Here is a 92,104-nt window from a genome sequence, read left to right as displayed (position 1 = left end):
ATCGGGCGGGCCGGCGCCGGCGCGACCGGCCTCCGGCCGGCCGGCACCGCCCCCGCCGGGTGCGGCAGCGGCCGTCGCCGAGGGGATGCGCCTGGCGCAGGCCGCCGGCAACCTGGAGGAACTGCGCGCCGCCCTCGACAGTTTCGAGGGCTGCGGCCTGAAGCGGACGGCCAGCAACACCGTTTTCGCGGACGGCAATCCGGCGGCCGAGCTGATGCTGGTAGGCGAAGCGCCGGGCCGCGACGAGGACATCCAGGGCCTGCCCTTCGTCGGCCAGAGCGGCCGGCTGCTGGACCGCATGCTGGCGGCCATCGGGCGCGACCGCGACAGCTGCTACATCTCCAACATCCTGCCCTGGCGGCCGCCCGGCAACCGGCAGCCGTCGCAGGAGGAGATCGTCGCCTGCCTGCCGTTCATCCGCCGCCATATCGAGCTGGTACAGCCGAAGGCGCTGGTGCTGCTGGGCGGCACCGCGGCAAAGACCCTGCTGGAGCGCACCGAGGGGATCACCCGGCTGCGCGGCCGCTGGTTCCCGCTGCAGGCCGGCAGCCACCGGGTCGAGGCGCTGGCCGCCTTCCACCCGGCCTACCTGCTGCGGCAGCCCAGCCAGAAGCGCGAGGCCTGGCGCGATTTCCTGGCATTGAAGCGCAGACTCGACGCCGCCGGCGACAGGGAAGATCCGGATACGGCCGCCGGGGGTGGCTGAGCGGCGGACTATCCACAGGAATCGCATCAAATCCAATCAATAGTTTAGCGGTTTTATCCACAGTTTTTGTCACCGCTGCGACGGTGGAGCGCTTGCATCGCGGGTGCGGCTGGGTAAGGTCGCGGCAATGCGCGTCGACGACCCGAAGTCGGCGACGCCTGGGGGGACCAGCGCATCGGGACCAGCCGCACGGCACGTGCCGCCCGATCCGAACCGTCAACCAAGACCGGCTACGGGCCAGCCCCAGGCCGGTTCGCCAGGAACCCGTTCAGGCGCGATCGACAGGATTGCAGCCGACAGGATCGAAGCCCGGAGACATAACCGGCCGATCCGGCGTACCGGCGGGCCAGTCCCGAGAGCCGGGAGGGAATAAGCGTGACAGTACCGATTTCACCGGAGCGCGGCCGTGCTGCGTTCCGCGCCAGATATCTGCGCAGCCGGCCGGCAACCGCCGGCTCCGGCATGGCCGCGCCCGCAGGCGCAGGCCGCAGCAGCCACACCGCCGCCACCCTGCTGGCGGCCGGAACCCTTGCGCTCGGCATGGCCTGGGTCCTGCCGGCGACCATGCAGCCTGCCCGCGCCGCGGCCGAGGCCGCGACCGAGCAGCTGCTGGTGCCGACGCCGAGGCCGCGCCCCTATGCCGGCACGCCGCGGGCCCGGCCGTTCGCCGTCGCCCTGGCACTGCCGGAACCCCGACCGACGACGGTGCAGCCGGAAGCGCCACGCGCCCGGCCGCTGGAGTTCGGCGCGGCCACGCCGCGCCCGGCACCGCGCGGGCATGTGGAGCTGCCGGCCGCACGGCCGCTGCCGGACCCCATGGGCGGAGAGCCGGCGTCGGACCTGGCCGTGCCTTTGCCGCCGCAGGCCGTGCGGCCCGCCGGTTCGGTTTCGCCGAGCGTTTCGTCCGAGGCGCATGCGCGCCGCGGCATGACGGCGCCAATGGCCGGCGCCGAGGTCGCGACAGGCCGCCTGGGCACCGCCTGGGACGCGGCGACGGATCGCCCGATGGTGCTGGAAACCCAGGACCTGGCCGGCATCGCGCCGTCGGCGGGCACGCCCCACCGCGCCACACCCGCCGCCGATGCGCCGGAGATCAGCCTGTCCGAGGCGGCCGAACATGACCAGATGGCCGCCCTGCTGCAGAAGGCGGAGCCGCAGGCGCGGACCGTTGCGGTGGCGATGGCGGCCAACCCGCTGCCCCTGCCCGCCCCGACGGCGGAGGCATTGCAGCAGACCAGCTGGACCGACCCGACCGCCGGCATCGCCCGGATGGCGGTGCCGGAGCCCAGGCCGCGGCCGGTGACCATCTTCCCGTCCGCGCTGACCCGGGCGCCGGTCGACCCGGCACCGTCGGCCGACAACCTGAACGTCCTGTCCGAACAGGATGCCGCGCTCTATGCCCGCGCCTTCGACCTGCAGGCGGAGGGGCGCTGGGCAGAGGCCGACAAGACGATCGTGCGGATCCAGGACAGGATGCTGATGGGGCATCTGCAGGAACAGCGCCTGATGCATCCGACGGCCTACCGGGCGAAGTTCACCGAACTGCAGGCCTGGATGCGCGCCTATGCCGACCATCCGGATGCCGACCGGGTCCATCGTCTGGCGCAGCAGCGCCGGCCGGCCGGCGCCGACCTGCCGGGCCCGCGCGCGGCGGACCTGGCGATCCTCGATGCCGCGCTGGCGCAGCGCGGCAGCAGCGCCGGCGCGGCCGCCGCGCCCGCCAAGTCGGGCATCGCCCGCCGCGGCAGCCTGTCGGCAGTGCGCAAGGCCTATTATTCCGGGCGCTATGGCCGGGCCCTGGAAGTGGCCGGGGAACTGGCGCGCAGCCACGGCGCCCGGCAGCCCGGCGCCGCCTGGTATGCGGGGCTGTCGGCATGGCGTCTGCAGCGCTACGCGGAGGCGGCCCGGCATTTCGCCGCCCTCGCCGCGTTCGAGACCGCGGGGCCGTGGGAGCGCGCCGCGGGGGGCTACTGGGCGGCCCGTGCCTACCTGACCCTGGGCCAGCCGGCGGCGGCGATCCATTCGCTGCAGGAGGCGGCGGAATATTCCCGCACCTTCTATGGCCTGCTGGCGGCACGCCGCCTCGGCCTGGATCCGGTGTTCGGCTGGACCAAGCTGTCCGACGACGAGGACCTGGTGAACGCGCTGTTCGCGGTGCCCGCCGTGAAGCGCGCGCTGGCCCTGGCGCAGACCGGCCAGCGCGAGCGCGCCCGGGCGGAACTGCGGCTGTTGATGGATGCCCGCCGCCAGGCCCGCGACGGCGTCTTCCTGCCGATGCTGACCGCGCTGCTGGGCCTGACCGGCGATGCGCAGACCGCCTATCGCATGGCGCGGCTGTGGCATGCCAAGACCGGCGAGCATATCGACCCGGCGATGTATCCGGAGGTGCCCTGGCAGCCGAATGGCGGCTTCACCTTCGACCGCGCTCTGATCTATGCCTTCGTGCGCAAGGAGAGCCGGTTCGACCCAGTCGCGAAGAGCCCGGCGGGCGCGCGCGGCCTGATGCAGCTGATGCCGGCCACCGCCCGCTTCGTGAACGGCGGCAGCCGCAATCTGAGCCGGATCCTCAACGACCCGGCCGGCAATATGGAGCTCGGCCAGCGCTATATCCGCCACCTGGAGCGCGATGTCGGCCTGGGATCGGACCTGATCCGAATCGCCATCGCCTACAATGCCGGCCCCGGCAACCTGGAGAAGTGGGACCGCCAGGCCGAGCATGGCGGCGACCCGCTGCTGCTGATCGAAAGCCTGCCCTCGGCGGAGACCCGCGACTTCGTGGAGCGGATCCTCGCCAACCTGTGGGTCTATCGCGCGCGGCTGGGGCAGCCCTCGCCGTCGCTCGACGATCTGGCGGGCGGCGCCTGGCCGCGCTATGTGCCCCTGGACGAGCGGTCGAAGAAGACCGAGCTGAGCAGGGGCAAGTCCAGGAATGCCGGATGATGCGAAAGGCGCCGCCAGGGGTGACAATCCGGGCGGCACGACGGCCGCGGCGGTGGGCGCCGCCGCCGGCCAGGCCGAACGGCCGTTCATTCCCTGCAACATTGCCGTCCTGACGGTATCGGACAGCCGGACGGAGGAGACCGACACCTCCGGCGCCACCCTGGTGGGGCGGCTGACCGAAGCCGGCCACCGGCTGGCGGACCGCCGGATCCTGCCCGACGACCAGCCCGGGCTGGAGGCTCAGCTGCGGCGCTGGATCGCGGATCCGGGGATCGACATCGTGATCGCCACCGGCGGCACCGGCGTGACCGGGCGCGATGTCACACCGGAGGCCTTTGCCGCGGTCTGGGAGAAGGAGATCGCGGGCTTCGGCGAGCTGTTCCGGATGCTCAGCTACCAGAAGATCGGCACCTCCACGGTGCAGTCGCGGGCGACCGCAGGCGTCGCCGGCGGCACCTACCTGTTCGCCCTGCCCGGCTCCACCGGCGCCTGCAAGGACGGCTGGGACATGATCCTGAAGGACCAGCTGGACTACCGGCACAAGCCCTGCAACTTCGTGGAGCTGCTGCCGCGGCTGGAGGAGCATCAGCGCCGCAAATAGCCACTGGCGAAACGCAGGCTGTGGCCGTTTGTTCTTGAAATGTTCTCGCTCTGCGGTACACTGGCTGCATGAGCGAGATCGGCACCCATGTGATGAAGGCGCAGCGCCGCGGCCGCGGCGCCGCCAGCAATGCCAGCGGCCGCTACGAGGCGGAGGAGCGGGTGCTGGTCGACGACGGCTGGGGCGACCAGGACCGGAGTCCCGAAGACGGCGGCGACCGGCTGCCGGAGAACGATGGCCCGCCGCCGCTGCGGACCCGGGTCGGCATCGATTCCAGCCGGACGATCATCGCCCGCAACCAGTCCCCCGACCTGAACTTCGACCGCTCGATCAACCCCTACCGCGGCTGCGAGCATGGCTGCATCTACTGCTTCGCCCGGCCCACCCATGCCTGGCTCGGCCTCTCCCCCGGCCTGGACTTCGAGAGCCGGCTGTTCGCCAAGCCGGAGGCGGCCAGCCTGCTGGAAAAGGAGTTGCGGCACCCCCGCTACGCCTGCCGGGTGATGGCGATGGGCACCAACACCGATCCCTACCAGCCGGTGGAGCGGGAGATGCGCCTGACCCGCAGCATCCTGGAGGTCCTGGCCCGCTTCCGGCATCCGCTGGGGATCGTGACGAAAAGCGCGCTGGTGACCCGCGACATCGACCTCCTGGCGGAGATGGCGCGGCAGGACCTGGTCAAGGTCTATCTCTCGGTGACCACCCTGGACCGCGGCCTGGCCCGGACGATGGAACCGCGGGCGGCAACCCCGCCGCGGCGGCTGGAAGCGATCGCGGCGCTGGCGCAGGCCGGCGTGCCGGTCGGCGTGATGGTGGCGCCGACAATCCCCGGACTGACCGACCACGAGATGGAGGCGATCCTGAAGGCGGCGCGGGAGGCCGGCGCCGACGAGGCCGGCTATATCGCGCTGCGGCTGCCGCTGGAGATCAAGGACCTGTGGGCGGAATGGCTGGCGGAAAACCGGCCGAATCATGCCCGCCGGGTGATGACCCTGCTGCGACAGATGCGGGGCGGCCGCGACTATGACGCGACCTTCGGCAGCCGGATGACCGGCACCGGGCCGATCGCGCAGGCCCTGGCCCGCCGATTCGAGCTGGCAAAGGCCCGCCTGGGCTTCCGCGAGGTGCCGCGACGGCTCGACACGGGCCGCTTCAGGCCGCCGCCGCAGGCGGACAGGTCCGGCCAACTGGACTTCTTCGCCGGCCTGGCGCGATAACGGGTGCAATCCCTGTCCTGCTGACGGCATGCGGTTCCGGCAGCGACAGACTGGCTGCAGTGCGACGCCGACGGAGCACCATGCGCACCCTGTTCGACCTGGAAATCGTCTTCGACAGCCCGCAGGAAGGGATCTGCGGCGTCGACGAGGTCGGCCGCGGCCCGCTGGCCGGGCCTGTGGTCGCCGCGGCCGTGCTGCCCGACCCGCGCCAGCCGATCGCCGGCCTGGCGGACAGCAAGGTCCTGAACGCGGCGCAGCGCGACGAGCTGGCGGGAGAGATCCGGGCCAAATGGATCATCGCCCTCGGCGCCGCCAGCCTGCTGGAGATCGAGCACCGCAACATCCTGCATGCCAGCATGCTTGCCATGGAGCGGGCAGTGGCCCGCCTGCCGCTGGTCCCGCGTCATATCCTGATCGACGGCAATCGCCTGCCCGGCCGCCTGCCCTGCCCTGCCACCGCGCTGGTGAAGGGCGATGCCCTGGCACCCGCGATATCTGCCGCAGCCATCGTGGCGAAGGTTGCCCGCGACCGGACGATGCGGCAGCTGGGCCTGCGCTATCCCGGCTATGGCTGGGAGACCAATGCCGGCTACGGCACCGCCGAACATCTCGACGCGCTGAAACGCCTGGGCACGACCCCGCATCACCGTCTCAGGTTCGCCCCGGTAGCGGCCCTGATGGCGGGAGAGGCGACAGAGCCGAGATACCGGATGCCCCCGGCTTCCGGGCTGGAGGACAGGACATGGCCGGGAAAGCGGACGACAGCCGCGTAAACATCCGTCCGGCGTCCGACGGCGACCGGGCGGCGATCTGGCAGGTGCTGGCGCCCGTCTTCGCCAGCGGCGACAGCTATCCCCTGCCCCGCGACATCACCGAAGAGGCGGCGCTGGACTACTGGCTGGGCCCGGCGCACGAGGTGTTCGTGGCGGAGGACGAGGGCAAGCTGCTGGGCACCTACTACATGAAGGCCAACCAGCCCGGCGCCGGCGATCATGTCGCCAATTGCGGCTATGTCACCGCGCCGGCCGCGACCGGCCGCGGCATCGCCAGCACGATGTGCCGGCATTCGCTGGACCATGCCCGCCATCGTGGCTTCCGCGCGATGCAGTTCAACTTCGTCGTCGCCACCAACGACCGCGCGGTCCGGCTGTGGCAGCACCTGGGTTTCGACATCGTCGGACGGCTGCCGGGCGCCTTCCGCCATCCCGAACGCGGCTTCGTCGACGCCCTGGTCATGTTCCGCAGCCTGCCCTGAGGCGGGGGAGTGGCGCACCTGACGCGGCCCCGGAAGAACGAACCAGGAAAACGCGGTTTCCGCTCGTGGCGGCGCCATCGAAGGCGCGGCGGCGGGACAGCGCTGCATACAAGGTTCCGTTAAGGGGAACCCCTTCGGACTCAAGATGTTGCGTTAAAACCTTGATTCCGCAAAGATTCTTGACCGATTCCAGCCGGCCGGAGACGATTCGCTCCAGGAATGGACCGACGTGCCGGCCCCCTCGGGGCAGGCCAGAATGGCCCGAGGGGCCGGGGAACCCAGGCATGGCGAAACGAACCAGCGCGCCGATCGCGCCGGCGCTGCCGCTGGACGAGATTCTGGAAGGCGACTGCATCGAGGTGATGAATGCGTTGCCGGCCGGCTCGGTGGACATGATCTTCGCGGACCCGCCCTACAACCTGCAGCTGCAGGGCGAACTGCGCCGCCCGAACGAGAGCCGGGTCGACGGCGTCGACGACGACTGGGACCGCTTCGATTCCTTTGCCGCCTATGACGGCTTCAGCCGCGACTGGCTGCAGGCGGCCCAGCGGGTGCTGAAGGATGACGGCACCCTGTGGGTGATCGGCAGCTACCACAACATCTTCCGGGTCGGCGCCACCCTGCAGGACATCGGCTTCTGGATCCTGAACGACATCGTCTGGCGCAAGACCAACCCGATGCCGAACTTCCGCGGCAAGCGCTTCACCAATGCGCACGAGACCCTGGTCTGGTGCGCCAAGAGCGCCGCGGCCAAGCGCTACACCTTCAACTATGCCGCCACCAAGGCGATGAACGACGACCTGCAGATGCGCTCCGACTGGGTGATCCCGATCTGCTCCGGCCGGGAGCGGCTGAAGATCGACGGCAGCAAGGCGCATCCGACCCAGAAGCCGGAGGCCCTGCTGCACCGGGTGCTGGTCGCCTCGACCCGGCCCGGCGACGTGGTGCTGGACCCGTTCTTCGGCACCGGCACGACCGGCGCCGTGGCGCGCCGTCTGCGGCGCCACTTCATCGGCATCGAGCAGGACCCGGTCTATGCCCGGCTGGCGCAGCGCCGCATCGAGGCGGTGGAGCCCGCGACGGAGGATACGGTGGCCACCACCGAATCCCGCCGCGACGCGCCCCGGGTGCCGTTCGGCTGGCTGGTGGAGCGCGGGCTGATCCCGCCGGGGACGGTGCTGACCGACCAGCGCCGCCGCCACCATGCGCGGGTGCGCGCCGACGGCACCCTGGTCGCGGCCGACATCACCGGCTCGATCCACCAGGTCGGCGCCCATCTGCTGGGCGCGCCGAGCTGCAACGGCTGGGCCTTCTGGCATGTCGAGGAACGCGGCAAGGCCGTGCCGCTCGACCATTTTCGCCAGCAGTTGCGCGCGACGATGAACTGAGGGCCGACCCTCAGTCCCGGGCGGCAGCCAGCGCCGCGACCCGGTCCGCCAGCGCGGCATTCACCGCCTCGTAGGCGGGGCCGAAGCTATGCGACATCGTCCGCCGGCTGAAGGTCAGCGGGATCAGCCCGCTCATGTCCTCGCCATGTTCCAGCCGCGTCCCCTCGCCTTCCGGGCTCAGGCGGAAGAAATGGCGGCCGGTGAACATAACCGGGATCCGGCCGACCCAGGCCAGGGCCTTGCCGGGCTCGCATTCGGTGATGGTCACGGTCATATCGATGGTGGAACCCGCTCTGGCCGGATTACGGAAGGTGATCGGGATCCGCGCCCCCGGGGCGGCATTCCCGCTGGCGCGTATGTTCAGCGGGTTCCATTCGGCATAGCCGTCGAAATCCGCCAGCACTTCCCACACCCGCAGCGGCGGCGCCGCGATATAGGCCTCCGTGCGCACCTGCTTTGCCATCGAACCGATCCTTCCCCGCCTGTCTGTGCCCGCCCCGCAAGGCCAAGCCTAGCCCCCGCCCCCCGCCACCGCGAGGGGCGAACGGCCGGCGCCCCGGAACGCTGCCGCGGCCCGCGCGTTCTGCGAATGGGTCCGTCCGGCCGCTTCCGGTCCGGGGGACCGACGCACCGACCATGGGGAGATGGCCATGCCGCCCGGTCCGGCGGAACAGGGCGAACAGGCGAGGGAACGCGCCACGATGGTGCGGGATCAGCTTGTCACGCGCGGGATTTCCGACCCTCTGGTCCTGCAGGCGATGACAGAGGTCCCCCGCGAGGCCTTCGTCGATCCCGGCATGGCAGGCCGCGCCTACCACGACACGCCGCTGCCGATCGGCCATGGCCAGACGATCTCGCAGCCGTTCATCGTGGCGCTGATGGCGCAGATGGCGGAGCTTTCCCCCGGCGACCGGGTACTGGAGATCGGCGCCGGCTGCGGCTATGCGGCCGCGGTCTACGGGCGGATCACCGGTCAGGTCTGGGCGGTCGAGCGCCTTCCCGCGCTGGCCGCCCGGGCCCGCACGGCCCTGGACCGCAGCGGCGTCGGCAAGGTGGCCGTCCGCTGCGGCGACGGCAGCCTGGGCTGGCCGCAAGAGGCGCCGTTCGATGCGATCCTGGTTGCTGCCGGATCACCTTGCATGCCGCAGAGCCTCATCCGCCAGCTTGCGGACGGCGGCCGACTGGTCGCACCGGTCGGGCCCGACGCGGCACAGCAGCTGGTCAGGACCCGCCGGCTGCCCGATGGCAGCCTTGAGGAAGACCGGCATCCCGCTGTCCGCTTCGTGCCGTTGATCGGCGCGGAGGGCTGGCCCGACATGTCGGGAGGCGCCGACGATGAGGGGTGACATCGTCACCCTGTTCGGCGGCACCGGCTTCCTGGGCCGCCGCATCGCCGCCGCGCTGATGCGGCAGGAGATCCGGGTGCGGATCGCCGCGCGGCGACCGGAGCGCTTCGAGCCGCCGCCGGGGCAGTCGTCCTTCCTGCAGCGGGTGCAGGCCGACCTGCGCGACCGGGAGTCGGTTCGCGCCGCCGTCGTCGGCAGCACCGCTGTCGCCAACGCCGTCGGCCTCTATGTCGAAGGCGGCGACGCGCGCTTCCGGGACATCCATGTCGACGGCGCGCGACGGGTGGCGGAGGCCGTGCGCGACGCCCGCGCGACACGGCTGCTGCACGTCTCCGGCATCGGCGCCGACAGCGGCGCCCGGGACAGCTATATCCGCTGCCGGGGCGAGGGCGAACGCGCAGTGCGCGAAGCCTTTCCCGATGCGGCGATCCTGCGTCCCAGCGTGATGTTCGGCGACGGCGATGCCTTCCTCGGCATGCTCGTGCAGCTGGTGCGCCGGCTGCCGGTGATGCCGCTGTTCGGCCACGGCCGGTGCCGCCTGCAGCCTGTGCATGTCGACGATGTCGCACGGGCGGCGTGCCGACTGCTGAGCCGTGCTGCGCCGCCGGAACCGCTCTACGAGGTCGCCGGGCCGCGCGCCTGGCACTACCGCGACATCGTCCGGCTGGTGGCGCAGGCCAGCGGCCGCCGCCGGCTCCTGCTGCCGCTGCCCTTCCCGCTCTGGGAGGCGCTCGCCGCCACCGGCCGCCTGCTGCCCACGCCGCCGGTCACGCCGGCGCAGGTGGCGCTGATGCGGCAGGACAATCTGCCCTCGGCCGACCTGCCCGGGCTCGCCGCGCTCGGCATCCGGCCGGCCCGGCTGGAGGTCGCGTTGGGACGGCTGCTCGCCCCGGAACAGCCTGGGCATGCCGGCCGCTGAGGCCGCGCTAGCGCCGGCTTGCCGGCGCTGTATCCGCGGCATGGGCGAACCGCGCCGCCTTGCGCATCACCGTGGGCAGCTGCTCCCAGGTCTCCCGTCCCGGGGACAGCCAGAGGCTTCCGGTCGGGGGGGCCGAGGCCAGCGTCGCCTCATCGGCCGGCAGGTCGGCCAGCGCGACCGACAGGTCCAGCGCGAAATGGGTGAAGACATGGCGGATCCCGCCGGGCAGCAGCACCCAGTCCGCCGCCGCCGGCTGCCAGGCCAGCGCTTCCGCCAGCGGCCAGGGCCGGCGGTCCTCCCATGGCGTGCCCGGCAGGCCCAGCATGCCGCCGAGCAGGCCCTTCGGCGGCCGCCGCTCCAGCAGCACCGCACCGTCGGACGGCCGGCGCAGCCAGAAGGCGATGCCGTGCCGCTGCGGCTTCGCCGCCTTTGCCGCGCGCCGCGGCAGCTCCGCCGCAATGCCCGCAGCCCGTGCCCCGCATTGGCCCGACAGCGGGCAGAGCAGGCAGTCCGGGCTGCGCGGCGTGCATACGGTGGCGCCGAGGTCCATCATCGCCTGCGCGAAGTCGCCCGGCCGCCGCTGCGGGGTCAGTTCGGCGGCACGCTGTCGCAGCCGCGGCTTGACCGCCGGCAGGAGGTCGCTTTCCGCGAACAGGCGCGCCACCACCCGCTCCACGTTGCCGTCGACCACCACCGCCGGCCGGTCGAAGGCGATGGCGGCGATCGCCGCCGCCGTATAGGGACCGATTCCTGGCAGGGCCAGCAGCCCGGCCTCGTCGACGGGGAATCGGCCGCCATGCAGGCCGGCGACCTGCTGCGCGCAGAGATGCAGGTTGCGCGCGCGGCTGTAGTAGCCCAGCCCGGCCCAGGCGGCGAGCACCTCGTCCCGATCCGCGGCAGCCAGCGCCGCGACATCGGGCCAGCGCTGCAGGAAGGTGCGGAAATAGGGGATCACGGCCGTCACCGTGGTCTGCTGCAGCATGATCTCGCTCAGCCAGACGGCATAGGGATCGGCCGGCGCGCTGCCGGGCGGCGCCCGCCAGGGAAGGCTGCGGGCATGACGGTCGTACCAGCGCAGCAGCAGCTGCGGCACCGTGTCCGGATCGGGCACCGGACCGGCTACGGCGCCGCCGGAGGGGGAACGTTTGCGGGTCATCGGCGCTCGGCCCATGCTAGGATCCGGTCATGCCGGGCGGCCGGCATTGCCACGGTGCCGCGCCGACAGCCGGTCGGCGGGCGCGAGGACATAGCATGAAACCGCCATCACCGCCCGCCGAACCCCGCCGGCTGGGCCCGCTGATCACCAGGGTCGCCCGGCGCTCCGCCGGACGGCGCGGCCTGCCCACGGCGGAGATCCTGACCAACTGGCGCAGCATCGTCGGGGCGGAACTGGCGCCCCTCACTGTGCCGGTGCAGGTGACCTTTCCGCGCGGTGCCGGCGATGGCGGCACCCTGAAGCTGCGGGTGGCGGCCGGCTTCGGCCCGATCGTGGCACAGCAGGAGCCCAGGATCGTCGCCCGGCTGAACACCTATTTCGGCTATGGCGCCATTGCCCGGCTGCGGCTGGTCCAGGGCCCGCCGCTGACCTCGGCCCTCCTGGCAACGGCCCGGAGCGAGTCCCCCGCCGGCCAGGGCGGCACTGCGGAATCCGGCGGAAATCTGCCATGCGACTCCGCCAGCGACTCGGACCGGCTTCCCGCCCTGGAGCGCCTTCGGCGGGCCCTTGCGGCCCGTCGCCAGGGGTCCGCAGGGGGCCAGAAGGCATGAATCGGACTGGCGGTCACGACTCCGTGGGCCGGGCGGATTTCTGCCTTTTTCCCGCCTAGACTGGCGCCGCAGACCGCCCGGCCGGGAGCGGCCCGGCGATCGAGAATTGAAGGATACCCCCATGAGCCTCTACACTGCGCTTCCGTCACAGGCCCCAACATCTAGTGGTTCGGCTTCTGCAATGACCCAGATAGGACAATTCCTAACCGCCGGACGCACGCTTGCCGCGGCCGCGCTGCTGTCCCTGTCCTGCCTCGCGGTCAGCCCGCCTGTGCAGGCCGCGGACGACGCGGCGGCGGAGCCGGCGAACGCCGCCGCTGCGATGATGCAGGAAATGGTCATGGGCGACCCGGACGCGCCCGTGACGATCGTCGAATATGCCTCCCTGACCTGCCCGCACTGCGCCACCTTCCATACCGAGGTGCTGCCAGAGCTGAAGAAGGAATATATCGACGCAGGCAAGGTGAAGCTGATCTTCCGCGACTTCCCCTTCGACCGCTTTGCGCTGACCGCGTCGATGCTGGCGCGCTGCAGCGGTCCGGACCGCTACTTCCCCTTCCTGTCGGTACTGTTCAAGCAGCAGGCGAACTGGATCGGCAGCGGCCAGCCGGACGAGGTGCTGGCCAACCTGCAGAAGCTCGCCGGGCTGGCCGGCATGGACGAGGCCGCGATCAAGGCCTGCCTCGGCAACGAGGCGCTGAGCGAATATGTGCTGAACGAGCGTCTGACCGGGAACAAGGAATTCGGCGTCGAGTCCACGCCGACCCTGATCATCGGCGGCACGCCCTATCCCGGCGTCCGCCGGATGGAAGAGCTGCGCGGCATCATCGACCCGCTGCTGCCGGCTGAGATGAAGGAATCCCGGATCCTGCCAGACGACGGGGCCGGCAACGGCACCCGGGATCGGCATACCGGCTGAGGTGGAGCCCCGCGAACGGGTGGCCGGGCCATGGCCCGGCCGCCTGCGCGGCGGGGCCGGAGGAGTGACTTGCATTTCGATCGGCTTCGCCTTCGCGGCTTCAAATCCTTTGTCGAGGAAACCGACTTCACGATTTCCCCCGGCCTGACCGGGGTCGTCGGCCCGAACGGCTGCGGCAAGTCCAACCTTGTGGAGGCGCTGCGCTGGGTGATGGGCGAGAATTCCGCCCGGCAGATGCGCTCCGGCGCGATGGACGACGTGATCTTCGCCGGCACCAGCACGCGCCCTCCGCGCAGCTTCGCGGAAGTCGTCGTCACCCTGGGCAATCCCGACCGCACCGCACCGCCGGCCTATAACGACAGCCCGATGCTGGAGATCAGCCGCCGCATCGACCGCGAGGCGGGCTCCACCTACCGCATCAACGGCCGCGAAGTCCGCGCCCGCGACGTGCAGCTGCTGTTCGCCGACATCGCCACCGGCGCCCATTCCACCGCCATCGTCAGCCAGGGCCGCATCGGCCAGCTGATCAACGCCCGGCCGGTCGACCGGCGCCGCATCCTGGAAGAGGCCGCCGGCATCACCGGCCTGCACAGCCGCCGCCACGAAAGCGAGCTGCGCCTGCGTGCGGCGGAACAGAACCTGGAACGCGTCGACGACGTGATGCGGGAGCTGGAGAACCGCCTGAACGGCCTGCGCCGGCAGGGCAAGCAGGCGCGCAAGTACCGCCGCCTGTCAGACCGCATCCGCGAGACGGAGGCGCTGCTGTTCCACGCCCGCTGGTCGGCGGCGCAGGACGATGCCGCGCGGCTGCAGACCGCGTTGGCGGAAGCGGAGCGTGCGGTGGCGGAGCTGACCCAGGCCGCCGCCGCCGCGGCGAACGCGGCCGAGCGGTCGGAGGAGGCGCTGCCGCCCCTGCGGACCGCGGAGGCGGAGGCCGCGGCCCGCCTGCAGCGCCTGGATTCCGCGCGGGAGGCGCTGGACCGCGAGGAGGCGCAGCTTGCCGCCGCCCGCAATGCCGTCTCCGCCCGGCTCGCGGACCTGGAGCGCGACGCCGCGCGGCTGAGAGAGCAGCGGCGCGAGGCCGCGCAGGTCACCGAACGTCTGCGCATCGAGCAGGCGGAGCTTGCCCGGGCGCGCGAGGATGAAGGCGGCCAGCTGCAGGCGGCCGAGCAGGCGCGAAACGAGGCACAGGCGGCCGCCGATCGCGCGCAGAGCGAACTCGACCGGGTCAGCGCCGAGCTGGCGCAGCAGCAGGCGGAACGCCGCCGGCTGGAGCAGGCGCTGCGCGGCCTGACCGACGAGATGACCGGCCTGACCCGGCGCCGCGACGGGGTGGCCAAGGCCCGCGCGGAGTTGAAGACGAACGAAGCCGATGCCCAGATCGCCGCGCTGAGCGAAAGCCTGGGCCAGTGGGAGACGAAGCTGGATGCGGCGCGCGAGGAGCTGCGCGCGGCCGAGGAGGCGCAGGGCACCAGCCAGGCCCAGGTGGCGGAGAGCAGGGAACGCCGCGACGAGCGCCGCGCTGCCCTGAACCGGGTGAAGGCGGAGGAGGACGGGCTGTCCCGCCTCCTGAAGGTGGCCGGCGACGATCTCTGGGCGCCGCTGATCGACCGGGTGCAGGTCTCCCCCGGGTTCGAGAAGGCGCTGGGCGCCGCCCTGGGCGAGGACATCTCCGCCTCCACCGACACCGCCGCGCCGCTGCACTGGACGGAGCTGCCGCCGCTGGCGGCACCGGCGCCGCTGCCGCCGGGTGCGCGGCCGCTGTCGGAGGTCGTGGAGGCGCCTCCGGTCCTGCATCGCCGCCTGTCGCAGGTCGGCATCGTGCCGGAGGAGGACGGCGCCGCCCTGCAGAAGCAGCTGGCCGCGGGGCAGCGGCTGGTCAGCGCCGCCGGCGGGCTGTGGCGCTGGGACGGCTATACCGTGGCGGCGCAGGCGCCGACCGCCGCCATGATCCGGCTGGAACAGCGCAACCGCCTGGCGGAGCTGCGCACCGAGCGCGAAGGGCTGGCCGCCGGGCTTGAGGGGCTGGAAGCCGCGCTGACGGAAGCGCAGGTGGCGGCGGAGCAGAGCCGCAACCGGACGACCGCCGCCCGCAACGCCGTCGGCGAGGCCGAGCGCGCGGTCAAGGAACAGCAGGGCCGCCATGCCCGGGCATTGAAGGAATCGGCCGACCTGTCGCGGCAGCAGGCCTCGCTGGAGGCGCAGGCGGAACAGATCGAGGGCCGGCTGGCCGAGCTGGCACGGCGGGAAGCGGAAGACCGCGAGGCGCTCGAAGCCCTGCCGCCAGCCGACCGGACGGCACAGGCGGCGGAGGCCGCACGGTCAGCGGCGGGGGCGACCCGTTCCGGCCTTGCCGAGGCGGTGCGCCGGCACGACCAGCTGCGCCAGGAGGCACAGTCCCGGCGGGCAAGGCTGGAGGCGATCGAGGGCGAGCTGAAACGCTGGGAAGGCCGCGACCGGCAGAACGGCGAGCATGAGGCGGAGCTGACCTCCCGCCGGCAGGAGATGCAGGCCGAGGATGCGCGCCTGTCGGAGCTGCCGGCGCAGCTGGCGACGAAGCGCAGTGCGCTGCTGGACCAGATCGCCGCGGCGGAGGCCGGCCGCAAGACCGCCGCGGATGCCCTGTCGGAAGCCACCACGGCACTGGAGCAGACGCGTCGCGGCGCCCGCGAGCGGGAGACCGCGGTCAATGCCGCCCGCGAGGAGCGGGTCCGCCTGCAGGCGGCGCAGGAGCATGCACACGAGAACCTGGCGGAGACCGCGGCCCGGATCCGGGAAACCTTCTCCTGTGCGCCGAACCGGCTGCTGGAGCATGTCGGCCTGGCCGATCGCGAGGAAGCCGGCCTGCCCGACCAGGAGGCGCTGGAGCGCGTGCTGGACGAGACCAAGCGAGAGCGCGAGCGGCTGGGCCCGGTGAACCTGCGGGCAGAGATCGAATCCCAGGAGGTCGAGGAGCAGATCGCCACCCTGGCCTCCGAGAAGGACGACCTGACGGCGGCGATCGGCCGGCTGCGGCAGGGCATCGCCAACCTGAACCGGGAGGGGCGGCAGCGCCTGACGGAAGCCTTCCAGCAGGTCGACGCGCATTTCCAGACACTGTTCCGGAAGGTGTTCGGCGGCGGCAAGGCGCATCTGGCGCTGACCGGCTCCGAGGACCCGCTGGAGGCGGGGCTGGAGATCATGGCCTCGCCGCCGGGCAAGAAGATGCAGACGATGACCCTGCTGTCGGGCGGCGAGCAGGCATTGACCGCGCTGGCCCTGCTGTTCGCGGTGTTCCGCACCAATCCAGCACCGATCTGCCTGCTGGACGAGGTCGACGCGCCGCTGGACGACGCGAACGTGGAGCGGATGTGCGACCTGCTGATCGAGATGGTGCGCACGCACGACCATACGCGCTTCGTGATCGTGACCCACAACCCGATCAGCATGTCGCGCATGGACCGGCTCTATGGCGTGACCATGGCGGAGCGCGGCGTCTCCAGCCTGGTCTCCGTCGATCTCAGCCATGCCACCCAGATGGCGGCGGAGTAGGACCGCCGGGACGGACGGTCGGCATGCCCCAAGGTATTGAAATCACTATTTGATTCGCCCCTGTTTTGCAGTGCGGCAACGGCTTGACAGGGGGCGGGGCGGTCCGTAAGGTTCGGCCGCTTTCAGCGGGCGTGCCGTCGGGGGACCCGCGCCTTATCCGTACCGGTTTCTGACTGCCCGCCGGGCGATCGACCTTTATGATCGATTCCCGGTTCCGGCCACGACATGGCCGGCAGCATGGACAAGAGGCCGGATATGGACGAGCCGCAGCGGAACCTCGAAGGAACGGGGTCTCCGAAAGATCCCAACACCCTGGAGGCACTGGATGCCCGCCTGCGTGCGCGTCGTGCACGACAGGAGGGCGGGACCGAGCGGGCGCTGCACCGTCCGGCCGGCATGCCGGCATCGGCATGGGGCCTGGCCTGGCGGCTGGCGGTCGAGATGGTGGCCGCAATGGTCTTCGGACTGGGGGCTGGCTGGCTTCTCGACGACTGGTTCGGCACCGCTCCGACCTTCGTGCTGATCCTGGCCTTGCTGGGGATCGCGACGGGCATCTGGAACGTGATCCGCCTGACCGGGCGGTATCAGGCCTTGCAAGATGCGGCCGAGGTCCCTAGAAGCGGGGCGCGGAAAGAGCGGGAGTAACGGCCTGCCGGCGCCAGACGGATCTGGCTGCCGCGGGTGAGACGAGTGAAGGAGCCGCAGGTGGCCAGTTCTGAACAGACAGACGCCATCCACGAGACTGTGCAGGAGATCGAGCACGCGGATTCCGCGCACGGCCCGCTGGAACAGTTCGAGATCAATCACCTGGTCCCGATCGATGTCGGCGGCCTGGATTTCTCCTTCACCAATTCCGCCGCCGCCATGATCTTCGGCGTCGCGCTGGTGGTCCTGCTGATGCTTGTCGGCATCCGCTCGCGCAGCCTGGTGCCCGGCCGCCTGCAGTCCGTGGTCGAGGTTTCCTACGAATTCATCGCCGGGATGGTGCGGGAGAATGTCGGCCAGGAAGGCCGCCCCTACTTCCCCTTCGTCTTCACCCTGTTCATGTTCATCCTGTTCGCCAATCTGGTCGGGATGATCCCCTTCAGCTTCACCTCGACCAGCCATATCGTGGTGACCTTCTCGCTGGCGCTTGCGGTCTGGATCGGCGTGACGATCATCGCCTTTGCCCGCCACGGCATCCGCTTCTTCGGCTATTTCCTGCCGTCCGGCGTGCCGACCGCGCTGGCACCGATCATCATCCCGATCGAGGTGATCTCGTATTTCGTGCGGCCGATCAGCCTGTCGCTCCGGCTGTTCGCCAACATGCTCGCCGGGCACATCATGCTGAAGGTGTTCGCCGGTTTCGTGATCGCGCTCGGCATCGCCGCCGGCTGGCTGCCGCTGGCTTTCATCGTGGCGCTGACCGGGCTGGAACTGCTGATCGCCTTCCTGCAGGCCTATGTGTTCACCATCCTGACCTGCCTGTATCTCCACGACGCGATCCACATGGATCACTGAGTTCGGGATCTCTGAGTTCGGATGGGCAATCGGCAAACGGCTGAACAGTGGATTTCCTGCACAGGTCACGGCCTGCAAGGCCTTGAGACGGAACGCCGGGGACGAGTTCCAGACAAGAGCTATCCAGGGCGTCGCCGCCCCCGGCCGGCGCCCCGAGAGAGGCATAGACAGTAGCGTCGAATCGTTCGACCTCGCCAAACGAGAGGATTGGTACAATGGAAGCTGATGCCGCGAGACTTCTTGGTGCGGGTATTGCCATGCTGGCCCTGGCGGGCGTGGGTATCGGCCTGGGCAACCTGTTCGGCAGCTATCTGGCCGGCGCTTTCCGGAACCCCACAGCGGCTCCGAAGCTGTTCGGCAATCTGCTGCTGGGCTTCGCGCTGACCGAGGCGGTCGCGCTGTTCGCCCTCGTCATCGCGTTCCTGATCCTCTTCTCGTGATCCTGTCCGGCCCGGCCGGCGGATGCCCGCCGGCCGGCTCGTTGGTTACGAAGCAGGAAGAGGAGCGGCCATGCCGCAGCTAGAAACACAATTCTTTCTGCCGCAGATCGTCTGGCTGATCATCACGTTCGGGATCCTGTACGTGGTGATGGCCCGGGTGGCCCTGCCGCGCATTGCGGAGGTCCTGCGGGCACGCCAGCAGCGGATCAGCAATGACCTGGACGAGGCGGAACGCCTCAAGCGGGAAACCGAAGAGGTGATCCAGGCCTACGAAAAGGCGCTCGCGGAAGCCCGCAGCCAGGCCCAGGCGCTGGCGACGGAGACCCGCGCCAAGGCCAATGCCGAGGCGACGGCGAAGCGCGAGGAGCTGGAAAGCCGACTCGCGGCGGAGCAGGAAGAGGCGGAAAAGCGGATCGCGGAGGCGCGTGCCTCTGCGATGGCGCAGGTCACCACCGTCGCGCAGGAAGCCGTCGGCGAGATCGTTTCCCGGCTGGCCGGCCTGTCGCCGGATCGGGAGCGAGTGGCGTCCACCGTCGAGGATGTCGCCCGCAAGGGCAGCTGAAGCCGGACGGGAGCCCGCGCAACCATGTTTGAGAATACAAGCTTCTGGCTTCTGGTCGGGATGGTCATCCTGATCGCGATCGTGGTCTGGAAGGGCGCCCATTCCAAGCTGATGGACATGCTCGACGCCCGCTCCAAGCGGATCGCCGACGAGCTGGAAGAGGCCCGCAAGCTGCACGAGGACGCGCAGGCGCTCTATGCGGAGTACCAGCGCAAGCAGAAGAACGCGATGGCGGAGGCGGAGGAGATCGTCTCCCACGCCAAGGCCGAGGCCGAGCGCATCGCCGCCCATGCCAAGGAAGAGCTTGAAAGCACCATGGCGCGCCGGCGGGCCCTGGCCGAAAACAAGATCGCCCAGGCCGAGAGCAAAGCGATCCAGGACGTCCGCAGCATCGCCGCCGACCTGGCCGTCGAGGCGGCCGGGCGGATCATGAAGGAGCAACTGCAGGGTCCGAACGGTGACGCAGCGGCCGCCAACCGGCTGGTCGACGGCGCGATCGAGGACCTGGGCCGCAAGCTGCACTGACCCCGGCGATCATCAGACAGAGCTGGAAAAGGCCTCCCCCATGGGAGGCCTTTTTCTTGGGTCCATCACGGAACAGCGTGGAGGGGCGGGGCGGACAACGGCCCCTTCTGCCAGACCACCGTCTCCCTGCCCGCATGCCTCCAGCCGCACCTCACGCCGGCCGCGTTGGACCGTCATCAGATTGGTCTGGCTCCCGCGGAACCCGCCCCGCGGAACCCACCCTTGCGCCGCCCCGGCCTGACGAGCGCATACAGCGCCGCGGCGGCGCCCGGCGGGAAGACCAGCGGGAAGACCCGGGGATGCCGCCCGCTTCCGCGATCCTCAGGCAGCCGCCAAGCCAGTCGGCCATCCGGGCCAGCACTCTCTGAAAATGGGCAATGTCGCAGCGGACGAAGGTCCACTCAGCTCGGCAGGCGTGCTATGTCGCCACGCAATTCCGCAGGCCGCCGCCATCGCCTGGTCGGCACGCTGGTGCTGCGCTTCGGACCGCAGGATCCCCGCGGCCCGATGCCTTTGGGCCCCGCCAGCCGCCCACTGCCGGCAATGCGATACAACAGATGGGCCGGCTGCGCGGTGAGGCCCCGACGCTCGGCTCCTACTCCGCGGCTTCTGCGGGTGCCGTCTCCGGCTGCCAGCGCAGGCGCGGCTTCCGGGCGGCCTGCGTCTCGTCCAGGCGACGGCGCGGCGCCAGACGCGGCGCGGCGGTGAAGCGGGTCTTGTCGCCCTCCCCCGTCGCCGCCTGTGCCAGCGCCCGCATCGTGGCGATGAAGCGGTCCAGGGTCTCCTTCGACTCCGTCTCGGTCGGCTCGATCAGCAACGCGCCATGCACCACCAGCGGGAAGTATATGGTCATCGGGTGGAAGCCCTCGTCGATCATCGCCTTGGCGAAATCCAGGGTCTCCACCCCGCTGTCCTTCAGGAAGGAATCGTCGAACAGCGCCTCGTGCATGCAGGGACCGTCATAGGCCGGGCTGAGCACATCCTGCAGCGATGCCAGCAGGTAGTTGGCGTTCAGCACCGCATCCTCCGCCACCTGCCGCAGGCCGTCGCCGCCATGCGACAGCATGTAGGTCAGGGCGCGGATGAACATGCCCATCTGGCCGTGGAACCCTTTCAGGCGGCCGAAGCTGTGGATGCCCTCTTCCTCCGCATCGTCCTGCCGCTCGACCAGGTGGAAGCCTGCCGAGTCGTGGCGGATGTAGGGCACCGGCACGAACGGCGCGAGCGGCTCGGAGAAGACCACCGGGCCGGAGCCCGGACCGCCGCCGCCATGCGGGGTGGAGAAGGTCTTGTGCAGGTTGATGTGCATCGCGTCGATGCCCAGGTCGCCGGGCCGGACCCGGCCGACGATGGCGTTGAAGTTGGCCCCGTCGCAGTAGAAATAGGCGCCCGCCTTATGCACCAGCTCCGCCACCTTGACGATGTCGCGCTCGAACAGGCCGCAGGTGTTCGGGTTGGTCAGCATGATCGCGGCGACGTCCGGGCCGAGCGCCGCCTCCAGCGCCGCCAGGTCCATCCGCCCGTCATCGGTGGAGGGAATCGCCTCCACGGCATAGCCGCACTGCACGGCGGTCGCCGGGTTGGTGCCATGGGCGCTCTCCGGCACCAGGACCTTCTTGCGCGGGTCGCCGGCGGCGGTCAGCGCGGCACGGATCGCCATCAGGCCGCAGAGCTCGCCCTGCGCGCCCGCGGCCGGCGACATCGCCACGGCCGGCATGCCGGTCAGGGTCCGCAGCCAGTCCGCCAGGCTCTCGATCAATGCCAGCGCGCCCTGGACGGTCGACACGGGCTGCAGGGGATGCAGGTCGCCCAGCCCCGGCATGCGCGCCATCTTCTCGTTCAGCCGGGGATTGTGCTTCATGGTGCAGGAGCCCAGCGGGTAGATCCCGGCATCGATCGCATAGTTGGTCTGGCTGAGGCGCACGAAATGGCGCACCACCTGCGGCTCGGACAGGCCGGGCAGGCCGATCGGCGCCTTGCGTTCCATGCCGCCCAGCCGCGTCTTGTGGCGCGGTACCTCGGGCAGGTCCACGCCGCTGCGCCCCTGCTGGTCCTGCTCGAACAGCAGCGGCTCCTCATGCACCAGCCCGCGATGACCGCTGAAGGTCTCGATCGTGCCGTCGTCCGCGCCCGCGTCGTGCGGGCGGCTCTTGCGCCCCTGTGCGTTCAGCATGTCAGAGCACCTCCTTCAGGCCCTCGACCAGGGCCTGGATATCGCTGTCCTGGGTGAGTTCGGTGGCCGCGACCAGCAGGATGTCCTGCTGCCCGCCTTCGCGGGGCGCCAGGCGCGACAGCGGCACGCCGGCCAGCACGCCGCGCACCGCCATCGCCTCCACCACCTCCGCGGCGGGCCGCGGCAGGCGCAGCGCGAACTCGTTGAAGAAGGCGGAGGTCTCCACCGTCACGCCGTCGATCGCCTCCAGCGCCTCCGCGGTCTGCACCGCCCGCGCATGGTTCAGCTCCGCCAGCTTGCGCAGGCCGGCTTCCCCCAGAAGGGACAGATGGATGCAGAACGCCAGGGCACAGAGCCCGGCATTGGTGCAGATGTTCGAGGTCGCCTTCTCGCGGCGGATATGCTGCTCGCGCGCGGAGAGGGTGAGCACGTAGCCGCGGCGGCCGTCCTGGTCGATTGTCTCGCCGCAGAGCCGGCCCGGGATCTGCCGCAGGAACTTCTGCCGTGTCGCGAACAGGCCGACATGCGGCCCGCCATAGGACAGCGGCACGCCGATCGACTGGCCCTCGCAGGCCACGACATCGGCGCCCATATCGCCCGGCGCGGTGACCAGGCCCAGCGCCACCACTTCCGTCACCGCCACGACCAGGAGGGCGCCCGCCTTGTGCGCGGCCTCCGCGAGCGGGCGCAGGTCGCGCACCTGGCCGTAAAGGTCGGGATACTGGACCACCAGGCAGGCGGTCTCGTCGTCCGGCAGGGCGGCGGGGTCGGCACCGTCCCCCGTGTCGCAGACCAGGACCGGATCGCCGGTGAAGCCGCACAGGGTGCGCACCACCTCGGCATAGTGGGGATGCACCGCCGGCGCCACCACCACCTTGTGGCGCTTGGTGATCCGCTTCGCCATCAGCGCGGCTTCGCCCAGGGCGGTCGCGCCGTCGTACATCGACGCGTTCGCCACCTCCATGCCGGTCAACAGCGCGACCTGCGTCTGGAACTCGAACAGCGCCTGCAGGGTGCCCTGGCTGATCTCCGGCTGGTACGGGGTGTAGGAGGTCAGGAACTCCGAGCGCTGGATCAGATGGTCCACGCTCGCCGGAATATGGTGCCGGTAGGCGCCCGCCCCCAGGAAGCTGGGCGCGGTGCCGGGCGAGAGGTTGCGGCCGGCGAAGGCGGCGATCTCGCGCTCGACCTCGAACTCGCTTCTGTGGTCGGGCAGGTCCAGCGGCGCGGTCAGCCGCGCCGCCTCGGGCACGTCGACATAGAGATCGTCGATCGACCCCGCGCCGATCCGCGCCAGCATGGCGCTCCGGTCATCGGCGGTAAGCGGCAGGTATCGCATCAGGATATGGTCTCCAGGAATTCCTTGTAGGCCTCTTCGTCCATCAGGTCGTCGAACTCCGAGGGATCGGTGATCTTGATCTTCGCGATCCAGCCCGCGCCCTCGGCATCATCGTTGACCGTGGCCGGCTCCTCGGTGAGGCCCTCGTTGACCTCGACCACCTCGCCGGTCATCGGCGCGTAGATCTCGCTGGCGGCCTTGACCGATTCGATGACGGCGAACTCCTCCGCCTTCGCCACCGTGCGGCCGACCTCGGGCAGTTCGACGAAGACGATGTCGCCCAACTGCTCCTGCGCATATTCGGTGATGCCGACGGTGCCGATATCGCCGTCCAGCTCCACCCATTCATGATCCTTGGAGTAACCGATCACGCTCATCTGAGCCTCCCCTGACCCGGAAATCTGTTGCCTGGAACGCACTGAGCGACCGGGCGGCCGGACGGCCGCCCGTCGCAAATCCTGCTCAACGGGCGTAGCGGTGCGCCACGAAGGGCATGTCCGCGATCTTCGCCTCGATCCGGCGGCCGCGCACCATCAGGCCGACGGCGCTGCCGCTCGCGGCCTGCCCGGCCGCGACATAGCCCATGGCGATCGGCGCGCCGACACTGGGGGCGAACCCGCCGGAGGTCACGGTGCCGATGCTGTCGTCGCCGTCGGCGGCGACGATCCCCGCGCCGGCACGCGCCGGCGCCCGGCCGTCGATCCGCAGGCCGACCCGCCGCCGCGCCGGCCCTTCCTGCAGCTGCTGCAGGATCACCTCCGCCCCCGGGAAGCCGCCTTCCAGCCGGCGGCGCTTGCCGATCGCCCAGGTCAGGCCGGCCTCCACAGGGGTCGTCGTCTCGTCCAGATCCTGGCCGTAGAGGCAGAGGCCGGCTTCCAGGCGCAGCGAATCGCGCGCGCCGAGGCCGACCCAGTCCACCTCTTCCGCCGCCAGCAGGCGCTCCGCGAAGCCGGCGGCCATATCGGCCGGCAGGGAGATCTCGAAGCCATCCTCGCCGGTATAGCCGGAGCGGGTGACGAACAACTCGGCGCCGTCCAGCGCAAAACGACCGCCGCCCATGAACGGCAGCCCCACAACGCCGGGCACCAGGTCGTCGAGCACCTTCGCCGCCTCCGGCCCCTGCAGCGCCAGCAGGGCACGGTCCTCCAGGACGCGGACACTCGCCGCGCCCAGCGCGGCCTGCAGATGCGCGATATCCGCCGCCTTGCAGGCGGCGTTCACCACCAGAAACAGGTCATCGTCGCGCCGGGTGACCATCAGGTCGTCCAGCACGCCGCCGGCATCGTTGGTGAACAGGGTGTAGCGCATGCGGCCGGGCTTCAGCGCCTGGATCTCGCCCGGGACCAGGGCCTCCAGCGCCGCCGCCGCATCGTCGCGGTCGATCACCACCTGACCCATGTGGGAGACGTCGAACAGCCCCGCCGCGGTGCGGCAATGCTTGTGCTCCGCGATGATGCCGGGGCGGTACTGCACCGGCATCTCATAGCCGGCGAAAGGCACCATCCGCGCGCCATGCGCAAGGTGAAGCGCATGGAACGGCGTCCGTGCGAGCGTCCCGCCCGCCTCTGCCGTCCCGCCGGATTCTGCCGCTGTCATGCCATTGCCTCTCGGTCCGTAAGGGCGCCCTGCCGGGCCGGCCGGGAATCGGCCGGGCCTGCGCTGCGCCCCCTCTGTCACGGGACCTGAGAGATTTCGCCGCCGGATCGGGCCGGCGATCCGCAACAGGGACCGCCCGGCCGCCGGCGACTTGCTCCGTCGGTGTGGACGCTTGCGCGCCCCGCTTTCCAGAGTTCGTCCCCCCGCGGTCCGGGTGCCTGAGAGTTTCCGGGGCGGTTGCTCCTTCGGCGCCGGCTGCCGGCCGTACGGGCCGCAACGCCGGTCTCTCCCGCGGGGGATGGCTTCACACAACGAATATGTCGGCTGCCCCCCGCTAAGTCAAACCGGGCGCGGCGGGCGGCTCAGAAACCTCGTTCGCGCCGGTTGTAGGCGAGCTGTTCCTCGGTGAGCTGCAGTCCGACCAGGATCTCGTAGTCCAGGCTGATCTGCCCGTCCGGCATCGGGATCACCTCGCGGCTGGATTCGGTCAGGCCGATCCGCCGCTGGCCCTGTCCGAACTCCGCCTGACTCTGGAAAACCTCCTTGGCGAGGATCTGCTCGTCGCGGGTCACGATCGCGATGTAGTAGGGGAACTGCACCCTGTCGCCCTGCAGGGCGGGGCCGCGCTCGATGACGAAGGTGACCGTCATCTCGACCTCGACCCTGCTGTTCTCGTCACGGAAGGCGCAGCCTCCGGCCACGGCCTCCGTGCTCACCTCGTACTCCACGTCGGTCAGGTCGCGGCCGGGACCCGGGCGGAACTTGGTCATCTCCGAGGTGATCGCCAGGATCCGCACGTCCGGGCAGGGCGGCGGCCTCTCGCGGCTGCAGCCGGCCAGGACGGCGGAGGCGAACAGCAGCAGGGCAAGGCACCGAACGGGATGGACCGGAAGGGATCGCATGATTATCTGGACTTCGACTTTGGGCCGGCGATGTCTGCCCGGCCCGGAGCAGTGAGGTGGGCGGTCAGGCGGGCAGCGCGGCAGGCAGCAAGGCGGGCGGCCGGAGCGGCCCGAACGACGGAAGGACGGCGGTTGCGCGGCAAGGCGGTCCTTTCCACCCGGCGGGCGCTGAACTAGGTTCCGGGCGACGCGAAGTGTAGAAGAGGGCCGGAGGCCCGACAAGGAAGCCTTCGGCGCCCGCGCCGGCAGAATGCGCCGGCCGGGACAGCGCAGGCGGAAGCCAGTATCGGACAGGCAGGTATGACGGAACAGCGCAGGATCGGCCTGGACTCGGGCTTGCAGGATGCGGGGTTGCAGGATGCGGGGGCGCAGGATGCGGAGATGCCGGGCGCGGACCTCCGGCAGGCTGGCGACCGCCCGCCCCTGACCCTGTATCTCGCCCGGCCGCGCGGCTTCTGTGCCGGTGTCGACCGTGCGATCAAGATCGTCGAACTGGCGCTGGAGCGCTTTGGCGCGCCCGTCTACGTGCGCCACGAGATCGTCCACAACCGGTTCGTGGTGGAGAGCCTGGAGGCACGCGGCGCGATCTTCGTCGACGAGCTGGACGAGGTGCCGCCGGACATGCCGGTGGTGTTCTCCGCCCATGGCGTGCCGAAATCGGTGCCGGCCGAGGCGGAGCGCCGGAAGATGCTCTATGTCGACGCCACCTGCCCGCTGGTCAGCAAGGTCCATCGCGAGGCGGAGCGGCACCATCGGGACGGCCAGCACATCCTGCTGATCGGCCATGCCGGGCATCCCGAGGTGGTGGGCACGATGGGCCAGCTGCCGGACGGCGCCGTGCAGCTGGTGGAAACCGTGGCGGATGCCGGCCGGGTGGCCGTCGCGGATCCCAAGCGACTCGCCTACATCACCCAGACCACCCTGTCGGTCGACGACACCGCCGCCATCGTGGCCCGCCTGCGGCAGCGCTTCCCGGCGATCATCGGGCCGCACAGGGAGGATATCTGCTACGCCACCACCAACCGGCAGGAGGCGGTCAAGGCGATCGCCGGCGATTGCGACATGGTGCTGGTGATCGGCGCGCCGAATTCCTCCAACTCGCTGCGCCTGGTGGAGGTGGCGCGCAAGGCCGGCTGCCCCTCAGCCGCCCTGGTGCAGCGCGCCGCCGACATCGACTGGTCGACCATGTCCGACGTGCGCCGCATCGGCCTGACCGCCGGCGCCAGCGCACCGGAAGTCCTGGTTCAGGAGGTGATCGCCGCCCTGCAGGCGCATTTCGACGTCACGCTGCAGGACGTGACGGTCACCGAGGAAGATGTTCATTTCAAGCTGCCGCGCGTGTTGCAGCAGGCCTGACACGGCGGAAAAGCGATGGCGGTCTATACGGAGGTCGACGACGAGTCGCTGGCGACGCTGCTGGCCGAGTACGAGATCGGCAGCGTCCTGTCCTGCAAGGGGATCGCCGAAGGGGTCGAGAACTCCAACTACCTGCTGGTGACCGAGAGCGGCCCCCACATCCTGACCCTGTACGAGAAGCGGGTGAAGGCGGAGGATCTGCCCTTCTTCCTGGGGCTGATGGACCATCTGGCCGCCCGCGGCTTCAGCTGCCCGACACCCATTGCCGGCCGCGACGGCCGCATCCTGCGCCATGTCGCCGGCCGGCCCGCCGCGATCGTCAGCTTCCTGAGCGGGGTCTGGCCGCGGCGCCCGACCGCACGCCATTGCGCCGGGGTCGGCGGCGTGATGGCGCAGATGCACCGGCTGGCAGCCGACTTCACCATGCGCCGCGCCAACGACCTGTCGATCGCCGGCTGGGCCAACATCGCGCGCGCCTGCATCGGCGGCGCGGACGCGGTCGAGACCGGACTGGGGGCCGAGATCGCGGCGGAGCTGGAGGTGCTGGAGGCGGTCTGGCCGGACCGCAGCGGCGGGGCCGATGCCCTGCCCCGCGGCATCATCCATGCCGACATGTTCCCCGACAACGTGTTCTTCCTGGAAGACGGGCTGTCCGGCGTGATCGACTTCTACTTCGCCTGCAACGACATGCTGGCCTACGACCTGGCCGTGGCGTTGAACGCCTGGTGCTTCGAACGGGACGGCGCCTTCAACGTCACGAAGGGACGTGCATTGCTGGAAAGCTATGGCCGGGTGCGGCCACTGACGTCAGCGGAACTGGAGATGCTGCCGGTGCTGGCGCGCGGCGCGGCGCTGCGGTTCCTGCTGACCCGGCTGTACGACTGGCTGAACCAGGTCCCGGGCGCGCTGGTGAAGCCGAAGGACCCGCTGGAATATCTGCGCAAGCTGCGCTTCCACCGCCAGGTCGGCGGCGTGGCGGGCTACGGACTGGAGGCGGCGGCGTGAGCGGCACAGCGACAGTGGAAATCCATACCGACGGCGCCTGCAGCGGCAATCCCGGCCCCGGCGGCTGGGGCGCGCTGCTGCGCTGGAACGGGCAGGAAAAGGAACTGGCCGGCGCGGAGCCGCAGACCACCAACAACCGGATGGAGCTGATGGCCGCGATCGCGGCGCTGGAGGCGCTGAAGCGGCCGGCGACCGTGCGCCTGCACACCGACAGCCAGTATGTCCGCAACGGCATTACCGAGTGGCTGCCGAAATGGATCCGCAACGGCTGGAAGACCGCCGCGAAGAAGCCGGTGAAGAATGCGGATCTCTGGCAGCGCCTGCAGGCCGCGACGGAGCCGCATGCGGTGGAATGGATCTGGGTTCGCGGCCATGCCGGCAACCCGGACAACGAGCGGGTCGACGCCCTGGCCCGGCAGCAGGTGGTCGCGCTGCGCCGCGGCGGCGGCTGAAACAGAAACGGCCGCGAGACCTGCCCGCGGCCGTTGCCTGCGACCGACCCGGAAGCCGGTCAGAACTGCCGGAAGCCGGTCAGAGCTGGTTGAGCATGTACTCCGCGCTCGACACCTCGAAGGCGCCGGGCGCCTCGACGTTCAGGTGCGTGACCTTGCCGTCATCGACGATCATCGAGAAGCGCTGGCCGCGCATGCCCAGGCCGAAGCCGGACCCGTCCATCTCCAGCCCCAGCGCCTTGGTCAGGTCGCCATTGCCGTCGCCGATCATGGTCACCTTGCCTTCGGCATTGGCCGACTTGCCCCAGGCGCCCATGACGAAGGCGTCGTTGACGGCGATGCAGACGATCTCGTCCACGCCCTTGCCGCGGATGTCGGACGCCTTCTCGACGAAGCCCGGCAGGTGCTTGGCGGAGCAGGTCGGCGTGAAGGCGCCGGGCACCGAGAACAGCGCCACCTTCTTGCCGGCGAACAGCTCGCTGGTCTTCACGGGCTTCGGGCCCTCTGCCGTCATGGTCATCACCGTGACGTCGGGAATCTTGTCTCCCACTTGGATCGGCATGCTCTCGTCCCCCTTGGCTGGCTTGACGGAAAGGTCGGTTGAAAGTCCATACGGGCGCGCGGACGGGCCGGGCGGCCCCGCGGCGGCCCGGGACAGAAGATGGCCCCGGGCGGCGTCATGTCAATCGCCGCCGCCCTGGCGGTGCCCATTATCGCCGGCAGCAGTCACAATCACGCGATCCTCCACCGCGCGGTCGGTATCCACCAGGGTGATGCGCAGGTCGCGGCCCGCCAGCGCCTGCAGCATCTCCTCCGGTCCCGCACGCAGCCGCATCACGGCATGGCGCCGGTCATCCGACAGGCTGACCTCCGGCACGCCAAACCACATGCCCTCCGGGCCCTCAAGGAACAGGTCCGGGGCGGTGAAAGGCGTCGCCGCCTCCGCGACCACCGCCAGCAGTCCGTCGCCGGCGGCGCCCGCCGGCGGCAGCCGGGCAGCCAGCCGGACATCCTGACGGCCGGCCGGTTCCGGCACCAGGCCGGCATACCAGTCCAGCAGCTCCGCCCCCGGCGTCGGATCGGCGGTGCCGGGCTGGAGCAGCAGGGCCAGATGGTCCGAATAGGGGACGCAGACCTCCTTGCAGACGCCGTAGTCCAGGCGCAGGTCGGCCAGCAGGGGCGCGTCGGCATCGCCGGCCGTCAGGCGGACCGGCAACACCACTTCCTCGGTATAGACATAGTTCTGCGCGCCCAGCACCTCCTTGCGGTGCGGTGCCGGCCAGTCCACCGCGACCCCGCCCAGATTCTCCGATCCGGACCAGTCCAGCAGCGGCGCCAGGCCGTTGTCCCCGGGATGCCGCCAATAGAAGGTCCAGCCGGGCTGCAGCCGCACCTGGAGGCCCAGCCGTGCCCCGCCATCGGGGCCCAGCCGGGTGCTGTCGGCGACCAGCCGCAGGGCCAGCTGCTCCTTCTCGATCCAGGGCGAGGCCCAGCCCTCGCCATCGGCCGAAGCCGGACAGCCAATCCCCGCCGCGGCCCCTGCGGCGGCGAGGAACACCAGCAGCGCCGCGCAGAACCGGGCAGCCGGCGATCGCGGGCGGCGACGGGTCGGGCAGGAAATGGGTATCATGATACGCTCCGGTCCATGCATCGGGGGCCGGCGAGGCCATCCGTTTCGCAGAAATATCCCTGCAGGCCTGGAACAGGTAGGCCATGGCCCTCACATTCACGTGCGGATATCATGGATCCCTACCCCGGACCCGGAGGACCGATTGACCGGCAACAGCCCCTATCTCGAAGGGCAGCTTCTGATGGCGATGCCGCATATGAGCGACGAGCGGTTCGCCCAGTCGGTGGTCTATATGTGCGTCCACAATGCCGACGGCGCCATGGGCCTGGTGCTCAACAAGGCGCTGGAGGGGATCGATTTCGCGAAGCTGCTGGACCAGGTCGGCTTCGAGGGCGAGCCCGCCGACAATTTCCCGATCCAGTTCGGCGGCCCGGTAGAGCCCGGGCGCGGCTTCGTGCTGCACACCGCCGACGTCGTGCGGGAGGAGACGATGATGGTCGGCGACGGCATCGCCCTGACCGCCACTGTCGACATCCTGCGCGCGATCGCGGAGGGCGAGGGCCCGGCCCATGCCATCGTTGCGCTGGGCTATGCCGGCTGGGCGCCTGGGCAGCTGGACGGCGAGATCCAGGCGAACGGCTGGCTGCACGGCCCGGCGGACCTGGATATCATCTTCGGCACCACTGCCGACGACATGTGGCCGCGGGCGGTGGGCCGGCTGGGGATCGGCGACCCTTCCCGCCTGTCATCGGCCGCCGGCCACGCCTGAGCCGCAGCACGCCACCTCCCCTTAACGCAGCGTCGCCACACCGCCGCCGACGTTGCTTTGCGTGCTGGCTGCGGCCAATCCGGCCGCGATCGGAACAGGCGCCGGCATCTGGCGCCAGTCCTCCAGCAGCAGGGCGTGGAGTTCGTGGTCGCGCCAGCGCCCATTGATGCACAGATAGGATCTGGCCAGCCCTTCGCGCTGGAACCCCAACCGGACCAGCAGTGCCTTGGACCGCACATTGCTGGGCAGGCAGGCGGCCTCCACCCGGCGGAGCTGCAGGGTCTCGAAGGCATGCCGCAGGACCGCCTGCACGGCCTCCGACATGTAGCCGCGGCCGCCATGCGCCTCCCCCAGCCAGTAGCCGATCTCGGCGCTGGCGCCGGCGCCACGGCGGACCTGGGACAGGCTGACCCCGCCCAGCAGGGCGCCGTCGTCGCGGCGGAAGACCAGGAACATGTAGCCGGTGCCGTCGCGCACGTCGCGGCGATGGGCACGCAGGCGGCGCTCGAATCCCTCGACGGTCAGCGCGTCGTTCGGCCAGGCCGGCTCCCACGGCGTCAGGAAGGCGCGACTCTCCGCCCGCAGGCATGCCCAGGCGGCATGATCCTGGCTGCGCGGCCAGCGCAGTTCCACCCGCTGGCCGACCAGCAAAGGCGCATCGGCGGCGGACTGGCTCCAGCGGAACGGCCAGAGGCCGAAAAGCGGCGTCATCGCGCCAGACAGGGCCGTCAGCAGGGGAATGCTGGCCATCGCCCGCCGCCGCCGGTCAGAGCGCGAAGCGCTCCTGGATGGCGGCCCTGTCGGGCAGCCCGTCGACCGGCCCCACGGCCGCGAAGGACAGGGGACCGCCGCCGAAGACACGGCGTGCGGCCCGGATCACCGAAGCGCGGTCCACGGCGTCGATGCTGGCCGACAGTTCCTGCACGGTGAGCGGGCGTCCGAACAGGTAGAGATGCCGTGCCGCGATCTCCATCCGGGCGTTGGAGCTTTCCAGCGACATCAGCAGGCCCGCCTTCAGCTGCGCCCGCGCCCGCTGGATCTCCGGGTCGGTGACGTTCTCCACGCTGTCGCGCACCTGCTCCCCCAGCACGTCCAGCAGCTCGATCGCCAGGTCGTCGCTGGTGCCGGCATAGAGGGTCAGCAGGCCGCCATCGGCATAGGCGACCGGCTGCGCGAAGATCGAATAGGCGAGGCCGCGTTCCTCCCGCACCTCCTGCATCAGGCGGGAGGAGGAGCCGCCGCCCAGCAGGGTGGCGTAGACCTGCAGCGCGTAATAGTCCGGGTCGTCGAAGCACAGTCCCGGAAAGGCGAAGGACAGATGCACCTGGTCCAGGCTGCGGGCGTCGCGCAGGTCGCCGCCGCGATAGCTGGCCGCCTCGTAGGCGCCGGGCCGCGCGCCGCCATTGCCACCGGAGGCCAGCGCGAAGCGTTCGCCGACCAGGTCGCGGAAACGGTCATGGTCGACCGCGCCGGCCGCGGCGACGATCATCCGCCCGGCGTCATAGTGCCGGTCCCGGAAGCCGCGCAGCACGTCGAGCGGCAGCGCCGCGATGCCGCGGTCGGTGCCCAGGATCGAACGCCCGATGGCCTGGTCCGGATAGGCGACCGCCTGTAGATGATCGAACACCAGGTCGTCCGGCGTGTCCTGCACCATGCCGATTTCCTGCAGGATGACCTGGCGCTCGCGCTCCATCTCCTCGGGCGCGAAGACCGGGTTCATCACGATGTCGGACAGCAGGTCGACGGCCAGGTCCAGGTCGGCTTCCAGCACCTGGGCGTGATAGGTGGTCTGCTCCCGCGCCGTGAAGGCGTTGAGGCTGCCGCCCACCATCTCGATCTCTTCCATGATCTGCCGGGTGGAGCGGTTCTCGGTTCCCTTGAAGGCCATATGCTCCAGGAAATGGGCGGTGCCGTTCTCCACCGGATCCTCGTGGCGGGAGCCCGCATCCACCCATACGCCGACCGATGCCGAGGCAATGCCCGGCATGCTGTCGGTCACGACCCGCAGGCCGCCCGGCAATTCACTGACCTCTACCGTCATGTCGCTCCCATAACCGTTCGGGGGGCCTCGTCTCAACGATCTCATTCCCGCACAATGCGCGCCCGTTGCGCAACATGGGCCTGGATCTGCGCCAGGTCGGCGTCCAGGACCTCGTAGCGCTCGGGCCGCTCATAGAGGTCGGACAGACGTTCCGGAAGCGGCGGCCGCAGGCCGGTCGCCCGTTCCACCGCGTCCGGGAACTTCGCCGGGTGCGCCGTCGACAGCACCACCATCGGCAGCGCGTCCTCCGCCACGCGTTCCGCCGCGGCCACGCCGACCGCGGTATGCGGGTCGATCAGCCGGCCGGTCGACCGGTGGGTCGCGGCGATCGTCTCCAAGGTCAGCGCCTCGTCGACCGCCGCGGCGGTGAACAGCGGCGCCGCCTGCCGCAGCAGGCCGCCGAGCTCGAAGCCGCCATCGGCATCGAGGCCCTGCATCAGCGCGGCGACCTTCGCGCCGTCACGGCCGCAGGCGTCGAACAGCAGCCGTTCGAAATTGGAGGAGACCTGGATGTCCATGCTGGGGCTCATGGTCCGCGCGACCTCCCCCTTGCGGTAGCTGCCGCTGGCGAAGACGCGGGCCAGGATGTCGTTGCGGTTGGTCGCCACCGTCAGGCCGGCCACCGGCAGGCCCATGCGCGCTGCCGCATAGCCGGCGAAGACATCGCCGAAATTGCCGGTCGGCACGCTGAACCGCACCGGCCGCGCCGGCCCGCCCAGCGCCACCGCGGCGGTGGCGTAGTACACCACCTGCGCCATGACCCGCGCCCAGTTGATCGAGTTCACCGCCGACAGCCGCATCCGCTCCCGGAACGGCGCATCGTTGAACATCGCCTTCACCAGGGCCTGGCAATCGTCGAAGGTGCCGCGCACGGCGATATTGTGCACGTTGTCGTCGGTCACGCAGGTCATCTGGCGGCGCTGCACCTCGGAGGTGCGCTCGTGCGGGTGCAGGATGAAGATGTCGATCGCATCCCGCCCGCGGCAGGCCTCGATCGCCGCAGAGCCGGTATCGCCGGAGGTGGCGCCGACGATCGTCATGCGCTCGCCGCGCGCCGTCAGGACATGGTCGAACAGCCGCCCCAGCAGCTGCATCGCCACATCCTTGAACGCCAGGGTGGGCCCGTGGAACAGCTCCAGCAGCCAGCGCGAAGGCGCGATCTGCACCAGCGGGCAGACCGTTTCATGATCGAACTGCGCATAGGCCTCCGCGGTCAGCCGCGCCAGGACCGCATCGTCCAGCGCGCCGGCGGTGAAGGGCCGCAGGACCCGGAAGGCAGCCTCCGCATAGGGCTTGCCGGCCAGCGCCTGCCAGTCGGCGGGCGCGAGCTGCGGCCAGGCCTCCGGCAGGTACAGGCCGCCATCGCTCGCCAGGCCGGCCATCAGCACGCCGGTGAAATCCTGGGCTGCCGCGCCGCCGCGGGTCGACACGTATCGCAGGCGATTGCCCGTGGCCGTCATCTGGATGCTTTCCCGCTTGCTGTCACTGTCGCTGTCGGTGTCAGGTCAGATAGGTGGCGCGAATATGGCGCTTGAAGGCCGCGCTGCCCAGGGGCGCGCCGGTCGCCGCCTGCAGGATACCGTCGGTATCGGCGCTGGACGCCGCGCCATGCACGTTGCGGCCCATCCAGGCCAGGATCGTCTCATGGTCCGCATCCGCTCCCCCAGCCGCTTTCTGGGTGCCCGCAGCCGCCTCGAACAGCTGCACCGCCGCCAGCGCCCCCAAGGTATAGGTCGGGAAATAGCCGAACGCGCCGGACGGCCAGTGGATGTCCTGCAGGCAGCCGCGGCGGTCGTCGGGGACGCTCACACCCAGCAGGTCGTGCATCCGATCGGCCCAGGCCCCCGGCAGGTCGTCCACCGCCAGGTCGCCGGCCAGCAGCGCCTGTTCCAGTTCGGTCCGCAGCAGGATGTGCAACGGATAGGTCACCTCGTCCGCCTCCACCCGGATCAGGCCGGGGATCACCCGGGACGCCAACCGGCGCAGGTTTGCCGCGGACCAGGCGGGCGCCGCGCCAAAGCGTCCGGCGAGGTCGCCAGCCAGCCAGTCCAGGACGCCGGGCAGCCGCATCAGCTGGCGCTCGCAAAGCAGGCTCTGGCTCTCATGCAGGATCATGCCGCGCGCCCGTCCCGCGGGCTGGTCGCGCCAGGCCGCCGGCAGGCCCGCCTCGTAGAGCGCATGGCCGGTCTCATGCGCGACGGCGAGGAGGCCGGACATCGGGTCCCCGGCGTCGAAGCGGGTGGTGATGCGGACATCGCCCAGGCTGCCGGAAGTGAAGGGATGCAGGCTCTCGTCCAGGCGGCCGTGACGGAAGTCGAAGCCGAGAAAGGCCGCCAGCGCCCGCGCCGCATCGGCCTGGCGCGCCGTCGGCACCGCCGGCGGCTGCACCGCCGGTGGCGCGGCCGCCTGCCGTTCCAGGATCTCCGGCAGCACCTGGCGGATCGTGTCGGCCAGGTCGGCGAACAGGGGCAGGATGGTCGCAGCCTTCGCGCCCGGATCGTACTGGTCCAGCAGCGCGTCGTAGCGCGAACAGCCCTGTGCCGCCGCCAGCGCATCGGCCCAGTCCCGGACCGCGTCGATCACCGCCCGCAGCGGGCCGGCCATCGCATCGAAACGGTCTTCCGCCCTGGCAGCGCGCCAGGCCATCTCGCCCGCCGCGACCGCGCGCGCCTTCGCCACCAGCAGGTCGGAGGGAACCGCCCCAGCCTGCCGGCACATCCGGCGCATCTCGCGCAGGTTGGCCTGCCACCAGGGATCCGGCGCCGCGGCGGCCTCCCCCTCCGCGGCATCGAGGAGGTCCGCCATGTCCGGCGCCACCAGGATGTCCTGGCGCATCAGCTCCAGTTCCGCCAGCTGGTCGCCGCGCAGCGCCGCGGCGCCGGCCGGCATCATCACCCGCTGGTCCCAGCCCAGCACCCGCTCGACCTGGCGCAGGCGCGCGATCCGGCGAAACCGCGCCGCCAGCGCCCTGCCGGCAGGCCCGTCCGCCGCACCGGGCGGCATCGCACCCGCCTCCTGCCCGGTGCCGCTCATTCCGGCCCGCCCCGCTCCGTCTCGCGCGCCAGGCGGCGATGCCACAGGATGTAGATCACCACCAGGGCAACCGCGAAGCCGTACCAGGTGAGGGCATATTCCAGGTGATTGTTGGCGATGTTGACCCGGGTCTGGCCGCCCATTGGGAAGACCGCCTCCGGATCCTCGCGGGCGACGAGCTCGACCATGTAGGGCGCCACCGGCTGCCCGATCTGGTCGCCCATGCCGGCAAGGTCCGGCCAGAACCAGAGATTGCGGTCCGGATCGTTGTCGGCCACGAAGGTGCCCTGCGCCCAGGGGATGCGGACGATGCCGGTCGCCGTCGTCTCACCTTCCGGCGGCATGCTGCCGGGCCTGTCCGCCGGTGCCTTGCGCTCGGTCGGGATCCAGCCACGGTTGACCAGAAGGATCCCGCCGCCATCGGCGCGCCGGAACGGCGTGATCACCTGGTAGCCGGCATTGCCGCGCAGGCTGGTCGCCAGCAGGTGGAACTCCCGCTCCGGCAGGTAGCTGCCGGTCACCGACACGCGGCGATATTCCCAGTCGTCCAGCGGCAGCTCGCCCGGCGGCAGCGGCACGGCCGGCCCGGATATCCGCTCGTGGATGCGGTCCAGCAGCGCGTTCTTCCATTGCAGCCTGTCGACCTGCCAGGTGCCCAGCCCGATCAGGACGATCAGGGTGGGGATAGTGAACAGGGTCGGCACAAGCGCCGGACGGGTGCCCAGAATGCGGGTCAGCATCGACATGCGGGTATCGGTTTCCCTGAATCAGGTTGTGCGATCGAAGCCAGGATGCGTCCCGGGTTGCGTCATCGCGCATGGCGGCGCACCGGCGCCGCCATGGTGCCGGATCTGCAGTTGCGCCTCAGTGCAGTTCGATGTCCTGGCTGGCCTTGTTGCGGTATTGCAGCGCGATCAGGGTCGCCTTGAAGGGGCGCAGCAGGCCCAGCGACAGAATCAGGATCAACGGGATCCACAGCAGCATGTGCAGCCAGATGGGCGGCGTGTAGGCCAGTTCCAGCCACAGCGCCAGGGCGACGACGATGAAGCCGACGATGAAGATCACGAAGACCGCGGGCCCGTCGCCGGAATCGACCTGGCCATAGTCCAGACCACAGGCCGTGCATTCCTGCCGGATGTCCAGGAAGCCCTTGAACAGCCGCCCCTCGCCGCAGCGCGGGCAGCGCCCCCGCAGGCCCGCCGAGAGCGGCGAGACCGGCGGATAGTAGTCGTGGTCGCGGAACGACACGAGGGCCTCTCTCCGCGCCGCGAAGCCGTCTGCGGCGCGCCAGGGATTGGTCCTGCCGGCCGCCCTGGACCTTGCCGTCGGGGCGGCCGGCAGGACCGGAAGGTCAGTGGGCTGCGGCGCCGGCGATCTCCGGACCCGCACCCCACCAGTAGATGGCGCAGAACAGGAACAGCCAGACGACGTCGACGAAGTGCCAGTACCACGCCGCCGCCTCGAAGCCGAAATGCTTGGTGGTGGTGAAATGGCCGGCATAGCCGCGCAGCAGGCAGACCAGCAGGAAGATGGTGCCGATCAGCACATGGGCGCCGTGGAAGCCGGTCGCCATGTAGAAGGTCGAGGCATAGATGCCGTCGCGGAAGCCGAACGCCGCATGGGTGTATTCGTAGACCTGGACGATGCTGAACAGCACGCCCAGCACCACGGTCAGGACCATGCCCTGCAGGAAGCCCTTGCGGTCGTCATGCAGCAGCGCGTGGTGCGCCCAGGTCACCGTGGTACCGGAGGTCAGCAGGATCAGGGTGTTCAGGAACGGCAGGTGCCAGGGATCGAAGGTGTCGATGCCTTCCGGCGGCCAGACCCCGCCGATCGCCTCTGTCGGGAACAGGGCCGCGTTGAAATAGGCCCAGAACCAGGCGACGAAGAACATCACCTCCGAGGCGATGAACAGGATCATGCCGTAGCGCAGGCCCAGCTTCACGACCGGCGTATGGTCGACGCCGCCCTGGCTCTCCCGCACCACGTCGCGCCACCAGACCAGCATGGTGTAGAGCACGATCAGCGCGCCCGGCGCCAGCCAGACCACGCTGGCGCCATGCATCACCGACACCCCGCCGATGGCCAGCACGAACGCCCCGATGGAGCCCACGAAGGGCCAGGGGCTCGGATCTACCAGGTGGTAGTCGTGTTCGACGTGATCAGCCATCTTCTACTGTCTCCATGACCGCGCCGGCGGACCGGTCATCCCCCGCCGTTTGTTGTTCTCTACCCCGGCTGTGCGCAGGGCTCAATCCCCCGGCACCCGCCGCGCCCCTCAAACTCCTGCCGGCCGGCGTCAGCCGCCCGCCGGCCGTCCCTTCGCCACTGCGCCCGCTCCCGCCTCGTCTCCTGCCGGCCGGACGGCGCCGGGATCCAGCGCCGCGGTATCGGCCGGCGGCGTCTCGTCCGGGAAGAAGGTGTAGGACAGGGTGATCTCCCCCACATCGTCCAGCGCCGGGTCGTCGGCAATCGCCGGGTCGATGAAGAAGGATACCGGCATCTGCACCGACTGGCCGGGCGCCAGCACCTGCTCGCTGAAGCAGAAGCAGGCGATCTTGTTGAAGTACTGGCCCGCCTTGGCCGGCGAGACGTTGAACGTCGCCGTCCCGGCGCTGCGCGCCTCGGTCGGGTTGTAGGCGGAATAGAAGGCCAGGCGCTCCTCGCCGACCCGGACGTCCACCGCCCGCTGCTGCGGGTGGAAGCTCCACGGCATCCCGCGGGCGACATTCGCGTTGAAGCGGACGGTGATCCGCCGGTCGAGCACCCGGTCGGCGGCGCCGGTGGCCACCTGGGTGGTCCCGCCATAGCCGGTCACCCGGCAGAACAGGTCGTAGAGCGGCACCGAGGCGAAGGAGAGACCGATCATGCCGGCGACCGCCGCGGCGCAGAACAAAGCGGTCCGCCGCATCTTGCGCTGGCGCATCGCCGCCTGCCGCTGCTCCTTGATCTCCGCGTTCACGATCCCCGGGTTCACGATCCCATTCCCAATTCCAGTGCCGGCAGGACAGGCTGCATCCCGCCGACCCTCCAGGCTAGTTGCCGCGCAGACCGGACAGCGGCTGCGCCGCGGGCGCCGCGGCGCCCTGCTCTTCCGCCGGTCCGCCCGGACCCGGCGGCGTCTTCACGAAACTGACCGCATAGAGCAGCAGCACCAGCAAAAGCAGCGCGCCCCCCAGGAGGAGGTTGCGGCCGCGCAGCCGCGCGGCGCGCTCCTGCACGGAGATCCCGCTGCCGGATTCTGCGCCTTCATCCGGCCCGGCCTTCCCGTCATCGCGCTGCGGCCCCTGATCGGCCATGGCCTGAGTTCCCGCCTCCGCCGTCATCGCCGGCGGTCAGAGACGGACCAGCGGCGCGATCAGCTCCGCCCCCGGCACCAGCTGCTCCGCCAGAAGAAGGGCGAAGAGCAGGAACAGGTAGAGGATCGAGAAGGCGAACAGCCGCTTCGCCGGCCCGGCATCGACCACGCCCTGCCCGCCATCGTCGCCAGCCAGCCAGACCCGCAGCGAAAGCCACTGGAAAATCGCGCCCAGCACGATCGCACCCGCCCCGTACAGCCAGCCGGCATAGCCCAGCAGGCTGGGGGTCACGGCAAAGGGGACCAGCACCGCTGCATAGCCCAGGATCTGGTGCCGGGTCGCAGCCGCGCCGGCAACCACCGGCATCATCGGCACGCGGGCCCGCGCATAATCGCCCGACCGGTACAGCGCCAGGGCCCAGAAATGCGGCGGCGTCCAGAGGAAGATCAGGCCGAAGAGGATCAGCGGAAAGATGTCGACCTGGCCGGTCACCGCCGCCCAGCCGATCACCGGCGGCAGGGCGCCGGCGGCTCCGCCGATCACGATGTTCTGCGGCGTCCGCCGCTTCAGCCACATCGTATAGACCAGGACATAGAAGCCGATGGTCAGTGCCAGCAGGGCGGCAGCGGTCAGGTTGACGGCCAGCGCCATCACGGTCACCGAGGCGATCGACAGCAGGATGCCCATGGCCAGCGCATCCGACGGTGCCACCCGGCCACGCGGGATCGGCCGGCTGCGGGTGCGGGACATCTGGGCGTCGATATCGGCGTCGTACCACATGTTGATGGCGCCGGAAGCGCCTGCGCCGACCGCAATGCACAGGAGCGCCGTCAGCCAGAGGATCGGGTGCAGGGACGCGCCGCCGAGAGCGGCGGCCCCTCCCGCCTGCCCGGCACCGAGAACCATGCCGACCAGGCCGGTGAACACCACCAGCGACATGACCCGCGGCTTCAGGAGGGCGAGATAGTCGCCCGCCGTTGCGATATTGCCGGCCCCGGCGGCCTGGCCGCCGGCGGCGCTGCTGCCGTCGGCGGCCGGAAATGCCAGGTCGGGGCTGCCCTGCAGGTTGCTCACGTTGCTGATCCGTCGACTGCTCTACTCTGTCCGAACCGCCGGTCTCACTTGATGACCGGCAGCTTCTCGAACTGGTGGAAGGGCGGCGGCGAGGACAGGGTCCATTCCAGGGTCGTCGCGCCGGCACCCCAGGGATTGGCCTCCGCCTTGCGGCCCTTCATCAGCGCCACGATCACGATGCCGACGAACAGCAGGGTCGAGGCGCCGGAGATGTAGGAGCCGATCGACGCGACCATGTTCCAGCCCGCATAGGCGTCGGGATAGTCGATATAGCGCCGCGGCATGCCGGCCAGGCCCAGGAAGTGCATCGGGAAGAAGATCAGGTTGACGCCGATGAACGTCGTCCAGAAGTGCAGCTTGCCCCAGAATTCCGGGATCATCCGGCCGCTCATCTTCGGGAACCAGTAGTAGAAGCCGGCGAAGATGGCGAACACCGCGCCCAGCGACAGCACATAGTGGAAATGCGCCACCACGTAGTAGGTGTCGTGCAGGCTGTGGTCGATGCCGGCATTGGCCAGCACCACGCCGGTCACGCCGCCCACGGTGAACAGGAAGATGAAGCCCAGGGCGAACACCATCGGCGTCTTGAACTGGATCGAGCCGCCCCACATCGTCGCGATCCAGGAGAAGATCTTGATGCCGGTCGGCACCGCGATGACCATCGTCGCGGCGGTGAAATAGGCCTGCGTGTTCACGCTCAGGCCCACTGTGTACATGTGGTGCGCCCAGACCACGAAGCCGACGAAACCGATCGCCACCATCGCATAGGCCATGCCCAGATAGCCGAACACCGGCTTGCGCGCGAAGGTGGAGACCACCTGGCTGATGATGCCGAAGCCCGGCAGGATCAGGATGTACACTTCCGGGTGGCCGAAGAACCAGAACAGGTGCTGGAACAGGATCGGGTCGCCGCCGCCCTCGGGCTTGAAGAAGCTGGTGCCGAAATTGCGGTCCGTCAGCAGCATGGTGATGGCGCCCGCCAGGACCGGCAGCGACAGCAGCAGCAGGAAGGCGGTGATCAGCACCGACCAGACGAACAGCGGCATCTTGTGCAGGGTCATGCCCGGCGCGCGCATGTTGAAGATGGTGGTGATGAAGTTCACCGCGCCCAGGATCGACGAGGCGCCGGCGATATGCAGGCTGAGGATGGCGTAGTCCACCGCCGGGCCGGGATGGCCCAGGTTGGAGGAGAGCGGCGGGTAAATCGTCCAGCCGGTGCCGACGCCGTCGCCCGATGCCGTGCCGGGCACGAACATCGAGATCACCAGCAGCGCGAAGGCCGGCGGCAGCAGCCAGAACGAGATGTTGTTCATCCGCGGGAAGGCCATGTCCGGCGCGCCGATCATCAGCGGCACGAACCAGTTGCCGAAGCCGCCGATCATCGCCGGCATGACCATGAAGAAGATCATGATCAGGCCGTGGCCGGTGATCAGGACGTTGTAGAACTGGCTGTCGCCGGCCAGGATGCCGTCGCCCGGCGCCTGCAGCTCCGCACGGATCAGGACCGACATGGCCCCGCCGATGATCCCCGCGATGATCGCGAAGATCAGGTACATCGTGCCGATGTCCTTGTGGTTGGTGGAATAGACCCACCGCTTCCACCCCGTCGGATGGCCGTGCGCGTCGTGCCCGTGCGCGTCAGCCGTCTTGTCGAAATATGCCATCGCCTTGACCTCCCCGCGCCGCAGCGCGACAGAACCGATCGCCGCCGGACCTGAAGCCGGCGCGCTGTCTTATTTCGCGGCCGCGGCCGCCGCGGCTTTGTCCGTCTCCGCCGCCGATGCCACCGCCCGCGGCTCGCTCTTCACCGCGGCATATTCGTTCTTCGCCCAGGCCAGCCAGCGGTCATAGTCCGCCTGCTCCACCGCGACGACCTTGATCGGCATGAAGGCGTGGTTCACGCCGCACAGTTCGGAGCACTGGCCGTAGTAGATGCCGGGACGCTCCGCCAGGAACCAGGTCTCGTTGATCCGGCCGGGCACGCTGTCCTGCTTGATGCCGAAGGACGGGATCGTCCAGGAATGCAGCACGTCGCTGGCGGTGGTCAGCACGCGGACCTTCTTGTCCACCGGCACCACGACGGCGGTGTCGGTCTCCAGCAGGCGCGGCTCGCCGGGCTTCAGGTCGGCATCGGCGACCATCAGCTGGTCGAACACCAGGCCCTCGTCCGGATACTCGTAGGTCCAGTACCACTGATGCCCGGTCGCCTTCACCACCAGGTCGGCCTCGACCGTGCGATCCTCGAAATACAGCAGCCGGAAGGACGGGATCGCGATGATCACCAGGATCAGCACCGGGACGACGGTCCAGATCACCTCGACCAGGGTGTTGTGCGAGGTCCGCGAGGGGTTCGGGTTCTTGCTCGCGCTGAACCGGAACATCACGTAGAGCATCAGCAGAAGCACGAAGATCGAGATCGCGAAGATCACCACCAGCAGCAGGTCGTGAAAGTCGTAGATCGAATCCATGATCGGCGCGGCGGCGGGCTGATAGCCGAGCTGCCAGGGCTGGGCGATACCGATCGTCTCCAGGTCTGCCGGCAACGGTTCGCCGTCCTGTGCAGCCGCCAGTCCGGGCATGGCCAGCGCCAGAAACGCCAGCAGCCCCGCCAGCGCGATCGCCCTCTGCCGGACGAAGCTCCAGGCGGCCCCGCCGCCCCGAACGCTGATCTGCGTCATCCCAGTTCCCTTCGGGTTCCCAGAGGGTTGCGCAACACCGCCACCCCAATCCCTTGCTTCCGACCCGCCCGTTTCCGGTGGTGTCGTCCCTGCCGCCAGCGCCACACCCGGGCTCCGACATCCCGGCACCGGCCGCTCCGGCGCCTGCGCGGCGGCGCCCGCGACCGTTCCTCCGCCACGGGCGGAGGCCGCGCGGAACGCCTCTATACCGGTCAAAATCGTAGAAAGGGGGTATGGAAGGGTCAGCGTGGCGCAACGTCGCACCTTCGTAGCGACCCGCCACCATCTTCCCCGGACCATGCGGGAAGCGGCCTCCGCCGCCGCTTTCCCGCCTCCCCCCTGGACCTGCCGCGCCTGAGACGACATCTATAGCGGCAAGATCATCGCCCTGCGCAGCAGCAGCCGGGCCGGGCCGCATGCCCGGCACCGCTTCCGCCGGGCCGCATCCGCCTGACCGATGGAGAGGGTATGTCCGCCTCCGACCGAATCACTTCCGCCGAGGACCTGTTCTTCAGCCGTGGCGCGCTCGACCGGCCGCGCCTCACCGGGATCGTCTCCGACGCCCTGCACGGCGCCGACGATGGCGAGCTGTTCCTGGAATATGCCTATTCGGAAAGCTTCGCCTTCGACGACGGGCGGCTGAAATCCTGCAATTTCGACACCAGCCAGGGCTTCGGCCTGCGCGCGGTGTCCGGCGAACAGACCGGCTATGCCCATGCCTCCGAACTGAGCGAGACGGCGGTGCGCCGCGCGGCGGAGACGGTGCGCGCGGTGCGCGACGGCCATGCCGGCGCCTTCGCAGCAGCCCCGGAACTGACCAACCGGCGCCTCTATGCCGACGACAACCCGCTGAACGAGATCCCCTTCGCGGAGAAGGTGAAGCTGTTGTCGGAGATCGACGCCTATGCGCGACGCGACGACCGGGTACGGCAGGTGTCCGCCTCGCTTCTGGGTGCCTGGCGGGCGGTGCTGATCCTGCGCCCCGACGGCTATCTGGGCCAGGACATCCGCCCCCTGGTGCGGCTCAATGTCTCCGTCGTCATGGGCGAGGGCGACCGCCAGGAATCCGGCTCCTCCGGGACCGGCGGGCGCACCGGCTATACCGCTTATTTCGAGCCGGGCCGCTGGCGCGCCGAGGTCGACGAGGCGATGCGCCAGGCGGAGGTCAATCTGCGCGCCGAAGCCGCCCCTGCGGGCGAGGTGCCGGTGGTGCTGGGCCCGGGCTGGCCCGGCGTGCTGCTGCACGAGGCGGTCGGCCACGGCCTGGAGGGCGACTTCAACCGCAAGCAGTCATCGGTCTTTTCCGGCCTGATGGGGCAGCAAGTGGCGGCGCCGGGGGTGACGATCGTCGACGACGGTACCCTGCCCGACCGGCGCGGCTCGCTGACCATCGACGACGAGGGCACGCCGTCCAGCCGCACCGTGCTGATCGAGGACGGCATCCTGACCGGCTACATGCAGGACCGCATGAACGCCCGCCTGATGGGCATGAAGGCGACCGGCAACGGCCGGCGGCAGAGCTTCGCGCATATGCCGATGCCGCGGATGACCAACACCTACATGCTGGGCGGCGACACGGACCCTGCCGACATCCTCGCTTCGGTGAAGGACGGGGTCTATGCGGTGAATTTCGGCGGCGGCCAGGTCGACATCACGTCGGGCAAGTTCGTCTTCTCCTGCACCGAGGCCTACAGGATCGAGAACGGCAGGATCGGCGCGCCGCTGAAGGGCGCGACCTTGATCGGCCAGGGTTCGGAGGTGATGAAGAAGGTGAAGGCGGTCGGCAACGACATGGCGCTGGACCCCGGCATCGGCACCTGCGGCAAGGCGGGCCAGGGCGTGCCGGTCGGCGTCGGACAGCCGACCCTGCTGATCGACGGCATCACCGTCGGCGGCACCGGCTGAGACATCCGGACGCAGCCGCCGATGGCGGGCCGGGCAGGACCGCTTTCGGCGGCGGCGATCCTTCTCTGCGGCATCGTCGCGGCAACCGAAACGGCCGGCGGGCCGCCGGAGGTCCATGACCGCCGCTGGCTGCCGCCTGACAGCCGGCTGGTACAGGATGCACTGCCGCCGGAACGGCTGACCGTCGCCGCCGGCGCCCATGGCCTGGTGGAACTTGGCCGGCTGGCCTTCCGGTCGCCGGAGATCCTGGGCGGCAATGCCCGGCTGTCCGGCATCGCCTGCCAGACCTGCCACGGCAATGGCGGCGCCAATGCCGACCTGTTCATCCCGGGCCTGTCCGACCGCCCCGGCCGGGTCGACGTCGCGCACCGGCTGTGGAACCCGATGGCCGATGACGGGGTGGACCGGCCGCTGGAGATTCCCAGCCTGCAGGGCGTCGCGGACAATGCGCCCTACGGCACCGCCGTCCGGATGGGGTCGCTGCGCGACTTCACCCGCCGCGTGATCGTGGTCGAGTTCGCGGGGCGGGAGCCGCGGCCGGACCTGCTCGATGCGCTGGTGGAGTACCAGCTGGCCCTGGCGGCCCCCGGCGCCGACGCGGTGTCGGAAACCGCACGCGACGAGGGCGCCGCCGACCTGCCGCGCTATCTGGCGGTGCTGCGCCGCGCGCTGGAGGCGGAGGACGCGCCGCTGGCCGACCTCGTCTCCCGCATGGTCCGGGCCGCGCTCGGCCGCATGGCCGCCCGGCCCGCCGCCGATGCCCTGCCCTATGCGGACTGGGCGCGGACGGTCGCGGCGGTCGCCCGCCAGGCCGAGGCCGGCGATTTCGCCCCCGCACGCGACACCCTGGCCGGGTTCTCGGCCGCCGTTGCCGCGGCACCTGCCGCGAACGGCGGCTGAACCTGGCTCAGTCCGGCCCGGGCTGCACCGCCGGCGCCCCGCCGCCCAGCGCCCGGGCCGCTTCCAGCACCCTTGCACTACTGGTGGCGCGGAGCAGCACCCGGCCCTCGGCATCGACCAGCTCGCCCTCCAGGAAGGCGATCGTGCGCCCCGCCTCCACCACCCTGGCGCGCCCTTCCAGCGGTCCGGGCCGGACCGGCGCCAGGTAGCTGACATTCATGTCGATGGTCGTGCAGTACAGGCGCCCGCGGCTCGCCACCACCAGCGCCGGTCCCATCGTGTCGTCCAGCATCGCCGCCAGCAGCCCGCCCTGGATCAGGCCCGCCGGGTTGCAGAATTCCGGCCTGCCCTCGAACCCCACCCGGATCCGGCCGGCGTCCGGGTCCTGCTCGATCAGGCGCCAGCCCAGCAGGCGGGCGCAGGGCGGCATCGGCATGCCCAGCAGGTCCGGATCCGCTCCGGTCTCGGCGTCTTGCGTCATCGCGGCACTCCCCTGTCGCAGGATCTTCGTCGAACCATGGTCATGCGCGCAGTGTAGGCGCATCCTCCTGACAGCTGTCTGTCAGGAGCGTGGCGGCAGCTTTGGACATTGCAGCGAGGAGGCCCGGCATGCGCCGCGCCGACCGCCTGATCGAACTGGTGGGATATCTGCGCGCAGGCCAGCCGGTCACGGCGGACGCCCTGGCGCTGCGCCTCGAGCTATCGGTGCGCACCGTCTATCGCGATATCGCGGCCCTGCAGGGGCAGGGCTTCGCCATCGACGGCCAGGCCGGCATCGGCTATCTGGCGCGGGCGCCGCTGGACCTGCCGCCACTGACCTTCGACCATGACGAGATGGAGGCCCTGGCGCTGGGCCTGGCCTATGTGCGGCAGGTCGGCGACCGCCCGCTTGCCGCGGCGGCGCGATCGGCCAGTGTCAAGATCGAAGCCGCCCGCCGGCTGGCAGATCCTACCCGCCCCGCCCTGCGCGCCGTGCAGAAGCCCCATCGCCGCGCGCCGGGCTTCGCCGCGGCGCTGCGACGCGCGGTCCGCGAGCGCCGGCTGGTCAGCTTCGCCTATCGCAGCCAGACACAGGCGGAGACGCGGCGACGGGTCCGCCCCCTGGCGCTGACCGCCTTTTCAGACGGCTGGCTGCTGGTCGGCTGGTGCCTGCTGCGGGAGGATTTCCGGCTTTTCCGGCTGGACAGGATCAGCGACCTGGAGGTGCAGCCGGACCGCTTCGACGACGAGCCCGGGCGCGACCTGGCCGCCTACACGGGCCTGCGCGGCGACGGCAGGCCGGCTGGGCGGGCGGGATAGCCCCGGCAGCTTCACCTGCAGGACATGTTCATCGTCGCCGACAACGCGGCAAGCTCGCCAACCGCCTTCGGCGAGAGGCTGAGGGCGGCACTGTCAGCCGCCGTCACCTGCGCGACCTGGGTCGCGGCGTCCAGCGTGCCCTGGGCCGTATCGGCCTCCTCCGTGTCATTCGCATTCTCCGCGCGGACCCTGTTCAGGTCTCCCGGCGTGCTGCAGGCCGCCAGGGCAAGCTGCAGGCCGATGACGGCCAGGCATCCGATCGATCGCATCATTGCATCCATCCTCCGGTCCATGCGGGCCCTGCCCGTTCAGAACGTCACCACGATGCGGCCATCGACCCTGACATCGCCGCGCCTGGTCGACGGCGCGTCGGAGAGCGCCAGCCCGACCGAGGCGCCGGCATGCAGGAACTGGCCGAGGCTGTAGTCGAAGCCGCCGCCGACACCGGCCATGTTGGTGCGGTTGCGACCGCTGCGATCGGCCGGACCGCCGTCGAAGGCATAGCCGCTGGCCATGTCCAGGAAGAGATAGGGGGAGAAGCGGTCGTCGATGGCGAGGCCCGCATCCGATGCCGCCGCGCCAAAGACGGGGCCACCCGGCAGCTGCAGGGTGTCGCGCAGGATGAGGCCGGTATCCAGGCTGCCGTCTGAGAGCGTGTAGCCGCGGGCGGCATAGACGCCGCCCGGCGCCAGCTGCTCGATATCCGGCAGCGCCTGGCCGGCGAACTGCCCGATCAGGGTGGTGCGCAGGGCCAGACCCGGCAGCACCGGCAGCGGAGTCGTGCGGTTCATGGTGCCGGCCAGGTAGGTGTAGCGCGCCTGGTCCACCACCCCGTTGGAATAGAGATACCAGTCCTCGGTGGTATTGCCGCCGACAATGCCGCCCGGATTGTGCACCAGCTGCAGGTCGATGGCGGTGTCGCCCAGGCCGCGCAGCACCCCGCTCCAGCCGATCGACATGTCGAACACCGCGGCGGAGCCGCGCGCCACCTCCACCCCCGAGAACAGGGTGCTGCGTGTCTCCCATTTCGGCGCCACACCGATATAGGCGTCGCCCCAGCCGGCCAGTGCCGGCACCAGGTTGGACAGGGCGGAGATGTAGCGGACCGGCAGTTCGAAGGCCGTGGTCTCGAAGGCGAAGGTCCCGGCCTCGATCGTCTGGCGGGTGGCGACGAAGTTGGGCGCCACCTCCAGCGCCTGGCGGGCGAATGGCGTGAAAGTGAAGCGTGCGGCATGGCTGGCATAGCGGGGCCAGTTGCCGTCGCTGAGGGCCAGGCTGGAGGGCCTGCGCAGGACGCCGCTGTCGATGGTCAGCTGGTAGGCGATCGTCAGATCCTGCAGCGGTTCGAAGCCGGCATTGAAGCCGACGAAATAGCGGTCGATGCCGGTGCTGCGGGTGCCGGAATTGGACCAGCCGGCATAGCCCAGCCACGGCCGATAGCGGGAGACTTCCAGGTTCAGGTCGCTGATACCCGGCTGCGAACCCGGCTCGAACACGCCGTTGACCTGGCGGAACGGATAGCGGTTCAGCCAGTCGAGATCCTCCATAACCTGCGGCGCCTCGATCAGGGTGCCAGGGGTGACCCGCAGGTCGCCGGCCAGTTCGGGATCCGCGGGCCGCAGTTGCGGCACGCCCTCGCCGGCAGCCGTGCGGGGCCCGGTTCGCACCACCACCTCGCCGGCCCGGAAGGGCAGAACCTGGAGGCGCAGGATGCCGGAGGAAATGTCCTGCTCCGGTGGCGTGACGGAGACGAAAGGCCGGCCTGACCGACGATAGACCGCGACCACCGCCGCTTTGATCTCCTCGATCAGGCGCAGCGACAGCGGCTGCCCCAGGAAGCGGCCCAGGGCCGCTTTCAGGTCGGCCTCCGCCACGCCGTCGACGTCCACGACCGTGATCCCCGGTGCCGGCGGCGCTGCAACCGCCGGTCCGCCCCCGGTGCGCACCCGGCCGGCGGCTAGGCCCTCCAGCCGCACGCCGGCAAGGCTCACGCCGATGGGGGCGTCCGAAACCTCCGCCGGGGCCGCCGCGTCCAGCTCGATCCTGCCTTCCCCCGGCAGGTCCAGCGGCAGATTCCGTTCCAGGGCCGGCGCGGTCTGGGCATGGGCCGGCGTGCCGGCCATGACCGGGCCGGCGATGGCCAGGCAGAGGGCTAGGCCGGCGGCGCGGCGCGAGAGGCTTGCTGGTGGGGTGCGGCACCGCGATGACCCGAGCCGTGACACCGGCGGCAGGAAGGGAACAATCAGACCTGTTACATGGTGCATGCTTCGATCGTCGACTCGGTTTCGTCACTCTCCTGGACCGGTGCGGCCAGGACCGTCAGGAGGGCGCTCCGGTAGGTCAGGTCGTAGTTCGACGCGACGTCGAGACCGCCGCGCCACAGGCCGTCCAGCATGATGTCGTAGCTGCCCGGGACGGAGGCCTGGTCGGCGGTGGTGGCCAGCGAGATGGCGTCGCCGCCGGCCAGGCTGCCCTGCGCGATGGCGAAGACCAGTTCCGGGTTGGCGGTGCCGAAGGCGCGGCTCCGCTGCATCGCGGTCACCGCGATCGGACGCTGCGTGACCTGCAACTGCCCCTCGGTGAAGCTCAGGCTGTAGTTCGACGAGGCCGCCAGGCTGCCCTGCGCGATGGCATAGCTGCCGACGGGAGAAGCGGTGCCGGCCGCCGTGGCCAATGCCCCGCCCAGCAGGTCGCCGTTCGCCAGGCCGGCGCCGCCGACCTGATAGGTCAGGCTCGGGTTCGCGTCGCCATAGCTGCGGCTCAGGGACTCCGCCGTCACCGTGATCGGGCGCTGCGTGACCTGCAGCTGCCCCTCGGTGAAGCTCAGGCTGTAGTTCGCGGTGGCCGCCAGGCTGCCCTGCGTGATGGCATAACTGCCGACCGACGATGCCGCGGTGGCCGCCGTGGCCAGCCCGCCGGACAGGGTGTCGCCGTTCGCCAGGCCGGCGCCGCCGATCGTGTAGGTCAGAGCCGGGTTCGTGTCGCCATAGCGGCGGCTCTGCGGGTCGGCTGTCACCGCGAGCGGCCGCTGCGCGACCTGCAGCTGCCCCTCGGTGAAGCTCAGGCTGTAGTTCGCGGAGGCCGCCAGGCTGCCCTGCGTGATGGCATAGCTGCCGACCGACGATGCCGCGGTGGCCGCCGTGGCCAGCCCGCCGGCCAGGGTATCGCCGTTCGCCAGGCCGGAGCCGCCGATCGTGTAGGTCAAAGGCGGATTGGCATCGCCATAGACCCGGCTCTGCGCATCGGCAGCGACGGAGATCGGCCGCGGCAGGACCGTCAGGGTGCCGGCGCCCTGGGTGGTGACGAAATAGCCCGGCACGGTGAGGCTGGTCGCCGCGCCGCTGCCGTCGATGGCAACGACATAGCCGCCGGCATTGGAGGTCGCCGTCGGCACCGCCCCGGACAGGCCGGCACCGGCCGCGAACAGGCTGCCCAGGTTGTCGCCCGGGCGCAGGCTGCCCGCGGTCAGCAGCGGCTGCGCCAGGTCCGGGTTGCTGTCGCCATAGAGCCGGCTGTCGGTGCCGCCGAACGAGATCCGCGCGGCATCGGCGGGGTCCAGCAGGCCGTAGCGGATCAGGCCGGAGGCATCGGTCATCCGGATTTCCGCCCCCGGCCCGCCGGTGATCGTGTCGGCGCCTTCCGTCGCCCAGGTCACGGCACCGCCGGTCGAGGTCAGCGCCACCGCGGGGACGCCGACGAACAGATCGCCGCTGTAGATCTGGCTGCCCGTGGTCGTGATCGAGGAGGAGAAGGCGATCGCGGTCCCCGCACTCGGCCCCGCATCCAGGACGGTCAGCGAGGGGGCGGAGATCGCGCCCAGCATGATGCCGCCGCTGTCGTTGGCCGCCCGGCCGGCACCGTCGGCGAGTTCCAGGTCCATCGCCCCGCCGCTGGTCAGGGTGGCGGCAAGGGTATCGATCACTGCAGGGCCGGCGGCGCGGTCGGCCTCGACGACGCCGGCGGCCTGCGGCGTGTTGGCAATCAGGGTCAGGGTGCCGCCGACCCGGATGTTCGCCCCGACATTGATCGACCGTCCCGCTTCCAGGGTGAGCGACGCGACACTGCGATTGTCGGCGAGAACGGGGCTGGTGACGAAAATATCGTTGGAGGCCTGCAGGGCGAGGTCGGTGCCGGAATCCAGGACGCCTGTCACCGCGCTGGGTGCGATGGTGATGTCCTGACCCTGCGCCCGCGCGAAGATCAGGCCGCCGGTATCGGCGTTGATGTCCAGCATGCCGACCACGGCCCGGCCTTCGAACGGAGAGCCCACGATCAGGGTGGTATCGCCCTCGACGTTCATAGCGCCGCCGAACAGCTCCATCGTCGCGCCGCCGGTCATCGCGTTCACGCCGGAGATCGCGCCGGTCGTGCCGGCGGTGCCGTCGCCCACCGCCACGGCCCCGGCATCGAGGAGGACGCCATTGTCCCAGGACGGGCTGGCCAGGGCATAATCGCCGTTGCTGAGCGCCAGGACGGTGGTCCCCTGCAGGTCGTCTGTCGTGCTGCCGAACAGGGAGTTGGCGGCGCTGACGGCGCCGAAGGTCCCGGCCGCCCCGTCGCCCCAGGTCGCCGCGCCGGCACGATCGACGACACCGTTGATCCATGACGAACTGAGAACGACGTAATTGCCGTTGGTCAGGGCGGTGACGCCGCCATCGGCAACCTGGTCGTTGGGCGTGACGCCGACCAGGGAATTGGCGGAGGAGACAGCGGCCGCTGTCGCGGCGGCGCCCGTGGCCCAGGTGGCCGCACCGGCATCGACGCTTCCGGCGCTGTCGAACAGCGGGCTGGCAACGACGTAATTGCCGTTGTCCAGCGCCGTCACCCCGCCGAAGCCGATCTGGTCGCTGGCCGTGCTGCCGACCAGGGAATTGGCGGCCGAGACCGCGCCCGACGAACCCGTCGCGCCGTCGCCCCAGCTCGCCGCGCCGGCATCGACGATGCCGCCATTGTCCCAGAACGGGCTGGCGGTCACGTAATTGCCGTTGCTCAGCGCCGCCGCGCCGCCGTTGCCGACCTGGTCTTCCGGCGTGCTGCCGACCTGAGAGTTGACCGCCGTGACCGCGCCGGAGGTGCCGACGGCCCCGTCGCCCCAGGTCGCCGCGCCGGCATTCGCGATGCCGCCATTGTCCCACAATGCGCTCAACACGAGGTAATTGCCGTTGGCCAGCGCCACCACTCCGGTCGCAGCGACCTGATCCTCCGGGATGGTCCCGACCAGGGAGTTCGCCGCCGCCACCTCACCGACCGAACCGGCCGCCCCGTCGCCCCAGGTCGCGGCGCCGGCGTCGGTGAGGCCGCCATTGTCCCAGAGCGGGCTGGCGACGACATAATTGCCGTTGGTCAGGGCCGTCACGCCGAAGCTGCCGACGAGGTCATTTGCATTGCTGCCGACCAGAGAATTCGCGGGGTCGACTGCGCCGGTCCGGCCGGCCGCGCCGTCGCCCCAGGTCACCGCACCGGCAGAGATCACGCCGCCATTGTTCCAGGCAGGACTGACGACGACATAGTTGCCGTTGGCCAGTTCCACCACGCTGCCGCCGCCGACCTGATCGCCCAGGGTCGAGCCGACCAGCGCCCGCCCCGCGGTCACCGCACCGACCGTGCCGCCGAGACCGTCCGCCCACATCACGGCGCCGACATTGGGGGTGAAGGCGTCGAAATTGTCCCAGAACGGGCTGGCGACGACGAAATTGCCGCTCGACAGCGCGGTCACGCCGCCGCTGCCCACATTGTCCGACGCCGTGCTTCCCACGATGGAATTCGCGGCAGTGACCGCACCGGCCGTGCCTCCGACACCATTGCCCCAGGTCACGGCGCCGGTATCGGCGACCCCGCCATTGTCCCAGTTGGGGCTGATGGCCACGTAGTTGCCGTTGGCCAGCGGCACGACGCCGTTGATGCCGACCTGGTCGGCGGGTGTGCTGCCGACCAGCGAGTTTGCCGCCGATACCGTGCCGTTGATTCCGGTGGTGCCGCTGCCCCAGGTCACGGCGCCGGCATTGACGACGGCACCATTGTCCCAGGACGGGCTGGACACGACGAAATGACCGTTCTCCAGGGCGGTTACGCCGGTGCCGACCTGGTCGTCGGGGGTGCCGCCGATCAGGGTGGACAGCAGCGCGCCGCTGCTTTCGTCGAACAGATAGACCGCACCGGCATCGGCCCCGCCGGCATCGTCGTTCGGCGCCGTCACCACGACGGTGTCCGTCTGCAGGTGGACGATGGTGTTGCCGAAGCTGTTGTTCGGGCTCGGGTTCGGATCCACCAGCGGATATTGGGGAAAGATGCCGGTGAGGTCGGAAATGGTGATGTCGCGCGGGTCCAGCAGCAGGGCGCCGGCACGACCCTGCGGCGCGCCGGCATCCGCCGTGCCGCCCATCGCCACCTGCCCCTTGGACGAGACCTCGATCAGGCCGCCATCGCCGCCGGTCGCGCCGCCCCGGGCGCTGGCCCGGCCGAAAAAGCCGGTCGCCTGGTCCGACCAGAGCACGACCAGGCCGCCATCGCCCGCCGTCCAGGCATCGGCGCGGATGCCGGTCGCCGCGGAGGCGTCGAGGGTCGCGGCATGGCGCAGCCCGCCATCGCCGCGCAGGCCGCCGCCCAGCAGGATCGTGCCGCCGCCATGGGCACCGCCGGCATCGAGGCGTGCCGCCGCCAGATCGATATCGCCGCCCTGCAGCTCGATTCTGCCGCCGCGTCCCCCGCGCCCGGTGGCGGCGATCAGGCCGGAGGTGAACAGCCGCTCCGCCGACACCGCGATCGTGCCGCCATCGACCGCCCCGTCCGCCCGCAGGCCAGCGCCGGCGATCTCGACATAGCTCTCGGCGGCCCGCACCCGGACCGTGCCTGCTTGGCCTTCGCTGGCGCCGGCAGCGGCAATGCCGGCGTTGAGGATCGCCCGCCCGCCAATGTCCACCGTGCCGCCCCGCGTGCCGCCGGCGCGGATCGACCCGGTGTTGACGACCAGGTCGCCCTGCACCGACACCGACCCGCCGGGGCCGCTGTCGCTGGCAGCCGAAAGATCGCCGCCCACTGTCACGGTATCGCCGGACAGCTCGATCGCGCCGCCGGGGCGGGCCCCTTCGCCGCCGGCAGCCAGGGCGGAGATCCGGCCGCCCGTCGTCACCTTGCCGCCGCCGCCGGCGGTCAGGAAGATCCGACCGTCGCGTCGGGCGACGCCGGTCGCGGCGATCACCCCTTCGGTATTACCCGCCAGGGCATAGACATGGCCGCCATTGGCCCGCAGTTCCGCCACCGCGGCGCGGACGGCACCGTCGCTGCGCACCTCCGTCCCCGCGCCGCCGACCTTCACGGCGAAGCGGCCGCCATCCGTCATGGCGTCGCTGACCAGCACCTCGTAGCCCGCGGCCAGGGCGGCGGTGCCGTTCGGCGCCTCGATGCTGCCGCTATTCTCCACCCGCCGCGCGATCAGTGCCACGTCGCCGCCCGAGGCGCCGATCTGCCCGGCATTCACCACCGCCGCGTCGGAGCGGCCGGCAAAGGTCAGAGGGCCGCCGCGCAGGAAATCCCCGTCGGCGATATCATGTGTCGAGGCGATGAAGCCGCCGCCTGTAGCGATGCGGCCCGTGCTGCCGACGACGATGCCGGCCGGATTGACCAGATAGACGGAGCCGGTGGCCGACAGCCGGCCGTCGATGCGCGAGGGCAGCGCGCCGGCCACCCGGTTCAGCGTGGCGCCGGCGCCATTGCGGAAAGCGACCTCGCCGCCCTGGCCGACGGAAAAGCTCTGCCAGGAAAGGATGGCGCGGGCGGAGGTCTGATCGACCACCATGCGGCCGGCAGCCGGCTGCGAGACCGTCGCGGCGCCATGGGTCACCTGGCCGCCGGCCGGCAATTCCTGGGCGGCAAGCGGCGCCAGGGGGGCCAGGCCGAAGACCAATGCCGTGCCGGCCAGAAGACGGGTTTGCAGCCCGTATCGATTGTTCATCGCGGTCATCCGCGTCACTCCCGCAGTCACGGATCGAACCGTGCGGTGGTGACCACAGACAACGAAATTAGTATTGCAGGCCTATTTCGTCTTTATTTCGGTTTCTTGAGCTAAACCGTTTTCACGAAATTAAAATAATCGGCCCGTCGCGGCGCGCGATTCTGGAAACGATTTCTTGATCTGTTCAGGGAATTGGCCCTGCGCTGCCGGCGCCAGAAATCCGCGCTCAGGACAAGGAGGAGCGGGCCGACACAGAGGTAGCCGGCCGACACAGGGGCCGCGACGACACAGGGGCCGCAACACCAAAGAGGCCGGCCGGGAAAGAGGCCGGGCCGCGGCACGGCCGCCACTGGGGCGCCCGCACCGTCCGGACCGGCCCCGCCGATCCGTCAGCCCCGTGTCGGGGCGGGCCCGGAATCAGCCGTCAGCGCTCAATCGAGCGCGACCAGGTTCTCCGCGGCCTGCTTGCCGTTGCGGCCGGTCACCAGTTCGTATTCCACCTTCTGCCCCTCGCGGAGGGACGCCATGCCGGCCCGCTCCACCGCGGAGATGTGCACGAAGGCATCCGGCCCGCCGGCGGACGGCTCGATGAAGCCATAGCCCTTCGTCGCGTTGAACCATTTCACAGTACCGGTCGGCATCTCTCTCCTTCCTGGCGCGGTAGCGCACCGTCATGCTGCGGATCCGCGCTCCGCCCACCAGCCGGCACCAAGCCGGCCGACCGGAGCGGACCGCTCAACCTCAGGGAAATCCCCGTCTGGAAAACCCAGGGCTCCGCCGTGGTTCCATCGCCGCCGGTCAGTCCTGTCGCAGGACCCGCTCGAGCAGGTCCAGGGCGGCGATGCCGAAAAGGCGCATGTTCTCCACCCTGTCGTCAAGGCCGGTCTGCACGGTTTCGGCCAGTTCCACCGGCCCGGCGACGGCGATGCCGGCATGGCCCGGCGGATGGCCGTAGCGACTGCCCGTCGGACCCGCGACGCCGGATTCGCCGATCGCCCAGTCGGCCTCCAGCCGCTCGCGGATCGTGCGGGCGGCGACCAGGGCATAGCTCTCCGTCGCGCCCTTCGCCTTCACCTCCCGGTCGGAGAGGCCCAGCAGGGCGCGCCGCGCCGGCCGGGTGTAGATCACGCCGCCGCCCAGATAGAAGGCCGATGCCCCCGGCACCGCCAGCAGGGCGGCGGAGATCAGCCCACCCGCCGCGGATTCCGAAACGGCGAGCGTCTGTTCCCTTGCCTTCAGGATCTCCGCGATCCGTGAAGCGGCCGGCAGCAGCCTGTCCATCGCACGTGCCTCCCGGAAGTGCCCGTCAATAGGCCTGTTCGGTGAAGATCGGATCGACCGAGCCACCCCAATGCTTCTCGTAGCGGGCCAGCAGGTCCTCCGCCGGGGTGCGGCCGCTCTCCACGATCGCGTTCAGGGGGTCCAGGAAACCGCTCTCGTCGTCACCGGAGGCGTTGCGGCGGCCGCGGCGCCGCAGGCCCGCTTCCGCGATCGCCAGCACGTCCCGCGAGACGTCCCGCAGGGTCCGGTCGTCGATCCTGGCGCGCAGGCCCTGCCGGGGCACCTCGGACCGCAGCCGCTCGATCTCCGGCACCGGCCAGTCCTTGACCAGCTGCCAGGCGCTGTCCTGCGCCACGCTGTCATACAGCAGTCCGACCCACAGCGCCGGCAGGGCGCAGATCCGCATCCACGGCCCGCCATCGGCGCCCCGCATCTCCATGTAGTGCTTCAGCCGCACCTCCGGGAACAGGGTCGTCAGATGGTCGTGCCAGTCGCCCATCGTCGGCCGCTCCCCGGGCAGCGCCGGCAGGCGGCCGTCCATGAAGTCGCGGAAGCTCTGCCCGGACGCGTCGATATAGCGGCCGTCGCGGTAGACGAAGTACATCGGCACGTCGAGGACATGCTGCACGTAGCGCTCGAAGCCCATGCCGTCCTCGTGCACGAACGGCAGCAGGCCGCAGCGGTCGGGATCGGTGTCGGTCCAGATATGGCTGCGATAGGACAGGAAGCCGTTGGGCTTGCCCTCGGTGAATGGCGAGTTGGCGAACAGCGCCGTGGCGACCGGCTGCAGCGCCTGGGAAATGCGGAACTTCTGCACCATGTCGGCCTCGCTCTCGAAGTCGAGGTTCACCTGGATGGTGCAGGTGCGGAACATCATGTCGAGCCCCAGATCGCCCTTCTTGGGCATGTAGGCCTTCATGATGCCGTAGCGGCCCTTGGGCATGACCGGGATGTCCGCCCGCGTCCATTTCGGCTGGAAGCCCAGGCCGAAAACGCCGGTGCCGAGTTCCGAATCCACCGCCTTCACCTGGTGGAGATGGTCGTTCACCTCCTTGCAGGTGTCGTGCAGGGTGGCGAGCGGCGCGCCGGACAGCTCGAACTGGCCGCCGGGCTCCAGGCTGACCGACTGGCCATCGAGCTTCAGGCCGATGATCGTCTCACCTTCCAGGATCGGTTCCCAGCCGAAGCGGGTCAGGCCGGAGAGCATGGCATGGATGCTTTTCTCGCCCTCGTAGGGCAGCGGCCGCAGGGTATCGAGGTCGAAGGCGAACTTCTCGTGCTCGGTGCCGATGCGCCAGGCGGCGCGCGGCTTGCACCCCGATTCCAGGTCGGCGACGAGCTGGGCGATATCGGTGATCGGTTCCGGCGAGGAACGGGACGGACCGGACATTTACGCTGCCCCCCTGAGAGCTGCCCGGTACCTGCAGCGCCGGAGAGGGCGGCGCCGGGCTGGATTCTGCCCCGACGCCATGTCCGGCAGACGGGCCTGATGTCCGGCCCTGTAGCGAACATTGCGTATGCACGCAAGTGGCGGAGGCCGCCGGTGCGGCCCTCAGCCCGCGCCGCCGCGCCAGGCGGCCAGCAGCGCCAGTGCCGCGATGCCGGCCGTCTCCGCCCGCAGGATGTTGGCTCCCAGGTCCAGCGCGCAGGCTGCCGGATGCGCCCGCACCGCCGCCCGCTCCTCCGCGTCGAAACCGCCCTCCGGCCCGACGAGGACGGCCGGGACCGCCCCGTCCGGCATCGCCGACAGCAAAGCCGGCGCAGGCCGATCCGCCCCCATCTCGTCGCAGAACAGCAGCGGCTGGCCGGCGGGCCAGCCCTCCAGGAACGCCGCCAGCGATGTCACCATCGAAATTTCCGGCAGGTCCAGCCGCTCGCATTGCTGGGCCGCCTCGCGCGTCACTGCGAGCGCGCGGTCGACGCGCAGGTCCTTCATTTGGGTATGGGCGGTGATCACCGGAACCAGATGCGCGGCGCCGAGCTCGGTCGCCTTCTCCAGCAGCCAGTCCATGCGCTGGCGCCGGATCGGCGCGAAGGCCAGCACCGGCCCCCGCGCGACGGTCTGGGTCCGCAGCTGCTCCGCCACCTGCAGGGTTGCGGAGCGCTTCGCGTTTACGGTGATCTGCGCGGACCATTCGCCATGCCGGCCGTTGAACAGCCGTAGGCTGTCGCCGACGGTCATGCGCAGCACCCGCAGCACATGATTCGCATCATTGCCGAGCAGCATCACTTCGGCGCCGGAATGCAACGGCTCGGCGACGAAAAGCCTGGTGCGGATGCGGTGCCGGACCTCGCTCATGCAGCCTGCCCTATCCTGTTCCCCGAACCCGGCCGCGCCTCGTTCGCGGCCGCAAGCCGTGATAAGACCGGCACCGGACGAGGACAATACAAGGATGAACGGGAGGGCCGCTGCCGCGGACCTTCCGCGACAGGCACGACCCGGCCATGACCGCCCATATCGCAGACGCCGCGCGCGACAACTGGATCATCCGCTTCAGCCCGGATCCCTGGCGCCCCTATCTGGAGCTGTCGCGGCTGGACCGGCCGATCGGTACCTGGCTGCTGCTGCTGCCCTGCTGGTGGTCGGTGGCGCTGGCGATGCCGGGTTCGCCGCTGGAACTGGCGCGGCTGCTGCTGCTGTTCGGCATTGGCGCGATGGCGATGCGCGGCGCCGGCTGCACCTTCAACGACATCGTCGACCGCCGCTTCGACGGCATGGTGGAGCGCACCCGCAACCGGCCGCTGCCGTCGGGCCGCGCCAGCGTGCGCGGCGCCTGGATCTGGCTGGGCGTCCAGGCGCTGGTCGGCCTGGCGGTTCTGCTGCAGCTGACCCCGATGGCGGTCTGGCTGGGCATCGGCTCGCTGGGCCTGGTGGCGATCTATCCCTTCATGAAGCGCTTCACCTGGTGGCCGCAGCTGTTCCTGGGCCTGGCCTTCAACTGGGGGGCGCTGATGGGCTGGGCAGCGGTGACCGACGGGTTCGCGGCGGCGCCGGCGGTCCTCTACCTCGCCGGCATCTTCTGGACCCTGGGCTACGACACGATCTACGCCCACCAGGACAAGCAGGACGATGCCCTGATCGGGGTGAAATCCTCCGCCCGCCGCCTGGGTGGCGCGACCCGGCCCTTCCTCTGGGCGGTCTATGCCATGACCATCGTCCTGGTCGCCCTGTCCGGCTGGTTGGCCGGCCTCGCCTGGCCGCTCTACCTCGCCCTCGTCCTGCCGGCGGCCCATATGGCATGGCAGACCGTACGGGTCGACATCGACGACTGGCAGGATTGCCTGAACAAGTTCCGCGCCAACAAGCTGACCGGACTGCTGGTGCTGGCGGCCATCGCCCTCGGCCATCTGGCCGCGGCACCGCTGCCGCTCTGAGCGCCGGCACCGGGACCCGCCGCCATGCCCTACGCCTCCCTTCGCGAATTCATCGACCGTCTGTCGGCGGAGAACCGCCTGGTGCGGGTGCGCGAGCCTGTCTCCACCGTGCTGGAGATGACGGAGATCCAGACCCGCCTCCTGGCCGAGGGCGGGCCGGCGGTGCTGTTCGAGCATCCGGTGATGCCGGATGGCAACCGCAGCGACATGCCGGTGCTGGTGAACCTGTTCGGCACCGTGGAGCGGGTCGCCTGGGGCATGGACAGGACCCCGTCGGAACTGCGCGCGGTGGGCGAGACCCTGGCCTTCCTGCGCCAGCCCGAACCGCCCGGCGGCTGGCGACAGGCGCTGGAGATGCTGCCGCTGGCGAAGACCGTCTTCGCCATGCAGCCGAAGACCGTGAGCCGCGGCCCGGCACAGGAGGTGGTGCAGGAGGGCAGTGCGATCGACCTGACCCGCCTGCCGGTGCAGACCTGCTGGCCGGGCGAGCCGGCGCCGCTGATCACCTGGCCGCTGGTGGTCACAAAGGGCCCCGGCGATGCGCGCGAGGACAGTTTCAACCTGGGCATCTACCGGATGCAGGTGCTGGACCGGAACCGCACCATCATGCGCTGGCTGCGCCATCGTGGCGGCGCGCAGCACCATGCCCGCTGGGGCAAGGCGAAGCGCGAGCCGCTACCGGCGGCGGCGGTGATCGGCGCCGATCCGGGCACCATCCTGGCCGCCGTCACCCCGGTGCCCGACACCCTGTCGGAGTACCAGTTCGCCGGCCTGCTGCGCGGCCGCAAGGTGGAGCTCGTGCCCTGCCGCACGGTGCCGCTGAAGGTGCCGGCGGAGGCGGAGATCGTCCTGGAAGGCCATGTCAGCCTGGACGACTATGCCGACGAGGGGCCCTATGGCGACCATACCGGCTACTACAACGCGGTGGAACGCTTCCCGGTCTTCACCGTCACCGCGATCACCCGACGGCACCGGCCGATCTACCTGTCGACCTTCACCGGACGCCCGCCGGACGAGCCCAGCGTGCTGGGCGAGGCGCTGAACGAGGTCTTCATCCCGCTGCTGCAGCAGCAGTTCCCGGAGATCGTGGATTTCTGGCTGCCGCCGGAAGGCTGCTCCTACCGGATCGCCGTGGTCTCCATGCGCAAGGCCTATCCCGGCCATGCCAAGCGGATCATGATGGGCGTCTGGTCCTATCTGCGGCAGTTCATGTACACGAAATGGGTGATCGTCGTGGACGACGATATCGACGCGCGCGACTGGAAGGACGTGATGTGGGCGGTGTCCACCCGCATGGATCCTGCGCGCGACGTGACAATCGTCACTGACACACCGATCGACTACCTTGATTTTGCGAGTCCGGACTCCGGTCTTGGCAGCAAGATCGGCCTGGACGCCACCAACAAATGGCCGCCGGAAACGAAGCGTGACTGGGGCGAGAAGATCCGCATGAGCCAGGACATCGTCGACCGGGTCGACCGGCTCTGGCCGCGCCTGGGCCTGCCCGGATCGGGACGCGCGATATGGCGCTGAAGCGGTCGGCGCAGGCCGCCACGGGGGAGGCCGACCGCCGCCGGCCCGCGCACGAACCCCTGCCCGACCCGATTGCGGAGGATGCGGAGGTCGGCCGGCGCTGGATCTTCTATCTCCGCCTGGCGGTGATCGGCGTCGTCGCGCTGTTCGTCGTGCTGGATGCCAACTGGCCGGCCGGCATCTTTCCGCTGGTGCTGCTGGCTGCGCTGGTGGTCACCGGCTGGCTACCGCTGGTCTTCGCCGGCCAGGGCCGCGGCGCCGTGGCCATGCGCTATGGCCTGACAATTGCCGATTCCGCCCTGGTCACCGCGGCGATCCTGCTCCCCAATCCCTGGGAGAACCAGTGGGTGCAGATGGCGGTGCAGTTGCATGGCAGCGAGCATGCCTTCCTCTACCTGCTGATCGTGGCCGCCGCCTTCAGCTATTCGCCGCGGGTCACCACGATCGCCGGCGCGAGCGCCGCCCTTGCCTGGCTGATCGGCGGCGTCTGGATCGCCTCCAGCGTCGGCATGACCGGGCCGATGGCCTATCGCGAATGGCTGGAGCTGTCGCCCGAGGCGCGGGCCGCGGTGGCGGATCCGCGGCTGCGGGTCGACCTTGTGGTCCTGCTCGGCCAGGCCGGCCTGCTCGCCTTCACCGGGCTGGTGCTGGGTTTCGGACTATACCGCGCCCGCCGGCTGATGGACCGGCTGATCCACCGGGAACGGGTGCATGCCGCGCTCGACAATCACTACCGGCCCGAACTGGTCGTCGAGCTGGCCCGCATGCGCGAGCCGTTCGCCCGCCCGCGCGCCCTGAACGCCGCGGTGCTGGTGGTTTCCTGCCCGGGCCTGGCCCGCTCCCTCATCGAAATGCCGGCCGACGGGGCCTTCGCCGACCTGCGCCGGTTCCATCGCCTGGTCATGGATGCTGTGTTCGACGCCAACGGCGCGGTGAACCGCAGCGAGACCGACGCGGTGGTCGCCACCTTCGGCACACCGCGCAGCGGACCGGAGGATGTCCCCAACGCGGTGGACACCGCCACCGCGGTGATGCAGGCCGCCGCAGAATGGAACGCGGAGCGGCGCCATCTGGGCGCCCCGACGCTCGACTTCCGCCTGGTCCTGCATCATGGGCCGGTGACCTTCGGCAATGCGGGGGATGCGACCCGCTGGCGCCTCGCCAGCTTCGGCCGCGCCGTCGAGGAGGCGGGCGAACTGGTCCAGGTCGCCAGCACCCTGGATGCCTACCTGCTGGTCAGCCGGCGCTTCATGGACCTGCTGGAGGCAAAGGCGCCCGGCGCCCGCCGGCGGCTCGGCCAGCTGGAGGAGATTCCGCCGCCGGCCGGCCCGCGGTCCGGCCGCGGCGGCATTCCGGTGGCTGCCTATGTGCCGCGGCCGCCGGACCCCTCCTTCGCCGGCATCGATGTCGGCCGGGTGCCGCAGCCCACCCGCCCGGTGAGCCCCCTGCAGCCTGTCGATTCCCGGGGCGCCCGGGACGACGAGGAGCCGTCCCCCGAGCGGTGATTCAGGCGCGCTGAATCAGGCGAGGCAGGCGCGGCGGCGCCAGGCACCCTGCGGCGACCGGCGGCGCCGCGCGCAGCCAGGGCCGCGCCCCTGCACCGTGGGGAAACTTGTTTTCATTTGAATGCAAACCTGCATATGCGAAGATGCCGGCCGCCCTGGCAGCAGCCGCACGCTCCGCGCTATCCTCGCGACGGCAGCGGCGCCGGCCGGGCATGCGGACGCGCCGACCCGTACCCAAACCTTCGAAGGGGGGACAGAGCCGATGAGGACGACGAGACGCAGCTTCCTGGGACGTGCGGTCCTGGGCGCCGCGGTGGCGGCGATCGCCGCCACCGGACTGAGCGATGCCCAGACCGCCGCCGCGCAGGACAAGGAGCCGATCAAGGTCGGCCAGATCCTCGACCAGACCGGCGGCCTGAACATCTACAGCCTGAAGCAGATGAAGGCCTCGCAGATGGCCGTCGACGAGATCAACAAGAACGGCGGCTTGCTGGGCCGGCCGGTCGAGCTGATCTTCTACGACAGCCAGTCGAACAACCAGTTCAACTCCCAGTACGCCACGCAGGCGCTGCTGCGGGACAAGGTCGACGTGATCCATGGCGGCATCACCTCCTCCTCGCGTGAGGTGATGCGGCCGATCGTGCAGCGCTTCAACGGCCTGTACTTCTACAATTCGCTGTACGAGGGCGGCGTCTGCGATCGCCGTCACGTGAATACCGGCATGGTGCCGGCGCATCAGCTCGAGGTGCTGATCCCCTACGTGATCAACGAGCTGGGCGACAAGAAGAGCTACATCCTGGTGGCCGACTACAATTACGGCCACATCACCGCCAAGTGGATGCAGAAGATCATCAAGGAGAATGGCGGCGAGGTCCTCGGCGTCGAGTTCATCCCGCTGGATGTGTCGAACTTCGCCCCGATGATCGCCCGTATCCAGGAGGCCAATCCCGACGTGGTCTATTCGGGCCTGGTCGGCAGCGCGCATATCGCGTTCTACCGCCAGTTCGAGGCGACGATCGGCAAGGACAAGATGACCCTGGCCTCGTCGACCTATGGCGTCGGCCGCGAGCAGACCGAGCTGTCGCCGGAAGAGGGCGAGGGCATCATCATCGCCACCTCCTTCTTCGACGGGCTGGACACCCCGGCCGCCAACGACTTCGTCGAGCGTTTCAAGGAATATTCCGGCGAGGACGAGTATATCGGCGAATATGGCGAGTACGGTTATCGCGGCATCATGCTGTGGGCCGAGGCCGTGAAGAAGGCCGGCTCCGCCGAACCCGACAAGGTGATCGAGGCGTTGGCCTCCGGCGACGTCAAGTATGAGGGCGCCGGCGGGCTGTACACCATCGACGGCCAGACCAATCACACGACGATGGACATCCACATCGTGAAGGGCAACGACAAGGGCGGCTTCGATCTGATCAAGTCGTTCGAGCAGCGCCCGCCGTCGGACACCCAGGCGGTCTGCGACCTGCACAAGAACCCGAACGACACCACCCAGTACGAGCCCGAGGTCCAGTAACCGACCGGGCGACTTGAGATGCGGGATGTTCCGGGCCGGGCCGGCAATGCCGGCCCGGCCCTCCCGTTCCTGACCGGTCCAACGCGCGGGGGGCGCGGGTGCAGACTGTCCTGATCTATGCCTACCAGATCGGCTTCTCGATCAGCATCTTCGTGCTGATCAGCCTGGGTCTGGCGGTCATCTTCGGCATGATGAAGGTGATCAACCTGGCCCATGGCGAGTTCATCATGCTGGGAGCGATGGGCTGCACCCTGATCAGCACCCTGGGCGTGCCGCTCTGGCTGTCGATCATCGGTGCCGGCCTTGTGGTCGGCGCCATCGGCATCGTCGCCGAACGGCTGGTGATCCGCTTCCTCTACGGCCGGGTGCTGGACACCCTGCTGGCGACATGGGGGCTCAGCCTGCTGATCATCGGCCTGGTCACCACCATCCTGGGGCCGCAGACCACCAGCGTGCCGCAGGACCTGGGCAATGTGTCCCTGCTCGATTTCACCATGCCGATCTACAACCTGACTCTGATCCTGGTCGCCGCGGCGCTGCTGGGCGGCACCTACCTGCTGTGGCGCTATACCCGGGTCGGCCTGATCGTGCGCACCACCATGCAGAACCCGGAGATGGCGCGCGCCATCGGCCTGAACACCGACCGGGTCTACATGCTGACCTTCGGCTACGGCGCGATGCTCGCCGGACTGGCCGGCGCGGTGATCGCGCCGATGTTCGGCGCCGCGCCGACGATGGGCGTGTTCTACATCGCCAAGGCCTTCATCACCGTGATCTCCGGCGGCCACATGCCGCTGCTCGGCACCCTCACCGCCTCCGGCCTGTTCGGCACCATCGACGGGGCGGTCGCCTTCGCCACCGCCTCCGTGGTGGGCGAGATCACGGTCCTGGTCGTCGCCATCGTGCTGCTGCGGCTGCTGCCGCAGGGCATCACCGGCCGCTTCCGGCGGGGGCTCTAGGATGGCGACGGAAAAGCCCGGCAGCACGCCCTTCGCCCTGACCCCGCCCGGCCAGCGCCCGGGCTGGTCCTGGTGGGGCGCCGTGATCGGCGCCGCAGTCCTGATGCTGCTGTTCCCGGAAACGGCGGAACTGGACGTCCTCTACGACACCTCGATCCTGTTCGTCTTCGCCATCCTGGCGCTGTCGATGGGCTATCTCTGGGGCTTCGTCGGTATCCTCAGCCTTGGCCAGACCGCCTTCTTCGCGCTGGGCGGCTATACCTATGCCGTGCTGTCGCTGAACACCGGGGAGACGACAGGCGCGGCCCTCGCCGCGATCGCCCTGCCCGCGGCCTTCGCCGCCCTGCTCGGCTATTTCATGATCTATGGCCGGATCAGCGACATCTATCTCAGCGTGATCACCCTGGTGGTCACCCTGATCCTGGAGAAGGGCATCCGCGCCACCTCCGGCGAGCAGTTCGTGATCGGCTCGGTGCGGCTGAACGGGCAGAACGGCATTCCCGGCCTGCCCGCGCTGCAGGTGCCCTGGGATCCCGGCACCACCCTGTTCATCGACGGCGTCTACTACCTGGCCGCGATCCTGCTGGTGCTGGTCTATGTCGGCCTGCGGCTGCTGCTGACCACCGATTTCGGCCGGGTGCTGGTCGGCATCCGGGAGAACGAGCGCCGGGTCAACCTGCTGGGCTATGACAGCCGCCGCTACAAGCTGGCGGTGTTCACCCTGTGCGGCGGCATCGCCGGCCTGGCCGGCGTGCTCTACGCCGTCTGGGGCGCCTTCGTGGCGCCGGAGATGGCGAACCTGAACCAGGCGGCCCTGCTGATCATCTGGGTGATCGTCGGCGGCCGCACCGCGCTGATCGGCCCGGTGATCGGCACCGCGCTGATCGTCTACCTGACCAACTGGCTGGGCACCCAGGGTGTCGGCCAGGTCACCCTGGTGATGGGCGCGATCCTGACCGTCTTCGTCCTGGTCTTCCGCCGCGGCCTGGTACCCACCCTCTCCGAGGTGCTGGTCTGGCTGCAGGAGAAGCTGCGCGAAAGCCGGCCGCAGCAGGGCGGCGGGGAGCAGCGGCCATGAGCGCGGCAATTGAGGGCGGCGACCTGCTCCTGCAGACGCAGGGGCTGCGCAAGAGCTTCGGCGGCGTGCATGCCATCGACGGGGTCGACTTCCGGCTGGGGCGCGGCGAGTTGCGCTGCCTGATCGGCCCGAACGGCGCCGGCAAGAGCACCTTCTTCAAGATGCTGACCGGCCAGTACGTGCCGACCGCCGGCAGCATCCTGTTCGAAGGCGCCGATATCGCCGGCGCCGAGGCGCATGACATCGGCCGCCGCGGCATCGGCATCAAGAACCAGGTGCCGGACGTGTTCGACGGCGTCTCCGGCCGCGAGAACATCTATCTCGCCGCCCGCTACGCCCATCCCAAGCGCCGTGCCGGCGCCATGGTGGACGAGGTGATCGACCGGCTGGGCATTGCCGGCTTCGTCGACGGCCAGGTTGGCGAACTGGCGCATGGCCAGCGGCAATGGGTCGAGATCGGCATGGTGATGGCGCGGGAACCGAAGCTGGTCCTGCTGGACGAACCGTCGGCCGGCATGAGCGCGGAGGAGACCCACCGCACCGCCGAGCTGATCAAGGAGATCAACCGCACCGCCACGGTGGTGGTGGTGGAGCATGACATGCAGTTCATCCGGCAGATCGCCACCATGGTCACGGTGTTCCACCAGGGCCGCATCCTGGTGGAGGAGGTGGTCGACAAGGCACTCGCCGACAGCCGCGTCCGCGACGTCTATCTGGGACGGGGGGTGGCATGAGCCTTCTGTCCGTCAGCGGCCTGCGCTCCGGCTATGGCCGCATCCGCATCCTGGACGGCGTCGACCTGGATGTCGGCCAGCAGGAGTTCGTCGGCATCCTGGGCCATAACGGCATGGGCAAGACCACCCTGCTGCGCACCCTGATGGGCTACCTGCCCGCGCAGGAGGGCAAGGTGGTGCTGGACGGCACCGACATCACCCGCATGTCGACCTACCGCCGCGCCCGCCAGCGCATCGGCTTCGTGCCGCAGGGCCGCGAGATCTTCCCCGACCTCACCGCCTGGGAGAATTTGCGGGCCGGCGCGCTGATCGGCGGCCGGACAGGGGCTGAGGAGGCGCAGGCGATCGAGCGGGTGGTGGAGACCTTTCCCCGGCTGAAGCCGCTTCTGGACCGGCCCGGCGGCGCCCTGTCGGGCGGCGAGCAGCAGCTGCTGGCACTGGCCCGCTGCCTGTGCGGCAATCCGCGGCTGATCCTGCTGGACGAGCCGACGGAGGGCATCCAGCCGTCGATCATCGAGGAAATCGTCGACCGCCTCTCCGCCCTGAAGGCGGAGGGCGGGCTGGCGCTGATCCTGGTGGAACAGAACCTGGATTTCATCCGTGCGCTGGCGGAGCGGGTCCTGATCATCCACCGCGGCCGCATCACCCGCAGCGTCGGGCCGGAGCAGCTCAACGATCCCGAGCTGGTCGCCGAGTTCGTCGGCATGAGCGGCTGACGACGGCACAACGAGACCGAGGAGCCCCGCAGCCATGATCTCCCTGACCGCCGTCCTGCGCGTGAAGAAGGGCCACGAGGCCGAGGTGAAGGCGGCGCTGATCAGGGTCGTCGACCATGTCCGCGCCAACGAGCCCGGCACGATCGCCTATTACGCCGGCCAGGACGCGAAGGACCCGCAGGTCTTCAACACCTACGAACGCTATGCCGACATGGCGGCGCTGGAGGCCCACAACAATTCCGCCGCCGTGGCGGAGTTCTTCTCCATCGCCCAGCCGGTGCTGGACGGCGACCCGGTGGTCGTAATCAGCGAGGAGATCGCCGAGAAGTAGACGATGCGGCCCCGTCCGGGCCGCGCAGGTACTGGACGGGGCAGTCCCGCCCGTAACACCCTTGCACCGCCATGCTTCTCCACCTCTCCTACACGATAAGACGCCGCTGGTTCCGGATCGGCCTCAACCTGGTGATGATCTTTGTCGGGCTGGAGCTGATCGAATATGCCTATGCCACCCAGTACTACTTCTCCGAATCCCGGCTGATGAAGGACCTGCCGGTGCTGGAGGCGATGTACATCGCCTTCATCGCCGGACTGTTCCCGAACTACGCGACCTCCATCGCCGACATGGTGATGGACGTGAATATCCGCAGCTGGCGCCAGATCCTGGCTGTCGGCACCTTCCTGCTGATCACCTTCCTGCTGAACGTGCTGGTGATCTGGGTGTCGATCCGCTTCGTTTGAGGCAGCGCGCTGCTCCATTGCGCATCATCCCATATGCGTGATATTTTCCCAAATATGGGAAGCGAGATCGCGGATGACGGGAGCTTGGACCTGCGGATCGCCGGGCGCCTGAAGGCGCTGCGGGCGGAACGCGGCTGGTCGCTGGAGGCCCTGGCCGGCCGCAGCGGAATCAGCCGCGCCACCCTGTCGCGGCTGGAGAATGCGGAGGTCAGCGCCACCGCCATTGTGCTGGGCCGGCTCTGCGCCGCCTACGGCCTGACCCTGTCGCGGCTGATGCACATGGTCGAGGCGGGCTTCCCCGCCATCGTCCGCCGCGACACGCAGCCGCTGTGGGTGGATCCGGACACCGGCTTCCGGCGCCGCGCCGTTTCGCCGCCCGCGCAGGCCCTGGCGGGCGAGGCGCTGGAATGCGAGCTGGCACCCGGCACCACCCTGACCTACGACCTGCCGCCGCGCCCCGGCCTGGAGCATCACCTGCTGCTGCGCGAGGGCCGGCTGACCGTCACTGTCGACGGCCACGACCATGCCCTGCAACCGGGCGACTGCCTGCGCTACCGCCTGGACGGGCCCAGCGCCTTCGTCACCCCGGCGGATGCGGGTGCCCGCTACCTCCTGTTCATGGTGTGAGACGATGACCCTGCCGGCGGATATCGCGATCGCCCCCTGCCCCGCTGCTGTACTGGCGGAAGACCTGCCCGCCTTCGGCGCGCTGCTGCACGCCTGCGTGCATGCCGGCGCCAGCATCGGCTTCATCCTGCCCTTCGCGCCGGCGGAGGCGGAGGCGTTCTGGCGCGACCGGGTGCTGCCGCCGCTTACGGCCGGACACCGGGTGCTGCTGGCGGCCCGCGCTGCCGGGCGCCTGGTCGGCACCGTGCAACTGGGCACCGACACCATGCCGAACCAGCCGCACCGGGCCGATGTCGCCAAGCTGATGGTGCATCCGGACTGGCGGCGGCGCGGCATCGCCCGCGCGCTGATGGTCGCGCTGGAGGCCGAGGCCCAGGCCCGCCGCCGCACCCTGCTGACCCTGGACACCCGCACCGGCGACGCCGCGGAGCCGCTCTACCTGTCGATGGGTTATCGCATCGCCGGCCCGATCCCCGGCTATTGCCTGCACCCCTCGGAAGACCGGCTGGAAGCCACGACCATCATGTACAAGGCGATGGCCGCCGGGACCGCGGCTACGGCATGAGGTCGACGGCCGCCCGGAAGCTGCCGTCCATGTAGAACGGCACCGACTGGTGCAGGTGAACGATCCGCCAGCCGGCCTCGAGCCGGCGGAAGCAGAGGGTCTGCCGGAACCAGAGGCCGGCATCGCTGCCGTCGGTCTTCGTGCCGTCGAGTCGGGTCAGGAAATGCGCATGGCCAAGATCGCCGCCGGCGGCGATCTCCAGGTCGCGCAGTTCGTATCCCAGGCCCCCCTGCCAGGTGTCGAACCAGGCCTGCAACCCTGTCGCATCGGTGCTGTCCGATACCAGCGGCGGCGCCAGGGTGAAAGCCGTCAGGCCGGAGGCGCCGCACGCCACTACCGCCGCCGCATCCTTGTCCTTGAGGGCCTGCACCCAGCCTTCGATCAGCGCGCGCAGCGCCGCCACATCGTCATTGCCATGCATCTTTCGGCTCCTTCCGCCGGATCCGGCCGATGGCCGGCCGTCGCCCAAAGGACGCTACCGGTCGGACGGATCCGACATCTGCGCGCGCGATTTCAGCCGCAGAGCCGGTCGAGCACCATCGTCTTGTAGGCATCGACCATGGCGTCGCCCTCCGCCCGGTCGACGGAGACGGCGAGCCGCATGGTCGCCTCCCCCAGCTGCATCGCCAAAAAGCATTCGGCATCCAGGCGGCGCGGATCGACGTCCGGCCGCAGCGGCCGCAGCACCGAAGCCAGCATTGCGCCATTGGCGCGGCTGTCTTCCAGTTCGATGGTGCGCAGTTCCGGGTCCGCCTGGGTGCCGCACCAGATGTCGCGGATCACAGGCTCCGCCAGGAACAGCCCGTAATAGGTGTCGATCAGGTTGCCGAAGGCGGTGCGGAAGCCGTCCAGGCTGTCGATGCCGGCCAGACCCTCGCGGATGCAGTGGCGGCCGTCCTCGGTGCAGCGCTCCGCGAGGGCACGGATGATCGCGCTCTTGTCCGGGAAGTACTGATACAGCGCGCCGATCGAGATTCCGGCCTGTGCCGCGACATCGCTCATCCGCATCGCATCGCTGCCCGCCGCTGCGATCAGCGCGGTGGCGCAGGACAGGATGCGCTCCACCTTCTCGCGGCTGCGCCGCTGGCTTGGTTGCCGCCGCAGGACCGGCGCGCCCTCCGCCCCCGTCACCTGGCTGCCCACTCCCGTCTGGCTGCCCACTCCCGTCTCGCCCATTCATCCTCCGTCGCGCTGCCGCAGGGATACGTCATTTTCGGCTTGACGGATAAAATATGAGGATTTATCAGATTCTCAAATATGAGCATTACTCATATTCAAAGGAGATGATCATGAGCGCAGAACGGGCGGGTCCGGTGCTGGTACTGGGCGGCACGGGAAAGACGGGACGGCGGATCGCGGCGCGCCTGACGGAGCGGGGATTGCCGGTCCGACTCGGCTCGCGCAGCGGCAGCCCGGCGTTTCACTGGGACGATCCGGCCGGCTGGCCGGCCCTGCTGTCCGGCGTGGACGCGGCCTATATCGCCTATGCACCCGACCTCGCCGTGCCGGGCGCGGTGGAGGATGTGCGGCGCTTCGCGGAAATCGCGGCGGCGCAGGGCGTGCGCCGGCTGGTGCTGCTGTCCGGCCGTGGCGAGCCGGAGGCGGAGGAGGCGGAAAGCGCCGTGGCGGCGGTCGCCACGGCCGGCGGCGCGGACTGGACCGTGCTGCGCGCCAGCTGGTTCGCGCAGAACTTCTCTGAGAGCTTCCTGCTGGACGGCGTGCTGGCGGGCGAGATCGCCCTCCCCGCCGGCGAGATCCCGGAGCCCTTCGTCGATGCCGACGATATCGCCGATGTCGCGGTGGCCGCGCTGACCGGCAGCGGCCATGCCGGCCGGATCTACGAGCTCACCGGCCCGCGCGCGCTGACCTTCGGCGCGGCCGTGGCGGAGATCGGCCGCGCCAGCGGCCGCGACCTGCGCTACGGCACGATGCCTGCGGCGGAATTCGGGGAGATGCTGCGCGGCTTCCAGGTGCCGGAGGCGGAGGTGCAGCTGATCCTCTACCTGTTCGGCACGGTGCTGGACGGACGCAACGCGGCGCCCGCCGACGGCGTGCAACAGGCCCTGGGCCGGGCGCCCCGCGACTTCGCCGACTATGCCCGTGCGGCAGCTGCGGCGGGCGCATGGTCGGTCCCCGCCGTCACGGCCGCGGGCGGTGCGGCATGAACGGCGGCTTCCTCGGCGACCTGACCGCCGTCCTGGCGGTCCTGGCCGCGCTGGGTGCCGGCCTGATCGCCGGCACCTTCTTCGCCTTCTCGACCTTCGTGATGCAGGCCCTGGGCCGCCAGCCGGCGGCCCAGGGGATCGCTGCGATGCAGACGATCAACGTCACGGTGATCAATCCCTGGTTCCTGGGGGCCTTCATCGGCACCGCCCTGCTGGCCCTGGCGGTGGCAGCCCTGGGGCTGTGGCAGGGCTGGGCCGGGGCCACCCCGCTGCTGCTGGGCGGCGCCCTGCTGTACCTGGTCGGCTGTTTCGGGGTTACGGCTGCCTTCAACGTCCCCCGCAACGAGGCGCTGGCGAAGGTCGCCGCCGACAGTGCGGATGGCACGGCGCTGTGGCGCCGCTACCTGTCGGGCTGGACGGCCTGGAACCATGTGCGCACGGTGGCCAGTCTGGCCGCCAGCGCCTGCTTCATCCTGGCGCTCGTATGAGCGCCAGGGTCGCGTCATCCGCCCGCCCGCGACGGCGCTATGCGCCGCAGGACCCATCATCGTAGGCTTGCCGATTGGCGGTGCGACCGCGCCGCAGCCAACCGCCTTGGCAACAGATGCAGGGAGACAGAGCAATGACAACAGCGCCCGAGGCCGTCCGGGTCCGCACCGATCCCGACCCCTATGAACAATACCTGATCTCGCAGGCGATCCGTGTCGGCGACCTGGTCTACCTGTCCGGCCAGGCGGCGGTCGACAGCCATGGCAATATCGTCGGCGCCGGCGATTTTGACGCCCAGGCGGCGCAGGTCTTCGCCAACCTGAAGGCGGTGCTGGAAGCCGCCGGCTCGTCCATGGACCGGATCGTGAAGGTGACCATCTACCTGACCGACATGGCCAATTTCGGCCGGATCATGGAGTTGCGCGCACAGCATTTCAGCAAGCCCTATCCGGCCGACACGATCGTCGAGGTGAAGGCCCTGGCCCTGCCCGAGTTCAAGATCGAGATCGAGGCGATCGGCCTGGTCGGCGGCACGATCCGGGACACCTGACCGCCCGGACATCCGACACGGCGACTGCCGTTTCCTGCGTCACTTCGTTCAACAGAACGCCCAAGAAAAAGGCAGAATCCGCGGCCGGCGCAGATAGATGGTACACCGACTGTCGTAATTACGACTATTTACCGGTGGCACGTGACTTGCCTTCCTACGCGGCGATGCAGCCGATTGGAGGACGATCCGACATGCGCCGCCCTGCCCCCCTTTTCCCGGCCCCCCTCTCCCTGCCACGGCGGCTCGCCGCTTCCGCCATGCTGGCCGCCACGCTTGCGGTTGGCCTGGCCGCCCCGCTGCCGGCCCAGGCCGATGCCGATGTGGTGAAGATCGGCGCACCGCTGGCGCTCACCGGCGCGCTGGCGGCAGAGGGCGGCAAGCAGAAGCTGGCCTATGACCTGTGGCTGGAGCGGGTGAACGCCGCCGGCGGCATCCAGGTGGGCGACCGCAAGCTGCCGGTGGAGCTGATCACTTACGACTACCAGACCGACGGCAAGCGGGCCGGCCAGCTGGCGGAGAAGCTGATCACCGACGACAAGGTCGACTTCCTGACCGCGCCGTTCGGGTCCGGCCATACAAAGATCACGGCCGCGGTGGCGGAGCGCTACGGCGTGCCGATCATCGCCGTCGCCTCGTCGGAGCCGGTGCACAACCAGGGCTTCAAGCAGCTGTTCGGCACCCTGGCCCCGTCCAGCGGCCTGATCGACGGGATGCTGGACCTGTTCTCCGCCGCCAAGCCGGACCTGAAGCGCATCGCCATCCTGGGCCGCGACGACGTCTTTCCGAAGATCATGGCGAGCCTGATGACGAAGGGCGCCCAGGCGCGTGGCCTGGAGGTCGTATACGACCAGCTCTATCCGGTCGGCAGCATGGATCATGCGGCGGCGATCACCGGCATGAAGGCGGCGCAGCCGGACTGGGTCTATGTCACCGGCTATACCGAGGACCTGGTGCTGATCCGCAAGCAGATGGCCGATCTGGGCCTGAAGGCGCCGATCGTCACCATGATCACCGGCCCGGCCTACAAGGAGTTCACCGACAGCCTGGGCCCGCTGGCGGAGAACGTCACCAGCGCCTCCTGGTGGCATCATTCCGCCGGCTATGAGGGCGACGATCCGTTCGGCTCCACCAAGGCGTTCTACGATGCCGTCATGGCCGCGTCGGGGCAGGAGCCCGACTATGTCCACGCCTCCTCCGCCGCCGCCCTGATCGCCCTTCAGAAGGCGATAGAGAAGGCCGGCAGCCTGGACCGGGAGGCGGTGCGCCAGGCGCTGGTCGACCTCGACATCCAGACCTTCTACGGCCCGATCGACTTCCGCGAGGACGGCTTGAACGACAATCGCGACCTGCCGATCATCCAGATCCAGGGCGGCAAGCCCGTTGTCCTGGCGCCGGCGGCTATCGCCAGCGCCAAGATGATCCTGAACTGAGCGGCAGGGGGAGCCCGGCGATGAGCACGCGCCTCAGCGAGGAAGAGGTCGCCCGCTTCTCTGCGGACGGCTATTTCGTGAAGCGCCGGGCGATCTCCGCCGACCATGCCGCCGACTGCCGGGCGCGGATCGAGGCGATGGAGGCTGCCCTGGGGGAGGACTGCAATGTCCGGATGAAGATCAAGGCGCATATCGCCTCCCCCTGGATGACCGACCTGGCGCGCCATCCGGCGATCCTGGATGCGGTCGAGAGCATCCTGGGCCCGGACATCCTGCTGTTCGGATCGTCGATGTTCGCCAAGGCGGCGAACAGCCCGAAATTCGTCTCCTGGCACCAGGACTCCGCCTATTACGGCCTGGCGCCGAACGATTCCGTTACCGCCTGGCTGGCCTTCACGCCCAGCCACCGGGGCAATGGCTGCCTGCGGGTGATGCCCGGCTCCCATCTTGGGCCGGACCTGGAGCATGAGGAAACCTACGACCCGCAGAACCTGCTGGCCCGCGGCCAGACGATCCACGGCCTGGACGATGCGCGCGCCGCCTATCTGGAACTGGAGCCGGGGGAGTTTTCCCTGCACCATGTCCGCACCGCGCATGGCAGCCTGGGCAACGAGACGGGCGACCGCCGCATCGGCCTCGCCTTCTTCTACATGGCCGCCCACGTCACCTCGACCCTGGGCCGGCGGACCGCCCTGCCGGTGCGCGGCGCGGACCGGTTCGGCCACTGGGACCGCGACCCCGCGCCCCGCATCGACCTGGACCCGGACTGCATGGCCTTCCTGACCGACATGTGGTCGCGCTACCAGAGCCGGGAGGTGCGCCAGGCGGCGCTGGCCGGCAAGGTCTAGACGCCGCCCCAGCGGCGCCATGCCGCTGCTGCACAATGTTCCGGCAACGCGCTGCCGGCGAACGCTCAAACTTTAGCCAGAACCCACGCCAGCGGCCGCTCCGACTTATTGTTGTATCTACAACAATAAGGGTTACGGGCATTGGCATGCCGCTTGCGTCTGACCCTCTTCTGCAGGCGCCGTCATGCCAGCCATGGCGGCACCGGGCGGGACGACAGAAACAAAGAGGGTGGCAGAATGTTTGGCAGATCCTGGAAGACCGGTGTCGCTGCCGGCGCGGCGGGCCTCGTCGCCGCCTTGGCGCTGGGCGCGGGCGGCGCGCCCGCGCAGGCCGAGGACGGCGTGCTGAAGATCGGCGCGCCGCTGGCCCTGACCGGCGGACTTGCCGACGAGGGCAAGAAGCAGGCGGATGTCTGGAAGCTCTGGCTGGAGAAGGTCAATGCCGGCGGCGGCATCGATGTCGGCGGCCAGAAGATGAAGGTCGAGTTCATCGAGTACGACTACCAGACCGACGGCAAGCGCGCCGGCCAGATGGCCGAGAAGCTGGTCACCGACGACGGGGTCGACGTACTGATGGCGCCCTTCGGCTCCGGCCATACCAAGATCGTGGCCGCGGTGGCGGAGCGCTACCAGGTGCCGATGCTGGCCTGCGTCGCCTCCTCCGTCTCGGTCTACGACCAGGGATTCAAGTACCTGTTCGGCACCTTGGCGCCGAACACCGGGATGGCGGAGTCGATGACCGACTATTTCAAGGCGAAGGTGCCGGAGCTGAAGAAGGTCGCCGTCTACGGCCGCGACGACGTCTTCCCGAAGGCGATGGCCACCGCGCTCGCCGCCTCCGCCGAGGCCGGCGGGCTGGAGGTCGTCTACAACGAACTCTATGCCGTCGGCACGATGGACCATTCGGCAGCGATCTCGGCGATCAAGGCGGCTGCTCCCGACTGGGTCTACATGACCGGCTATACCCAGGACCTGATCCTGGGCCGCAAGCAGATGGCGGATCTGGGTGTCGAGGCACCGGTGGTCACCATGGTCACCGGCCCCGCCTACAAGGAGTTCACCGAAGGCCTGGGCGACCTGGCCGACGGCGTGACCAGCTCGACCTGGTGGCACCATTCCACCGCCTATACCGGCGCGACCGGCGCCTGGGACACCACCGCCGGCTTCTACAAGGACTTCACCGACGCCTATGCCGAGGATCCCGACTATGTCCACGCCTCCTGCGCGGCGGCGGCGGACGTGCTGGTGGCAGCGGTGCAGAAGGCCGGCTCCACCGACAAGGCGGCGGTCCGCGACGCGCTGGCGGCGACCGACCTGCTGACCTTCTACGGTCCGATCGACTTCGGCGACAACGGCATGAACCAGGGGCGCGAGATGCCGATCATCCAGGTCCAGGGCGACGCCATCAAGGTGCTATACCCGGCCGCGATCGCCGACGCGGAACTGCAGCTCGTGAAGTGAACCTGGCAGGCGGGGCGCGCGCTTCGGCGCCGCCCCGCCAGCCGCACCGCTTCTCCCGGCAAGGTCGGAGACCCGCTTGGACATCCCGCAGATCCTCGCCAACGGCATCGTGCTCGGCGCGCTCTATGCCTGCATCGCCGTCGGCTTCTCCCTCGTCTGGGGCGTGCTGAATGTCATCAACATGCTGCACGGCTCCTTCATCATCCTGGGCGGCTACCTGGCCTATTTCGCCTGGGCCTACCTGGACCTGAACCCGATCGTCGTGCTGCCGGCCGTCGCGCTGGCGCTGTTCGCGCTCGGCTACCTGCTGCAATACCTGTTCATCAACAAGGTCGTGACGGCGCCGGTGCTGACCACGCTGACCCTGACCTTCGGCCTGGACATGATCCTGTACAACCTGATGACGGTGTACTTCACCGCCACCCCGCGCCGGGTCACCCTGGACTTCGGCAGCATCGACATCGGCGGCATGGTGATGCCGGTGGACCGGGTGCTGGGCATGGGCCTGGCGCTGCTGCTGACCGGCCTGCTGTACGTGGTGATGCGCGGCTCCAGCCTGGGCCGCGCCATCGTCGCGGTGCGCATGGACCGCGAGGCGGCCTCCCTGATGGGGATCCGGGTGAACCGCATCTACGCCATCACCTTCGGTATCGGCGCGCTGATGGCCGGTGCCGCCGGCACCGTCTTCGCCCTGGTCTTCCCGGTCACCACCAACCTGACCGGCAGCTTCCTGGGCAAGGCCTTCGTGGTCTGCGTCATCGGCGGGCTGGGCAGCGTGCCCGGCGCCCTGGTCGGCGGCCTGGCGCTCGGCATCATCGAGAGCTTCGCCGGCTATGTCTTCGGGCCGCAGCATGCGCTGACCGTCGGCTTCGTGCTGATGCTGTTCCTGCTGGTGGTGCGGCCGACCGGGCTGATCGGCGTGAAGGGCTACGAATAGATGGCCCGCCCCTTCCCGCTGCGCGGCGCGACCGGCTATGTGCTGCTCGCCCTCTGGGTGCTGCTGCTGGCCGCCAGCCCCTGGCTCGCCGACAACTACACGGTCCGCATCGCCATCACGATCGCCATGTTCTCCGCCATGGCGCTGTCGTGGAACTTCATCGGCGGCTTCACCGGCTATCCCTCCTTCTCCACCGCCGCCTTCTTCGGCCTGGGCTGCTATGCCGGCGCGCTGGCGCAGCGCAACGGCGTGCCGGCGGTGCTGGCCTGGGCGCTGGCCACCCTGTTCGTCTGCGCCATCGCCGCCGCGCTGGGCGCCATCATCCTGCGCCTGCGCGGGCATTACTTCGCCATCGGCTCGATCACCATCGTGGAGCTGACCCGCCTGGTGGTTTCCTCCTGGGGCAGCCTGACCGGCGGCGGCGACGGGCTGAACGTGCCGCTGATGCAGGGCACGCCGGACATGGTCGCGGCGCAGGTGCTGTACGTGATGCTGGCGGTGATGCTGGCGGCCTTCGCCACCACCCTGGCGGTGGCGCGGGGCCGGCTGGGCTTCGGCCTGCAATGCATCCACCAGAACGAGGATGCCGCCGACATGGTCGGCGTCGACACCACCCGCTTCAAGATCGCCGCCTATACCCTCTCCGCCCTGTTCTGCGGCACGGTCGGCGCGGTCTATGCCTCCTGGGTCGGCTATATCGACCCGACCGACAGCTTCTCCATCCTGCTGACCATCAAGGTGCCGGTGATGGCGCTGCTGGGCGGGCCCGGCACCGTGCTCGGCCCGATCCTGGGCGCCAGCGCCCTGGTCCTGCTGGAGGAGTTCTTCTGGGCCAACTTCCTGCAATGGAACCGCGCCATCCTGGGCGGGATCATCGTCTTCCTGATCTTCTTCCTGCCCGGCGGCCTGCTGAAGCTGGACTATCGCCGCATCCTCCGCCGCCTGGGCGCGGGCGGCGGCAGCCGGGCGCCGGCGCCATGACGGAGATCCTGCGCCTGGAAGGGGTCAGCAAGGCGTTCGGCGGCGTCCGGGCCGTCAACGACGTCTCCTTCGCCCTGCAGGAGGGCCAGATCGTCGGCCTGATCGGCCCGAACGGCGCCGGCAAGACCACCCTGGTCAACCTGATCACCGGGGTGCATCCGCTGACCGCCGGCCGCGTGGTCTTCGCCGGCCGCAACGTCGCCGGGCAGAAGCCGTTCCAGGCGGCGCGGCGGGGGCTGGCCCGCACCTTCCAGATCGTGCAGCCCTTTCCGCAGATGAGCGTGGTGGAGAATGTCGCCGCCGGCGCCCTGTTCGGCGGCGGCCAGCCCAGCCGCCAGGCCGCCACCGAAGCGGCGCGGCGCGAGCTGGCCTTCGTCGGGCTGGAGCCCTTTGCCGAAACGCCGGCGGCGTCGCTCACCCTGCCGAACCGCAAGCGGCTGGAGCTGGCGAAGAGCCTGGCGATGCAGCCCAAGGTACTGCTGCTGGACGAGGTGAATGCCGGCCTGAACGCGGTGGAAATCGACGGCGCCCTGGACCTGATCCGCCAGATCGCCGCCCGCGGCATCACCATCCTGATCATAGAGCATCTGATGAAAGTGGTGCTGTCGATCTCGCAGCGCATCCTGGTGCTGCACCATGGCGAGCTGATCGCCGAGGGCGAGCCCCGCGCCGTGCTGGACGACGAACGGGTGATCGAGGCCTATCTGGGCGCGAAGTTCGCCGCCCGCTTCCGGGAGGCGGGCCGCGATGGCTGAGCCGCTCTTGAGCATCGACCGGCTGCAGTCCGGCTATGGCGACGTGCAGGTGTTGTGGGACGTCTCCCTCTCCGTCGAGGAAGGCGAGCTGGCCTGCATCGTCGGTTCCAACGGCGCCGGCAAGAGCACCCTCCTGCGCACGGTCTCCGGCCTGCTCAAGCCCTGGGCCGGCGAGATCCGCTTCGCCGGCGCGCCCGTCGGCGGCCAGGACGCGGACGCGGTGCTGACCGCCGGCATCGCCCATGTGCCGGAGGGCCGGCGCCTGTTCAAGGGCCTGTCGGTGCGCGACAACCTGCTGCTGGGCGCCTATCTGCGCCGCGACTCTGCGGAGGTGGCGAAGGACCTGGACTTCGTCATGGGCCTGTTCCCGATCCTGAAGGAACGGCAATGGCAGGACGCCACCACCCTGTCGGGCGGCGAGCAGCAGATGTGCGCGATCGGCCGCGGGATCATGTCGCGGCCGCGCCTGCTGATGATCGACGAGCTGTCGCTGGGCCTGGCGCCGCGGCTGGTGGAGCGGCTGGGCGAGGCGCTGGTGGAGATCAACCGCACCGGCCTGACCATCCTGCTGGTGGAGCAGGACGTGATGACCGCCTTCGAGATCGCCCGCCATGCCTTCGTGATCGAGACCGGCCGGGTGTCGATGGCCGGCACCACGGAAGCGCTGGGCACCGACCCGCGGATCCGCGAAGCCTATATGGGGATATGACGGGGTGCGCCCGCCAAGCGGCATCTGCACACGTCCCCCTTGGCCTTGAGCCAAGAGCCCATTCCTCCAGCCAAGCCGAAGCGCATGAGGAATGGATTCCAGGCTCAAGGCCTGGAATGACGGCACTACCCGCCCAGGCCCGGATCCAGCGTCCCCGGAATCGGCACCCAGCCGCCCTCCGCCCGCGCGAAGATCGGCGCTGCGAAGGCGCCGCGCACCAGGTCCGGCAGGCCGGGATCGATGGCGGCGAGGCGCTCCCGCCAGGCGATGCCCTGGCGCATCGCCACCACGATGCCGGCCAGGCTGCAGTCCAGCCGGCCCAGAAGCGCCAGCACCGCCACCAGGGTGGTGCCGCTGGAGACGGCGTCGTCGACCACGATCAGACGCCGCCCGGCCAGCCGCGGCAGCAGGTTCGGATCGACGAAGACCCGCTTCGCGCGGTCGGGGCTGGTGATCGAATGCACCGGCTCCGACAGTTCGTCGCGGTACCAGAACTTCCGCGAATAGCCGAGCGGCAGGTAGTTCGGATGCCCCAGCCGCTCCGCCACCGGCGCGGCGAAGGCCAGGCCCAGGGTCGGCATGCCCACCACCAGGTCGCCGCCCAGACCGGCCGCCAGCGCCGCCATGTGGTCGGCAAGAGCGGCGGCCACGGCCAGGCTGGCCTGGTTCGCGATCAGCGAGGCGACGGCCCGCTCCCCGTCGGGCAGCCGGCGCAGCGGCAGTTCCAGGATCGACCCGTCCGGCAGGCGTGCGGGATAACGGAAACGATAGGGCGGCGCGGCCTTTCCCGCCGGATGGTCAGGCGGCAGGATCTCCTGCCACAGGTCCGTGGTGGGCGCGATGAAATCGGCGTCAGGCGGCGGCAGTCCCGTCATCTGGGCGGTCGCCCCGGGGCAGCCCGGCCTGTCGCTCCACGGCAACGGGCCCCGGACAAGACGGAGGCGGATGCATGAGCGGCTGGCAGGAGGTGGCGACCCTCGCGGCCTTTCCGGAGAGCGGCCTGCTCGACCTGGCCGTCGGCCGCGAGGTCGTGCTGCTGCTCCGCCTCGATGACACGGTGCAGGCGTTCCAGGGTCTCTGCCCGCACCAGTTCGCCCGCCTTGCCGAAGGCCGGGCGGCCGATGGCTGGCTGCATTGTCCCCGCCACCGGGCCCGCTTCGCCGTGTCCGACGGGCATTGCGGTGCCGGCTGGGTGCTGCCGCCGCTGCGGCGCTACGCGGTGCAGGTCGATGCGGAGGGACGCATCCTGCTGCCGGACCCGCTGGTGCCGCTGCCGCCGGCCGGCTGAACCTGGAACCCGCCCTTCCCGTCCCGCACCCATCCTTGCCACGCCGGCCTCAAGCGTCCGCCGGCCAGGGCGCGACGCCGCGGCCGACCAGCCCTTCGGTCCCATTGGCGCCGACCATCCCCAGCATGATGCCCAGGCAGGCGCGCTTCCGGGTCAGGTCGAGGCCGAGCCGCAACCCGTCCAGCGGCAGCGCCGGATGCGCGCCGATATAGGCGTCATGAGCGGTCGCGGTCAGGAAGGCCGGGTCGATATGGTCGGCCAGCGGGCCGGCCAGCTCCGGCGCGAAGCGCAGGCAGGCGGCGCCGAGGCCCAGCGCGTCGATCACCGCGCTGTCGCCGATCGCCGGCAGCGCGGTCGCACCCTGCTGCATCATCGTGCCGACCGGCGGCATGGCCGGCCGGGTGATCCAGTCCTGCGGCGCGCCGGCCAGCTTCCAGCCCAGGTCGCGGCCATTGCCGCCGCAGGCCGTAACCATCGTGCTGCCGGGCACCCCGGCCCCGGCGCCGATCATCAGCGCCGCCATCGCCATCACGACATTCAGGACGAACTGGTTGGCCTGCTGCAGGTAGGCGGCGGACTCCGCCGACAGCGAGCTGTCGAAAAAGCCCGGCACCTCGGCCTGCGCGGCGTTCAGCCGGCCATGCAGCTCGTCGCCGCCGGCCAGGGCGCGGGCCGCCAGCGGCAGCAGCGGCAGCGGCGCCGCCAGCGCGCGCGCCAGGTCGGGGCCGATCCCGTCGGTCAGCTGCCGCAGCAGCGCCAGGCCCGCCGGCCGGCCGGTGCCCAGCCGCAGCGCGTCCGGCAGCGGCCCGTCGTTCAGCGGCGAGAGGCGGCGCAGGCCCGACCCGGCCGCGTCGGAGACCTCCAGGCAGTACATGCCGGCCCCGGCGACGAAGGTCAGCGGGGTCACCAGGCCGATATCCTGGGCCGGCATCAGCGCGATCCGCCCCGCCGCCACCGCCCGCAGCGCGTCCGCCGCATCCGCCGCCAGCCCCTCGTGCATCGCCGCCGCGGCGACGCTGTTGGCGACCGGGGCGGGCAGGTCGGCCGGGTCCGCGAAGGGCGGGCCGGCATGGAACAAGGCCGGACCCGACGGCAGGTCGGCCAGGTCGGCCAGCGGCGCGATGCGGCTCAGCACCGGCTCCACGGCCAGAAGGCGCGCGAAGCTCTGCTGCGTCGCGGCCGTGGAGTCCGGCGTGGCGGCCGGCATCAGCCGGCGTCCTTCGCCGACTTCGCGTTCACGATGCGGGTCATCAGGTTCATCAGCAGGGTCCGTTCCATCGGGGCCAGGTCTTCCACCGTGCGCAGATGCGCCCGCTCCGCCCGGGCATCGAGGCGGTCCAGCAGGGCCTGGCCCTCCGAGGTCAGGGTCGCCAGGCGGACCCGCCGGTCGCGCGGCGCGACCCGCCGGCGGATCATGCCGCGCTTGCGCAGCCGCTCCAGGATGTCGGCCATGTTGGTCTTGTCGATCGCCACCGCCGCGGCCAGCGTGGTCTGGTCGACTGGCCCGGTCTGGGCCAGGGCGGAGAGCACGGAATACATGATCGGGGTGACGTTCTCCGCACCGCATTCCTCGGCGAACAGCGCGGTATGGATCTGGTGCAGGCGGCGGATCAGGAAGCCCGGCCGCTGCTGCAGGGCACCCCGGCGCCAGGGGCGATCGTCGCTGCGCCCGGGCTCCGGGTCCGCAATGTCGTCGACCGGCGGTTCCTCGCCGGCCAAGATCTTCGCTTCCGCCATTGCCCTTCCCGTCCCCTCTGTCCTGCCGGAACCGGCCCTGCCGGCGGAAACGAACATGGCGGCGAATTCAGCCGCGCCGCAAGGCCCGTCGGACCAGGCCGGCCAGGGCCGCGCCCAGAAGCCGCAGGCCGCCGAGCGCCTTCGGCGACTCGGCCGCCGGCGGTGCGCGGCCGGCCGCCCGTGCGGCCAAAGCAGCGGCCAGGTCGGCAAGCAGCCGGTCGGCGATGCCCTCGACGATCGCCGGCCGGCCGAACTGCGCCAGCGGACCGGTCAGGCGATAGCGCAGGTCCAGGACCAGCCGCGAGCCGCCGCCTGCCTCCGCGGTCAGGGCGAAGTCGAGACGGCCCAGCAGGCTCGACCGGCTGGCGGCATCGCGCCCGCTGCCCGCCAGGCGGCCGCTGCGGCCGGCGGTGTCGTAGCGCACCGCGCCCTCGCCGCCGAACGATGCGCGCATCGGCCCGATGGCCACGGTGCAGCGGCCGCGGAAGCGGCCATTCTCGACCGGCCCGTCCAGGGAGGCACCCGGGATGCAGGCGACCATCGCCGGCACGTCCTGCAGCAGCGGCCAGACCTTGTCCGGCGGTGCGTCCAGGATCAGGCTGCGGGACAGTGGGACGGCGCCGTCGATCTCCGCGTCGAGGGAGGGCAGGCCAGGCGCGCGGTCGGCCGGCGCGGCGGCCGTGGCGATTGCCGGCTGGTCCGCAGGCGCAGACGGGATCGCCGGCGGCCCGCGGCGCGGCAGCGGCACCACGGCCGCCGCCGGCGGGTCGCCGGCCAGCACCTCTTCGATCGCCGCCACGATGCCGGCATAGCCGGTGCAGCGGCACAGATTGCCGGACAGCTCCCGCCGGATGCGGGCGGCATCGGCATCCGGGATGCGGCGCACGATGTCATAGGCGGTCGCCAGCATGCCCGGCGTGCAGAAGCCGCATTGCAGGCCGTGATGCCGGGTGAAGGCGGCACGGAGCCGCGCCATCAGGGCATCCTCCTCGAAGCCCTCGACGCTGCGGACCTCCGCGTCCTGGCAGGCGATCGCCGGGGTGATGCAGGACCGCACCGGCCGGCCGTCGACGAAAAGGGTGCAGGCGCCGCAGACCCCCTGCTCGCAGCCCAGATGGGTGCCGGTCTGCAGGTGGGTCTCGCGCAGGAAGTCGGCCAGATGGGTGCGCGGCTCGGCGCTGGCAGTCACCTTACGGCCATTCAGGGTGAAGGTGATCGCCGCTTCTTGCGCCGTCATGCGCCGCTCCCGCCCGCACTATCGATTCCGGCCTGCGACAGGGCCCGGGCCAGGGCCACTTCATGCAGCGCCCGCCCCTCCTTCGTGCGGTCGGGCAGCGCGGCCGCCACCGCCTCCGCCGGCGTGCAATCCCCCGCCAACAGGGCCTCCGCCTGCGGCAGGACCAGCGGCGCGGTGCCCAGCGCGCCCAGGGTGCAGCGCAGGCGGCCATGCGCGCGGTCGACCAGCACGGTGGCGCTGGCCTTGGCGAACTCGCCCACCTGGCGCACGAACTTCCAGTAGCCCCATTGCGTCCCGGGGCCGGGGCGCGGCACCTCCACCGCGGCCAGCAGTTCGCCCGGGCGCAGGGTGGTGGCATAGGCACCGGTCAGGAAGTCCTCCATCGCCACCCGGCGCGCACCCTCCGGCCCTTCGACGATCGCGGTGGCACAGAGCCCGGTCATCACCACCGCCCAGTCGGCCGCCGGGTCGGCATGGGCCAGGCTGCCGCCCAGGGTGCCGCGGTTTCGCACCGCGCGATGGGCGATGCCGGCGGCCGCCGCCCGCAGCCAGCCGCCGGTCGCATCCGGCACCTCGCCATCCTCGATCTCGGCATGGGTGATGGCAGCGCCGTAGCGTACCGCGTCCGCACCCTCCTCCACAGCGCGCAGGGCCGGCAGGCGGGCGATGTCGACCAGCAGGCCGGGCCGGGCCAGGCGCAGGTTCAGCATCGGCCCCAGCGACTGGTTGCCGGCCACGGGCTTGGCCGTCTCCCCAGCCGCGAGCTGTGCCAGGGCGGCATCCAGGTCGGCGGCGACGGCATAGGCGAAGGGTGCCGGCTTCATGCTTTCCCCTCGCCCCGGCCGGCAGCGGCAATGGCAGCCAGCACCCGCTCCGGGGTCATCGGCACGGCCGTCACTTCCGCCCTCAGGGGCGCCAGCGCATCGTTCACTGCGTTGGCGATTGCCGCCGGCGGGCCGATGGCGCCGCTCTCGCCGATGCCCTTCTGGCCATAGCGGCTCAGCGGCGACGGGGTCTCCATGTGCAGGATGCGGATCGGCGGCACGTCGGCGGCCACCGGCAGGTGATAGTCCGCCAGGGTCGCCGCCTGCGGCTGGCCGGAGCTGTCGAACGGCATCTCCTCGAACAGGGCCGTGCCGATGCCCTGCACCGCACCGCCGGCGACCTGCCCGTCCACCACCATCGGATTGATCATGGTGCCGGCATCCTCGACGATCACATAGTCCAGCAGCTCGACATGGCCGAGGTCGAGGTCGACCCGGACGACAACAGCATGGGCGGCGTAGGAGAAGGTGCCGGTGTCCTTCACCGTCTTGTAGCCCTCAATCGCCTCCAGCCCGCGCGGGTCGACATCCGGCGGCAGCAGCTGGGGCTTCAGGTACCAGGTGCGGGCGACCTCCTCGATCGAGATCCCGGCGCCGCCGGCGCGCGCCATGCCGTCGGCCAGGACCACGGTGTCGGGCGCCGCCTGCAGCAGGTGGCCGGCGATCCGCCGCACCCGGTCGGCCAGCGCGGCGCTGGCGGTGGCCACCGCGCCGCCGGCCATCACGATGCAGCGCGAGCCCCAGGTGCCGGTCGAATAGGGTGTGTAGGCGGTGTCGCCATGCACCAGCTTCACCCGCGCCGGGTCGATGCCCAGTTCCTCATAGGCGATCTGCGCCAGGGTGGTCTCCAGGCTCTGGCCATGGCTCTGCACGCCGACCCGCAGCTCCAGCCCGCCATCGGGGGTCAGCCTTGCGGTCGCCTGCTCGAAGCCCGGCACCATCGGGATGCCCCAGCCGTGATAGACGGAGGTGCCGTGCGAGCCCTGCTCGCAGAACACCGACAGCCCGACGCCGATGCGCTGGCGGGCATCGGCTGCCTGCGCCGCCTGGCTTTCCCGGATGCCGGCCATGTCGATCGCCTCGACCGCGCGGCGCAGCGCCTCCGGATAGTCGCCTGAGTCGAAATACTTGTTGGTGATGTTGGTGAAGGGCATTTCCTGCGGGCCCACCAGGTTGCGCTGGCGGATCTCCTCCGGCGCGATGCCCAGTTCGCGGGCCAGCGCGTCCAGCAGCAGCTCAATGGCGAAGCAGACGCCGGTGCGCGCCACGCCGCGGAACGGCAGGATGGGCGGCTTGTTGGTGCAGACCGACCAGGTGCGGCAGCGATAGCCGCCCATGCGGTACGGGCCCGGCAGGATGGAGGCGACCTGCGCCGCCTCCAGGCAGGCGGAGAAGGGATAGAGCGAATAGGCGCCGGAATCGACGATCGCCTCGCAGTCGACCGCCAGCAGGGTGCCGTCGGCGGCGGCATAGCCGGTGATCTCGTAGGCATGCTCGCGGCAGTTCGCGCCGGCCGTCAGATGCTCCCGCCGGTCCTCCAGCCAGCGCACCGGCCGGTCGAGCCTGATCGCCAGCCAGGCGGCGCAGACCTCCTCCGCCAGCAGCACGCCTTTGTAGCCGAAGCCGCCGCCGACATCGGGCGCAACAACCCGCACCTGGCCATGGTCCAGGCCCAGGCAGCCGGCAAGGCCGGTGCGCACGATATGCGGCATCTGGCTGGCGGAATGCAGGGTCAGCATCTCCAGCTGCCGGTCCCAGACCGCGATGCAGCCGCGCCCCTCGATCGGCGCCATGCATTGCCGCGCGGTGCGGAAGCTGCGCCGGACGATCGCCGCGGCGCCTGTCGCGGCGGCCTCGAAGCCGATATCGACCGCCGTCTCCAGGAAGGCGTTCTCATCCCAATGGTCGTGCAGCAGCGGCGCGCCCGGATCGCGGGCGCGGGTCATGTCGTGCACCGCCGGCAGTTCCTCGAACGCCACCTCGACCAGCTCCGCCAGGTCCTCCGCCGTCGCGCGGCTGTCCGCCAGGACGGCGACGACTGGCTCGCCCACATGCCGCACCTTGTCGGCCGCCAGGATCGGCTGCACCGAGCTGCGGAAGCCCGGCAGGCCGGAATCGGCGCGGATGCCGGTGACCCCTTCCAGGTCGCCGGCGGCGAAGACGCGGCCCGCCGACCCGTCGGGTTTGGTCACGCTGTGGATGCGGGCATGGGCGAAGGGGCTGCGCAGGAAGGCGAGCTCCAGCATGCCGGGCAGCCGGATATCGCCGATGAAACGGCCGCGGCCGCGCAGGTAGCGGTCATCCTCCCGCCGGGCGAGCCGCGCGCCGATGCCCCTGCCGGACGGCTGGCCCGTCCCTGTTTCCGCGTCAGCCCTCATGGCCCCTCAATTCATGGCCTCTATTGCCGCCGCGCGGCCTGCGACCGACGGCTGCATGCCTGTCCTTTGCGCTTGACAGCACAGGACCCCCGTCACAGCATTTCAGATAAGTGTAGCTGCAATGGTCAGTATTACAACTGTCATCGGAAAGGCCGCACGTCGGGCTTCCGGCGTGCCATTCATCCGGTCACGCCGACAAAGCAGGGGAAGTGCCGATGGCCGCCGCGCCGCAATACGACATCGTCATCGCGAACGGGACCCTGGTGGATCCCGCGGCGGGCCGGAACGGCCGCTTCGACATCGCCATCACGGGCGACCGCATCGCCGCGGTCGAACCCGACCTGTCCGCCGCCACCGCAGGGCAGCGGATCGACGCGGCCGGGCAGCTGGTGATCCCGGGCATGATCGACACCCATGCCCATGTCTACCAGCATGTCACCGGCCGCTTCGGGCTGAACCCCGACCTGGTCGGGGTGCGCTCCGGCGTCACCACCCTGGTGGACCAGGGCGGACCCAGCTGCATGACCATGGGCGGCTTCCGGCACTTCGTCGCCGGGCCGGCCGACAGCCGGGTGCTCTGCTTCATCTCCTGCTACCTGGTCGGCGGTCTGGAAGGGCATCTCTATCCCGACCTCTACGGTCCCGGCGGGGTGAATGCCGAACACACGATCCGCGTGGCGCAGGAAAACGCCGATATCGTCCGCGGCATCAAGGCCCATGCGGAGATCGGCGGCCAGTCGCGCTGGGGCCTGGACGTGATCCGCATCGGCAAGACGATCTCGCGGGAAACCGGGCAGCCGCTGTACATCCATCTGGGCCAGCTTTGGCCCACCGCGGACTCCGCGCCGATCCCGGACGCCGACGAGCTGATCCGCGAGCTGGTGCCGATCATGGAGCCGGGCGACATCCTGGCGCATCCCTTCACCCGGCATCCGGGCGGCTTCGTCTCCGCCAGCGGCGAGATCCATCCGATCCTGCTGGAGGCGGTGCATCAGCGCGGCCTGCTGGTGGATGTGGGCCATGGCTCGCATTTCAGCTTCGATGCCGCGCGCCGGGTGCTGGACGCCGGCATCCTGCCCTTCACCCTGGGCGCCGACATGCACGGCTACAACGTCCAGGTGTCGGAGCCGGGCGCGGACGGCAGCGACCTGCGCGCCGCCAACCCGTTCTTCGGCGTGGCGCCGTTCAACCTGACCATCGCGATGTCGGAACTGCTGCACCTCGGCGTGCCGCTGGAGAAGGTGGTGGCGATGGTGACCGCCAATCCGGCGAAGCTGCTGCGCATGGAGGCGGAGATCGGCAGCCTGCAGCCCGGCATGGCCGCCGATATCAGCGTGCTGAACCTGGAGGAGGGCCGCTTCCAGCTGTCCGACAACAGCGGCGTGACGGTGACGGCGGACCGGCTGGTCCGGCCGCTGTTCTGCCTGCGCGGCGGTGTCCGCTTCGATGCGGATTCCCCGCTGATCCCCGACGCGATCGCAGCCTGAGGCGCGCGCCGTCGGGTCCTCAGCCGCCGCCCTTGCCGCGCTGCACGATGCAGCCGTACCAGCCCAGCCCGCGATAGGTTTCGTAGCCCGGGGTGACATGGAAGCCGACGGTATTGCCCTTGTCGTCGGTATAGGTGCCGCTCTGCCGGCCGTCATGTTTCAGCGGGAAACGTTCCTGCAGCAGGCCGGCCCCGTCGGAGGCGGCGATCACGCGGCCATTGGCATCCAGCAGCATGACCCGGGTGCGGTCGGCCTCCTCCGGCGCCAGCCGCACGCCGTCGACCACCGTCTGCGCCTGCGGCCCCCAGTCGAAGTGGATCGCCAGCACACCGAGGATTTCGCCATTGCTGCGGCCGTCGCGCCGGATCGCCGCCGCATAGGTCGCCACCGGCGCCTCGCCCAGCGCCCGGTTGGTGCCGATATCGGCGACGGCGAAATCGTCGCCGCTGCGCGACCGCATGGAGGACTGGAACCAGCTTTCCTTCGACACGTCCAGGCCGCGGGCATTCGGATAGCGCCCGGGCTGGCCGTTGGCGACCACCCGCCCCTTCCTGTCGCAGATCCACAGATCCAGATAGACGGTATAGGCGCGCAGGATCACGCCGAGCCGCTCACTGGCATGCCGCGCCACCGCCTCGCCCGGATCGGCGACGGCGGCCACCACGGCGCTGTCGGTGGCCCACCAGCGCACGTCGCAGGTGCGTTCGTAGAGGTTGCGGTCGATGATCTCGATGGCGTTGAGCGCTAGGTCGGTGAGACGCTGGCCCCGCAGATGCTGCACGATCCGGCCGCCCAGCTGCTCCAGCGCCCCGACGCGGGCCGCCAGTTCCTCCTCCAGCGCCCGGGCGACCCGCTCGATCTCGTCGGAGACGTCGCGGACCTCGCCGGCCACGACCGAGAAGCCCTTGCCCGCCTCGCCAGCCCGGGCCGCCTCGATCAGCGCGTTCAGGGCCAGGATGCGGGTGCGGCCGGTGATCGCATGGATCGAGGCGAGCTTCTCCTTCGCGATCTCGCTGACGGCGGCCGTCAGTTCGACGATCCGCTCCGGATCGGCATCCTGCGCCACCGCCGTCGTTCCGGGTCTCGCGGCAACGTTCATCTCGGCACCCCTTCCGGACGTTGTCGAGGCTTCCCCCTCATGTCCCGGGAATGAACGGATAGGCCCAAGTCGTAAATGAATTGTTTCAATTTCAAGACGTCGCTGCCGGCGGCGGCAATGCGACGGCCGGGATTGACCGATGTTCCGCGGGCCGCTATTTTTTCAGGATGACTGTCAGCGCACATATCCTGCTTTCCGGCCGGCACCGCCTGCCGCTTGCGCGACTTATCAACCCGGTCGCCTGAAGAGCGGCCGGGCCGTCGAGCGCGCGACGCGCTCCCCCCCTCTGACAATTCGTTCGGACGCTGCGCCACCTGCCCGGACCGGGCCGGACTTGCGCAGGATCGACCGCCATTCCGCCCGCGTCTGCCTGAAATGCAGGCCCCGGGGCGGGGGCCGGGTGGACAGCGGGCCGACAATCCGTATGAAAAGGCGGCGCGCCAGGGCCGGAGAAAGGGCCGGGCCGTGCCGCGGAGGAACGTCATGAGCCAGAAGATCGTCAGCGTCGAAGGACGCATGCCCATCCAGAAATATCGGCCGTTCGAGGCCATCGACCTGCCCGACCGCAAATGGCCGGCCGCCCGCATCACCAAGGCGCCGATCTGGTGCAGCGTGGACCTGCGGGACGGCAACCAGGCGCTGATCGAGCCGATGGGCCCGGCCCGCAAGCGCCGCATGTTCGAGAAACTGGTACAGCTGGGCTTCAAGGAGATCGAGGTCGGCTTTCCCGCCGCCTCGCAGACCGACTTCGACTTCTGCCGCTCCCTGATCGACGAGGGGATGATCCCCGACGACGTCACGATCCAGGTTCTGACCCAGTCGCGGCCCGAGCTGATCCAGAAGACCTTCGACGCGGTCCGCGGCGCCCGGCGGGCAATCGTGCACCTGTACAACTCCACCTCCACGGTACAGCGCCGGGTCGTCTTCAACATGGACCGGGCCGGCATCACCGAAATCGCGGTGGCCGGCGCGAAGCTGATCAACGAGCTGGAGAAAACGGTCCCGGAGACCGAGATCGTCAAGCAGTACTCGCCGGAGAGCTTCACCCAGACGGAGATCGACTTCGCGGTGGAGATCTGCGAGGCGGTGGCCGATGTCTGGCAGCCGACGCCGGAGCGGAAGGTGATCTTCAACCTGCCGGCGACGGTGGAGATGGCGACGCCGAACCACTATGCCGACCAGATCGAGTGGTTCCACCGCAATTTCAGCCGGCGGGACTCCATCATCCTCAGCCTGCACCCGCACAATGACCGCGGCACCGGCGTCGCTGCCGCCGAGATGGGGGTGATGGCCGGCGCCGACCGGATCGAGGGCACCCTGTTCGGCAATGGCGAGCGCACCGGCAATGTCTGCGTGGTGACCCTGGCGCTGAACCTGTTCAGCCAGGGCGTGGAGCCGAAGCTGGACTTCTCCGACATCCAGGACGTGATCCGCACCGTGGAGTACTGCAACCAGCTGCCCGTGCATCCGCGCCACCCCTATGGCGGCGAGTTGGTCTATACCGCCTTCTCCGGCTCCCACCAGGACGCCATCAAGAAGGGCTTCGCGGCACTGAAGACGGCCAATTCGGAGGTCTGGGACGTGCCCTACCTGCCGATCGACCCGAAAGATGTCGGCCGCAACTACGAGGCGGTGATCCGCATCAACAGCCAGTCGGGCAAGGGCGGCGTGGCCTATGTCCTGCTGAACGACCATGGCCTGGACCTGCCGCGGCCGCTGCAGATCGAGTTCTCCAACGTGATCCAGAACGTGGCCGATTCCACCGGCAAGGAGATCACGCCGAAGCAGATCTGGGAATCCTTCAACGCCGAGTATCTGGACCAGGACGGCCGCATCACCCTGAAGCAGTACCGCACCGTGCCCGACGCCCATGCCTCGGAAATGCGGAACATGACGGCGGAGATCCTCGAGGACGGCGCCATCCGGACCATCGAGGGCCGCGGCAACGGCCCGGTCGAAGCGTTCATGGACGCGCTGCGGAAGCAGTGCGGGATCGCCATGGAACTGATCGACTATCGCGAACATGCGATCAAGTCGGGTGCGGATTCCAGCGCGGTCGCCTATATCCAGATGCGAGTGCCCGGCGGCGACACCCTGTACGGCGTCGGCATCCACAGCAATATCGTGACCGCATCGCT

The 92,104-nt window shown here is 70.1% G+C and carries 87 protein-coding genes and 1 riboswitch; of the genes, 49 read left to right on the top strand and 38 right to left on the bottom strand.

The window, feature by feature from the left end:
- The 7 genes from ACFOGJ_RS04765 to ACFOGJ_RS04735 form a co-directional block, all read left to right on the top strand.
- A partial coding sequence (locus ACFOGJ_RS04765) for a uracil-DNA glycosylase (RefSeq protein WP_379898552.1) occupies nucleotides 1-706 on the top strand: 706 nt, incomplete at its 5' end.
- 375 nt (nucleotides 707-1,081) lie between these two features.
- Nucleotides 1,082-3,646 carry a lytic transglycosylase domain-containing protein gene (locus ACFOGJ_RS04760; RefSeq protein ID WP_379898551.1) on the top strand — a complete coding sequence of 855 codons (2,565 nt, stop codon included), beginning with the start codon at nucleotides 1,082-1,084 and terminating at the stop codon, nucleotides 3,644-3,646.
- Complete coding sequence (moaB, locus tag ACFOGJ_RS04755; RefSeq protein ID WP_379898550.1) at nucleotides 3,636-4,247, top strand: molybdenum cofactor biosynthesis protein B; 612 nt, start codon at nucleotides 3,636-3,638, stop codon at nucleotides 4,245-4,247. Before ACFOGJ_RS04760 ends, moaB begins: the two co-directional genes overlap by 11 nt.
- 68 nt (nucleotides 4,248-4,315) lie before the next feature.
- The gene (locus tag ACFOGJ_RS04750; protein ID WP_379898549.1) at nucleotides 4,316-5,464 is read left to right on the top strand and encodes a PA0069 family radical SAM protein; all 1,149 of its coding nucleotides are present in this window, start codon (nucleotides 4,316-4,318) and stop codon (nucleotides 5,462-5,464) included.
- A gap of 80 nt (nucleotides 5,465-5,544) precedes the next feature.
- Entirely contained in the window at nucleotides 5,545-6,237 is a 693-nt protein-coding gene (locus ACFOGJ_RS04745; RefSeq protein ID WP_379898548.1) for a ribonuclease HII, read from the top strand.
- Nucleotides 6,207-6,719 (top strand): GNAT family N-acetyltransferase, encoded by a 513-nt coding sequence (locus ACFOGJ_RS04740; RefSeq protein ID WP_379898547.1) that lies wholly within the window; start codon nucleotides 6,207-6,209, stop codon nucleotides 6,717-6,719. Before ACFOGJ_RS04745 ends, ACFOGJ_RS04740 begins: the two co-directional genes overlap by 31 nt.
- A gap of 284 nt (nucleotides 6,720-7,003) precedes the next feature.
- Nucleotides 7,004-8,107 (top strand): site-specific DNA-methyltransferase, encoded by a 1,104-nt coding sequence (locus ACFOGJ_RS04735; RefSeq protein ID WP_379898546.1) that lies wholly within the window; start codon nucleotides 7,004-7,006, stop codon nucleotides 8,105-8,107.
- Between the two features lie 10 nt (nucleotides 8,108-8,117).
- Here ACFOGJ_RS04735 and ACFOGJ_RS04730 read toward each other — a convergent pair whose 3' ends face one another.
- Nucleotides 8,118-8,570 (bottom strand): SRPBCC family protein, encoded by a 453-nt coding sequence (locus ACFOGJ_RS04730; protein ID WP_379898544.1) that lies wholly within the window; start codon nucleotides 8,568-8,570, stop codon nucleotides 8,118-8,120.
- Nucleotides 8,571-8,757: 187 nt separating this feature from the next.
- Between ACFOGJ_RS04730 and ACFOGJ_RS04725 the strand changes: the two genes are divergently transcribed.
- Both ACFOGJ_RS04725 and ACFOGJ_RS04720 read left to right on the top strand, forming a co-directional pair.
- Nucleotides 8,758-9,453 carry a protein-L-isoaspartate(D-aspartate) O-methyltransferase gene (locus ACFOGJ_RS04725; protein WP_379898543.1) on the top strand — a complete coding sequence of 232 codons (696 nt, stop codon included), beginning with the start codon at nucleotides 8,758-8,760 and terminating at the stop codon, nucleotides 9,451-9,453.
- A complete protein-coding gene (locus ACFOGJ_RS04720; protein ID WP_379898541.1) occupies nucleotides 9,443-10,372 on the top strand; it encodes a complex I NDUFA9 subunit family protein in 930 nt (309 codons plus the stop codon). Before ACFOGJ_RS04725 ends, ACFOGJ_RS04720 begins: the two co-directional genes overlap by 11 nt.
- 7 nt (nucleotides 10,373-10,379) lie before the next feature.
- Here the strand turns inward: ACFOGJ_RS04720 and mutY are convergent, their stop codons facing one another.
- Nucleotides 10,380-11,528: an A/G-specific adenine glycosylase gene (gene mutY, locus ACFOGJ_RS04715; protein ID WP_379898540.1), complete on the bottom strand. Its 1,149-nt coding sequence runs from the start codon at nucleotides 11,526-11,528 to the stop codon at nucleotides 10,380-10,382.
- 95 nt (nucleotides 11,529-11,623) lie between these two features.
- Here mutY and ACFOGJ_RS04710 point away from each other — a divergent pair, with 95 nt between their 5' ends.
- From ACFOGJ_RS04710 to ACFOGJ_RS04675, 8 genes are all read left to right on the top strand, one after another.
- Complete coding sequence (locus tag ACFOGJ_RS04710; RefSeq protein ID WP_379898538.1) at nucleotides 11,624-12,139, top strand: DUF721 domain-containing protein; 516 nt, start codon at nucleotides 11,624-11,626, stop codon at nucleotides 12,137-12,139.
- 181 nt (nucleotides 12,140-12,320) lie between these two features.
- Nucleotides 12,321-13,058 (top strand): DsbA family protein, encoded by a 738-nt coding sequence (locus ACFOGJ_RS04705; protein WP_379898537.1) that lies wholly within the window; start codon nucleotides 12,321-12,323, stop codon nucleotides 13,056-13,058.
- A 69-nt stretch (nucleotides 13,059-13,127) separates the two neighbouring features.
- On the top strand, nucleotides 13,128-16,589 hold the full coding sequence (gene smc / locus ACFOGJ_RS04700) for a chromosome segregation protein SMC (protein WP_379898536.1): 3,462 nt from the start codon (nucleotides 13,128-13,130) through the stop codon (nucleotides 16,587-16,589).
- A gap of 255 nt (nucleotides 16,590-16,844) precedes the next feature.
- A complete protein-coding gene (locus tag ACFOGJ_RS04695) occupies nucleotides 16,845-17,234 on the top strand; it encodes an AtpZ/AtpI family protein (protein ID WP_379898534.1) in 390 nt (129 codons plus the stop codon).
- A gap of 108 nt (nucleotides 17,235-17,342) precedes the next feature.
- The gene (locus tag ACFOGJ_RS04690) at nucleotides 17,343-18,089 is read left to right on the top strand and encodes a F0F1 ATP synthase subunit A (RefSeq protein ID WP_379898555.1); all 747 of its coding nucleotides are present in this window, start codon (nucleotides 17,343-17,345) and stop codon (nucleotides 18,087-18,089) included.
- 215 nt (nucleotides 18,090-18,304) lie between these two features.
- A complete protein-coding gene (locus tag ACFOGJ_RS04685; RefSeq protein WP_379898533.1) occupies nucleotides 18,305-18,529 on the top strand; it encodes a F0F1 ATP synthase subunit C in 225 nt (74 codons plus the stop codon).
- 70 nt (nucleotides 18,530-18,599) lie between these two features.
- Complete coding sequence (locus tag ACFOGJ_RS04680; protein ID WP_379898532.1) at nucleotides 18,600-19,091, top strand: F0F1 ATP synthase subunit B family protein; 492 nt, start codon at nucleotides 18,600-18,602, stop codon at nucleotides 19,089-19,091.
- Nucleotides 19,092-19,115: 24 nt separating this feature from the next.
- Nucleotides 19,116-19,616: a F0F1 ATP synthase subunit B family protein gene (locus ACFOGJ_RS04675; RefSeq protein ID WP_379898531.1), complete on the top strand. Its 501-nt coding sequence runs from the start codon at nucleotides 19,116-19,118 to the stop codon at nucleotides 19,614-19,616.
- 595 nt (nucleotides 19,617-20,211) lie between these two features.
- On the opposite strand, the gene gcvPB is transcribed toward ACFOGJ_RS04675, so the two are convergent.
- The 5 genes from gcvPB to ACFOGJ_RS04650 form a co-directional block, all read right to left on the bottom strand.
- Nucleotides 20,212-21,789 (bottom strand): aminomethyl-transferring glycine dehydrogenase subunit GcvPB, encoded by a 1,578-nt coding sequence (gene gcvPB / locus ACFOGJ_RS04670; RefSeq protein WP_379898530.1) that lies wholly within the window; start codon nucleotides 21,787-21,789, stop codon nucleotides 20,212-20,214.
- A gap of 1 nt (nucleotide 21,790) precedes the next feature.
- Nucleotides 21,791-23,128 carry an aminomethyl-transferring glycine dehydrogenase subunit GcvPA gene (gene gcvPA, locus ACFOGJ_RS04665; protein WP_379898528.1) on the bottom strand — a complete coding sequence of 446 codons (1,338 nt, stop codon included), beginning with the start codon at nucleotides 23,126-23,128 and terminating at the stop codon, nucleotides 21,791-21,793.
- The gene (gene gcvH, locus ACFOGJ_RS04660; protein ID WP_379898526.1) at nucleotides 23,128-23,505 is read right to left on the bottom strand and encodes a glycine cleavage system protein GcvH; all 378 of its coding nucleotides are present in this window, start codon (nucleotides 23,503-23,505) and stop codon (nucleotides 23,128-23,130) included. The genes gcvPA and gcvH overlap by 1 nt, the downstream gene beginning before the upstream one ends.
- Before the next feature lie 85 nt (nucleotides 23,506-23,590).
- Nucleotides 23,591-24,724 carry a glycine cleavage system aminomethyltransferase GcvT gene (gene gcvT / locus ACFOGJ_RS04655; RefSeq protein ID WP_379898525.1) on the bottom strand — a complete coding sequence of 378 codons (1,134 nt, stop codon included), beginning with the start codon at nucleotides 24,722-24,724 and terminating at the stop codon, nucleotides 23,591-23,593.
- 196 nt (nucleotides 24,725-24,920) lie between these two features.
- Nucleotides 24,921-25,026: riboswitch (glycine riboswitch) on the bottom strand.
- A gap of 60 nt (nucleotides 25,027-25,086) precedes the next feature.
- Nucleotides 25,087-25,626, bottom strand: a complete 540-nt coding sequence (locus ACFOGJ_RS04650) for a hypothetical protein (protein WP_379898524.1) — start codon at nucleotides 25,624-25,626, stop codon at nucleotides 25,087-25,089.
- A gap of 381 nt (nucleotides 25,627-26,007) precedes the next feature.
- Here ACFOGJ_RS04650 and ispH point away from each other — a divergent pair, with 381 nt between their 5' ends.
- Genes ispH through rnhA form a run of 3 tightly spaced genes read left to right on the top strand, consistent with a single transcriptional unit; the run spans nucleotide 26,008 to nucleotide 28,439 of the window.
- Nucleotides 26,008-26,982 (top strand): 4-hydroxy-3-methylbut-2-enyl diphosphate reductase, encoded by a 975-nt coding sequence (gene ispH / locus ACFOGJ_RS04645; protein WP_379898522.1) that lies wholly within the window; start codon nucleotides 26,008-26,010, stop codon nucleotides 26,980-26,982.
- A 15-nt stretch (nucleotides 26,983-26,997) separates the two neighbouring features.
- Entirely contained in the window at nucleotides 26,998-27,987 is a 990-nt protein-coding gene (locus ACFOGJ_RS04640) for a homoserine kinase (protein WP_379898521.1), read from the top strand.
- On the top strand, nucleotides 27,984-28,439 hold the full coding sequence (gene rnhA / locus ACFOGJ_RS04635) for a ribonuclease HI (RefSeq protein ID WP_379898520.1): 456 nt from the start codon (nucleotides 27,984-27,986) through the stop codon (nucleotides 28,437-28,439). The genes ACFOGJ_RS04640 and rnhA overlap by 4 nt, the downstream gene beginning before the upstream one ends.
- Before the next feature lie 79 nt (nucleotides 28,440-28,518).
- Here rnhA and ACFOGJ_RS04630 read toward each other — a convergent pair whose 3' ends face one another.
- On the bottom strand, nucleotides 28,519-29,001 hold the full coding sequence (locus tag ACFOGJ_RS04630; protein ID WP_379898518.1) for a peroxiredoxin: 483 nt from the start codon (nucleotides 28,999-29,001) through the stop codon (nucleotides 28,519-28,521).
- Between the two features lie 120 nt (nucleotides 29,002-29,121).
- A complete protein-coding gene (locus tag ACFOGJ_RS04625; RefSeq protein ID WP_379898517.1) occupies nucleotides 29,122-30,069 on the bottom strand; it encodes a protein-disulfide reductase DsbD domain-containing protein in 948 nt (315 codons plus the stop codon).
- Between the two features lie 142 nt (nucleotides 30,070-30,211).
- Between ACFOGJ_RS04625 and ACFOGJ_RS04620 the strand changes: the two genes are divergently transcribed.
- Nucleotides 30,212-30,778 carry a YqgE/AlgH family protein gene (locus ACFOGJ_RS04620; protein ID WP_379898515.1) on the top strand — a complete coding sequence of 189 codons (567 nt, stop codon included), beginning with the start codon at nucleotides 30,212-30,214 and terminating at the stop codon, nucleotides 30,776-30,778.
- A gap of 21 nt (nucleotides 30,779-30,799) precedes the next feature.
- On the opposite strand, the gene ACFOGJ_RS04615 is transcribed toward ACFOGJ_RS04620, so the two are convergent.
- The 12 genes from ACFOGJ_RS04615 to coxB form a co-directional block, all read right to left on the bottom strand.
- Nucleotides 30,800-31,528 carry a GNAT family N-acetyltransferase gene (locus ACFOGJ_RS04615; protein WP_379898514.1) on the bottom strand — a complete coding sequence of 243 codons (729 nt, stop codon included), beginning with the start codon at nucleotides 31,526-31,528 and terminating at the stop codon, nucleotides 30,800-30,802.
- A gap of 16 nt (nucleotides 31,529-31,544) precedes the next feature.
- Entirely contained in the window at nucleotides 31,545-32,819 is a 1,275-nt protein-coding gene (locus tag ACFOGJ_RS04610) for a M16 family metallopeptidase (protein ID WP_379898512.1), read from the bottom strand.
- 41 nt (nucleotides 32,820-32,860) lie between these two features.
- On the bottom strand, nucleotides 32,861-34,258 hold the full coding sequence (gene thrC / locus ACFOGJ_RS04605; protein WP_379898554.1) for a threonine synthase: 1,398 nt from the start codon (nucleotides 34,256-34,258) through the stop codon (nucleotides 32,861-32,863).
- A 61-nt stretch (nucleotides 34,259-34,319) separates the two neighbouring features.
- A complete protein-coding gene (locus ACFOGJ_RS04600; protein ID WP_379898511.1) occupies nucleotides 34,320-35,852 on the bottom strand; it encodes a carboxypeptidase M32 in 1,533 nt (510 codons plus the stop codon).
- Nucleotides 35,849-36,598 carry an SURF1 family protein gene (locus ACFOGJ_RS04595; RefSeq protein ID WP_379898509.1) on the bottom strand — a complete coding sequence of 250 codons (750 nt, stop codon included), beginning with the start codon at nucleotides 36,596-36,598 and terminating at the stop codon, nucleotides 35,849-35,851. The genes ACFOGJ_RS04600 and ACFOGJ_RS04595 overlap by 4 nt, the downstream gene beginning before the upstream one ends.
- Before the next feature lie 118 nt (nucleotides 36,599-36,716).
- Nucleotides 36,717-37,100 (bottom strand): DUF983 domain-containing protein, encoded by a 384-nt coding sequence (locus tag ACFOGJ_RS04590; protein ID WP_379898508.1) that lies wholly within the window; start codon nucleotides 37,098-37,100, stop codon nucleotides 36,717-36,719.
- 103 nt (nucleotides 37,101-37,203) lie between these two features.
- Nucleotides 37,204-38,022 (bottom strand): cytochrome c oxidase subunit 3, encoded by an 819-nt coding sequence (locus ACFOGJ_RS04585; RefSeq protein WP_379898506.1) that lies wholly within the window; start codon nucleotides 38,020-38,022, stop codon nucleotides 37,204-37,206.
- A 129-nt stretch (nucleotides 38,023-38,151) separates the two neighbouring features.
- The gene (locus ACFOGJ_RS04580; protein WP_379898505.1) at nucleotides 38,152-38,829 is read right to left on the bottom strand and encodes a cytochrome c oxidase assembly protein; all 678 of its coding nucleotides are present in this window, start codon (nucleotides 38,827-38,829) and stop codon (nucleotides 38,152-38,154) included.
- A gap of 58 nt (nucleotides 38,830-38,887) precedes the next feature.
- A complete protein-coding gene (locus ACFOGJ_RS04575) occupies nucleotides 38,888-39,151 on the bottom strand; it encodes a hypothetical protein (protein ID WP_379898502.1) in 264 nt (87 codons plus the stop codon).
- A 36-nt stretch (nucleotides 39,152-39,187) separates the two neighbouring features.
- Nucleotides 39,188-40,225 (bottom strand): heme o synthase, encoded by a 1,038-nt coding sequence (locus ACFOGJ_RS04570; RefSeq protein ID WP_449288573.1) that lies wholly within the window; start codon nucleotides 40,223-40,225, stop codon nucleotides 39,188-39,190.
- Between the two features lie 44 nt (nucleotides 40,226-40,269).
- Nucleotides 40,270-41,889 (bottom strand): cytochrome c oxidase subunit I, encoded by a 1,620-nt coding sequence (gene ctaD, locus ACFOGJ_RS04565; RefSeq protein WP_379898499.1) that lies wholly within the window; start codon nucleotides 41,887-41,889, stop codon nucleotides 40,270-40,272.
- 69 nt (nucleotides 41,890-41,958) lie between these two features.
- Nucleotides 41,959-42,903 carry a cytochrome c oxidase subunit II gene (gene coxB / locus ACFOGJ_RS04560; protein ID WP_379898498.1) on the bottom strand — a complete coding sequence of 315 codons (945 nt, stop codon included), beginning with the start codon at nucleotides 42,901-42,903 and terminating at the stop codon, nucleotides 41,959-41,961.
- A gap of 468 nt (nucleotides 42,904-43,371) precedes the next feature.
- Here coxB and tldD point away from each other — a divergent pair, with 468 nt between their 5' ends.
- Both tldD and ACFOGJ_RS04550 read left to right on the top strand, forming a co-directional pair.
- Nucleotides 43,372-44,808, top strand: coding sequence for a metalloprotease TldD (gene tldD, locus ACFOGJ_RS04555; RefSeq protein WP_379898496.1), 1,437 nt, complete (start codon nucleotides 43,372-43,374; stop codon nucleotides 44,806-44,808).
- A gap of 21 nt (nucleotides 44,809-44,829) precedes the next feature.
- Nucleotides 44,830-45,708, top strand: coding sequence for a hypothetical protein (locus tag ACFOGJ_RS04550; protein WP_379898495.1), 879 nt, complete (start codon nucleotides 44,830-44,832; stop codon nucleotides 45,706-45,708).
- 7 nt (nucleotides 45,709-45,715) lie between these two features.
- Here the strand turns inward: ACFOGJ_RS04550 and ACFOGJ_RS04545 are convergent, their stop codons facing one another.
- A complete protein-coding gene (locus tag ACFOGJ_RS04545; RefSeq protein WP_379898494.1) occupies nucleotides 45,716-46,189 on the bottom strand; it encodes a PaaI family thioesterase in 474 nt (157 codons plus the stop codon).
- A gap of 128 nt (nucleotides 46,190-46,317) precedes the next feature.
- Between ACFOGJ_RS04545 and ACFOGJ_RS04540 the strand changes: the two genes are divergently transcribed.
- Complete coding sequence (locus tag ACFOGJ_RS04540) at nucleotides 46,318-47,007, top strand: helix-turn-helix transcriptional regulator (protein ID WP_379898492.1); 690 nt, start codon at nucleotides 46,318-46,320, stop codon at nucleotides 47,005-47,007.
- 11 nt (nucleotides 47,008-47,018) lie between these two features.
- Here the strand turns inward: ACFOGJ_RS04540 and ACFOGJ_RS04535 are convergent, their stop codons facing one another.
- The 7 genes from ACFOGJ_RS04535 to ACFOGJ_RS04505 form a co-directional block, all read right to left on the bottom strand.
- On the bottom strand, nucleotides 47,019-47,279 hold the full coding sequence (locus ACFOGJ_RS04535) for a hypothetical protein (RefSeq protein ID WP_379898491.1): 261 nt from the start codon (nucleotides 47,277-47,279) through the stop codon (nucleotides 47,019-47,021).
- A 36-nt stretch (nucleotides 47,280-47,315) separates the two neighbouring features.
- The gene (locus tag ACFOGJ_RS04530; protein WP_379898490.1) at nucleotides 47,316-49,130 is read right to left on the bottom strand and encodes a ShlB/FhaC/HecB family hemolysin secretion/activation protein; all 1,815 of its coding nucleotides are present in this window, start codon (nucleotides 49,128-49,130) and stop codon (nucleotides 47,316-47,318) included.
- A 128-nt stretch (nucleotides 49,131-49,258) separates the two neighbouring features.
- Nucleotides 49,259-54,958 (bottom strand): MBG domain-containing protein, encoded by a 5,700-nt coding sequence (locus ACFOGJ_RS04525; RefSeq protein ID WP_379898489.1) that lies wholly within the window; start codon nucleotides 54,956-54,958, stop codon nucleotides 49,259-49,261.
- Nucleotides 54,959-55,389: 431 nt separating this feature from the next.
- A complete protein-coding gene (locus ACFOGJ_RS04520; RefSeq protein WP_379898488.1) occupies nucleotides 55,390-55,599 on the bottom strand; it encodes a cold-shock protein in 210 nt (69 codons plus the stop codon).
- A gap of 157 nt (nucleotides 55,600-55,756) precedes the next feature.
- Entirely contained in the window at nucleotides 55,757-56,239 is a 483-nt protein-coding gene (locus tag ACFOGJ_RS04515; protein ID WP_379898487.1) for a CinA family protein, read from the bottom strand.
- 25 nt (nucleotides 56,240-56,264) lie between these two features.
- Entirely contained in the window at nucleotides 56,265-57,629 is a 1,365-nt protein-coding gene (locus tag ACFOGJ_RS04510; protein WP_379898485.1) for a glutamate--cysteine ligase, read from the bottom strand.
- Nucleotides 57,630-57,791: 162 nt separating this feature from the next.
- Nucleotides 57,792-58,538 carry a 16S rRNA (uracil(1498)-N(3))-methyltransferase gene (locus tag ACFOGJ_RS04505; RefSeq protein ID WP_379898483.1) on the bottom strand — a complete coding sequence of 249 codons (747 nt, stop codon included), beginning with the start codon at nucleotides 58,536-58,538 and terminating at the stop codon, nucleotides 57,792-57,794.
- 146 nt (nucleotides 58,539-58,684) lie between these two features.
- Between ACFOGJ_RS04505 and ubiA the strand changes: the two genes are divergently transcribed.
- The 12 genes from ubiA to ACFOGJ_RS04445 all read left to right on the top strand — a co-directional run bounded on the left by ubiA (nucleotide 58,685) and on the right by ACFOGJ_RS04445 (nucleotide 69,591).
- The gene (ubiA, locus tag ACFOGJ_RS04500) at nucleotides 58,685-59,614 is read left to right on the top strand and encodes a 4-hydroxybenzoate octaprenyltransferase (protein WP_379898482.1); all 930 of its coding nucleotides are present in this window, start codon (nucleotides 58,685-58,687) and stop codon (nucleotides 59,612-59,614) included.
- Between the two features lie 24 nt (nucleotides 59,615-59,638).
- A complete protein-coding gene (locus ACFOGJ_RS04495) occupies nucleotides 59,639-61,147 on the top strand; it encodes a UbiD family decarboxylase (RefSeq protein WP_379898480.1) in 1,509 nt (502 codons plus the stop codon).
- Entirely contained in the window at nucleotides 61,138-62,652 is a 1,515-nt protein-coding gene (locus ACFOGJ_RS04490; protein WP_379898479.1) for an adenylate/guanylate cyclase domain-containing protein, read from the top strand. Before ACFOGJ_RS04495 ends, ACFOGJ_RS04490 begins: the two co-directional genes overlap by 10 nt.
- Nucleotides 62,653-62,914: 262 nt before the next feature.
- On the top strand, nucleotides 62,915-64,174 hold the full coding sequence (locus ACFOGJ_RS04485) for an ABC transporter substrate-binding protein (RefSeq protein WP_379898478.1): 1,260 nt from the start codon (nucleotides 62,915-62,917) through the stop codon (nucleotides 64,172-64,174).
- A 98-nt stretch (nucleotides 64,175-64,272) separates the two neighbouring features.
- Nucleotides 64,273-65,133, top strand: coding sequence for a branched-chain amino acid ABC transporter permease (locus ACFOGJ_RS04480; RefSeq protein WP_379898477.1), 861 nt, complete (start codon nucleotides 64,273-64,275; stop codon nucleotides 65,131-65,133).
- A 1-nt stretch (nucleotide 65,134) separates the two neighbouring features.
- Nucleotides 65,135-66,211 (top strand): branched-chain amino acid ABC transporter permease, encoded by a 1,077-nt coding sequence (locus ACFOGJ_RS04475; RefSeq protein ID WP_379898475.1) that lies wholly within the window; start codon nucleotides 65,135-65,137, stop codon nucleotides 66,209-66,211.
- Nucleotides 66,208-66,945, top strand: a complete 738-nt coding sequence (locus ACFOGJ_RS04470; RefSeq protein ID WP_379898472.1) for an ATP-binding cassette domain-containing protein — start codon at nucleotides 66,208-66,210, stop codon at nucleotides 66,943-66,945. The genes ACFOGJ_RS04475 and ACFOGJ_RS04470 overlap by 4 nt, the downstream gene beginning before the upstream one ends.
- Nucleotides 66,942-67,661 (top strand): ABC transporter ATP-binding protein, encoded by a 720-nt coding sequence (locus tag ACFOGJ_RS04465; protein WP_379898471.1) that lies wholly within the window; start codon nucleotides 66,942-66,944, stop codon nucleotides 67,659-67,661. Before ACFOGJ_RS04470 ends, ACFOGJ_RS04465 begins: the two co-directional genes overlap by 4 nt.
- A 34-nt stretch (nucleotides 67,662-67,695) precedes the next feature.
- The gene (locus ACFOGJ_RS04460; protein WP_379898470.1) at nucleotides 67,696-67,992 is read left to right on the top strand and encodes a putative quinol monooxygenase; all 297 of its coding nucleotides are present in this window, start codon (nucleotides 67,696-67,698) and stop codon (nucleotides 67,990-67,992) included.
- Between the two features lie 71 nt (nucleotides 67,993-68,063).
- Nucleotides 68,064-68,399 (top strand): hypothetical protein, encoded by a 336-nt coding sequence (locus ACFOGJ_RS04455; protein ID WP_379898469.1) that lies wholly within the window; start codon nucleotides 68,064-68,066, stop codon nucleotides 68,397-68,399.
- An 84-nt stretch (nucleotides 68,400-68,483) separates the two neighbouring features.
- Nucleotides 68,484-69,026 carry a helix-turn-helix domain-containing protein gene (locus ACFOGJ_RS04450; RefSeq protein WP_379898468.1) on the top strand — a complete coding sequence of 181 codons (543 nt, stop codon included), beginning with the start codon at nucleotides 68,484-68,486 and terminating at the stop codon, nucleotides 69,024-69,026.
- Between the two features lie 4 nt (nucleotides 69,027-69,030).
- Nucleotides 69,031-69,591, top strand: coding sequence for a GNAT family N-acetyltransferase (locus tag ACFOGJ_RS04445; RefSeq protein WP_379898467.1), 561 nt, complete (start codon nucleotides 69,031-69,033; stop codon nucleotides 69,589-69,591).
- Here the strand turns inward: ACFOGJ_RS04445 and ACFOGJ_RS04440 are convergent.
- Together ACFOGJ_RS04440 and ACFOGJ_RS04435 are read right to left on the bottom strand one after the other, a co-directional pair.
- Nucleotides 69,581-70,012, bottom strand: a complete 432-nt coding sequence (locus ACFOGJ_RS04440; RefSeq protein WP_379898465.1) for a YybH family protein — start codon at nucleotides 70,010-70,012, stop codon at nucleotides 69,581-69,583. The genes ACFOGJ_RS04445 and ACFOGJ_RS04440 overlap by 11 nt on opposite strands.
- A 92-nt stretch (nucleotides 70,013-70,104) precedes the next feature.
- A complete protein-coding gene (locus ACFOGJ_RS04435; RefSeq protein ID WP_379898464.1) occupies nucleotides 70,105-70,767 on the bottom strand; it encodes a TetR/AcrR family transcriptional regulator in 663 nt (220 codons plus the stop codon).
- A 113-nt stretch (nucleotides 70,768-70,880) separates the two neighbouring features.
- Between ACFOGJ_RS04435 and ACFOGJ_RS04430 the strand changes: the two genes are divergently transcribed.
- The 10 genes from ACFOGJ_RS04430 to ACFOGJ_RS04385 all read left to right on the top strand — a co-directional run bounded on the left by ACFOGJ_RS04430 (nucleotide 70,881) and on the right by ACFOGJ_RS04385 (nucleotide 79,916).
- Entirely contained in the window at nucleotides 70,881-71,756 is an 876-nt protein-coding gene (locus ACFOGJ_RS04430; protein WP_379898463.1) for an NmrA family transcriptional regulator, read from the top strand.
- Nucleotides 71,753-72,244 (top strand): anthrone oxygenase family protein, encoded by a 492-nt coding sequence (locus ACFOGJ_RS04425; protein WP_379898461.1) that lies wholly within the window; start codon nucleotides 71,753-71,755, stop codon nucleotides 72,242-72,244. The genes ACFOGJ_RS04430 and ACFOGJ_RS04425 overlap by 4 nt, the downstream gene beginning before the upstream one ends.
- 134 nt (nucleotides 72,245-72,378) lie before the next feature.
- Nucleotides 72,379-72,795 (top strand): RidA family protein, encoded by a 417-nt coding sequence (locus ACFOGJ_RS04420; RefSeq protein WP_379898460.1) that lies wholly within the window; start codon nucleotides 72,379-72,381, stop codon nucleotides 72,793-72,795.
- A 191-nt stretch (nucleotides 72,796-72,986) separates the two neighbouring features.
- Nucleotides 72,987-74,225 (top strand): amino acid ABC transporter substrate-binding protein, encoded by a 1,239-nt coding sequence (locus ACFOGJ_RS04415; RefSeq protein ID WP_379898459.1) that lies wholly within the window; start codon nucleotides 72,987-72,989, stop codon nucleotides 74,223-74,225.
- 20 nt (nucleotides 74,226-74,245) lie between these two features.
- Entirely contained in the window at nucleotides 74,246-75,073 is an 828-nt protein-coding gene (locus ACFOGJ_RS04410) for a phytanoyl-CoA dioxygenase family protein (protein ID WP_379898457.1), read from the top strand.
- A 237-nt stretch (nucleotides 75,074-75,310) separates the two neighbouring features.
- Nucleotides 75,311-76,534 carry an amino acid ABC transporter substrate-binding protein gene (locus tag ACFOGJ_RS04405; RefSeq protein WP_379898456.1) on the top strand — a complete coding sequence of 408 codons (1,224 nt, stop codon included), beginning with the start codon at nucleotides 75,311-75,313 and terminating at the stop codon, nucleotides 76,532-76,534.
- A 76-nt stretch (nucleotides 76,535-76,610) separates the two neighbouring features.
- Nucleotides 76,611-77,471, top strand: coding sequence for a branched-chain amino acid ABC transporter permease (locus ACFOGJ_RS04400; RefSeq protein ID WP_379898454.1), 861 nt, complete (start codon nucleotides 76,611-76,613; stop codon nucleotides 77,469-77,471).
- A complete protein-coding gene (locus tag ACFOGJ_RS04395; protein WP_379898451.1) occupies nucleotides 77,472-78,452 on the top strand; it encodes a branched-chain amino acid ABC transporter permease in 981 nt (326 codons plus the stop codon).
- Nucleotides 78,449-79,207 carry an ABC transporter ATP-binding protein gene (locus tag ACFOGJ_RS04390; protein WP_379898450.1) on the top strand — a complete coding sequence of 253 codons (759 nt, stop codon included), beginning with the start codon at nucleotides 78,449-78,451 and terminating at the stop codon, nucleotides 79,205-79,207. The genes ACFOGJ_RS04395 and ACFOGJ_RS04390 overlap by 4 nt, the downstream gene beginning before the upstream one ends.
- The gene (locus tag ACFOGJ_RS04385) at nucleotides 79,200-79,916 is read left to right on the top strand and encodes an ABC transporter ATP-binding protein (RefSeq protein WP_379898449.1); all 717 of its coding nucleotides are present in this window, start codon (nucleotides 79,200-79,202) and stop codon (nucleotides 79,914-79,916) included. Before ACFOGJ_RS04390 ends, ACFOGJ_RS04385 begins: the two co-directional genes overlap by 8 nt.
- Nucleotides 79,917-80,041: 125 nt before the next feature.
- Here the strand turns inward: ACFOGJ_RS04385 and ACFOGJ_RS04380 are convergent, their stop codons facing one another.
- Nucleotides 80,042-80,791 (bottom strand): phosphoribosyltransferase, encoded by a 750-nt coding sequence (locus ACFOGJ_RS04380; RefSeq protein WP_379898447.1) that lies wholly within the window; start codon nucleotides 80,789-80,791, stop codon nucleotides 80,042-80,044.
- Between the two features lie 74 nt (nucleotides 80,792-80,865).
- Here ACFOGJ_RS04380 and ACFOGJ_RS04375 point away from each other — a divergent pair, with 74 nt between their 5' ends.
- Nucleotides 80,866-81,204 (top strand): Rieske (2Fe-2S) protein, encoded by a 339-nt coding sequence (locus tag ACFOGJ_RS04375; protein ID WP_379898446.1) that lies wholly within the window; start codon nucleotides 80,866-80,868, stop codon nucleotides 81,202-81,204.
- Nucleotides 81,205-81,253: 49 nt separating this feature from the next.
- On the opposite strand, the gene ACFOGJ_RS04370 is transcribed toward ACFOGJ_RS04375, so the two are convergent.
- The 5 genes from ACFOGJ_RS04370 to ACFOGJ_RS04350 form a co-directional block, all read right to left on the bottom strand.
- Entirely contained in the window at nucleotides 81,254-82,411 is a 1,158-nt protein-coding gene (locus ACFOGJ_RS04370) for an oxamate carbamoyltransferase subunit AllG family protein (RefSeq protein WP_379898445.1), read from the bottom strand.
- Nucleotides 82,411-82,941 (bottom strand): MarR family winged helix-turn-helix transcriptional regulator, encoded by a 531-nt coding sequence (locus ACFOGJ_RS04365; RefSeq protein WP_379898444.1) that lies wholly within the window; start codon nucleotides 82,939-82,941, stop codon nucleotides 82,411-82,413. Before ACFOGJ_RS04365 ends, ACFOGJ_RS04370 begins: the two co-directional genes overlap by 1 nt.
- Nucleotides 82,942-83,008: 67 nt before the next feature.
- Entirely contained in the window at nucleotides 83,009-84,178 is a 1,170-nt protein-coding gene (locus ACFOGJ_RS04360; protein ID WP_379898442.1) for a xanthine dehydrogenase family Fe-S subunit, read from the bottom strand.
- Complete coding sequence (locus ACFOGJ_RS04355; protein WP_379898441.1) at nucleotides 84,175-85,002, bottom strand: FAD binding domain-containing protein; 828 nt, start codon at nucleotides 85,000-85,002, stop codon at nucleotides 84,175-84,177. Before ACFOGJ_RS04355 ends, ACFOGJ_RS04360 begins: the two co-directional genes overlap by 4 nt.
- Nucleotides 84,999-87,380, bottom strand: a complete 2,382-nt coding sequence (locus ACFOGJ_RS04350; RefSeq protein ID WP_379898439.1) for a xanthine dehydrogenase family protein molybdopterin-binding subunit — start codon at nucleotides 87,378-87,380, stop codon at nucleotides 84,999-85,001. Before ACFOGJ_RS04350 ends, ACFOGJ_RS04355 begins: the two co-directional genes overlap by 4 nt.
- 215 nt (nucleotides 87,381-87,595) lie before the next feature.
- Between ACFOGJ_RS04350 and ACFOGJ_RS04345 the strand changes: the two genes are divergently transcribed.
- A complete protein-coding gene (locus ACFOGJ_RS04345; RefSeq protein WP_379898438.1) occupies nucleotides 87,596-88,867 on the top strand; it encodes an amidohydrolase/deacetylase family metallohydrolase in 1,272 nt (423 codons plus the stop codon).
- 19 nt (nucleotides 88,868-88,886) lie between these two features.
- Here ACFOGJ_RS04345 and ACFOGJ_RS04340 read toward each other — a convergent pair whose 3' ends face one another.
- Nucleotides 88,887-89,966, bottom strand: coding sequence for a methyl-accepting chemotaxis protein (locus ACFOGJ_RS04340; RefSeq protein ID WP_379898436.1), 1,080 nt, complete (start codon nucleotides 89,964-89,966; stop codon nucleotides 88,887-88,889).
- A gap of 483 nt (nucleotides 89,967-90,449) precedes the next feature.
- On the opposite strand from ACFOGJ_RS04340, the gene leuA reads away from it, so the two are divergent.
- Nucleotides 90,450-92,104 (top strand): 2-isopropylmalate synthase (gene leuA, locus ACFOGJ_RS04335; protein ID WP_379898434.1); only part of this gene is annotated, 1,655 nt, incomplete at its 3' end.

The sequence above is a fragment of the Marinibaculum pumilum genome, assembly GCF_042646425.1.
GTDB lineage: Bacteria > Pseudomonadota > Alphaproteobacteria > Ferrovibrionales > Ferrovibrionaceae > Marinibaculum > Marinibaculum pumilum.
Note: the sequence above shows the minus strand (reverse complement) of the source record. Positions and strands in the feature narration are given on the sequence as shown.

Bases quoted from the DNA above. Each gene is read 5' to 3' on its own strand.
- moaB (WP_379898550.1), top strand. From the start codon at position 3,636: ATGCCGGATGATGCGAAAGGCGCCGCCAGGGGTGACAATCCGGGCGGC.
- ACFOGJ_RS04750 (WP_379898549.1), top strand. From the start codon at position 4,316: ATGAGCGAGATCGGCACCCATGTGATGAAGGCGCAGCGCCGCGGCCGC.
- ACFOGJ_RS04745 (WP_379898548.1), top strand. From the start codon at position 5,545: ATGCGCACCCTGTTCGACCTGGAAATCGTCTTCGACAGCCCGCAGGAA.
- ACFOGJ_RS04740 (WP_379898547.1), top strand. From the start codon at position 6,207: ATGGCCGGGAAAGCGGACGACAGCCGCGTAAACATCCGTCCGGCGTCC.
- ACFOGJ_RS04735 (WP_379898546.1), top strand. From the start codon at position 7,004: ATGGCGAAACGAACCAGCGCGCCGATCGCGCCGGCGCTGCCGCTGGAC.
- ACFOGJ_RS04730 (WP_379898544.1), bottom strand. From the start codon at position 8,570: ATGGCAAAGCAGGTGCGCACGGAGGCCTATATCGCGGCGCCGCCGCTG.
- ACFOGJ_RS04725 (WP_379898543.1), top strand. From the start codon at position 8,758: ATGCCGCCCGGTCCGGCGGAACAGGGCGAACAGGCGAGGGAACGCGCC.
- ACFOGJ_RS04720 (WP_379898541.1), top strand. From the start codon at position 9,443: ATGAGGGGTGACATCGTCACCCTGTTCGGCGGCACCGGCTTCCTGGGC.
- mutY (WP_379898540.1), bottom strand. From the start codon at position 11,528: ATGACCCGCAAACGTTCCCCCTCCGGCGGCGCCGTAGCCGGTCCGGTG.
- ACFOGJ_RS04710 (WP_379898538.1), top strand. From the start codon at position 11,624: ATGAAACCGCCATCACCGCCCGCCGAACCCCGCCGGCTGGGCCCGCTG.
- ACFOGJ_RS04705 (WP_379898537.1), top strand. From the start codon at position 12,321: ATGACCCAGATAGGACAATTCCTAACCGCCGGACGCACGCTTGCCGCG.
- ACFOGJ_RS04695 (WP_379898534.1), top strand. From the start codon at position 16,845: ATGGACGAGCCGCAGCGGAACCTCGAAGGAACGGGGTCTCCGAAAGAT.
- ACFOGJ_RS04685 (WP_379898533.1), top strand. From the start codon at position 18,305: ATGGAAGCTGATGCCGCGAGACTTCTTGGTGCGGGTATTGCCATGCTG.
- ACFOGJ_RS04680 (WP_379898532.1), top strand. From the start codon at position 18,600: ATGCCGCAGCTAGAAACACAATTCTTTCTGCCGCAGATCGTCTGGCTG.
- ACFOGJ_RS04675 (WP_379898531.1), top strand. From the start codon at position 19,116: ATGTTTGAGAATACAAGCTTCTGGCTTCTGGTCGGGATGGTCATCCTG.
- gcvPB (WP_379898530.1), bottom strand. From the start codon at position 21,789: ATGCTGAACGCACAGGGGCGCAAGAGCCGCCCGCACGACGCGGGCGCG.
- gcvPA (WP_379898528.1), bottom strand. From the start codon at position 23,128: ATGCGATACCTGCCGCTTACCGCCGATGACCGGAGCGCCATGCTGGCG.
- gcvH (WP_379898526.1), bottom strand. From the start codon at position 23,505: ATGAGCGTGATCGGTTACTCCAAGGATCATGAATGGGTGGAGCTGGAC.
- gcvT (WP_379898525.1), bottom strand. From the start codon at position 24,724: ATGACAGCGGCAGAATCCGGCGGGACGGCAGAGGCGGGCGGGACGCTC.
- ACFOGJ_RS04650 (WP_379898524.1), bottom strand. From the start codon at position 25,626: ATGCGATCCCTTCCGGTCCATCCCGTTCGGTGCCTTGCCCTGCTGCTG.
- ispH (WP_379898522.1), top strand. From the start codon at position 26,008: ATGCCGGGCGCGGACCTCCGGCAGGCTGGCGACCGCCCGCCCCTGACC.
- ACFOGJ_RS04640 (WP_379898521.1), top strand. From the start codon at position 26,998: ATGGCGGTCTATACGGAGGTCGACGACGAGTCGCTGGCGACGCTGCTG.
- ACFOGJ_RS04630 (WP_379898518.1), bottom strand. From the start codon at position 29,001: ATGCCGATCCAAGTGGGAGACAAGATTCCCGACGTCACGGTGATGACC.
- ACFOGJ_RS04625 (WP_379898517.1), bottom strand. From the start codon at position 30,069: ATGATACCCATTTCCTGCCCGACCCGTCGCCGCCCGCGATCGCCGGCT.
- ACFOGJ_RS04615 (WP_379898514.1), bottom strand. From the start codon at position 31,528: ATGGCCAGCATTCCCCTGCTGACGGCCCTGTCTGGCGCGATGACGCCG.
- ACFOGJ_RS04610 (WP_379898512.1), bottom strand. From the start codon at position 32,819: ATGACGGTAGAGGTCAGTGAATTGCCGGGCGGCCTGCGGGTCGTGACC.
- ACFOGJ_RS04600 (WP_379898511.1), bottom strand. From the start codon at position 35,852: ATGAGCGGCACCGGGCAGGAGGCGGGTGCGATGCCGCCCGGTGCGGCG.
- ACFOGJ_RS04595 (WP_379898509.1), bottom strand. From the start codon at position 36,598: ATGTCGATGCTGACCCGCATTCTGGGCACCCGTCCGGCGCTTGTGCCG.
- ACFOGJ_RS04585 (WP_379898506.1), bottom strand. From the start codon at position 38,022: ATGGCTGATCACGTCGAACACGACTACCACCTGGTAGATCCGAGCCCC.
- ACFOGJ_RS04575 (WP_379898502.1), bottom strand. From the start codon at position 39,151: ATGGCCGATCAGGGGCCGCAGCGCGATGACGGGAAGGCCGGGCCGGAT.
- ctaD (WP_379898499.1), bottom strand. From the start codon at position 41,889: ATGGCATATTTCGACAAGACGGCTGACGCGCACGGGCACGACGCGCAC.
- coxB (WP_379898498.1), bottom strand. From the start codon at position 42,903: ATGACGCAGATCAGCGTTCGGGGCGGCGGGGCCGCCTGGAGCTTCGTC.
- tldD (WP_379898496.1), top strand. From the start codon at position 43,372: ATGTCCGCCTCCGACCGAATCACTTCCGCCGAGGACCTGTTCTTCAGC.
- ACFOGJ_RS04550 (WP_379898495.1), top strand. From the start codon at position 44,830: ATGGCGGGCCGGGCAGGACCGCTTTCGGCGGCGGCGATCCTTCTCTGC.
- ACFOGJ_RS04545 (WP_379898494.1), bottom strand. From the start codon at position 46,189: ATGACGCAAGACGCCGAGACCGGAGCGGATCCGGACCTGCTGGGCATG.
- ACFOGJ_RS04540 (WP_379898492.1), top strand. From the start codon at position 46,318: ATGCGCCGCGCCGACCGCCTGATCGAACTGGTGGGATATCTGCGCGCA.
- ACFOGJ_RS04535 (WP_379898491.1), bottom strand. From the start codon at position 47,279: ATGATGCGATCGATCGGATGCCTGGCCGTCATCGGCCTGCAGCTTGCC.
- ACFOGJ_RS04530 (WP_379898490.1), bottom strand. From the start codon at position 49,130: ATGGCCGGCACGCCGGCCCATGCCCAGACCGCGCCGGCCCTGGAACGG.
- ACFOGJ_RS04525 (WP_379898489.1), bottom strand. From the start codon at position 54,958: ATGAACAATCGATACGGGCTGCAAACCCGTCTTCTGGCCGGCACGGCA.
- ACFOGJ_RS04520 (WP_379898488.1), bottom strand. From the start codon at position 55,599: ATGCCGACCGGTACTGTGAAATGGTTCAACGCGACGAAGGGCTATGGC.
- ACFOGJ_RS04515 (WP_379898487.1), bottom strand. From the start codon at position 56,239: ATGGACAGGCTGCTGCCGGCCGCTTCACGGATCGCGGAGATCCTGAAG.
- ACFOGJ_RS04510 (WP_379898485.1), bottom strand. From the start codon at position 57,629: ATGTCCGGTCCGTCCCGTTCCTCGCCGGAACCGATCACCGATATCGCC.
- ACFOGJ_RS04505 (WP_379898483.1), bottom strand. From the start codon at position 58,538: ATGAGCGAGGTCCGGCACCGCATCCGCACCAGGCTTTTCGTCGCCGAG.
- ubiA (WP_379898482.1), top strand. From the start codon at position 58,685: ATGACCGCCCATATCGCAGACGCCGCGCGCGACAACTGGATCATCCGC.
- ACFOGJ_RS04495 (WP_379898480.1), top strand. From the start codon at position 59,639: ATGCCCTACGCCTCCCTTCGCGAATTCATCGACCGTCTGTCGGCGGAG.
- ACFOGJ_RS04490 (WP_379898479.1), top strand. From the start codon at position 61,138: ATGGCGCTGAAGCGGTCGGCGCAGGCCGCCACGGGGGAGGCCGACCGC.
- ACFOGJ_RS04485 (WP_379898478.1), top strand. From the start codon at position 62,915: ATGAGGACGACGAGACGCAGCTTCCTGGGACGTGCGGTCCTGGGCGCC.
- ACFOGJ_RS04475 (WP_379898475.1), top strand. From the start codon at position 65,135: ATGGCGACGGAAAAGCCCGGCAGCACGCCCTTCGCCCTGACCCCGCCC.
- ACFOGJ_RS04470 (WP_379898472.1), top strand. From the start codon at position 66,208: ATGAGCGCGGCAATTGAGGGCGGCGACCTGCTCCTGCAGACGCAGGGG.
- ACFOGJ_RS04465 (WP_379898471.1), top strand. From the start codon at position 66,942: ATGAGCCTTCTGTCCGTCAGCGGCCTGCGCTCCGGCTATGGCCGCATC.
- ACFOGJ_RS04460 (WP_379898470.1), top strand. From the start codon at position 67,696: ATGATCTCCCTGACCGCCGTCCTGCGCGTGAAGAAGGGCCACGAGGCC.
- ACFOGJ_RS04455 (WP_379898469.1), top strand. From the start codon at position 68,064: ATGCTTCTCCACCTCTCCTACACGATAAGACGCCGCTGGTTCCGGATC.
- ACFOGJ_RS04445 (WP_379898467.1), top strand. From the start codon at position 69,031: ATGACCCTGCCGGCGGATATCGCGATCGCCCCCTGCCCCGCTGCTGTA.
- ACFOGJ_RS04440 (WP_379898465.1), bottom strand. From the start codon at position 70,012: ATGCATGGCAATGACGATGTGGCGGCGCTGCGCGCGCTGATCGAAGGC.
- ACFOGJ_RS04435 (WP_379898464.1), bottom strand. From the start codon at position 70,767: ATGGGCGAGACGGGAGTGGGCAGCCAGACGGGAGTGGGCAGCCAGGTG.
- ACFOGJ_RS04430 (WP_379898463.1), top strand. From the start codon at position 70,881: ATGAGCGCAGAACGGGCGGGTCCGGTGCTGGTACTGGGCGGCACGGGA.
- ACFOGJ_RS04425 (WP_379898461.1), top strand. From the start codon at position 71,753: ATGAACGGCGGCTTCCTCGGCGACCTGACCGCCGTCCTGGCGGTCCTG.
- ACFOGJ_RS04420 (WP_379898460.1), top strand. From the start codon at position 72,379: ATGACAACAGCGCCCGAGGCCGTCCGGGTCCGCACCGATCCCGACCCC.
- ACFOGJ_RS04415 (WP_379898459.1), top strand. From the start codon at position 72,987: ATGCGCCGCCCTGCCCCCCTTTTCCCGGCCCCCCTCTCCCTGCCACGG.
- ACFOGJ_RS04410 (WP_379898457.1), top strand. From the start codon at position 74,246: ATGAGCACGCGCCTCAGCGAGGAAGAGGTCGCCCGCTTCTCTGCGGAC.
- ACFOGJ_RS04405 (WP_379898456.1), top strand. From the start codon at position 75,311: ATGTTTGGCAGATCCTGGAAGACCGGTGTCGCTGCCGGCGCGGCGGGC.
- ACFOGJ_RS04395 (WP_379898451.1), top strand. From the start codon at position 77,472: ATGGCCCGCCCCTTCCCGCTGCGCGGCGCGACCGGCTATGTGCTGCTC.
- ACFOGJ_RS04390 (WP_379898450.1), top strand. From the start codon at position 78,449: ATGACGGAGATCCTGCGCCTGGAAGGGGTCAGCAAGGCGTTCGGCGGC.
- ACFOGJ_RS04385 (WP_379898449.1), top strand. From the start codon at position 79,200: ATGGCTGAGCCGCTCTTGAGCATCGACCGGCTGCAGTCCGGCTATGGC.
- ACFOGJ_RS04380 (WP_379898447.1), bottom strand. From the start codon at position 80,791: ATGACGGGACTGCCGCCGCCTGACGCCGATTTCATCGCGCCCACCACG.
- ACFOGJ_RS04375 (WP_379898446.1), top strand. From the start codon at position 80,866: ATGAGCGGCTGGCAGGAGGTGGCGACCCTCGCGGCCTTTCCGGAGAGC.
- ACFOGJ_RS04370 (WP_379898445.1), bottom strand. From the start codon at position 82,411: ATGCCGGCCGCCACGCCGGACTCCACGGCCGCGACGCAGCAGAGCTTC.
- ACFOGJ_RS04365 (WP_379898444.1), bottom strand. From the start codon at position 82,941: ATGGCGGAAGCGAAGATCTTGGCCGGCGAGGAACCGCCGGTCGACGAC.
- ACFOGJ_RS04360 (WP_379898442.1), bottom strand. From the start codon at position 84,178: ATGACGGCGCAAGAAGCGGCGATCACCTTCACCCTGAATGGCCGTAAG.
- ACFOGJ_RS04355 (WP_379898441.1), bottom strand. From the start codon at position 85,002: ATGAAGCCGGCACCCTTCGCCTATGCCGTCGCCGCCGACCTGGATGCC.
- ACFOGJ_RS04350 (WP_379898439.1), bottom strand. From the start codon at position 87,380: ATGAGGGCTGACGCGGAAACAGGGACGGGCCAGCCGTCCGGCAGGGGC.
- ACFOGJ_RS04345 (WP_379898438.1), top strand. From the start codon at position 87,596: ATGGCCGCCGCGCCGCAATACGACATCGTCATCGCGAACGGGACCCTG.
- ACFOGJ_RS04340 (WP_379898436.1), bottom strand. From the start codon at position 89,966: ATGAACGTTGCCGCGAGACCCGGAACGACGGCGGTGGCGCAGGATGCC.